At 66.9% G+C, this 104,417-nt stretch carries 78 protein-coding genes and 3 tRNA genes (1 of these 81 cut by a window edge); 24 read left to right on the top strand and 57 right to left on the bottom strand.

The annotated features are described in order from the left end of the window. From rpsF to VD997_15910, 13 genes are all read right to left on the bottom strand, one after another. Positions 1-321, bottom strand: the 5' portion of a protein-coding gene (rpsF, locus tag VD997_15850; protein HYE63466.1) for a 30S ribosomal protein S6. It extends 135 nt beyond the left edge of the window; 321 of the gene's 456 nt are visible here — the first part of the coding sequence; it begins with the start codon at positions 319-321; the stop codon falls past the left edge of the window. A gap of 102 nt (positions 322-423) precedes the next feature. Further along, positions 424-1,068: an aminoacyl-tRNA hydrolase gene (pth, locus tag VD997_15855; protein HYE63467.1), complete on the bottom strand. Its 645-nt coding sequence runs from the start codon at positions 1,066-1,068 to the stop codon at positions 424-426. Positions 1,069-1,136: 68 nt separating this feature from the next. After that, a complete protein-coding gene (locus VD997_15860) occupies positions 1,137-1,901 on the bottom strand; it encodes a 50S ribosomal protein L25 (GenBank protein ID HYE63468.1) in 765 nt (254 codons plus the stop codon). A gap of 57 nt (positions 1,902-1,958) precedes the next feature. Next, entirely contained in the window at positions 1,959-2,954 is a 996-nt protein-coding gene (locus tag VD997_15865; GenBank protein HYE63469.1) for a ribose-phosphate pyrophosphokinase, read from the bottom strand. Beyond that, positions 2,954-3,760, bottom strand: coding sequence for a sugar phosphate nucleotidyltransferase (locus VD997_15870; protein HYE63470.1), 807 nt, complete (start codon positions 3,758-3,760; stop codon positions 2,954-2,956). The genes VD997_15865 and VD997_15870 overlap by 1 nt, the downstream gene beginning before the upstream one ends. A gap of 118 nt (positions 3,761-3,878) precedes the next feature. Further along, positions 3,879-3,949: transfer RNA gene (locus VD997_15875), tRNA-Gln, on the bottom strand. A 295-nt stretch (positions 3,950-4,244) separates the two neighbouring features. Then, positions 4,245-5,408, bottom strand: coding sequence for a hypothetical protein (locus VD997_15880; protein ID HYE63471.1), 1,164 nt, complete (start codon positions 5,406-5,408; stop codon positions 4,245-4,247). Between the two features lie 138 nt (positions 5,409-5,546). Then, positions 5,547-8,936 carry a DEAD/DEAH box helicase gene (locus VD997_15885; protein HYE63472.1) on the bottom strand — a complete coding sequence of 1,130 codons (3,390 nt, stop codon included), beginning with the start codon at positions 8,934-8,936 and terminating at the stop codon, positions 5,547-5,549. A gap of 72 nt (positions 8,937-9,008) precedes the next feature. Further along, a tRNA-Lys gene (locus VD997_15890) sits at positions 9,009-9,081 on the bottom strand. A 130-nt stretch (positions 9,082-9,211) separates the two neighbouring features. Next, the gene (locus VD997_15895; protein HYE63473.1) at positions 9,212-14,821 is read right to left on the bottom strand and encodes a sensory rhodopsin transducer; all 5,610 of its coding nucleotides are present in this window, start codon (positions 14,819-14,821) and stop codon (positions 9,212-9,214) included. 302 nt (positions 14,822-15,123) lie between these two features. Further along, positions 15,124-16,371: a glycosyltransferase N-terminal domain-containing protein gene (locus VD997_15900; protein ID HYE63474.1), complete on the bottom strand. Its 1,248-nt coding sequence runs from the start codon at positions 16,369-16,371 to the stop codon at positions 15,124-15,126. 50 nt (positions 16,372-16,421) lie between these two features. Next, positions 16,422-20,339: an ATP-dependent RNA helicase HrpA gene (gene hrpA, locus VD997_15905; protein HYE63475.1), complete on the bottom strand. Its 3,918-nt coding sequence runs from the start codon at positions 20,337-20,339 to the stop codon at positions 16,422-16,424. A 14-nt stretch (positions 20,340-20,353) separates the two neighbouring features. Beyond that, positions 20,354-20,426: transfer RNA gene (locus VD997_15910), tRNA-Val, on the bottom strand. A gap of 270 nt (positions 20,427-20,696) precedes the next feature. Between VD997_15910 and rfbF the strand changes: the two genes are divergently transcribed. Genes rfbF through VD997_15930 form a run of 4 tightly spaced genes read left to right on the top strand, consistent with a single transcriptional unit; the run spans position 20,697 to position 25,148 of the window. Continuing rightward, entirely contained in the window at positions 20,697-21,473 is a 777-nt protein-coding gene (gene rfbF, locus VD997_15915; GenBank protein ID HYE63476.1) for a glucose-1-phosphate cytidylyltransferase, read from the top strand. A 39-nt stretch (positions 21,474-21,512) separates the two neighbouring features. Further along, positions 21,513-22,562, top strand: a complete 1,050-nt coding sequence (locus VD997_15920; protein HYE63477.1) for an NAD(P)-dependent oxidoreductase — start codon at positions 21,513-21,515, stop codon at positions 22,560-22,562. Between the two features lie 33 nt (positions 22,563-22,595). Continuing rightward, entirely contained in the window at positions 22,596-23,876 is a 1,281-nt protein-coding gene (locus VD997_15925) for a class I SAM-dependent methyltransferase (protein ID HYE63478.1), read from the top strand. 18 nt (positions 23,877-23,894) lie between these two features. After that, positions 23,895-25,148 carry a class I SAM-dependent methyltransferase gene (locus tag VD997_15930; protein ID HYE63479.1) on the top strand — a complete coding sequence of 418 codons (1,254 nt, stop codon included), beginning with the start codon at positions 23,895-23,897 and terminating at the stop codon, positions 25,146-25,148. A 59-nt stretch (positions 25,149-25,207) separates the two neighbouring features. Here VD997_15930 and lhgO read toward each other — a convergent pair whose 3' ends face one another. Then, positions 25,208-26,440: an L-2-hydroxyglutarate oxidase gene (gene lhgO / locus VD997_15935; GenBank protein HYE63480.1), complete on the bottom strand. Its 1,233-nt coding sequence runs from the start codon at positions 26,438-26,440 to the stop codon at positions 25,208-25,210. Continuing rightward, entirely contained in the window at positions 26,437-27,567 is a 1,131-nt protein-coding gene (locus VD997_15940; GenBank protein HYE63481.1) for a glycosyltransferase, read from the bottom strand. The genes lhgO and VD997_15940 overlap by 4 nt, the downstream gene beginning before the upstream one ends. 275 nt (positions 27,568-27,842) lie before the next feature. On the opposite strand from VD997_15940, the gene VD997_15945 reads away from it, so the two are divergent. Both VD997_15945 and VD997_15950 read left to right on the top strand, forming a co-directional pair. Beyond that, positions 27,843-28,913 carry a hypothetical protein gene (locus VD997_15945; GenBank protein ID HYE63482.1) on the top strand — a complete coding sequence of 357 codons (1,071 nt, stop codon included), beginning with the start codon at positions 27,843-27,845 and terminating at the stop codon, positions 28,911-28,913. 155 nt (positions 28,914-29,068) lie between these two features. After that, positions 29,069-30,031 (top strand): hypothetical protein, encoded by a 963-nt coding sequence (locus VD997_15950; protein ID HYE63483.1) that lies wholly within the window; start codon positions 29,069-29,071, stop codon positions 30,029-30,031. A 3-nt stretch (positions 30,032-30,034) separates the two neighbouring features. On the opposite strand, the gene VD997_15955 is transcribed toward VD997_15950, so the two are convergent. The 5 genes from VD997_15955 to VD997_15975 all read right to left on the bottom strand — a co-directional run bounded on the left by VD997_15955 (position 30,035) and on the right by VD997_15975 (position 36,968). Then, positions 30,035-31,150 carry an ATP-dependent 6-phosphofructokinase gene (locus VD997_15955; protein ID HYE63484.1) on the bottom strand — a complete coding sequence of 372 codons (1,116 nt, stop codon included), beginning with the start codon at positions 31,148-31,150 and terminating at the stop codon, positions 30,035-30,037. Between the two features lie 75 nt (positions 31,151-31,225). Continuing rightward, the gene (locus tag VD997_15960) at positions 31,226-31,711 is read right to left on the bottom strand and encodes a hypothetical protein (GenBank protein ID HYE63485.1); all 486 of its coding nucleotides are present in this window, start codon (positions 31,709-31,711) and stop codon (positions 31,226-31,228) included. 3 nt (positions 31,712-31,714) lie between these two features. Further along, the gene (locus VD997_15965) at positions 31,715-34,972 is read right to left on the bottom strand and encodes an efflux RND transporter permease subunit (GenBank protein HYE63486.1); all 3,258 of its coding nucleotides are present in this window, start codon (positions 34,970-34,972) and stop codon (positions 31,715-31,717) included. 6 nt (positions 34,973-34,978) lie between these two features. Further along, positions 34,979-36,391, bottom strand: a complete 1,413-nt coding sequence (locus tag VD997_15970) for an HlyD family efflux transporter periplasmic adaptor subunit (protein ID HYE63487.1) — start codon at positions 36,389-36,391, stop codon at positions 34,979-34,981. Positions 36,392-36,494: 103 nt separating this feature from the next. Next, complete coding sequence (locus VD997_15975; GenBank protein ID HYE63488.1) at positions 36,495-36,968, bottom strand: hypothetical protein; 474 nt, start codon at positions 36,966-36,968, stop codon at positions 36,495-36,497. An 80-nt stretch (positions 36,969-37,048) separates the two neighbouring features. Between VD997_15975 and VD997_15980 the strand changes: the two genes are divergently transcribed. The 7 genes from VD997_15980 (at position 37,049) to VD997_16010 (ending at position 48,385) form a co-directional block, all read left to right on the top strand. After that, the gene (locus VD997_15980; GenBank protein ID HYE63489.1) at positions 37,049-38,701 is read left to right on the top strand and encodes a PHP domain-containing protein; all 1,653 of its coding nucleotides are present in this window, start codon (positions 37,049-37,051) and stop codon (positions 38,699-38,701) included. A 183-nt stretch (positions 38,702-38,884) separates the two neighbouring features. Then, complete coding sequence (locus tag VD997_15985; GenBank protein ID HYE63490.1) at positions 38,885-40,831, top strand: hypothetical protein; 1,947 nt, start codon at positions 38,885-38,887, stop codon at positions 40,829-40,831. 185 nt (positions 40,832-41,016) lie between these two features. Next, positions 41,017-42,492 (top strand): hypothetical protein, encoded by a 1,476-nt coding sequence (locus VD997_15990; GenBank protein HYE63491.1) that lies wholly within the window; start codon positions 41,017-41,019, stop codon positions 42,490-42,492. Positions 42,493-42,633: 141 nt separating this feature from the next. Continuing rightward, positions 42,634-44,025 (top strand): hypothetical protein, encoded by a 1,392-nt coding sequence (locus VD997_15995; protein ID HYE63492.1) that lies wholly within the window; start codon positions 42,634-42,636, stop codon positions 44,023-44,025. Positions 44,026-44,348: 323 nt separating this feature from the next. Next, positions 44,349-46,304, top strand: coding sequence for a M12 family metallo-peptidase (locus VD997_16000; GenBank protein HYE63493.1), 1,956 nt, complete (start codon positions 44,349-44,351; stop codon positions 46,302-46,304). Positions 46,305-46,367: 63 nt separating this feature from the next. Then, positions 46,368-46,865, top strand: a complete 498-nt coding sequence (locus VD997_16005; protein HYE63494.1) for a YajQ family cyclic di-GMP-binding protein — start codon at positions 46,368-46,370, stop codon at positions 46,863-46,865. Positions 46,866-47,029: 164 nt separating this feature from the next. Continuing rightward, on the top strand, positions 47,030-48,385 hold the full coding sequence (locus VD997_16010) for a beta-propeller fold lactonase family protein (protein ID HYE63495.1): 1,356 nt from the start codon (positions 47,030-47,032) through the stop codon (positions 48,383-48,385). Between the two features lie 76 nt (positions 48,386-48,461). On the opposite strand, the gene VD997_16015 is transcribed toward VD997_16010, so the two are convergent. From VD997_16015 to VD997_16065, 11 genes are all read right to left on the bottom strand, one after another. Next, complete coding sequence (locus VD997_16015) at positions 48,462-49,661, bottom strand: phosphoglycerate kinase (GenBank protein ID HYE63496.1); 1,200 nt, start codon at positions 49,659-49,661, stop codon at positions 48,462-48,464. A 148-nt stretch (positions 49,662-49,809) separates the two neighbouring features. Next, entirely contained in the window at positions 49,810-50,427 is a 618-nt protein-coding gene (gene atpH, locus VD997_16020) for an ATP synthase F1 subunit delta (protein ID HYE63497.1), read from the bottom strand. Between the two features lie 58 nt (positions 50,428-50,485). Then, positions 50,486-51,085: a F0F1 ATP synthase subunit B gene (gene atpF, locus VD997_16025; GenBank protein ID HYE63498.1), complete on the bottom strand. Its 600-nt coding sequence runs from the start codon at positions 51,083-51,085 to the stop codon at positions 50,486-50,488. Between the two features lie 71 nt (positions 51,086-51,156). Then, on the bottom strand, positions 51,157-51,507 hold the full coding sequence (atpE, locus tag VD997_16030) for an ATP synthase F0 subunit C (protein ID HYE63499.1): 351 nt from the start codon (positions 51,505-51,507) through the stop codon (positions 51,157-51,159). Between the two features lie 78 nt (positions 51,508-51,585). Continuing rightward, positions 51,586-52,569 (bottom strand): F0F1 ATP synthase subunit A, encoded by a 984-nt coding sequence (gene atpB / locus VD997_16035; protein ID HYE63500.1) that lies wholly within the window; start codon positions 52,567-52,569, stop codon positions 51,586-51,588. Beyond that, on the bottom strand, positions 52,569-53,018 hold the full coding sequence (locus tag VD997_16040; GenBank protein ID HYE63501.1) for a hypothetical protein: 450 nt from the start codon (positions 53,016-53,018) through the stop codon (positions 52,569-52,571). The genes atpB and VD997_16040 overlap by 1 nt, the downstream gene beginning before the upstream one ends. Before the next feature lie 202 nt (positions 53,019-53,220). Then, positions 53,221-53,505, bottom strand: a complete 285-nt coding sequence (locus VD997_16045) for a hypothetical protein (GenBank protein HYE63502.1) — start codon at positions 53,503-53,505, stop codon at positions 53,221-53,223. A gap of 12 nt (positions 53,506-53,517) precedes the next feature. Then, positions 53,518-53,778 carry a hypothetical protein gene (locus VD997_16050; GenBank protein ID HYE63503.1) on the bottom strand — a complete coding sequence of 87 codons (261 nt, stop codon included), beginning with the start codon at positions 53,776-53,778 and terminating at the stop codon, positions 53,518-53,520. Continuing rightward, positions 53,775-53,972, bottom strand: coding sequence for a hypothetical protein (locus VD997_16055; protein HYE63504.1), 198 nt, complete (start codon positions 53,970-53,972; stop codon positions 53,775-53,777). The genes VD997_16050 and VD997_16055 overlap by 4 nt, the downstream gene beginning before the upstream one ends. A gap of 4 nt (positions 53,973-53,976) precedes the next feature. Continuing rightward, the gene (gene alaS, locus VD997_16060; protein ID HYE63505.1) at positions 53,977-57,048 is read right to left on the bottom strand and encodes an alanine--tRNA ligase; all 3,072 of its coding nucleotides are present in this window, start codon (positions 57,046-57,048) and stop codon (positions 53,977-53,979) included. 284 nt (positions 57,049-57,332) lie between these two features. Next, a complete protein-coding gene (locus VD997_16065; protein ID HYE63506.1) occupies positions 57,333-58,028 on the bottom strand; it encodes a fibronectin type III domain-containing protein in 696 nt (231 codons plus the stop codon). A 539-nt stretch (positions 58,029-58,567) separates the two neighbouring features. On the opposite strand from VD997_16065, the gene VD997_16070 reads away from it, so the two are divergent. Beyond that, positions 58,568-59,287, top strand: a complete 720-nt coding sequence (locus VD997_16070) for a hypothetical protein (GenBank protein ID HYE63507.1) — start codon at positions 58,568-58,570, stop codon at positions 59,285-59,287. A 211-nt stretch (positions 59,288-59,498) separates the two neighbouring features. Here the strand turns inward: VD997_16070 and VD997_16075 are convergent, their stop codons facing one another. The 5 genes from VD997_16075 to VD997_16095 form a co-directional block, all read right to left on the bottom strand. Beyond that, positions 59,499-59,921: a copper-binding protein gene (locus VD997_16075; GenBank protein ID HYE63508.1), complete on the bottom strand. Its 423-nt coding sequence runs from the start codon at positions 59,919-59,921 to the stop codon at positions 59,499-59,501. Between the two features lie 138 nt (positions 59,922-60,059). After that, entirely contained in the window at positions 60,060-61,415 is a 1,356-nt protein-coding gene (truD, locus tag VD997_16080; GenBank protein ID HYE63509.1) for a tRNA pseudouridine(13) synthase TruD, read from the bottom strand. Continuing rightward, positions 61,402-61,869 carry a bifunctional nuclease family protein gene (locus VD997_16085; GenBank protein HYE63510.1) on the bottom strand — a complete coding sequence of 156 codons (468 nt, stop codon included), beginning with the start codon at positions 61,867-61,869 and terminating at the stop codon, positions 61,402-61,404. Before VD997_16085 ends, truD begins: the two co-directional genes overlap by 14 nt. A gap of 81 nt (positions 61,870-61,950) precedes the next feature. Beyond that, positions 61,951-62,799 carry an NAD(P)H-hydrate epimerase gene (locus VD997_16090; protein HYE63511.1) on the bottom strand — a complete coding sequence of 283 codons (849 nt, stop codon included), beginning with the start codon at positions 62,797-62,799 and terminating at the stop codon, positions 61,951-61,953. A 102-nt stretch (positions 62,800-62,901) separates the two neighbouring features. Further along, positions 62,902-64,017 carry a thioredoxin domain-containing protein gene (locus VD997_16095; GenBank protein HYE63512.1) on the bottom strand — a complete coding sequence of 372 codons (1,116 nt, stop codon included), beginning with the start codon at positions 64,015-64,017 and terminating at the stop codon, positions 62,902-62,904. A gap of 199 nt (positions 64,018-64,216) precedes the next feature. On the opposite strand from VD997_16095, the gene VD997_16100 reads away from it, so the two are divergent. Beyond that, entirely contained in the window at positions 64,217-65,497 is a 1,281-nt protein-coding gene (locus tag VD997_16100) for a hypothetical protein (protein HYE63513.1), read from the top strand. 57 nt (positions 65,498-65,554) lie between these two features. Further along, on the top strand, positions 65,555-66,259 hold the full coding sequence (locus VD997_16105) for a hypothetical protein (GenBank protein HYE63514.1): 705 nt from the start codon (positions 65,555-65,557) through the stop codon (positions 66,257-66,259). A 164-nt stretch (positions 66,260-66,423) separates the two neighbouring features. On the opposite strand, the gene floA is transcribed toward VD997_16105, so the two are convergent. The 3 genes from floA to VD997_16120 form a co-directional block, all read right to left on the bottom strand. Further along, positions 66,424-67,467, bottom strand: a complete 1,044-nt coding sequence (gene floA / locus VD997_16110) for a flotillin-like protein FloA (protein ID HYE63515.1) — start codon at positions 67,465-67,467, stop codon at positions 66,424-66,426. 153 nt (positions 67,468-67,620) lie between these two features. Then, positions 67,621-68,313: a hypothetical protein gene (locus VD997_16115; GenBank protein HYE63516.1), complete on the bottom strand. Its 693-nt coding sequence runs from the start codon at positions 68,311-68,313 to the stop codon at positions 67,621-67,623. A 525-nt stretch (positions 68,314-68,838) separates the two neighbouring features. Beyond that, entirely contained in the window at positions 68,839-69,558 is a 720-nt protein-coding gene (locus VD997_16120) for a hypothetical protein (protein ID HYE63517.1), read from the bottom strand. Positions 69,559-69,634: 76 nt separating this feature from the next. Between VD997_16120 and VD997_16125 the strand changes: the two genes are divergently transcribed. Next, positions 69,635-69,886: a hypothetical protein gene (locus tag VD997_16125; GenBank protein ID HYE63518.1), complete on the top strand. Its 252-nt coding sequence runs from the start codon at positions 69,635-69,637 to the stop codon at positions 69,884-69,886. 260 nt (positions 69,887-70,146) lie between these two features. Here VD997_16125 and VD997_16130 read toward each other — a convergent pair whose 3' ends face one another. Then, positions 70,147-70,479, bottom strand: a complete 333-nt coding sequence (locus tag VD997_16130) for a hypothetical protein (GenBank protein HYE63519.1) — start codon at positions 70,477-70,479, stop codon at positions 70,147-70,149. Between the two features lie 283 nt (positions 70,480-70,762). Here VD997_16130 and VD997_16135 point away from each other — a divergent pair, with 283 nt between their 5' ends. Next, a complete protein-coding gene (locus tag VD997_16135) occupies positions 70,763-71,416 on the top strand; it encodes a hypothetical protein (GenBank protein ID HYE63520.1) in 654 nt (217 codons plus the stop codon). A gap of 167 nt (positions 71,417-71,583) precedes the next feature. On the opposite strand, the gene VD997_16140 is transcribed toward VD997_16135, so the two are convergent. The 8 genes from VD997_16140 to VD997_16175 form a co-directional block, all read right to left on the bottom strand. Then, positions 71,584-72,459 carry an ATP-binding protein gene (locus VD997_16140; protein ID HYE63521.1) on the bottom strand — a complete coding sequence of 292 codons (876 nt, stop codon included), beginning with the start codon at positions 72,457-72,459 and terminating at the stop codon, positions 71,584-71,586. Next, on the bottom strand, positions 72,426-74,117 hold the full coding sequence (locus VD997_16145) for a recombinase family protein (GenBank protein HYE63522.1): 1,692 nt from the start codon (positions 74,115-74,117) through the stop codon (positions 72,426-72,428). The genes VD997_16140 and VD997_16145 overlap by 34 nt, the downstream gene beginning before the upstream one ends. A gap of 36 nt (positions 74,118-74,153) precedes the next feature. Continuing rightward, positions 74,154-74,384: a hypothetical protein gene (locus tag VD997_16150; GenBank protein HYE63523.1), complete on the bottom strand. Its 231-nt coding sequence runs from the start codon at positions 74,382-74,384 to the stop codon at positions 74,154-74,156. Then, the gene (locus tag VD997_16155; GenBank protein ID HYE63524.1) at positions 74,381-76,084 is read right to left on the bottom strand and encodes a hypothetical protein; all 1,704 of its coding nucleotides are present in this window, start codon (positions 76,082-76,084) and stop codon (positions 74,381-74,383) included. The genes VD997_16150 and VD997_16155 overlap by 4 nt, the downstream gene beginning before the upstream one ends. Next, a complete protein-coding gene (locus tag VD997_16160) occupies positions 76,081-76,455 on the bottom strand; it encodes a hypothetical protein (protein HYE63525.1) in 375 nt (124 codons plus the stop codon). Before VD997_16160 ends, VD997_16155 begins: the two co-directional genes overlap by 4 nt. 56 nt (positions 76,456-76,511) lie before the next feature. Then, positions 76,512-76,748 carry a helix-turn-helix domain-containing protein gene (locus VD997_16165; GenBank protein ID HYE63526.1) on the bottom strand — a complete coding sequence of 79 codons (237 nt, stop codon included), beginning with the start codon at positions 76,746-76,748 and terminating at the stop codon, positions 76,512-76,514. A gap of 81 nt (positions 76,749-76,829) precedes the next feature. Beyond that, entirely contained in the window at positions 76,830-77,219 is a 390-nt protein-coding gene (locus VD997_16170) for a hypothetical protein (GenBank protein ID HYE63527.1), read from the bottom strand. 413 nt (positions 77,220-77,632) lie between these two features. Further along, positions 77,633-80,707, bottom strand: coding sequence for a DNA methyltransferase (locus VD997_16175; GenBank protein HYE63528.1), 3,075 nt, complete (start codon positions 80,705-80,707; stop codon positions 77,633-77,635). A 135-nt stretch (positions 80,708-80,842) separates the two neighbouring features. Here VD997_16175 and VD997_16180 point away from each other — a divergent pair, with 135 nt between their 5' ends. Together VD997_16180 and VD997_16185 are read left to right on the top strand one after the other, a co-directional pair. Further along, positions 80,843-81,799, top strand: a complete 957-nt coding sequence (locus VD997_16180; GenBank protein HYE63529.1) for a S1/P1 nuclease — start codon at positions 80,843-80,845, stop codon at positions 81,797-81,799. Positions 81,800-82,678: 879 nt separating this feature from the next. Next, entirely contained in the window at positions 82,679-84,007 is a 1,329-nt protein-coding gene (locus VD997_16185; GenBank protein HYE63530.1) for a DUF262 domain-containing protein, read from the top strand. A 5-nt stretch (positions 84,008-84,012) separates the two neighbouring features. Here VD997_16185 and VD997_16190 read toward each other — a convergent pair whose 3' ends face one another. Further along, complete coding sequence (locus VD997_16190; GenBank protein HYE63531.1) at positions 84,013-84,636, bottom strand: tyrosine-type recombinase/integrase; 624 nt, start codon at positions 84,634-84,636, stop codon at positions 84,013-84,015. A 108-nt stretch (positions 84,637-84,744) separates the two neighbouring features. On the opposite strand from VD997_16190, the gene VD997_16195 reads away from it, so the two are divergent. Continuing rightward, on the top strand, positions 84,745-85,827 hold the full coding sequence (locus tag VD997_16195; protein ID HYE63532.1) for a hypothetical protein: 1,083 nt from the start codon (positions 84,745-84,747) through the stop codon (positions 85,825-85,827). Between the two features lie 37 nt (positions 85,828-85,864). Here the strand turns inward: VD997_16195 and VD997_16200 are convergent, their stop codons facing one another. From VD997_16200 to VD997_16210, 3 genes are read right to left on the bottom strand one after another with little or no spacing between them, the layout of a single operon-like run. Then, entirely contained in the window at positions 85,865-87,052 is a 1,188-nt protein-coding gene (locus VD997_16200; GenBank protein HYE63533.1) for a patatin-like phospholipase family protein, read from the bottom strand. A 5-nt stretch (positions 87,053-87,057) separates the two neighbouring features. Then, entirely contained in the window at positions 87,058-88,074 is a 1,017-nt protein-coding gene (locus VD997_16205; GenBank protein HYE63534.1) for an MBL fold metallo-hydrolase, read from the bottom strand. Positions 88,075-88,086: 12 nt separating this feature from the next. Beyond that, positions 88,087-89,082, bottom strand: coding sequence for a fibronectin type III domain-containing protein (locus tag VD997_16210; GenBank protein ID HYE63535.1), 996 nt, complete (start codon positions 89,080-89,082; stop codon positions 88,087-88,089). 334 nt (positions 89,083-89,416) lie between these two features. On the opposite strand from VD997_16210, the gene VD997_16215 reads away from it, so the two are divergent. The 3 genes from VD997_16215 to VD997_16225 all read left to right on the top strand — a co-directional run bounded on the left by VD997_16215 (position 89,417) and on the right by VD997_16225 (position 95,723). Next, the gene (locus VD997_16215; GenBank protein ID HYE63536.1) at positions 89,417-89,830 is read left to right on the top strand and encodes a hypothetical protein; all 414 of its coding nucleotides are present in this window, start codon (positions 89,417-89,419) and stop codon (positions 89,828-89,830) included. Between the two features lie 134 nt (positions 89,831-89,964). Next, positions 89,965-94,851, top strand: a complete 4,887-nt coding sequence (locus VD997_16220; protein ID HYE63537.1) for a DUF4011 domain-containing protein — start codon at positions 89,965-89,967, stop codon at positions 94,849-94,851. An 89-nt stretch (positions 94,852-94,940) separates the two neighbouring features. Then, positions 94,941-95,723, top strand: coding sequence for a hypothetical protein (locus VD997_16225; protein ID HYE63538.1), 783 nt, complete (start codon positions 94,941-94,943; stop codon positions 95,721-95,723). A 244-nt stretch (positions 95,724-95,967) separates the two neighbouring features. Here VD997_16225 and VD997_16230 read toward each other — a convergent pair whose 3' ends face one another. The 5 genes from VD997_16230 to VD997_16250 form a co-directional block, all read right to left on the bottom strand. Continuing rightward, the gene (locus VD997_16230; protein HYE63539.1) at positions 95,968-97,167 is read right to left on the bottom strand and encodes a hypothetical protein; all 1,200 of its coding nucleotides are present in this window, start codon (positions 97,165-97,167) and stop codon (positions 95,968-95,970) included. Further along, complete coding sequence (locus VD997_16235) at positions 97,164-98,558, bottom strand: tryptophan 2,3-dioxygenase family protein (GenBank protein ID HYE63540.1); 1,395 nt, start codon at positions 98,556-98,558, stop codon at positions 97,164-97,166. The genes VD997_16230 and VD997_16235 overlap by 4 nt, the downstream gene beginning before the upstream one ends. Beyond that, on the bottom strand, positions 98,555-99,535 hold the full coding sequence (gene trpS / locus VD997_16240) for a tryptophan--tRNA ligase (GenBank protein ID HYE63541.1): 981 nt from the start codon (positions 99,533-99,535) through the stop codon (positions 98,555-98,557). The genes VD997_16235 and trpS overlap by 4 nt, the downstream gene beginning before the upstream one ends. 513 nt (positions 99,536-100,048) lie before the next feature. Further along, positions 100,049-102,181: a P-loop NTPase fold protein gene (locus VD997_16245; protein ID HYE63542.1), complete on the bottom strand. Its 2,133-nt coding sequence runs from the start codon at positions 102,179-102,181 to the stop codon at positions 100,049-100,051. A gap of 134 nt (positions 102,182-102,315) precedes the next feature. After that, positions 102,316-103,737, bottom strand: coding sequence for a trypsin-like peptidase domain-containing protein (locus VD997_16250; protein ID HYE63543.1), 1,422 nt, complete (start codon positions 103,735-103,737; stop codon positions 102,316-102,318). Between the last annotated feature and the right edge of the window lie 680 nt (positions 103,738-104,417).

Here is a 104,417-nt window from a genome sequence, read left to right on the forward strand (position 1 = left end):
GGCCTGCATCTGCTCGCCGGTCATGTGATCGGCGCGGAGGATGAGTGCGCGGAGGATCTTCTCCGAGAGGTTGCAGTCGCGCTCGATGTGGGCGACGTCCGGGCCGGGGGCGCGGAAGTAGACGAGGATGTAGAGGCCGCGCTTCTGGCCGCGGATCTCGTAGGCGAGCTTGCGCTCATCCCACTTGCGCATCGCGATGACCTCGGCGTTGCCGCGGGCGAGGATCTCGTTGATGTGCTGGATGACGCCGGTGAGGTCGGCCGCGACGTTCTGGCCGATCAGGAACATTGCCTCGTAGTTGTAAGAACGCTTGGTTGCCATGTGCTTTCCTTGAGTGTGTCTCTGCTTGAGTGAGTGTCTGGTATCGGGAGTGAACTCGGGAAGGCCCTCGCTGACGCTCGGGCTACCTGCTGGTGCAGGTTGCTACGTCGTGTCGGTGGGGCGTTCCTTTGGCGGGCTCTTCTCCCGCTGGGTTTCGCGTTGGGGTCCCGCGTTGGCGAAGTTCATCGCGGCCTCGAGGCCCTTGCCGGCGAACACCTCCACGGCCTGCTCGGCCTTGGAGAGTGCTCCTTCCAGCAGCGGCTCCTCCTCCGAGGTGAATCGCCCGAGCACGAAGTCGGCCTGGTCCATGAAGGGCGGCTTGCCGCCCGATGGCTGGAGGCCGACGCCGATGCGCAGGCGCGGGTACGCGTCGCTGCCGAGGAGCTGCTGGATGCTCGTGAGCCCGTTGTGCCCACCGGCGCCGCCGCCGGGTTTGAGGCGCACTGCGCCGGTAGGCAGGTAGAGGTCATCGACGATCACCAGCAGGTCCTTCGCGGCATCGACCTTGAAGAAGCGGACCGCCTCGGAGATCGACTGACCGGAGCGGTTCATGAACGTCGTCGGCTTCATGACCAGGACCTTCTCGCCCCCGAGTGAAAGCTCGGTGGTCGCGGCCTGGAAGCGGGCCTTCGCCGGTTCGCCCCGCCCGTGCTTGGCGCACAGGCGGTCGGCCACCATGAACCCGGCGTTATGCCGCGTTCTGGTGTACTGCGATCCGGGGTTGCCTAGTCCGACGATCAGTTTCATGACTCCGGTGACGGTCTCCAGGGAGGTTCAGTGCACGACCATCCAGAGCGATGATCGTGGCACACTGATTACTTCTTCTTGTCGCCACCCCCGGCGGGCTTGGCGGCGCCGGCGGCCGGCTTGGCGTCCTTGCCGCCAGCAGCGGGCTTCGCGGCCGCGCCACCCTTGGCGTCCTTGGCTGCGCCTGCGGCGCCTTCCTCGGCCTTCTTGGCGGTGAGGACCTCGGGCTCGGCGGCACCGGCGACGGTGCTGGCCTCGGCGGTGACGACCTCGGCCTGGACGACGATCTGGGCGACCATCGCGTGCTTGTCGGTGATGAGCTTCATGTCCTCCCTGGGGAGCTTGACGTCGGCGGCGGTGATGGCGTGGCCCACGTCAAGGTCGGCGACGTTGCACTCGATGAAGTCGGGCAGGTCGACGACTCGGCACTCGATCTCGAGCTCGGCGGTCGGGTGCATGAGGATGGCGCCGGCGGTCTTGAGGCCCTTGGCCTCACCGATAAGGTGAATCGGCACGCGGGTCTTGACGCGCTCGTTGAGGTCCACGCGGGCGAAGTCGGCGTGGACGATGTTGGTGCCGAGATAGTCGAACTGGAGCTCCTTGAGGAGCACGATCTGGTCCTTGAAGCCGTTCTCGAGCTCCATGCGGAAGACCTTCTCGCCGGCGGTGATGTGGCGGACGGTCTCGCGGGCCTCGACGTACACGGGGATGGGCTGCTCGCCGTGCCCGTAGACGATGGCGGGCAGGCCGCCCTGCTTGCGGATGCGCTCGCAGTAGCGGGAGCCAAGGCGCTCGCGCTTCTTGGCGGTGAGGAGGGGTGACTTCTCGTGCATGGATGCTTCCTTTCTAACGCTGTATAGGTCCTCTAGGACCTATAGGACTAATGGGACTTACCTCTTGGGACCGGCCGTGTCCTTGAACAGGGCGCTGACAGACTGATTCGTGTGGATCCGCAGGATCGCCTGGCCCAGCAGCGAGCCGACGCAGAGCTCCACGAGCTTGCTCTTGAGCGGCTTGGTGCGCTCGCTGAAGGGGATGGTGTTGCAGACGACGACCTTGCTGATGGGGCTGTTGACGAGGCGCTCGACCGCCGGGCCGACGAGCACCGGGTGCGTCGCGGCGGCGATGACGTCCTTTGCTCCGCGATCCATGACCAGCTTCGCGGCCTCGCACACGGTGCCGGCGGTGCTGATCATGTCGTCGAACATCAGGACGGTCTTGTTCTTCACGTCGCCGATGAGGTTGCCCGTCTCAACCTTGCTGCCGCTGAGGCGGCGCTTGTTGATGATGGCCAGGTCGCCGTTAAGGCGGTTGGCCATGCCCTCGGCGACCTTCACATTGCCGACGTCCGGGCTGACCAGGCAGAGGTCGCCGAGCTCTTCGCGGCGCTCGCGGAAGTACTTGATGAACTCGGGCGTGGCGGAGAGGTGATCGACGGGGAGGTCGAAGAAGCCCTGGATCTGGGCGGCGTGCAGGTCGAGGGCGAGGACGCGCTGGGCGCCCGCGGCGGTGATGAGGTTCGCCACGAGCTTGGCGGTGATGGGCACGCGCCCCTCGTCCTTGCGGTCCTGGCGGGCGTAGCCCATGTACGGCATGACGACCGTGATGCGGCCGGCGCTGGCGCGACGGAGCGTGTCGATGAAGATCAGCAGCTCCATCAGGTTGTTGTTGACGGGCTCGCAGGTGCTGATGACGACGTAGCAGTCCTTGCCGCGGACGTCCTCGTCGAGCTTGACGAAGATCTCACCGTCGGGGAACTCGGTGACCCGGGCGCCGCCGGGCTGCATGTCGAGCACCTGGCAGATGCGCTTGGTCAGCTCCGTGGTGGAGCGGCCGCTGAAGACGATGAGGTTGCCGTCGTCGACAACGCTGGAGCGGGCGGGCATCAGCGGTTCCCTCCTGGAATGGCCGAGGCGGTGGGGGCGGCGGGCGCGACGTTGTTGGCGGGGCGGCTGCGGTAGATCGCGTCGACCTGCGCCAGGTCATCGGGCGTGTTGATCGAGAGCACATCCTCGGGCGGCACGGCGTCGATCACCTCGACGCGCTGGCCGGCGCTCATGAGCAGCGCGGGCACGTCGGTGATGTAGTACTCGTTGGTGACCGGGTTGCGGGTGACGCTCTTGAGGGCATTGGCGAGGTGGTGGGCGTCGAAGCAGTAGTAGCTGGGGTTGACCTCGCGGATGTTCAGCTGCTCGGGGGTCGCGTTCTTCTGCTCCACGATGGCGACGAAGGCGCCGGTACGGTCGCGGACGATCCGGCCGTAGCCCTGGGGGTTATCAATGACGCTGGTGGCGAGGGTGGCCGCGGCCTGCCTGCTGCGGTGGCGGTCGAGCACGGCCTTGATGGTCGCGGGGCGGATGAGGGGGCCGTCACCGCAGAGGACGAGGGTGTCGCTGCCGGGCTGCCCGCTCTCGCGGGCGAGGAGCGGCATGGCGCACTGCACGGCGTGCCCGGTGCCCAGCTGCTGGTCCTGCACGGCATATTCGACCTGCGGGTAGCTCTTGAGGGCGTCGCGGACGAGCTCCTGCTTGTGGCCGACGACCGCGATGATTCGCCCGCAGCCGGCGGCGAGGCAGGCATCGACGACAGCGCACACCATCGGGCGTCCACCCACGGGGAAGGCGACCTTGGGCAGGTCCGACTTCATGCGGGTGCCCTTACCAGCGGCGAGGATGATGGCGGTTGGCTTCATGGGTGCAGTGGGTACCCCGCCACTCCGTGGCGGTTCTTTGGTGTGCCTCAGTTGTCAGCGGTGTGATGCTCAGCAGAGCCGCCGCGGAGCGGCGGGGTACCCATGGGTACCCAAGAAGCTGGTCGACCAGGATTCGAACCTGGACAAACAGAACCAAAATCTGCTGTGCTACCGTTACACCATCGACCAGTAAAAGCCCGAGTAGCAGGCTTGGGCGAGCCTCCGTTTGACCGTCGCGGGGCGTCGTGCCTCGCGGGCGGTGGGACCAGGGACCACAGTCGCGGTCCGCTGGTCAGCCGACGAATCGGCGGAGGCGGGGCCGCGGCACGGGCGACCACCCACAAGGGTGATTGCCGGAGCTGGACAGTCCATCAGCCGCGATGGGACCGCCCCTGGCCGCGCCTCGGGTCGTTTTGACCGTCCGTCGCGGCGGGCTCCAATGGGACCGGCAAGTGTAGGCAGCGGGGCACGGGGGGGCGGGGTTTCAGCCCGGCATGTCGTCGCCTTCAAGCTCGGCGTCGTCGACAACAGGCTCCCTCGGAGCGGGCTCCATATCGGCAGGCTCGTCGGTCTTCCGCGCGGCCTCGCTGATGGTGTTGTAGCAGCTTGCCAGGAGCCCGATGAGCGGGAACTGGGCAGTGGTGAAGGGTGAGGGCCCCAGACGGCGAAGCAGCGGGTGGCTCACGGCGGGCGGGTCGAGCGGGAGGTCGATGTCGTGCAGGCCGGGGCCGGCGTCCCAGAAGCGCTCGGCCGCTTCCTCGAGGGTGGGGAAGGTGACGTCGGACACGCCCGGCACGCGCTGCGGGTAGACGGGCACGGAGATTCCGGCGATGCCGGTCATGGTGCGGCGCTGGCGGAGGCGCTCGAGCAGGTCCTTGCCCTCAACGCCGCGGAGCGTGAACATCAGGAAGGGCTCGGTGGCGAGCTTGTGGGCGAGCAGGTAGGCGAGGCAGCACACGTGCTTGCACCACGGGCTGTCGTTGGTGTCGCTCCAGGTGGGGGTCTCTTTGACGGGCTGGCCAGTGCGGGCGGCGATGGCGCGGGCCGCGGCGGCGGTGGCCTCGGCGTGGGCCTGCATCATGGCGCGGCAGTCGCACGAGACAGTGAGCTCGGCGGGGTCGGTGGGGAAGAGCTTGAGGCCGAGGGGGCCGAAGATGTCCTCGATGTTGGGCGGGAGCTCGCCGGCGAGGAGCTTGGCGGCGTAGATCGCGCCCTCGCTCATGGCCTCAACGACTTTGTCCCACTGCTCGGTGGTGAAGGTGCTGATGCTGATTGTGGTGGTGTACGGGCGGTCGGAGCGGCCCTGGACGTTCCCGACCACGCTGCCCGGGCCGATGGTCATGCGCTTGGTCTGACCTTGGCGGGCGTAGTCGAGGCCTTCGATCAGCGGCTGACCGACGACGGCTTGTTCGAGCACGCGGAGCCAGCGGTGGGCGGTCCAGGCGGTGGGGGAGGCGGGCGGGGCGATGTCGCCGGCGGGGACCTTGAGGCCGCCGCGGACCTTGCGGGGCTTGGCGGGGAGCGGGCGCGGGGCGGGGCGGAGGGGCGGCTGCATGCCCGCGGGCGCGGGGCGCTCGGGGCGGGCCATCGGCGGCGTATGTCGCTTGGGGCCGGAGGCGGGTTGCGGGGTGGGCGTCGGGTCGTTCACGAATGGTTCCGGGGCATCGGGCAGGTCAGGGCCAGTCTGTAGGGTTGGCAGAGGCCCTGTTGGTGTCCAGCGAGAGGGGATGAAAGCGGGAAAACCCCTCACTGCGTTCGGGGCTCGTTTCGAACGGTCTTGATAGAACTACACCTCGTCGTCCACCGCGTCGTTGCGGAGGGTCAGGATGTCGCGGAGCTGGTCGGTGTTGAGCTCGCTGAGCCACTGCTCGCCGCTGCCGATGATGTTCTCGGCCAGCTCGGTCTTGCTCTCGATCATCTGGTCGATGCGCTCCTCGAGCGTGCCGCGGATCACGAACTTGTGCACCTGCACGGTGCGCGTCTGTCCGATGCGGTAGGCGCGGTCGGTGGCCTGGTTCTCCACGGCCGGGTTCCACCAGCGGTCGAAGTGGAACACGTGCGTGGCGGCGGTAAGGTTGAGGCCGACGCCGCCGGCGCGGAGGCTGAGGAGGAGGATCGGCGCGGTGCCGTCGGCCTTCTGGAAGCGGTCGATCATGGCCTGACGCTGCGGCTGGGTGGTGCCGCCGTGGATGAAGAGGATGTCCTTGCCGGTCTTGTGGCGGAGCATGGACTCGAGCAGGTGGCCCATCTCGCGGAACTGGGTGAAGATGAGGGCCTGGTCGCCCTCGGCGAGGAGCTCCTCGACCATTTCCATGGTGCGGATGCACTTGCCGCTACGCGACGGATCGGCGGGCTGAGTGGGGTTGTCGCCGAAGTCCTTGAGGATGAGGCTGGGGTGGTCGCAGATCTGCTTGAGCTTGACGAGCGCGGCGAGGACGAGGCCGCGGCGCTGCATGCCCTCGGCCTCATCGACCTCGTTGAGCATGCGCTTGACGCAGGACTCGTACATGGAGGCCTGCTCGCTGGTGAGGTAGCTGTACTCGCGGCTCTCGACCTTCTCGGGGAGGTCGGCGACGACGAGCGGGTCGCTCTTGAGGCGGCGGAGGACGAAGGGGCGGATGAGGCCGCGGAGCTGCTCGCCCCGCGACTTGTCGTGGTAGCGCTCGATGGGGACGGCGAAGCGGGTGCGGAAGTTGCCGGGGCTGCCGAGGTAGCCGGGGTTGAGGAAGTCCATGATGGACCACAGCTCGGTGAGGCGGTTTTCGACGGGCGTGCCGGTGAGGGCGACGCGCTTGAGGGCCTCGAAGCTGCGGACCGCCTGGCTCTGCTTGGCGGAGGGGTTCTTGATGTACTGGGCCTCGTCGAGCACGACGCGCCCCCACTTGACCTGGCCGAGCAGTTCGCGGTCGCGGTGGGCGAGGGCGTAGGTGGTGATGACCAGGTCGCTGTCCACGGCCTTGTTGAGGAAGTCGAGGCCCTGGAGGCGGCCGATGCCGTGGTGCACGAGGACCTTGAGGTCGGGGCAGAAGCGGCGGCACTCGTGGATCCAGTTGCCGACGACGGACATGGGGACGAGGAGGAGGGTGGGGGGGACGAGGGCGCGGGGAGTGGAGATGTCCTGCGACGCCGGGACTGAGGGCGCTTCGCCCGAAGTCGCGGGTTCTGGTGTCTGTTGCGTTGCGTCGTCACTGGTGCCCTGAACCCGGGACTTCGTCGAGGACTCCTCAGTCCCGGCATCGGGTGTGCCCACGAGCCTGCTCGCAACCGTCTCGCTCGTCTCAGTCGTGGCGGCGAGACGCTGCTGCTCCTCGGCGACTTCGCGCTCGTGGGCGATGAGGGCGAGGAGCTGCACGGTCTTGCCGAGGCCCATGTCGTCGGCGAGGCAGATGCCAAAGCCGAGGGTCTCCTGGAAGGCCATCCACGAGACGCCGCGGGCCTGGTAGGGGCGGAGCGTGCCGTGGAAGGACTTGGGCGGGGGCAGCTGTTCGACCTGCCGCGAGGAGGACTCGCTGTTCAAGAAGGCCTGGAGCCAGCCGCTGGCCTCGAGGCCGACCACGGGGATGCCGGTGGTCTTGAGGTCGCTGGCGTACGCCAGGCGCATGGCCTCGGCGAGGCGGATCTTGCCACCGGGGTTCTCGCGGATGAAGCGGATGGCGGCGTGCACGTCCTCGGGGCGGATCTCGACCCAGCGGCCATTGATGCGCACCAGCGGCGTGCGCTTGCTCGCCAGCTGCTCGAACTCGTGCAGCGAGAGCGTGGTGTCGCCCACGGCGATCTCCCACTTGTAGTTGATGAGCGACGCGAGGCCCAGCTGCGCCCGCGCGGCGTTGGTCATGCCGGTGCCTGTATCGCCGAAGGGATCGACGTTCTCGTCGCTCTCCAGGCGCAGCTTGGCGCCCAGGCGCGCGGTGGGGGAGTCCCACCACGAAGGGGCCTCGACACCGAAGCCCTGCTCAATGAGGATGGGCCGGACTTCGCGGAGGAACTCGTAGGCCTTGCGCGTGGAGACGTTGAGCGACTCGGGCTCGCTCTCTTCGAGGGCTTCTTCCAGGCGCGGGTAGAAGCGGGAGGCGCGCCCGAGCTCGCCCAGCAGCAGCTCCTGCGGCTGCTCGAGACGGCGGCCCATGACGGTGACGCTGTCGCCGGTGAGCAGCCACACATCGGAGGCGTCGAGCACGAGGGAGGGCTGGTCCACGCTCTGGAGGTGGAAGGAGAGCGTCCAGATCGGGTCCTCGGGGTCCGGCGTCTCAGCGCCCATGACGATCGGCTCGCTGAGACGGAGCATGAGGCGCCAGGAGGAGCTTGCGCCGCGCTCCTCGAGCACGCCGAGCCAGGCGCGGACGCGCTTGTTGAGCTCGGCGCGCATGCCGGGGTTGGCCTGGACGTGGGGCGTGGTGGTGAGCAGGCCGCGGAGCCACGCGACGTGCGGGTCGGTGACGGGCTTGTCCTCGACGCTCTCGGCGAAGTTCTCGGCCAGGAGCGGGCGGCGGCACTCGGCGTCGGTAATCGCCTGCAGGAAGTCCTCGGTGATCGCCCAGGGCTCGTGGCGGAAGCGGTCGGGCACGGCTCGCGCGGCGGGGGGCATCGCGGCAACGAGGCGCTGCACGCGCTGTGCCGTGGCCTCGTCGCTCACCCACGCCTCCCACTGCGCATCGAGCTCGCCGGTGGAGGTTTGGAGCAGGGCGGGGACGAAACGCTGCTGGCTCAGCAGATAGCGGGAGAGGCGGGCGGCCTGCGCGAAGTAGTCGAGGGTGGCACCGGCGGAGTATCGGCGGTCGCCGTTGGTGGCGAGCTCGGCCTCGTCGGCGAGCTGGTCGCTGATGGCGAGGAGAGCGCTGGCCGCGTGCTCGGGCTTGATGGCGAGAGCGGCGGCCTCGAACGCGAGCACATCAAGCGGTGCGCGGCCTTCGCCGTCGTCGGTCGTGGTGACCAGGCCCAGGAGACGAGCGAGGGTGGAGCTCGGCGCTGGTTTGCCGCCGCTCGCGGGCAGGCGCAGGCGCACGGCGGTAGACGCGGCGTCGGTCAGGCCGGGCAGTGTGCGGAGCGACTCGGGATCGGCGGCGAAGGGGTGGGGGGGTGTGCGCCCGGGCTCGGGTGCGGCGGGAGCGCTGGAGAGACGGTCGGGGTCCTCGGCCCAGAGGTGCAGGTGCCCCTCGGACCAGTTCGCGTGCAGCACCTTCGTCAAAGCCGTCACCTTCCCTGTGTCCCCACGGAATCCGTTCGCCGCACGCGGCGGCATCTACCAGAATGAGGGCGCAGGGACTCGAACCCTGGACCGACGGCTTAAAAGGCCGCTGCTCTACCAACTGAGCTACGCCCTCGTGCGAAGGACCCGGATAGTAGGTGGCAGCCGGGCCGTTTTTCGCCCGGGCGGGTTCGTTGGATTGCGTTCAATGAAAAAGGGGCCGCCCTGTGGCGGCCCTTGGTGGGATCAGAGGTTGATCGGAGGCATCAGGCGACCGGGTTGACGCGACCAATCGGCGTGCCGAGCGTGCCGAATGCGGCGCCGGCGACGGGGTCGGGCACGAGGCCCTGGAAGGCGCGGTCGTAGTGGCTCATGTAGGCGACGATCGGCACCGGGGCCTTGACGCGGGTGCCGTAGAAGGCGTCAATCGCGCGGAACTGGCCGGTGACGAACTGGTCCATGTTGAACTCGGTCACGCGGCGGGCGGGAAGCACGCGACGGAAGGTCTCGGCGCCGCGGTCGCGGGTGTAGCCGATGGTGATCTCGACGGTGATGTCGTTCTCCGAGGGGTTGTAGAGACGCAGCGTCTCGACGATGCCCGGGTGGCCGCTGTTGTCGGCGGGGCGGAAGCCTTCGCCGAAGCCCCACATCGTGAAGGCCTGGGTCGCCACCGTGCTGCTCTCGGCGTCACCGAAGGCGCGGGTGAGCATGCTGACCGTGACCGGCACGCTGTTGGTCTCGGCGGTGGAGTAGAACACCGCGTAGGGCTGGTTGGTGATGAAGTTGGGGATGTCGGCAGTATCGAAGGTGGCAGTGGAGGTCTTGGCGACCGGCACGGTGTGGCGGATCGAGCTGCCGTTCTGGAAGAGGAAGGTGAAGACGACGGTGGTCGCGGTGTTGGAGGTGTTGAGGACGCTGATGGTCTCGGACTGGGCGTTGGTGCCGAACTGGCCCTCAGGGATCACGCCGCTCACCGCGCCGGCGCCGGCGTTGCCGATGCTGCCCGCGGCGTTGAGCTCGCTGAAGTTGTAGTGCGACAGCGAGGCGACGACGGGGCGGTCGGAGTTGATGCGGACGCCGAAAACGTCGTTGGGAACAAAGTTGGTGGGCGCGAGCGTGGAGCCGGAGTTGATGACCGTGCCGGCGGGGAGCACCGTGCCCTCGGCGATCTGCACGCCGTTGATCGTGGTGAACCCGGCGGTGCTGTTGCTCGCGACAACCTGGTAGTCGGTCTTGAGGGTGTAGGACTGGGTGAAGGTGTAGGCGGTGGCGATGCGGACGCGGTCGACGGCGAAGCCGCCGCGGCGCTTGCCGGCTAGGTTGAAGGTCGCTTCGAAGGGGGCGCCGCCGCTCTGCGGGAAGAACTGGCCGGTGACCTTGGTGAGCTGGTCGCCGGGGTTGTAGAAGAGGATGAAGTCGACGTTGCCGCCCAGGTTCTTGGTGACGGTGCCGAAGCTCCACTGCGTGTCGGTGACGGTGGTGAACGCCTCGCCGATGGCGGCCTGGTGGCCGGCGAGGATGCCCAGGTCGTAGTGGCTGAAAGTCGCCGCGACCGGGCGGTCGGAGCGGACCTCGAGGGCGTAGGGCGTGCCCGGACGACCGGCCAGCACGCCGCCGTTGCGGAAGAGCTCGGGCGTGGTGATGGTGATGCCGCTGCGGGCGTTGGGGTTCAGCGTCAGCGTGCCGACGAGCTGGTCGCGGTTGCCGAACTCGTAGTGGGCGATGATGTACACGGTCGCGGTCTCGTCGCTCATGTTGGCGACAGGGACGAAGGTGTAGATGTTGTCGCCGAAGAAGCCTTCGGGGTAGTACTGGCGGTAGGGCAGGCTGGGCACGGAGGCCGCGGGGCCGGTGCCGGTGTTGAGGACCTCGTTGGCGGGGGTCGCAGGGTTTGCGGTAAGGTGGCCGGTGCCGGTGCCGTTGTTGACCGCGTCGACCTGAGCATCGACGGCGGCGGGCGTGTTGCCGAAGAAGATGAAGTAGCGGATGGTCGTCGTCTGGCCCGGGTTGATGTTGCCCAGGTCGTAGGCGAGGACGAGCTGCGAGTCGGACACGGTCCCGTTGGGGTCGTTGATGGCCTGCGCGAGCAGGATGGACGGGTCACGCACGACGGTGGTTCCGTCGATCACGGTGGCGCGGGCGCGGGCGTCGCTGGCGGGGGCCGCGAGGGCGACGGTGAGGCCGTCTTCGAACTGGTTGTTGGTGTAGGTAGCCGAGGCGACCTTGCCGCTGGCGTCGACGTCGTTGGCGGTGGTGCTGTTGCTCTCAGCGAGCGAGATGCCGGGGTCGGGGTTGAATCCTTCCATCCAGCCAACATCCTGGAGGATGCTGCCCGTGGTGTTGGTGAAGTAGACATCGACGGCGATGAAGGAATCGTTGGCGCCGTAGGAGAAGATGCGGTTGATGTTGAGGCCGCGGAAGCTCGCGCGGGCGGAGAGGCGGTTGTTGAACTGGTCGCTGGCGGTGCTGAGGGCGAAGGAGAGCTGGTCGCCGTTGTTGGTGGAGTTGCTGAAGTTGTTGCCGCTGGCGACGAGGCCCAGGAAGGAGTCGGCGTTACTGGCGGTGGGCAGGAACTCGATGCCGTTGAACTGCAGGCCGACGATCTGGTGGTTGATGTTGGCCTGGCCGAAGGTGGCGCCGGTGTTGATGCCCGCGTCAACGGGCGTGCCGGACAGCACGTTGCCGGGGTCGGAGACGCCGGCGGCGAGGTTGACGGTGAGGGTGTAGGTGCCGGTGGTCGCGGCGGCGGTGCCGCTGGCGCCCACGTTGGGGTCGTACTGGAGGTTGGAGGCCTCGGAGATGGCGATGTAGTAGATGCCGCTGTTGGCGAACACGAAGTTCTCGATCGTGGCGCCGTTGCTGTTGGTGGGGCTGCTGAAGAGCACCTGGTTGCCCGCGGCGTCGAAGATGCGGATCGCGCCATTGAGCGAGCCGCCCGAGGTCAGCACGGCGTTGATGGTGCTGCCGGCGTCGGCGGTGAAGCGGAAGATATCGCGGTCGAGCGAGCCGAAACCGCCGTCGCCGATGAAGGCGGTGCGGGTGGCGGCGCCGGTGCCGGTGATCTCGTTGAGCACCTTGGCGGTGGCCAGGGTGTCGTTGGACTCAAAGGGCCCGAAGATGTTGTTCTTGAAGGTGATCTCGAGCGACCAGCTGTTGAGGAAGCCGCTGTTGAGGTTGGACTCGTCGTCGACGACGAGCGTCCAGCGGCCCGCGGCGACCTTGCCGTCGAAGGCGCCCAGGCTCTGCTCGGGGCGGAAGGAGCCGGTGAAGGGGGCCGTCCCCTGGGCAATCGAGAGCGTCGCCTCGTCGTTGAGGATGGTGTTGGTGAAGTTCTGGCCGTTGCCGCCGCGGTTGTTGACGAGCACGATGGTCGTGTTGTCGGGGCCGATCAGGCGGATCTCGAGGTCCTCGTTGAACTCGTGCGCGATGCTGAAGCGCACGTTGACGTCGAGGATCTGGCGGGTGTCGGCGATGTCGATGAACGAGCTGGTCGTGCCCTGCGTCTGGCCGACCTGAGGCGGCACGCGCCGGGGCAGGCCCGCATCGGTGGACGCGAAGGTCTTGGTCTCGTCGTTCTGGAGGACGACGTTCAGGCGGAGGTTGTACACGCCGGTGGACTGGGACGAGCCGCTGCCGGCGAGGTCGGGGTTGTAGTCGTCGTTACCAAAGCCGGAGACGCCGATGTAGTACGTGCCGCCGGTGAAGACGAAGAAGTCGATGAACGCGTCCTGGCCGAAGGTCTGGTCGTTGGCCGCGATCTGGTTGCCGTTGGCGTCAAAGAGGCGGAGGTAGGAATCCAGGCCCGAAGGGGCGGGGAGGCGCTTGGCGAGAATTTCGGCGGTGATCAGGCCCGCGCGGGGCATGTCGATGCGGTAGAGATCGACGTCGAGGTTGACCTGGAGGCCGTTGCCAAGGGTAACGCCGTTGAAGTTGGCCTGACCGGCGGAGTCGAAGGCGACGGGCGTCGCGGTGAGGCGGGTGTCGTTGGGCTCGTTGTCGCCGGTGGCGGCGGTGACGCGGAAGTTGTAGACGTTGTTCTCGCCGTCGCTGGAGTTGCCGTTGAGGAAGTTGCCGCTGGTGTCCTTGATGGCGGTGGCGCCGGTGCCGGTGAGGGTGAAGCGGTAGTTGTCGATCGGTAGGCGCGACTGAGCGAAGCCCGAGAGGTTGAGCGTGTAGGTCACCACGCGCGGGTTGGTTGCCGACCGGGTGACGGCGCTGATCGGGATGACGCGGTCATCGCCGGTGCCGAAGACGTTGTCGACGCCGTCGCCAATGAGGGCGGCGCCGCTGGTCGTGAGGGTGGCCTCGTCGATGTCGCGGCTGAACGTGACGGTGATGGAGTTGACGGGCTGGCCGGTGTTTGAGCTGAGCTGGCCGGTGACTGGGCCGGGCGTGACGCCGCGGACCACCGGACCGTCAATGTTGAGCAGTTCCATGGAGCGGGCGACGTTGATGCGACCGCCGGACTGGAGACGACCCTCGAGGCTGGGCAGCAGGTCGGAGCCGTTGATGAGGGCTTCGCGGATGGCGACGGGGCTTGCGTTCTGGCCGCCGTGCGTCGCGCGGTACGCGGCCTGCATGAGGGCGACGGCGCCGGCAACGGCGGGGGCCGAGAAGCTGGTGCCGTCGGCGAACTGGTAGCCGCCGCCGACAGCGGTGGTGAACACGTTCACGCCTGGTGCGGCAAGGTTCACCGTCTGCTGGCCGAAGCTGGAGAAGTTGGCGAGTGTGTCGTTATTGTCGGTGGCGGCCACCGAGAGCAGGCCGGGGATGTTGTAGGAAGAGGGGAAGTGCGAGACATCGGGGTCGTCGTTGTCGAAGGCGTCATTGCCGGCCGAGGCGACAAAGGTTGCGCGCCCGGTGTCGATGAACGCCTCGATGGCGTCCCGCTCGGCGGCGAAGCCGTCGGGGGCTTCGGCGTAGAACGCGGGCTGGTAGCCGCCGTAGCTGTTGTTGCTCGCAACGATGTTCACGCCGCGGTTGATCATCATGGTCGCGTACTCGTGCGCGGCCACGATGGCGTCGAGGCTCAGATTGCCGTTGTCGTCGGCGACCTTGAGGCCCATGATGGAGACGTTCCAGTTGACGCCGGTAACGCCGAGGTTGTTGTTGCCGGCGGCGCCGATGACGCCCGCCACGGCGGTGCCGTGACCGGCGATGTCCTGCGGGCTGCCGTCGCCTTCGCCGAAGTCGAAGCCGTGCACGTCATCGACGAAGCCGTTGCCGTCGTCGTCGAGGCCGTTGCCGGCGACCTCGCCGGGGTTGGTCCAGAGGTTGGGGATGAGGTCGGGGTGGGTGAGGTCGATGCCGGTGTCGATCACGGCGACAATGACGTCGCGCGAGCCGATGGTGGTGTCCCAGGCCTCGACGGCGTGGATGTCGGCGCCGATGGTGCCGAGCTGGCCCTGGATGTTCTGGCCGGTGTTGCTCAGCCACCATTGCTGGCTGAACTGCGGGTCATTGGGGAGGCGGTTGGGCTGGTAGAGCGCGTTGGGCTCGAAGGCCTTGAGCGAGGGCATGACCTCGGCCAGCCACTGCGCCTGCTCGCGGGTGAGCGGGTCGGTGGTGTGGAGCGTGGCGTACTTGCCGTTGGCGATCGGGCGGAAGCGCTCGGCGCTGATGCCCAGGCGGGTCGCGGCTTCGCGGGCGAGCAGCTCGGCCTGCTGGTTGCCCATGTAGTCGTCAAAGGTGAGGACGTAAGAGCCGGGCTTCACGACGAGGCTGTTACCGCCCCAGTCGAGGAGCGCGCCGCCCACGGGGATGTCGGCCGCGAGAAGGGTGCGGGGCTCGAGGTTCTCCAGCGACTGAGCGTTCTGCCTCTTAAGGAAGAGGGAGCGAAGAGACGATGACACCTTGCGACCCAGCATGTTCGGCATACGACACTCCACTGCAGCCCACGCTCGCGAGCGCAGGTCTTACGGCTTCTAATGGGCAAGCTGCCCGGGCGCGTGCCAGGCCAGGGACAGTGTCCCCGGCCGAAATCGCTAAGCCCGCTGGCTCTAAGCCCTACGGACCCCCGGACGACCTGTTGCAGATCATCCTCAAAATTGACCAGCCGCACAAGTCGGACTTTGTGGGGCTGGCGTGAGGATATTCCCGGACGTTGACAAACCCCAACAGACCCCTGGGTGCGTGTGCGGTGCGGTTGGTGTAAGCCTTGGTTGTTTCGGTGGTTGCGTTAGGCGATCGGGTGATCCACACCCGCCAAACGCAGGATGATCTCCGCGTGACGGCGGCTGGCGCCCTGATGAGCGCGGATGCATCCCCGCCCGCGCTCAACCAGGGTGCGCCGCTTGGCGGCGTCGGCGAGGAGGTCACGGAGGACGTCGGGAAGCGTCTCTCGGGTGGCCCGCGCGATACCCCCGGCCTCCTCGAAGGCACGCACCACCTGGGCGAAGTCGTCCACCGCAGGACCGATGATGGTGGGGCGGCCAAGGCCGATGGGCTCGATGGGGTCGCTGCCGTAGAGGTTACCGAAGCTGCGACCCACTACGACGAGGTCGGCGAGGCTGTAGGCCTTGCGGAGCTCGCCGATGGTGTCGAGTAGGAAGCGGTCGGCGGGTCGGCCTGTCGGGGCGCCAGAAGGGCGCTGGGAGCGCCGGACGCACCTTGGGAGCGCGGCGGCGGCTTCGTCGAAGCGCTCGGGCTTGCGGGGGGCGCAGAGCAACTGCACCTCCGGCGGGCAGGCTGCGTGGAGGAGGGCCTCTTCCTCGGGGCCGGTGCTGCCCGCCACAATGAGGGGGCGCTGGCGGTCGATACCCATCTCGGTGGCGAGCTCGAGGGCGCCGGGGGCGAGGGCCTGGCCCTCGGTGATGTGGGCGGAGTCCCACTTCATGGACCCGGTGATGATGCATTTGTCGGGGGCGAGGCCCAGGGCCTTGAAGCGAGCTGCATAGTCGTCATCCTGCACGGCGGCGGTGTGCAGGAGGTTGAGCAGGCGTCCGAAGAAGCCGCGGATCCTGCGGTAGCCCTTGAAGGAGCGCTCGCTGAGGCGGCCGTTGATGATGCAGACGGGGATGTGGCGCCTGCTGCATTCGCGAACGAAGTTGGGCCAGACTTCGAGTTCAACGAGCGCGATCATGTCGGGTTTGACTGAATCGAGGAAGCGGCGGACGGCCCAGGAGAAGTCGAGCGGGTAGCGGACGACGGTGGCGCTCATCTTGAACAGCTCGCTGGCGCGGGCGAGGCCGGTGTCGGTGGTGGTGGAGATGACGACCTCGGCGTGGGGTGTGAGGAGGGGGACGAGCGTGCGGAGCGCGTTGACCTCGCCGACGGAGACGGCGTGGAGGAGGATGCGTTTTTTCTGAGGTGGTGGGAGTGTGGGCGTGTGGCCGAAGCGTTCGCGCCAGCCGTGGCGCTTCTTGCCGGCCCATGCGGGGGCGGTGATCAGAGCGACAGGGATGTAGATGAGGTCGAGGGCGTTCATCCGTGGTGGCACCGGTCTCCCGACCGGTGCGGTCGTGCTTGCGGCGTCGGTCAGGCAGCCGGCGGCACCAGGTGCCAGAGCCTATCGAGATCGGCGGGCTTCGGCGCGTTGCCGCCCGCGAGGTGCGGGGCGAAGAGCGAGACGCGGAGGTCTTCGACAGCCCAGCGGTACTGCTCAAGCGCGAGCGGCAGGCGTCCCGGGGCGAGGGCCCACTCGCCGGCGTCGGCGTTGACGGTGGGGGCCGCGCGACGGGCCTGGGGGAGGGCGGGCTTTCCTTTGCCCGCGGGGGCAGTGGCGGTTGAAGGCTCTTCCTGGCGGCGGCGAGCGTCGCTCATGGCGGCGGCGAGCCAGGCGGTGTATCGCTTCCAGTGCGGCGTGACGACCTTGAGCGGAGCGAGGTTGGCCTCGCGTCCTTCTTCGCGCATCGCGAGCAGGCGCTCCCACATCGTGCCCACGTATCGGGGGTAGTGGCGGAGGCGCTCCCACCAGAGGACGGAGAGGAAGCCGCGGGGCAGCAGGTACGCCGCCTGCTCGCGGATGTCGGCGACGCTCTCGGCCCAGATGCTGGGCGTGCCGCCGGAGAGTCGCTTGGCGACGAGGAAGCGGGGCTCGAGCCACTTGGCGAAGGACTCACCGACCTCGCGCGTAGCGACGGCGAGGCGGCCCGCGTGCTCGAGCAGGCGCGCTTCGAACTGCTCATTGGTGGTGATCGGCGCCTGGCCTTCCATGAAGACGCGACCCGCGGTGACGGTGATGATGTGCTCGCGGAGCTCTTCGGGCGGGCCGAGCTGTGCGTACCAGCGGGTCATGTCGTGCCACTGCGGAAGGGCGTCGACGTAGTACTGTGCTTCGTCGCGGATCGCCAGGGCGAAGAGGCGGCGGAGGGCGAGCAGTGTGTAGGCGGCGGCCTGGGTCTGTGTGGGCACGAGGGTGAGCGAGACGGACGTGCCGCGGTCGGTGAGCGCGGCGAAGCCGCTGGTGGTGCCGCCAGTGGACAAGGTGCCCGGGAGCGGGCCGAAGTCCCAGGTGATGATGCCGTGACGCTCGGTTTCGACGCGCTGCACGGCGGCGCGGGCTTTCTTGACCTTGGCTTCGAGGCGCTGCTGGAGGGCGGCGAGGTCGCGGTCGGCGGCGACTTCTTCGCCCGCGTCGTCAAGTACACGCACGCGGAGGCGGAGTGAGGGCGGGAGCGCGCTGGGGCTGAGGGCGGCGGGGTCGATTTTGAGGGCGTGGAGGACCTCGAGCGCTTCGGCGAGCGCGGAGGGAAGCTCGGCGCGGCCGAACTCCATCAACTCCGCAGCGCCGGCGGCGACGTCTTCGGCCTTGCCCTTGCGTTCGACCTCGGCACGCATGCCCTTGGGCAGCGACTTCACTAGCGCGAGAACGACCTGCGGCAGCAGGCCGGGAACGAGCCACGCGGCCCGCTGCGTGGTCAGCCGGGGGAGGTCGCGGAGCTGCACCGTCGCGGTCACGCCGTCTTCGGGCTTGCCCTGCGCGAACGTGTAATCGAGCGGGAGTTCAAGGTGTCCCTCATCATCGTCGATGGGGAGCGCATCGGGAAAGGCGTGCGGGTCGAGGGCTGCCTTCGCGCCGGCGTTCAGCACCAGCTCCAGGGGGACGCACAGCGCTTGTGGGTCGTGCTGCACCTGGGCCGGGTACCAGGCAGTGAAGGTGCCCGCATCGACGACCTCGGGCGGCACGCGCTCCTCGAACCATGCGACGAGCACGTCGGGGTCCGCCAGCACGTCGCGCCGGCGGAGCTTGGCCTCAGCACGCCGAGCGTCGTCCATCACCTGCCGGTTGTGGAGCATGAAGGGCAGGTCGGTGTCCCAGCGGCCTTCAGCAAGGGCCTCGCGGATGAACACCTTGCGGGCGGCCGCCGGGTCAATGGCTGCGAGCGGCGTCTGCCGGCGCGGGACGACGACGATGCCGCTCATCGTGACGCGCTCCCAGGCGCTGGGCTCTCCGGTGGCTTTGTCGAGGTGCGCGTCGCACACCTGACGGCGGAACATGTGGCCGGCGAGTTCCTCGATCCACTCGGGTTCGATACGGGCGACGGTGCGGGCATAAAGGCGGGTGGTGTGCACCACTTCCGCGGCCATAATCCACTTCGGGCCCTTCTTGAAGAGCACAGAGCCGGGGAAGACCTGCACCACGTTGCCGCGGACGCCGCGGTAGTCGAAGGAGCCATCGCCCTCGCGGCAGGCGACGTTGGTGATGAGGCCGGTGAGCAGGGCGCGGTGGATGCGGTTCTGCAAGGGAGGGCTCTGAGGGCCTACCGGCGCGCTCTCGAGTTCGATGTCCTTCACGACATCGCGCAGCTGGCGGATCAGCTCGCCCCATTCGCGCATGCGCGCGGCGGACAGGTAGTGCTCGCGGCACCACGCCGCGAGCTGGCCGCCGCCCATCGACTCGGCCGCGTGCCGGTACTGGTCCCAGAGCTTGAGGAGGGTGAGGAAGTCGCTGGTTGGGTCGCGGAACACGAGCTGGGCCCGATCGGCCTCCTCGGCGCGGCTCATGGGCCGCTCGCGCGGGTCCTGGATCGAGAGGACGGCCGCGAGGGTGGTGACTTCGTCGAGGACCCCCTCGCTCGCGGCGCCGAGCAGCATGCGGGCGATGCGCGCGTCCAGCGGCACGCGGCTGATGCGGCGGCCGATGTCGGTCAGCCGTCCGTCGGGTCCGGCGGTGTCGATCGCGCCGAGCTCGAAGAGGGTTTCGTAGCCGTCCTTGATGGCCGCGGAGTCGGGCTTTTCGAGGAATGGGAACGCCTCGACCGCGCCCAGTCCGAGGGCCTTCATCTGGAGGATGACGTTGGCGAGCGAGGTGCGGCGGATCTCGGGGTCGGTGAAGCGCGGGCGGGCGCGGAAGGATTCTTCGGAGTAGAGGCGCACGCACACGCCGACCGCGACGCGTCCGCAGCGGCCCGAGCGCTGGTTGGCGGAGGCCTGCGAGATGGCCTCGACAGGCAGCCGCTGCACCTTGCGGAGTGGGTCGTAGCGGCTGATGCGGGCAACGCCGGTGTCGATGACGAAGCGGATGCCGGGGACGGTGAGCGAGGTCTCTGCGACGTTGGTCGCGAGGATGACGCGTCGGCGGCCGTCGCGGGCTGGGTGGAAGATCTGGTCCTGCTGCTGGTCGGTGAGGCGGGAATACAGCGGCAGCACGGCCGCGTTCACGCCCCGGCGGGACAGGGCGTCGCCCGCGAGGCGGATCTCGCGCTCGCCGGGCAGGAAAACCAGGACGTCGCCCCCGCCCGGGGCGCGGCAGAGTGCTTCCGCTGCATCCGCGACCGCCTCGAACTCCACGCGGTCGAAGGTCTCTTCGTCGGCGCCGGTAGGCCGGTAGCGAACCTCGACCGGGTACATGCGGCCGGAGACCTCGATGATTGGGGCCCCGCCCGCGGTGGAGGCGAAGAAGTCGCTGAAGCGTTTGGGGTCGATGGTGGCCGAGGTGACCACGACCTTGAGGTCGGGGCGGCGGGGGAGCAGTTGTTTGAGGACGCCGAGCAGGAAGTCGATGTTCAGCGAGCGTTCGTGGGCCTCGTCGATGATGAGGCAGGAGTAGGCCTTGAGCTCGGGGTCGCTGCCGAGCTCGGCCAGGAGCATGCCGTCGGTCATCACCTTGATGCGGGTGGCGCGGCTGGTCTGGTCGTTGAAACGCACCTTGACGCCGACGGTGGAGCCAAGGGCCTCGGCGCGCTCCTCGGCGATGCGGGCGGCGACCGCGCGGGCGGCGAGGCGGCGGGGCTGGGTGTGGCCGATGATGCCGCCCTTGCCCTGGCCGGGGGCGAGGCCGAGCGCCAGGCAGATCTGCGGGAGCTGCGTGGTCTTACCTGAGCCGGTTTCTCCACAGATGATCACCACCTGCGAGGACCGCAGCGCGGCTTCGATGTCCCCGCGGCGCTCCAGGATCGGCAGCCCGGGGGGCAGGTCCTGCGGGGGAGAAGGAGTGGGGGACGGCTGGCTCACGGGAGAGAAGAAAGTGGGCAGGCGGGGATTCGAACCCCGAACCCTTCGCGTGTAAGGCGAATGCTCTAGCCGTTGAGCTACCCGCCCAAACGAGTAACGGCCACCTGAGGATTGGCGGGCCGGGCGCGTACGTCAAATCCATAACCCAGGTGAGCGTCCAGCACATTTGCACGCCGCGTTGAGCCCGCGTTCATGGCGCAAGCCGAACGCCGCACGGTACTTGCACCTTAAGTAAACGCAGCCGATCACCCGGCACCACGATTGTGTTTGCGGCCACTCGCCTGCGTTGTATGGTGAACGTCGCTTCCGCATTAACACGGGAGCCTGCGGCAAACGGGAAGCCGTGGGGAGGACAACGTGGACACGAGAGTACTCATCCTTGCCGGAGGGGTCGGTAGCCGCCTCTCCGAAGAAACCGTCGCGCGCCCCAAGCCGATGGTTGAGATCGGCGGCAAGCCGATCCTCTGGCACATCATGATGCACTACTCGCACTACGGCTTCCGCGAGTTCGGCATCGCCCTGGGCTACAAGGGCCACCTGATCAAAGAGTACTTCCAGAGCATGTGCACCCTGCACGGCGATATCACCGTCAGAACCGCCACCGCCAAGGTCACCCGCAACACCAACCACATCCCCGACTGGGTCGTCGATCTGGTCGAGACCGGCGAGCACACAAACACGGGCGGGCGCATCAAGCGGCTGCGGCACCTGATCAACAACAAGACCTTCATGCTGACGTGGGGCGACGGCGTCTCCGACGTCAACCTCAAGCAACTGCTCGCGTTCCACCGCTCGCACGGCAAGCTGGCCACGGTCACGGCGGTGCGGCCCACCGCCCGCTTCGGCCACCTGCAGTTCGACGGCGACAAGGTGTGCGAGTTCAGCGAGAAGCCGCAGACCGCCGAGGGCTGGATCAACGGGGCGTACTTCGTGCTCGAGCCTGAGGTGATGGACTACATCGACGGCGACGACACCCAGTGGGAGAAGGGGCCCATGGAGCGGCTGTCGCGAGACGGGCAGCTCATGGCGTACAAGCACACCTCGTTCTGGTCGTGCATGGACACGCTGCGGGACAAGGTGCGGCTCAATGAGCAGTGGGAGAGCGGCGAGGCACCCTGGAAGGTCTGGCGCTAAGCAGTCCGAGGCTGAGACACGGACGTCTGGAGGATTGAGATGAAGGTACTGGTGACGGGCAACCTGGGTTACATCGGCACGGTGATGGTCCCCATGCTCCTGGCCGCGGGGCATGAAGTGCACGGGATGGACGTCGATCTGTACGAGCGGTGCACGTTCGGGCCGGAGTCAGGCATCACCCAGGTGCCGACGACCATCAAGGACATCCGCGACGCGGAGGTGGCGGACTTTGTCGGCTTTGACGCGGTGATCCATCTTGCGGGGCTGTCCAACGACCCGCTGGGCGACTTCCGGCCCGAGCTGACCTTCGACATCAACTACCGCGCGTCGGTTCGGCTGGCGGCGCTGGCGAGAGAGGCGGGCGTTCGGAGGTTCCTGTTCACTTCCTCGTGCAGCAACTACGGGGCGGGCGGGAGCGACATGCTGGACGAGGACGGGGCCCTGAACCCTGTGACGCCGTACGGCAAGTCGAAAGTGATGGCCGAGGGCGAGGTGCGGGCGCTGGCGGACGAGCGCTTCTGCCCGGTGATCCTGCGGCCGGCCACGGCGTACGGGCTGTCGCCGCGTCTGCGGTTTGATCTCGTCATCAACAACCTGGTGGCGTGGGCGCACTCAACGGGCAAGATCCATATCAAGAGTGACGGCAGCCCGTGGCGGCCGGTGGTGCACATCCAGGACATCAGCCGCGCGTTCCTCGCGGCACTGGAGGCGCCGCGGGGCGTGGTGTTCAACCAGGCGTTCAACGTCGGGCGCACGGGCGAGAACTACCAGGTCCGGGACCTGGCCAACATCGTGGGTCAGGTGATCCCGAAGGCGCAGGTCGAGTTCGCGCAAGGGGCGAGCCCTGACACCCGCAACTACCGCGTCTCGTTCGAGAAGATCGCGCGGGTGCTGCCGGAGTTCCAGCCGCGCTGGACGGCGAAGCTGGGGGCGGAGCAGTTGCGGGACGCGTACCTCGACCACGGCGTGACGCTGGAGGAGTTCGAAGGGCCGCGGTACCAGCGGATCGCCCACATCAAGCAGCTCATCCGCGAGGGCGTGCTGAACGAGGACCTGCGGAAGGTCGGCGCGCCCGTCGGCGCCAAGTGACAGACCACACCAACTTGAGAGGGATCCGCCGCCGTGCTGACCACTGCCCCGCTGCCGACTGCCCAGCCCACTCCCGAAGCCTTTGCCCGTACGTGCGCGGCGGCGACGTGCCGCTCGTGCTCGCTCCAGGGGCTGCGGCCCGTGCTCGACCTTGGGATGATGCCGCTCGCGGATCGGCTCGTTGACCCGCGCGGCGAGGAGGAAGAGCCGCGCTACCCGCTGGAGGTGGCGTTCTGCCCCTCTTGCTCGCTGGTGCAGATCCTGACGACGGTCGCGCCCGAGGTGGTGTTCGACGCGGAATACCCGTACTACTCGTCGTACTCAGAGACACTGCTGCGGCACTCGCGCGAGCACGCGCTGGAGCTGATCGACCGGCAGAAGCTGACGAAGGACAGCCTGGTCGTCGAGCTTGCCAGCAACGACGGGTACCTGCTGAAGAACTTCGTCGAGCACGGAATCCCGGTGCTGGGTATCGATCCTGCGCCCGGGCCCGCCCGCGCGGCCGAGAGGATCGGCGTGCCCACGATCAATGACTTCTTCACCACCGCTCTGGCGGAGAAGCTCGCGACCCGGGGCACGCTCGCAGATGTGGTCATCGGTAAGAACGTGCTGGCGCACGTGGCCGACACCAACGGGTTCGTCGCGGGCATCGCCCGCATCCTCAAGCCAAAGGGTATCGCGGTGGTAGAGATGCCCTACGTCCGCGATCTGATCGACCACAACGAGTTCGACACCATCTACCACGAGCACCTGTGCTACTTCTCGATGACCTCGGCCGCGAAGCTGTTCGCGCGTCATGGCCTCACGCTGGTGCGGGCGCAGCGGCTCTCGATCCACGGTGGGTCGCTGCGGCTGACGTTCCAGGCGGGCGTGGCGATGCCCGAGAGCGTGGGCACGGCTCTGGATGAGGAGAAGCAGCTTGGGCTGCTCGGGCACGGGTACTACGCGGACTTTGCCGACCGCGCCCGCGCGGTGACGCAGCAGCTTCGCAGCCTGATTGCGGAGCGCAAGGCCGCGGGGCGGCGGATTGCGGCGTACGGAGCCGCGGCCAAGGGGGCGGTGCTGCTCAACTTCGCAGGGCTGGACAGCTCGGTGATCGACTTTGTGGTGGACCGCAACCCGCACAAACAGGGCAAGCTGATGCCCGGCGTGCGGGTGCCGATCCTGGCCCCTGAGGCGCTGCTGGAGCGGATGCCGGATGACACGCTGGTGCTGCCGTGGAACATTAAGACCGAAATCATGGCCCAGCAGTCTGTTTATCACGAGCGGGGTGGCCGCTTCATCATCCCGATTCCTTCGCCCACGGTCGTCTGAGTCCTGGAGCTCATGGTCATGCCCACCGCCGCTAACCGCACGCCCGCCACGCTGCCCGCGGGCGTTTCCCTCGAGCGCACCCACAAGCCCGAGCTCACCTGCCCCAACTGTGAGTCGCGCGGGCTGACGATCTTCTACCGCGTCGAGAGCGTGCCGGTGCACAGCTGCCTGCTGATGCCCACGCGCGAGGCGGCCCTGGCATACCCACGCGGGCAGCTCGCCCTGGCGTGGTGCGACTCGTGCAGCTTCATCACCAACGCGGCGTTCGACCCCAGGGTGCACGAGTACTCGGTGCGGTACGAGGAGACACAGGGCTTCTCGCCGACGTTCCGCCGCTTCGCGGAGGACCTCGCCAAGCGGATGGTGACCGGGTTCAGCCTGCAGGGGAAGACGGCGCTCGAGGTTGGCTGCGGCAAGGGCGAGTTCCTGGCGATGCTGGTGGAGCAGGGCATGGCCTCGGGCGTGGGGCTGGACCCCGCGTACCGGCCCGAGCGGCTGAACTCGACCGCCAAGGACCGCCTGCGTTTCATCCAGGACTTCTACTGCGAAAAGTACACGCACCTTGACGCGGACCTGATCTGCTGCCGGCACACGCTGGAGCACATCCACCAGCCCGCTGAGTTCATGCGCACCATCCGGCGGGCGGCGGGGGACCGGTTCAACACGCTGATGTTCTTCGAGGTGCCCGACGTCGTGCGCGAGCTGAAGGAGGGCGCCTTCTGGGACCTGTACTACGAGCACTGCTCGTACTTCAGTCCTGCGTCGCTCGCCCGTGTGTTCGACCACGCTAACTTCCTCGTGCACAACGTGTGGCTGGAGTTCGCCGACCAGTACCTGATGCTGACCGGCTACCCCGCGGCCGCGAAGTTCCAGCCGACGCCTCCTACCGGCATGCAGGACCCGGCCGAGGTGTGCAAGCTCATCGAGGCCTCGACAGAGACGTTCCGCGAATCCCTGACCTACTGGTATTCGCAGGTGACGACGGCCGCCGCGAAGGGAGAGCGCGTGGTGCTGTGGGGCTCGGGGTCCAAGGCCGTGTCGTTCCTGACAACGCTGGCGCTGCGGGACGAGGTGAGCGCGGTGGTGGACATCAACCCGCACCGCCAGGGCACCTTTATTGCGGGGAGCGGGCATGCGATCGTCGCGCCAGAGTCGATCAAGGAGATTCGGCCAAGCCTCGTGATCGTGATGAACCCGATCTACACCCCGGAAATCACCGCCCAGATCGATAGCATGGGCGTGAAGACGAAGGTTGTTGGCCTGGGGACGTGATCGGAGGCGATCGTCCCGGAAATCGATGAGCTGGGTGCCGGCGCGGCGGCAGTTGCGCCTCAAACCGCCGCCCGCTCCAGCGGCTTCGATACACCCAGCCGATCCTCAACCTTCTCGCAGATGGTGAGCCCCAGGCTCAGCGATGAGGTGGCCGCGGGTGAGGGGGCGTTACACACGTGCAGTGAACGCTTCCCCTCGACGAACAGGAAGTCGTCGACCAGCGAGCCATCCTCTGCCAGTGCCTGGGCGCGCACGCCGGCGGGCGCGGGCTCGAGGTCGTCCTCGCGGAGGTCGGGCACGAGCCGACGCAGGGCGCAGGTGAACGCCCGCTTGGAGAGGGAGCGCCAGAGCTCGCCGACGCCGTAACGCCAGTGGCGGGCGATGAAGCGGTACACGGCCCCGCTGGCCATCATCTCCGCGAGGTCCTCGACGCTCACGTCCAGGCCGGTGTAGCCCTCGCGGGCAAGCGTGAGCACGGCGTTGGGGCCGCACTCCACGTGGTCGTCGATGGTGCGCGTCAGGTGCACGCCGAGGAAGGGGAAGCGCGGGTCGGGCACGGGGTAGATGAGGCCGCGGCAGAGGGCACGCGCCTGCGAGCGGAGCATGTAGTACTCGCCGCGGACGGGCAGGATGCGCACCCGTGGTTCAAGGCCGCTGGCGCGGGCGAGGCGGTCGCTGTGCAGGCCGGCGCAGGTGACGACGAAGCGGGCGGTCAGCTCGCCGGCGCTCGTGGTGATGGTGGCCTGATCGCCTCGCTCGTCGATGGCTTCGACCGAGACGCCCGTGCGGACCTCGCCGCCGAGCTCGTGGATAAGCTCGACCAGCCGCTCGCACACTGCTGGGTAGCTGATGATCCCGGTGTCCAGCACGTGCAGGGCCCGGACGCCGGCCGCGTGCGGCTCGACCTCGCGGAGCTCCTCACGAGCCAGCAAGCGGCAGGGCGAGCCATTGGCCCGGGCACGCTCGTGGATCAGCTCCAGGCGCGGCAGCTCCGACTCATCAATCGCGACGATCACCTTGCCGCAGGTGCGGAAGCGGATGCCCTCGCGGCTGCAGAACTCCTCGAGCATCCGCTTGCCGCGCCGGCAGTTGATGGCCTTGAGAGAGCCCGGCTTGTAGTAGACGCCCGAGTGGATGACGCCGGAGTTGTGGCCGCTCTGGTGGCGGGCGACGCCGTCTTCCTTCTCGAGCACGACGACCCGGAGGCCGGGGTGCCGAATCAGCAGCGTCCAAGCCGTGGCGAGGCCGACGATGCCGCCCCCGACGACCACGATGGGGAGCCGCCCGCTCACCTTGAGAGCGCACCTGCGAGGGCCGCGCCGGCGCGCACCTCGATCTCCGCCTGGGGCGCCTCCTCCACGAACGCGCTCAGCTGCCGGAGGCGGGCCTCGCGCTCGATCGCGGCGGGCAGCAGCTCCAGCCCGGCGACCTTGAGCACTTCCTTCCACCGGTGCAGCCAGTCGTGCCGCAGCAGGGCGCAGCGGACGCCCTGCCGGCGCATCCGCTCCAGCCGCTCGGGGTCGCGCTCCAGGTCCTCAAGCACGCGTCCCAGGTCCGCCGTTTCGCTCGGAGCCGCGACCATGATGTCCTTGCCGAAGAGCTGCTCGAAGTGGGGCGTTTCCGGCGGGTTGCCCACGAGCACCGCGCCGCCTGCGGTGCCCTCAAAGAAGCGGAACCCGACCTCTGCCTGGCCCAGCGTCTCGTGCCCGCGGTTGAACTTCGCCTGGTTGGCGATGAAGAACTTGGTCCGCTTGATGGAGTTCGCCAGCGCCTGGCGGTGCTCGGCGTGGTTCTGGAAGGTCCGGAGGTGCACGGTGTCGAAGATGTACCAGCGGCCCTTGCGGCGGCTCCACTCCGCCAGCCCGGCGTGGGTGACCGGTGAGCGGCGCCCCATGTTGAATACGTCGATGCTGCGCTCAGGCGGCTGCGGGTAGGGGCAGAAGGTGATCGCGTCGACGCCCGGGGCCATGTACGAGGCCTTGGCGGTGCTCGCGCGGGCGAAGGGCTCCAGCGAGCCGCGGCAGCCCAGGAACACGTGGTCGAACTGGTCCAGCAGCCGCATGAGGCCGCGGACCTCGCGGACGCGCCCGGCCCACAGCTCGTCGATGACGCACACCGCGGTGCGGCAACGTTTCCGCCACCCCCGCACGGCGTTGAGCGACAGCACGTCGCTCATGAACTGGAAGCTGGCGAAGAACAGGTCGTAATCACGCTCAAGAGTGGTGACCGGGAATGGGTTAAGGCGTGCGGCGACGGGCAGCACACGCGAGACCTTCCGCAGGCCGCGGTCGGCGATGTCCCCGGCGCGGGTGATCTGCGGCGCGACCATGTCGACGCTGTCCATGGCGCAGACGACGTCCTCGAGCTCGTAGTTGCAGCAGCGTGAGACGTCCGGGTGCAGGCGCCGCTGCGACAGCATGCACACCCGCGCCCGCCGTAAACCCCCTTGTGCTGTCCCGTTGAGGTGCTCTCCCACCGTTCACCTTTCGCTGGGCACAAGGCATCCAGCCCGTGCCTGGGGCCATGAAAAAGGTTACTGATATCCACGCCGACCGCCACATTTTCTCGATGCGCGTACGTTCCACATAGAGGCGCCCCGTCCAGCGTCTGATGGAATCGTGATCGCACAGGCCCAAGCACCGCAGCGACTTATGACCTTGCATTGGCGGCGTTGCCACACCGCTGTATGGTGAAATGGAGCAGTCACCCGGCCCCCGCAACGCCATGACCACCATCCAAGCCACACGCGTCACACCCGTCGACTCACCACCCGCGCGGGTGCCCACCATGGCCGTGGTGGCCTGCATCGAGGCCGGGCCGCTGGAGCCAATGACGGTCCGGATGGTGGAGAGCCTGCGGCGGTGGGGAGGGCGGCTGGCGGACGCGGAGGTCTTCGCGGTAAACGCCCGGCGCGGGGCGCCGCTCCGCAGGGAGACCCGCCGGCGTCTGGAGAGGCTCGGCGTCCGGGTCGTGATCGACCGCACCAACCGCCGGTATGTGTGGCAGCACCTGCTCCACAAGCTGCACTCCCTGGTCGCGGTCGAGCCGCTCACTAGCGCCGAGACAATCTCCTGGCTGGACAGCGACCTGATCGTGCTGCGTGAGCCGACGGGGATGTTCCTGGAGCCCGGTGAGGACTTCACCGCAATGCCCAGCATGGGGATCCTCGGCTCGCAGGGGGCGCAGGACCCAAACGACGCGTTCTGGCAGCGGGCGTCGTCGCGCCTCGGGCTGAAGGCCGACGACCTGCCTTGGGTCATCACCGCGGAGGAGTCCGCCCGCATCCGGATGTACATCAACAGCGGCGTGATGACCTGGCGGCGGGACCTCAATCTCGCCCGCGACCTGCTCGAAGACTGCGAGTCGCTGCTCGATGGGCTGATCCCGAAGAAGCACATCGAGGCGCACCTGATCGAGCAGGCGTCGATCGGTCTGACGGTCGTGCGGCGCAAGCTCCGCTGGCGCGTGCTCACGCACCCCAACAACTTCAACCTGACCAGCCGCCAGCCCGAGCTCATCCAGCCGCACGTCATCCGCGACCTGCGCATCATGCACTACCACGACGCCATGGAGCCGCACACCTGGGGACGGCTCATGGAGGTTCTGCGCCAGACCCATCCTCACGTCCACGACTGGCTTGAAAGTGAGGGGCCCGTGACCGACCCCACCCGCGGGGTCTGGCGCGGCGTTCGTGAAGCCTTCCGCCTCTGCCGCGGCGTGCAGAGGAGGCTCTACTACTCGCGGGCCGGATTCCGCAAGGAATGACCGTATCGACATCACGTCGTGTCGAGGACGCGGCTATCGCTCCGCGCCCGTGCGTTCGACCCTCTCCGACTCCGTCCACCTTACCAGGGCCACTCGCTCCGACGACGCTTGTCGCCTGCATCGAATCAGGGCAGCTGGAGGAGCAGACCCTCCGGATGGTGGAGAGCCTGCGGCTCTTCGGCGGGCGGTTCGCCGCGTGCGAGGTGCTGCTGGCGGTGTCGCGCCCAAGCCCGCCGCTGCTCGCCTCCACGAGGGCGCGCCTGCGGGAGCTGCGCGCCACCCTCGTCGATATCCCTTACCGCAGGCGCTACCGGTGGCACCACCTGATGAACAAGCCGCACGCGCTGTTCTGGGGTGAGCAGCTGTCGCGTGCCGAGACGATCATCTGGGCCGACAGCGACATCCTTTTCCTGGATGAGCCGCACGAGCTGGAGCTCGCCCCCGGCGAGGAGTTCGTGGGGCAGCCCGACACGGGCGTGATCGGGTCCACCGGCGAGGACGACCCGCACGACCCCTTCTGGGCGCGGATGTGCGCCGAGTTCGGGGTTGAGTTCGAGCGGATGCCCTGGTGCTTCACGTACGACAACCAGCCCATTCGCTACTACCTGAACAGCGGGCTTTTCGCGTACCGGCGCACGTGCGCGCTGGGACGGGACTTCGAGCATGACTGCGTGCGGTTCCTGGACCGAGGGGTGAGCACCTGCCACACCGAGGTGCACTTCGGGGAGCAGGCGACGCTGGGGATCACGGTGCTGCGAAGGCGGCTGAACCGGCGGACGCTGAGCCACGACGGCAACTTCCATACCACGCTGATCACGCCCTGGATGATGGACGCTGCGCGCATGCGCGGGGCGACCGTGCTGCACTACCACGACTGCATGGGGCCGCACACGTGGGGCCGGATGATGGGTGCGTTGCAGGGAAGCCACCCGCGCGTGCACGAATGGATCCGCCACAAGCGGCCGCTCACGAATGACCATGGGACCGTGTGCCACCGCGCCTGCCGCGAGTGGCTGCGGGTGTGGCGGGGTGTCATGCGGCGCCTGAACTACGCCCGCAACCACATCACCAAGCCTCCGAAGGACCCGCCGCCGACCATCCTTCAGGAGAATGGCTAAAGGTCAGTCGCCGAAGCTCGCACCCACGCTCCGGGCCGCCGATACCAGAGCCTCGGTCTCGGCCTGCACCAGCCGCTGCTTGCCCGCAGGTTCTTCGAGGTCGATGTCGGTCAGCTGCCCCTTCTGCACGGCCACCATCCGCCCCGCCTTGCCCTCGCGCAGCAGCGTCATGGCGTGGTGGCCCAGCAGCGTGCTGAGCACACGGTCCGCGGCCACCGGCGTGCCGCCGCGCTGAGTGTGGCCGAGCACGACGTAGCGGCTCTCGACGCCGGTCTGGTCCTCGATCTGGTCGGCGAGGTACTTGCCGATGCCTCCCAGGCGGATGGGGTCGGGGCTGGTATCCACCACGCGGGCCACGATCTGCCGCCCGCCCACCAGCTTGGCCCCCTCGCTCACGCACAAGAGGCTCGAGCGCTTGCCCATGCTGCTCCGCTGCCGCACCTTCTCAAACACGCTCTCCAGCGTGAAGGGGACCTCGGGGATCAGGATCACGTCCGAGCCCGAGGCCACGCCCGCGTGCAGGGCGATCCAGCCCGCGTTGCGGCCCATGACCTCGACCACCATGGCGCGGTGGTGGCTGTCGGCGGTGGTGCGGACCTGGTCGAGGGCCATGGCCGCGGTTGACACGGCGGTCTGGAAGCCGAAGGTGATCTCGGTTCCCATGATGTCGTTGTCGATGGTCTTGGGCACGCCGACGACGGGCAGGCCGCGCTTGGCGAACTTGGCGGCGCCGGTCATGGTGCCGTCGCCGCCGATGACGACAAGGGCCTGCACCTTGTGCTGCTTGATGGTGTTCAGACACTCGTCCATCACGTTCTTGTAAATGAGGGAGCCGTCAGTGTTGCGGCCCACCGCGTGCTTTTCGGGGTTGCTCTTGTTGTTGCTGCCCAGGATCGTCCCGCCCATGGTGAGGATGCCCGACAGGTCGGTGTCGGTGAGCGGTCGCACCCGGTTCTCAATGAGGCCGAGGAACCCGTCCTCGATGCCCACAACCTCGACGCCGCAGTTGAGGGCGTCCTTGGCGACGGCGCGGATGACGGCGTTGAGGCCGGGGCAGTCCCCGCCGCCAGTGAGCACACCGATCCGCCGGACATTGGGGCACGTGGTGGAGAGTGACATCGTGAGGGACGATATCGGGCGTTCGGGGGCGTGGCTTTGGAGTATTGAGCGACACTGAGAGCGGGCAGGCCCTGCTCAACGCTTCAGGTCGAACGCGCCGAGATGCTTCACCCCCTTGCCGTCCTCGATCTCCACCCAGAGCTGCGCACCCGCGGGCAGGGGGTCGGGGACCTCGGCGTGGGTGTGCCAGTGCGTGGGGTCCTTGGCGTCCTCGATCTCGGCCTTCGCCTTCACCGACCCGGCGGCATCCTGGGAGCCGATCCAGAATCGCACGGCCGCGGGCGCCGGGTCGCCCGTGACCCACAGGTCGATCGGAGCATCGCTGCCCGCCTTGAGCTCGCCCTGTTCGCGCGATGCACGCACCGTGTAAGGTCCGATCGACGCGGAGCCAAGCTCGACCGCGGCCTTTCCGTGGTCGTGGCCGTCATCATGCGGGTGGTCGTGCTTGGGGGCGGTGTTGCTGCCCTGCGGGGCGGGCGTGGTGTTCGCAGGCGGCGACTTGTCCTTGCAGCCGGTGAGGAGCAGGGTGGATGCGGCGAGAGTGGCCAGGGCGAGTCTCATGGTTCAGTCTCCGGTACTGGTGCTGGTTGGACGCCTGCGGAAGGCCCGGGTTACGCGCCCGAGCATGGATTCGTTGTTGGAGATAGCCCCGGTGTCAGGGCCGAAGATGAGGGCGTACCCCGCGGGCACGACGACCAGGTTGAGGAACGTCGATGTGAGCAGGCCGCCGAGCACGACGAGGGCGAGCGGTGCGAGTAGCTCGCTCCCGGGGCGACCTGCGGCGAGTGCGAGCGGAACCAGCCCCAACGCCGCGGCGAGCGCGGTCATGAGGATGGGGACAAGGCGCTCCATCGAGCCCTGCACCACGGCCTCGGCCAGTGGCTTGCCTTCGTGCTGCATGAGATGCTGATAATGGTTGACCAGCAGGATGCCATTGCGCACGGCGATTCCGAAGAGCGTGATGAAGCCCACCATGCTGGCAATCGAGATGACCGGCGGCAGATAAGGGCGGGAGGAGAGGCCCAGCAGCGCGAGCGAGTTGTGCCACACGCCCGCGAGCCCGCCGGGCGTCTGCGTGAAGTAGATCGCGAGCAGCCCGCCGATGATGGCCAGCGGCAGGTTGATCATGACCAGCAGCGCCGCGCGGAGCGAACCGGTTGAGAGCTGGAGCAGCAGGAGCATCGCGAGCGCCACGCCCGCCCCCGCGACGAGCAGCGTGCGGCTGGCGGACTGCTGGGCCTCGAACTGCCCGCCGAAGTGCACGGTGTAGCCCGCCCGCTGAACGATCGGCTCCACGCGGGCACGCACGGCCGTGATGAGGTCGCCAAGGTTGTACCCCGGCGCGATGTTGCAGGAAACCACGGCCTTGCGCTGGGCCGACTCCCTGGCGATCAGGTTACTGGTGCGCTGGGGGTAGATTTCTGCGACCTCCGACAGCCGCACGGTCGCGCCCGCGCGGTTGCGCAGGAGCAGCCCCTGCACCTGCTCCACGCTCTCCCTCTGATCGGGCGAGAGGCGCACGGTCAGGTCATAGCGTCGCACGCCCTGGTTCACCTCGGCCACGTGAACGCCAGCGAGCGCCGCCTCCACCTGCGCCGCGGCTTCGCCCGGAGTCAGCCCCGCGGCCGCGAGGTCGTGCGGGCGATAGCTGATCGTGAGGGAGGTGATCATCACCTCGCGGTTTGCCGTGACGTCGCGAGCCCCCGGCAGCATGCGGAGCTCGGCCTCGATCTGCCGCGCGAGCGTGCGGAGGGTGGCGAGGTCTTCGCCGTAGACGTTGATGGCGATGGCCGCGGGGGTGCCGGAGAGAATGTGCGAGAGCCGGTGCTCGATGGGCTGGCCAATGGCAACGGTAACGCCGGGGATGGAGCCGGCGAAGCCGGCGATGTGCTCGCGGACGGCGTCCTTGTCGGCCCCGGGCAGCAGGGCGATGTCGATCTCCGAGCTGCTGACGGGCTCGGCGTGCTCGTCGCGTTCCGCTCGCCCCGTGCGCCGGGTGACGGTGCGGACGCCCTCGATGCCGACCAGGCGGCGCTCGACGCCGGAGGCGATTCGGTTCGATTCCTCCAGCGAGGTGCCGGGTGGGGACATCAGGAACAGCGTCAGCGAGCCCTCGTTGAACTCGGGGAGGAAGGCGGTGCCGAAGGTGCGGCCCAGCAGGAGTGCGGCCGCCGTCGAGAGGACCGCCGCGGTGAGGACCACGCCCCGACGCCGGATCGAGGCGCGGAGCAGGGGCTCGTAGCCGCGCTTCAGCCAGCGGACCAGGAAGCCCTCCCCGAGTTCGTGCCGGGCGTCTCCGGAGGCGAGCTTCCCACGCAAGAGCAGGCCGCAGAGGGCGGGTGTGACGGTGAGGGCCACGAAGAGCGAGGCGAGGATCGAGATGATGTAGGTCACGCCCAGGGGCTGGAAGAAGCGGCCCTCGAGCCCCTCCAGGAAGAGCAGGGGCACGAAGACAATCACGATGATCACGGTGGCGAACACCATCGAGGGGCGGATCTCGTTGCTGGCGTCGAACACCACGTCGTTGACCGGCCGGCGTTCGCCCGCGGGCAGCGCGGCGTTGAGGCGCAGGCGGCGGTAGACGTTCTCGACGTCGATGATGGCGTCGTCCACAAGGACGCCGATGGCCACGGCGAGGCCGCCCAGCGTCATCACGTTGAGCGAGAGGCCCAGTCCGCGCATGGCCAGCAGCGCCACCGCAAGCGAGAGGGGCAGGGCCGTGAGCGTGATGATCGTCGTGCGGACGTTCAGCAGGAACAGCACGAGAATGACCGCGACGATGATGGTGGCGTCCCGCAGAACGTGCACGACGTTGCTCACCGAGCGCTCGATGAAGTCGGCCTGGCGGAACGCGTGGGGGTTGAGCGAGATGCCCCTGGGCACGCTGGGGGCGAGCTGGGCGAGCGCCTCGTCGATTTGCCGGGTGAGCGCGAGCGTGTTGGTGCCGGGGCTCTTCTGGAGCGTGAGGACCACCGCGGGGCGTGCGTCGCTGGAGGCCGTGCCACGCTTGGGGGCAGGGCCCAGGGCTACATCGGCGACTTGCCCCATCGTGACCGGGACGCCCTGGTGAAATGACACGATGGTGGACTCGATGTCGCGCACGGAACGCACGCGGGCCGTCTGGCGGAGGGGCAGCTCCTGCCTGTCAACGTTGGGCAGGTAACCGGCGCTGGCGGTGCTGTGGGCGTTCTTCGCGGCCTCGGCAACGTCCTGCACCGTGAGGTTGTAGAGGGCGAGCCGGTCCTGACGGACGTTGACCTGGTACTCGGGAAGTTCGCCGCCGATCGCGGAGACCTGGGCGACGCCCGGCACCGCGAGCAGGCGGTTGCGAAGGTCAAACTCGGCGTACGCGCGGAGGTCCAGCGGCGAGACGGTGCCGTCGGGCGAGGACACCGCGAGCAGCATGAACTCACCAGTGATGGAAGTGACGGGTGTGATCTCGGAGTGGGCCTCGGGGGGGAGCGACTCGCGGACACCGGCGAGGCGCTCGCTCACGAACTGGCGTGCGCGGTAGATGTCGGTGCCCCAGTCGAACTCGACCCACACCAGGGAAAGGGAGATGGCGCTGGCGCTGCGGACGCGTCGGACGCCGGGCAATCCGTTGACGCTCGTCTCGATGGGGAAGGTGACGTACTGCTCTACTTCGTCGGCGGCGAGCCCGCCCGCCTCGGTGAGGACCACGACCGTCGGCGCGTTGAGCTCCGGGAACACATCCACCGGCGTGCGCGGCAGCTGCCACAAGGCGTACCCCAACAGCAGAACCCCCAGCAGCAGGACCACGCCGGAGTGGCGGAGCGAGAAAGCAATGAGGTGCTTGAGCATGAGGGCTTAGTCCTCGCCCTCGTGGAAGGTCCCGTCGGCGTGGAAGTGGCCGCCCTTCTGCGCGGTGCCGCTGGTCGCCACCATGAGCTGGTACACGCCGTCGACCACGACCTCGTCACCCTCGCGAACGCCGCTGTTGACGACCACGAAGCGGCCGTCGTCCTCGCCGAGGTCTGCCTCTAGCCGCATGACGCGGTCCGGGTTCTTCGGATCGCGCCGGAAGATGATCGGGGTAAGTCCGTCGCGCGCGACCGCCTGCACAGGTACTGCGAGTTGGCTGTTACTGCCCTCGTCCTGAGGCGTGAGCTCAAGGAAGCCGGAGACGCCGGCCCGGGCCCAGGGGATGGGCGATGAGGGAGTGACAAGCAGATCGATCGACCGCTGCTGCGGGTCTGCAACCGGAGCGATAGCGAGGGTTCCCCGGAGGGGAGCCGCCGCGGAAGCCGGGTCCCCAATCGGCGGCACGATGACCGCGGGCATGCCCGGCGTGATGCGTCGGAGGTCAGCCTGCGGGGCATGAGCCCGAAACAGCACACGCGTCGGGTCCACGACGCTCAGCACCGGCGCGGTGGCGTCAACCCACGACCCGTTGGAGACCGCGATGTTCTCCACTGCCCCCGGCGCCGTGGCGCGGACTTCGACGATGCTCAGCGTGCGCCAGGACGGCGCTCCGCCGCCCGCAAGCCCCTGCAACTCCCCGACCGGAACCCCGGTGAGGGATGCGAGCGAGGACAGCGTGAGCTCGACGCGCAGCGTGGCCGCGCTCTGCTCCGCCCGTAGCTTGCCCTCCTGGGCGTCCAGCTCCGCGTGCTTCTCGTGGGCCTCGCTGATGTCGGCGCGGGCTGCGGCGAGCGCGGCCTGCGCCTCGGCGATGTTGGCGCCACTCCCCGCGCCCGCGGCCCGGAGTTCCTCGAGCTTGGCTACCCGCGCGGCCCACATCTGCTCGGCGGTGCGGAGGTTCTGCTCGTGCACCTCGTGGGCCTGCCGTAACGGGCCCATGGCATCAAGGCCGGCAGTGGCCAGCGACGTGGCCGCGATCGCCTCCGCCAGCCGCTCCTGCAGCTCGCGCAGACGCGGCGTATCGAGGCGGTACAGCGGGGTGCCGGAGTCCACCGTCGCCGCCGGGTTGACCAGCAGCTGCACACGCCCGGGGGCGGGGGCGCGGTGCTCCTGGCGTGCAGTTGGCAGGGCCTCGAAGCTCCCGGGTATGCGGAGCGTGCGGCCCACTGCCCGCTTCTGGACCTTCGCGAAGGTAATGCCCAGGTTCTGCCGGACAGACGCTGGGATGTCCACGCGGTTCGTTGGCGCGGGGGCGTGCTGAGTCGCCGGTGCGGACGCGGGCTCAGCTTCACGCCGGCAGCCGGCGAGCGTCACCAGGGTAACGAGCGGCACGAACGTGACGCAACGAAGTGGCGTCATGGAAGGGACTCCATGCTTGGAAGAGACTCGACGCGTTGTTGAGGAGGTGGCGGGCGAAGCGATCGCGCCCAGGCTGGTTCATCGTGCGCGCAGTGTCGCGCCGCTAGACCTGCAGGCGCGTTGTTCGCAACAGGCTCGAGGCCCCGTGTGCCCGAGAGGGGGCCGACCGCTCCGCTTGCGGGCTCACATAGAAGCAGACGTGCGCGGGCACGCCCTCCGGGAGCGTCATGTCAATGCCAAAGTCACTCTGGCCCAACGCCGCGGCATCGATGCAGGCGCGGCTCAGGATTGGATCAGCGTCCGAGAGGTGCACGTGCGGCGGAGTGTGCGGCGGTTCTCCGTCTTGCGTGCACGACAGCAGCGCCGCGCACGGGTGATGATGGTGATCCCCGCCGTCCCTGTGGTCATGGGTGTGGGCGTGCAGGCGGTCATGATGGTGCTCCCCGCCACTGTGCTGGCGGTGGTGGTCGTGATGGTGGGGGATCACCAGCACACCACCGGTGGCGCGGAGTGTCCCGGTCAGCGCCAGCAGGATCGCCAGCAGCGGGGCCAGGAAGATGGGCCACGGGGAGTGCATCGGCTCTCAGTATAACGGTGGCCAACCCCGGGTGATGCACGCATGATGAAGGCATCGCGGCGGAACTGACCAACTCGGATGTGGCGGCCCGGCTGGAGCAGCTGGCGGTGCTGCTGCGCGAGCAGGGGGCCGACCGCTACAAGCTGCGGGCGTACCGCAACGCGGCCGCGTCCCTTCGGAGCTACCCGGCGAATGTGGCCCGCATGGTCACGGCGGGCGAGGACCTGCGGAGTGTGCCGGGCGTCGGCAAGAGCATCGCCAGCGCGATCCGCGAGATCATCAAGACCGGCGGGCTCAAGACCGCCGAGCGGCTCGGTGGCGGGGAGTCGAAGGTGGCGGTGGAGGTGGCGGCCGCCGCCGGGGTGCCGCTGCGAGAGGCCCGCCGAATCGTTGAAGAGCTGAAGGTCGGCAGCGTCGAGGAGCTGGCACGAGCCTTGGAGGACAATGAAGCGCTCTCGGGAGTGCACCCTAAGTTTGCATTCCAGCTACGACGGTGGCTGACGGGGGCGCAGGAGGTGCTTTGGGCCGACGCGGAGTACCTGAGCGGGACCTTCGAGCGTGTGATCGCCGGCGGGCGGGACGTCAGACGCGTCGAAGTCGCGGGCGAGGTGCGGCGTGGCGTTGAGACGGTTGGGGCGCTCGCGTATGTCGTGGAGTGCGCAACGGCGGAGGCGTTGGTCGAGGCTCTGCAGGCCCATGCAGGGCTGTCACGGGTCGAGCGTGCGAAGCCAAACCTGGTGACAGCACGGCTGGCGGCCGGCCCGGAGTTGCGTGTTCGGAGAGCAGGCGAGGGCGACTGGGGCGACGCGCTTGCTGAGGAAACAGGATCATCCGCCCACCTGGCGGAGGTGCGGCGAGTAGTGGGGCGGAAGCGCTTCGCGCCCGCCGCAACCGAGGACGAGTGGTACGAAGTGAGGGGCCTGGGATGGATTCCTCCCGAGTTCCGGGAGGGGCGCGGCGAGGTTGCTGCCGCGGCGGACGGCTCATTGCCCCAGCTCATCGAGCTCGCCGACATCCGCGGCGATCTCCACTGCCACACCACGGCCAGCGACGGCGCGAACACGCTGTCGGAGATGGTCGCCGCCGCGAGAGCCAAGGGGTACTCATACCTCTGCATCACCGACCACTCCAAGAGCCTCAAAATCACCCGCGGATTGGACGAGAAGCGATTGGCCGAGCAGGCCCGACAGATCGACGCGATGAACCGTCGGCTCAAGGGTTTCAGAGTGCTCAAGGGCTCCGAGGTCGACATACTTGCCGACGGCTCGCTCGACTTCTCCGATGAGACGCTCGCGACGCTCGACATCGTCATCGGCTCCATCCATTCGCGATTCGGGCTCGACAAGGAGCAGCAAACAGCCCGGCTGCTGCGGGCGGTGAGCAACCCTTACCTCACGTGCATCGGGCACATGACGGGGCGGCTGCTGCTCAAGCGCCCCGGCTACGAGTTCGATGTCGACCGCGTCCTGAAGGCGGTAAAGCAGCACGGGAAGCTCCTGGAGATCAACTCCAGCCCGGACCGTCTCGATATTGACGATGAACTCGCGATGCAGGCACGAGGACTGGGCATCCCGCTCCTGATCAACACCGATGCTCACAGCACCCGCGAGCTTGAGTTCATGCGCTATGGCGTGCAGCAGGGCCGGCGCGGGTGGCTGTCGAAGGCGGAGGTTCTCAACACCCTTCCGCTTTCGGCCCTGCTCCGGCGGCTCCGTGCGACCTTCCCAAGATAGCGCGGGCCCTGAACGGGGGGAGCAAACACCGAACAAGGGCGTCCGAACCGCGAACTTGGGCCCAGCCGGGGAACTTCTCTTCTCATTGCAGCGGATGATGCTGCTGATTACCCTAGGTCCCAGCGGGTCGCGGGGGTCAGCGTCACTGTTCCCGGTCTGGTCTGACTTGCAGGAGCTTCAATCATGGTCCGTCTGAGCCGTCCCGCGGCGATTGCCGCATTGTGTCTTGCCTCGGGCGCGCTCGCGCAGCCCGCGAACAACAACTGCGCCAGCGCCGAGCTGATCAACCTCGCCGTGGGTGAGACCAAGTCGGTCGAGGGGACCACCGCCGGCGCCACGGTCGACAACGCCGCCGGAAGCTGCGGCAGTTCGACGAACACGCCCGACGTGTGGTACCGCGTGATCGCCCCGTCCAACGGCCTGCTCACTCTCAGCACCTGCACCGGCACCACCTACAACAGCGTGATCGCGGTCAAGGCCTCCTGCGCGGCGACGACGACGCTGGCCTGCAACGACAACGCCTGCGGCTCGCAATCCCGCGTGACGCTCTCGGTCACCTCGGGCACGACGTACTACGTGCGAGTCGCCGGCGCCAGCCTTGCCACCGGCGCGTTCGTGCTCACCGTGCAGCACCAGGGCGCCCCCACGCCGGTCCTGGGCCCCGACGTCATCACGGCCGTGATCCCCGACATGCTGCGCCACGGCACCAGCGTGGACGGCACGGTCACCGCGTACTCCGTCGGGACGACGTCCTGTAATCCCGGCGACTACCCCGTGCTGTGGATCGACAACAGCAACTACCTGCCGGACTACGACACCACCCGTCACCCGGTCATCAGCCAGAACATCTACCGGCTCAAGTCCTACACGGCCCCGGGCGGGGGGACTTACCAGCGCTTCGAGCAGCTCGGCCAGAGCTGGCTGAAGCACGGCTTCCTGTCCACGAACTCGTCCGGGTGCGGCACGTGCATCACGAGCAACGTCTGGCGCCCGAGCACGCAGAGCTACCAGAACTTTGGGAGCGACGCCATCGGCGTGAACTGCTCCGACACGTATGGCGCCAGCCTCAACGGCACGCACACGTACCTCGGAGCCAAGAGCATCGTGCACCCGACGCTCGGCACGTCCCCCTTTGTCCGCAACAACGGCACCGGGGACGCTACCACCAAGATGCGTCTGCAGGTGCCCACCGCGGACGTGACGGCGCAGCCCGCGGGCACACGGTTCTTTGCCGACGCCTTCTATGTCACGGCCGATGACGCCCAGTTCGTCCGCCCCGGCCAGACTGTCGCGACCAATGCGCTCAACAATGCCAGCTACCGTGAGCTGAGCGCCGGCAGCATGGGCGGTACGCCGACCTTCGTCGGCAACACTATGACGCAGCAGCCCGGCATCTTCGCGTGGAAGGCCGCGGACAGCACGGTCACCCTGGTGACCGCGGACCACGACGACACCGAGAACCCCAGCACCGGCTTCCGCGACGGCAACGGCAACCCGGCGTTCCCCGGCACGTTCATCCGCTCGCGATTCTGGGTGGCGGGAAAGGCCACCAGCCTGGGCAACGGCCTGTGGCGGTATGAATACGCGGTGTACAACCACAACAGCGACCGGGGCGCGGGCACGCTGAGCTTCAACGTCCCGGCGGGCGCGACGGTGTCCGACTACTTCTTCCGGGCCCCCAAGTACCACTCCGGCGAGCCCTACAGCAACGCGAACTGGACGATGAGCAAGAGCGGCACCACGCTGACCTTCTCCACCGAGCCCTACGCGACCAACGCGAACGCGAACGCGATCCGCTGGGCCACGCTGTACAACTTCGGCTTCACCACCGACGTGGCCCCCGTAAACGGCACCGCCGAGCTGGGCCTGTTCAAGCCCGGCACGATCCCCTCAATCACGGTCGCCGGCCTGCCCGTGCCCACTCCCCCTGCCACCTGCGGCCCGCAGGACTTCAACGGCGACGGCGATAGCGGCACCGATCAGGACATCGAGGCCTTCTTCGCCTGCCTTGGCGGCAACTGCTGCCCGAGCTGCTGGGAGGGCGGCGCCGACTTCAACGGTGACGGGGACATCGGCACCGATCAGGACATCGAGGCCTTCTTCCGCGTCCTGGGCGGCAGCCCCTGCTGATCCGCCTTTGATCCAGATCTGACCGCAGGAGCCCGGGGATCAGCCCCGGGCTCTTTTCATTTCTTGTTGCGGCAGGATCGTGAGGGCGGTAGCCTGTTGCCCAGCGGGTCCTTGGGGTTGCGTCGTTCGCGGCGCGCGTGGTTGTTGCATTCGTGGTCGTGGTCTCTCCCGCAGGAGTGAATGTCATGAGCATGCAGGCTGGCCGCGTGGCGGCTCTGGTCGTCCTCTCGACGGTGTGCGGCGCGTCGCTGGGGCAGGCGATCGGCCCCGACATGGTGTCGTCGTCCATGGTGGATGTTGCTCGCTATGGGACCGATCCCACGGGCACCATCACCGCTTACGCGGTGGGCTCGGTGACGTGCAACAAGGGCGACCAGCCGGCGATCGTGTCCTCGGGCGCGATCCGCCCGCTCATCGGCCAGAACATGTACCGCCTCAAGACGTTCACCAGCCCCGGCGGCGGTACGTACTCGCGCCTGGAGCAGGTGGGGCAGTCGTGGGCCAAGCGCGTGGGACTGCCCATCAACGGCAATACCGTGAGCTGCGGGGCATGCGCGGGCAGCGCCGGCAGCGGCATGATGAACGTTAACTGTGCCGACACCTACGGCAGCGGCTTCAACGGCAGCCAGGGGCTGCTCGGGCCGCGCTCGATGTGCAACGCCACGCGAGGCGACACCCTGGGCGGCGCCGGCACCAGCATCGGCGACAGCATCACGCGCGGGCGGCTCCAGGTGCCCACGGCCGATGTGACCGCGCAGCCCGCCGGCACGCGCTTCTTCGTCGAGAACGTCACCCTGCTGCCCGACGACGCCCAGCACGTGCGCCCGGGGCAGACGGTTGGCGTCAACGCGATGAACAACGCGAGCAGCCAGGAGGTCGGCATCAACGGCGGGGTCAGCAACCCGACGCTGATCGGCGGCACGGGGGCGGGCGGGAGCGCCATCGGGGTGCCCATGCTGGAGCGGTGGCGGCAGATCGACCCCGAGGTGACGGTGGTGACGGTCGATCACGACGACTTCGTGAACCCCAGCCCCGAGTTCCCGGGGACGTTCATCCGCTCGCGGTTCTACGTGGCGGCTCGGGTGACGGAGCTCTCGCCCGGGCGCTGGCGCTACGAGTACGCCCTGTTCAATCTCAACTCCGACCGCAGCGCGGGGGCGTTCATCATCCCGATGCACGACGTGGGCGAGGTGACCGAGTACAGCTTCCGCCACCCGCTGTACCACTCCGGCGAGCCTTACAGCAACATGCCCTGGAGCGCGGCCCGCAGCAACGGCGAGATGAGCTTCGCGACCACGCCCTTCGCCACGAACCCCAACGCCAACGCCCTGCGCTGGGGCACGACGTACTCGATCGGCTTCACCAGCAACGTGCCGCCGGGCACGGGCAGCGGGCGGCTGGAGTTGTTCAAGCCCGGGACCGCCGGGCCGGCGCTGACCGTGCCGGGGATCCCGGTGCCCACGCTCGAGCCCTGCCCGCAGGACTACGACGGCGATGGCGAGTTCGTTGACGCGGACATCGAGGCGTTCTTCGCTTGCATCGGCGGCCACTGCTGTCCCCGGTGCTTCCCCGGCCGCAGCGACTTCAACCTCGACGGCGACTCGGGCACCGATCAGGACATCGAAGGCTTCTTCCGGGTGATCGGCGGCAACCCCTGCTGATCGTTCACCGTGCCAGGTGAGCAGGGCCCGGTCTGCGGGCCCCTGCTCGTTTTTGACAACGGTGAGCCAAGTGATGATCGTGTTCCGGCGAGGACGGCGCATGATGGTGGCTGGGATTGACCACTGCCCCGGAGCCGATCCATGCCCACACCCGAATGCACCCGCGCCCTGAAGACGCTCGTGCCCGCCCTGCTGGTGGCCGCCGCGGCCGGCGTCGCGGACGCCGACCCCGGCGAGCTCCTCTGGACCCGCGTCCTGACCGACCCCTACGCCTACGGCACCTTCCCCGCCGTGGACCCGCAGGGCAACGTCTACTGGCCCAACCGCGGCCTGTGGTCCTACACCCGGGAGGGCGAACTCCGCTGGTGGCGGGACAACACGGACGGGCCGGTGGCCATCCGCCCCGACGGCGCGATCTTCACCACCGAGTACGTCAACACCCGCACCGCCGAGGACCCCTTCTGGGTGCAGGGGTTCGTGCGGCTGACCGCGAACAACGAGCAGGTCTGGTGGACGGGCCTGCCCACGCGCTGCGCCTGGCCGGAGGCGGGGCCGATCGTGGGGCCCGACGGGAACATCTACGGCACGTGCTCGGGCGGCTACAACGCGCCCGGACCGGCGTTCTCGATCCACGAGGACGGCTGGACCCGCTGGGTGGTCCAGGGGTTCAAGAGCGCGTCCATCAACATCAACGACCGGACCGACGACACGGGCCGGTTCTATGTGCGGGCGGGAACGATCCCCGCGCCCAACGCACCGTGGGGCGGGGCGGGCGGTGTGGTGGCCATCGACCTGAACGGCCAGGTGCGTTGGGAGAACATCCAGAGCGGCGCCGACTACGTGGGCATCCACTACCCCACCGGTGGCGTCATCACGCAGCAGCTCGCACGCGACCCCGACGAGAACCCGCTGTGGAACTACGGCTCCTCGTGGACGAGCACCGATACCGACGGCTCGGTGTACCTGCGCCACGGCTGGTACCGCTATGACAAGCTCCGGCCCGACGGATCGGTGGTGTGGCAGATCGGCCCCATCGGCAGCGGCAACTACGTCAACCAGCCCGCGTTCTCCCCCGACCACTTCATGATGTACCTGACCTTTGGGCCATGCATCGGCTATCCCGACACGGCCTGCCCCGGGCGGGTGGTGGCGCTGCGCACGGGCGACGGATCGATCGCGTGGCAGTACGAGTTCCCGCGGCTGCCTGATGACCTGATCGAACTGCACAAGGCCGCGGTGAGCCCCGACGGCACGCGCCTGTATGTGACCGGCTACAAGCGAATCGCCGGGCACGGCTACCTGATGGCCTTCGACACCGGCGTGGCGCCCACGCCCGTGTGCGGCACATCGGACTTCAACGGCGACGGCGACGCGGGCACGGACCAGGACATCGAGGCGTTCTTCGCGTGCATCGGCGGCAACTGCTGCCCCACCTGCTTCGGGGGCGGGGCGGACTTCAACGCGGACGGCGACACCGCGACCGATCAGGACATCGAGGCCTTCTTCCGCGTGCTGGGCGGCGGCGCCTGCTGAGGTTCTCGGGCCAGGACAATGGCCTTCACCGCGGAGTTTGCGGAGCGGGCGGAGTTGCGCGATGTTTGATGAGGACCCGTGGAGATCCGGCCCTGGAAGGGAGTCCGGACCAATGGACCCCGACCGAAGACTCTGGTCTCATGAGGGATCCGCCCCCCCGGGCGTGGCGTACCGCCCCTTGCGGCGTGCTGTATGCTGCAATGGCTGTTCTCTTGGCCCGTTTCTCACGGGCTGACTTCAGGCGGTTTCTGACTCACGCAGACAAGGAGCCAGGGGTGGCGCACACGTTTGTTCCGGCCGCGGCGTTGTTCATTGGGTTCACTATGGCACTCACGGCCCACGCCGGCGAGCCCTCGCCCCTGCGGCTGATGGCTGAGGATGAGCGGGGCGTGGCCACCCTGGCTCTCGACCAGGATGCCTACGAGCGGCTCGCGCCGGCGGTCGCGGTTGAGTTCGACGGCTTCGTGCTGGGCGCCGGAAAGGCCGCGGACGTGAGCCTCACCAGGATGGAACTCTTCGCGCCCGACGCCAAGTTTGTCGATCGCACCGAGGCGGGCGAAGTCGAGCTGGCGCGCCCCGAGGTGCAGTTGTGGCGCGGCACAGTGGAAGGCGAACCGGACTCGCGCGTGTTCCTGGCGCTCACGCCCCATGGCAGCAGCGGCTTCGTGCAGTGCAGCCACGGCCATTTCATCATCTCCAGCGGCCCGTCAGGCCGTTGGCCCACGGTCGCCTACGACCTCGCCAGCCCCGCCGGCGCGGGGATCCAGTTTGACATGCCGGGTTGCGGAGGCGGCATCCTTCCCGAGGGTGAGCAGGCGCCCGCCTCGATCGGCGAAGCCACCTACGAGCCGCGTGTGTACACCTGCAAGCGCTACCGCATCGCCATCGACTGCGACCAGGAGTTCACGGCCAACCTCTTCGGCGGCAACGCAGCGTCCGCGCAGGTCTACGCCACCTCGCTGCTAGGGGCCGTGTCGGAGATCTACCAGCGCGACATGAACGTCGCGATGGAACTGGGCTACCTCCGCACATGGACCACGACCGATCCTTACACGCAGACCAACAACAGCCAGCAGTTGCCGCAGTTCCGCTCGTACTGGAACAACAACATGCAGAGCGTGAGCCGCAACCTCGCGCACCTGCTGTCCGCACGATCGCTGGGCGGCGGGATCGCGTACCTGCGGGCCGCGTGCTCGAGCAACGGTTATGGGGTGTCGGCCAACATGACCGGGTTCTTTCCTTATCCCATCATGCACCACAGCGCGTCCAACTGGGACCTGATGGTGGTGGCTCACGAAATGGGCCACAACCTGGGCAGCGGCCACACGCACGACGTCAACTCGTACAACCCCATCATCGACGGCTGCGGCAACAACGACTGTTCGCAGGCGACAAGCGGCACCATCATGAGCTACTGCCACCTGTGCAGCGGCGGCATGAGCAACATGAGGATGACGTTCGGCACGCGGGTGATCACCGCGATGCGGACCTACCTGGACGGGACTGCAAACACCTGCGGCACCGCCTTCGCGGCCACCAGCATCGCCCAGCACCCCGCGGGCGCCGCCCTCGATGAGGGAGACACGCTCACGCTCACCGTGCAGCATTCCGGCCAGGCGCCCACGGGCTACCGCTGGAAAAAGGGCACGGCGGTCCTGACAAACGGCGCCCGGATCTCGGGCGCGACCACCAACTCTCTCACCATCAGCGGCGTGCTGCCCGCCGACGCGGGCTCATACACCGTCGAGCTTCAGGCCCCCTGCGGCGTGGTGACCAGCTCCGCCGCGGTGATCGAAGTGACCGAGTGCCCCAGCTTCACCCAGCACCCGCAGAACCTTCAGGCGACGATCGGACAGGCGGTCAGCATCTCCGCCTATTCCACCGGCGCTTTTCCCCGCACCTACCAGTGGTTCAAGAACGGCGCGATGTTGAACAACACCGGCCGGATCACGGGCGCCACCAACTTCACACTGAACTTCAACCCCGTGCAAGAGGGAGATCAGGGCAGCTACACGCTCGTGGTGAGCAACGTCTGCGGCAGCCGCACCAGCCAGCCGGCCGTTCTGACGGTCATTGCGCCGGCGTGCGGCACAGCCGACTTCAACGGCGACGGCGATATCGGCACAGACGCCGATATCGAGGCGTTCTTCGCCTGCATCGGCGGGAACTGCTGCCCCTCCTGCTATGCGGGCGGTGCCGACTTCAATGCCGACGGCGACACCGGGACCGATGCGGACATCGAGTCGTTCTTCCGGGTGCTCGGCGGCGGCAACTGCTGAGGGTCGGAGCGAGCACCGGGATGAGGACATCTCGGCGGGACACTGCCGTACTATTGCCTCACTATGCCCAGCTTTGACATCGTCTCGCGCCTGAACTTTGCCGAGCTCGACAACGCGATCAACAACACGCTGAAGGCGGTCGCGGCGCGGTTTGATTACCGCGGGACGGCCTATGAGCTGACGGTGGACCGGAAGGAGAAGAAGCTCAAGGTCGTCGGTGACGACGACGGCAAGGTGAAGGGGATCCGCGAGATGTTCCAGTCCGCGGCGGTGAAGCGGGGGCTGGACGTGCGGAGCTTTGAGTGGGGGGAGATCGAGCCGACGGTGGCGGGCAAGGCCAAGTGCGAGGTCAAGCTCAGGGACGGGATCCCCACGGACGCCGCCAAGGCCATCCAGAAGGCGATCAAGGAGAGCAAGCTCAAGGTCACGGCGTCGATCCAGGAGGACGAGCTGCGGGTGACGGGCAAGCAGATCGACGACCTCCAGGCGGTGATGGGCATGTGCCGGGCGGGCATCCCCGGGGTGGAGCTGCCGCTGCAGTTCGTGAACATGAAGAGCTGACCGCTGCGGTCGCACGCGGGGGTGCGGGGGTGCGGGGGTGCGGGGGTGCGGGGGTGGCGGCTGGTCGGCACGCCGGTGCACTTCAGCGGTGCCGCCGGCAACCGGACGCGGCCCCCGCACGTACCGGGCAGCGGCCCTGGAACCGGGGCATACTGGAGTTGATGATGCGTTGCACCCTGTCCATCGCGGGCGCCCTTTCCATCGCGGCCGCGGCCGCCCTCTCGCCCACCGCCCTGGCCCAGTCCGCCGGCCCGGCCGTGTTCGCCGCCTGCAACGGCAACCTGCGCGGCAGCGTGACCAGCTGGCGCATCAACCCCGACGGCACCGTCACGCTGGTGCAGGACCTGGTCATCGGCGAGCGGCTGAGCAGCGAGCCCTCGATCCCGGGCACCAACGCGTACTCGGCGGCGCTCTCGCCGAATGGCAAGTACCTCGCCATCGGGCACGCGACCTCCTTCGCGCAGGAGCAGGTGACGATCGTGCGCGTGCACGAGGACGCCACGCTCTCGCAGGTGACGACCTTCACCGAGCCCAGCACGCCGATGGACGTGGTGTGGCTGAGCGATGAAGTGCTCGCCGTGACGGAGGCGTACACCAGCGGCACCAACCGCGTGCGCTCGTACCGGTTCGACGAGGAGACCACGGCGGTCACGCACGTCAGCACGGTCGATGTGGGGAGCTTCTGCACCTCGCTGGCCAAGACGCCCGACGGCCGCTGGCTGTTCGCGAACGACTCGCCGCTGCAGGGGAGCTCGGCGATCCGCAGCATCGCGGTCGCGCCCGACGGCGTGCTCTCGGTGTCGGGCAACGCCGGCTACACGTTCGGCTACTCGCTCGGGCTGGGCATGAGCCCCGACGGACGCCGCCTCTACAGCGGCGGCGGGATCTCGGGCGGGAACGTGGTGAGCGGCTTCGACTTCGACGCGGCCACCGGCGTGCTGACCGACGTGCCCGGGATGCCCTTCGCCTCCGCGGGCAGCTCGCCGAAGCAGGTCGCGATCGCCCCGAGCGGGAACTACGCGCTGGTGGGGCACGGCAGCGACGGCACCGCCCGCCTGCACCTGGTTGACCCGCAGACGGGGATGCTGACCTACACCGGCAACTTCGTCGACGTCGGCAGCCAGGGCTCGCTGGGGTTCATCGACTTCGTGCGCGTGAACGGCATGGACCTCGCGCTCTTCACCGACCGCGACACCACCGGCGGGCGCGGCATGTGCTCGGCGGTGATCGAGCCCAACGGCACGCTCACCATCAAGAGCATGCGTGTTGACGGCGGCGGAATCGACCCGATGCGCGTAGTGGCGTGGGTGCCGTCCGGCCCAACGTGCGGCACGAGCGACTTCAACGGCGACGGCGACGCGGGAACGGATCAGGACATCGAGGCGTTCTTCGCCTGCATCGGCGGCTCGTGCTGCGACACCTGCTGGGCGGGCGGGTCGGACTTCAACGGCGACGGCGATGCGGGAACCGACCAGGACATCGAGGCGTTCTTCCGCGTGCTGGGCGGGAACCCGTGCTGATGCGCTGAGGCGCAGAAAAAAAGCCCAGGGATCATGATCCCTGGGCTTTGGTGTTGCGCCGATTCCAACGAACCTCTTAGTCCAGCAGCTCCACGCTCTCGAACTTCTTGCCCTCGAGCATTTCGAGGCTCGCGCCGCCGCCGGTGGAGACGTGGGTCATCTTGCTGGCCAGGTTGAACTTCTCGACCGCGGCCGCGGAGTCGCCGCCGCCGACGATGCTGATCGCGCCGGCGCTGGTCGCATCGGCGATGGCCTTGGCGACCTGCTGGGTGCCCTGAGAGAAGGGGCGGAACTCAAAGACGCCCATGGGGCCGTTCCAGACGATGGTCTTCGCCTTGCGGAGGAGCAGGGCGTACTTGGTCTGGGTCTTGGGGCCGATGTCCAGTCCCATGAAGCCGTCTTTGATCTCTTCATCGAAGACCTCGATGTCGCCTGCGTTCTCGCTGAACTCGGTGGAGCACGTGTGGTCGACCGGGAGGTGGAGCTCGGCCTTGAGGCGGGCCGCGAGGTCGATGGTCTTCTTGGCGTCGGCGATGCGGTTGGTCTCGACGCGGGACTTGCCGACCTTCTTGCCCATGGCGGCGAGGAAGGTGTAGGCCATGGCGCCGCCGACGACGATGGCGGAGGCCTTGGGCAGCAGGTGGTCGATGGCGCCCATCTTGTCGGAGACCTTGGCCCCGCCAAGGACGACCACGAAGGGCTTGGCGGGGTTGGCCAGCGAGTCGGAGAGGAACTTGAGCTCCTTCTCCAGGAGGAAGCCGGCGACGCGGGGCTTGCCCTTCATGGCGTTGGGCACGGCGACCATGGAGGCGTCGGGGCGGTGGGCGGTGCCGAAAGCGTCGTTGCAGTAGACGTCGCCGTAGGCCGCGAGCTTGGCGGCGAACGCAGCGTCGCCCTTCTTCTCGCCCTTGTGGAAGCGGAGGTTCTCGAGGAGGAGAACGTCGCCGTTCTTCATGGCGGCGACGGCGCCCGCGGCGGCGGCATCGGTGCAGTCCTGAGAGGGGAAGGCAACCGGCTTGCCGAGGAGCTCGGAGAGCTTCTTCGCGGCGAGGGCGAGGGAGAACTCGGCCTCGTAGCCCTGGCCCTCCGGGCGGCCCATGTGCGACATGAGGATGGCCTTCCCGCCGCGGTCAGTAATGGACTTGATAGTGGGCAGGGCCTCGCGGATGCGGCGGTCGTCGGTGATCTGGCCGTCCTCGACGGGGACGTTGAAGTCAACGCGGGTCAGGACGCGCTTGCCGGAGACATCGACGGACTGAATGGTCTGCTTGGGCACGGGCTCACTCCTTCGGCCCACGCAACCCGCGCAGTTCGCGGCTCGCATGGGGGAGTGAGGATAGGTCGCGAGCAGCCCAGGTGGGTCATGAAAAAACCCGGGCATGGGCCCGGGTTCGGTGTTTCAAGCGCGATGTGGCGAGCGGTGCTTAGCGGCCGCCCTCTTCCACGATGCGGCTGATCTTCGCGCGGATGTTCGCGCCCCCCTCGGTGTCGAGCTGATCCTTCAGCTTGCGGAGGTGCGTGGCGAGCGAGGCGTCGATGAGCTGGTCGCCGATCTGGAACTTGACGCCGCCGATCATGTTCGCGTCGGTGTAGGGGTGGAGGACAACTTCCTTGCCCATGACCTGACCGAGGCGGTCCTTCATCGTGCGGAGCAGGTCGGCACCGACGGGCTCGACGGTGTACACGTCGACCTCGACGCGCCCGAACTTCTCCTGCGATTCCTGGTCGAAGGCCGCGGCGATGCTGGGGAGCTGGCCGATGCGGCCCTTCTCATTGAGCACCTGCAGGAACTTATAGGTGAGGTCGCTGACACGTCCCTTGAAGATCTTCTCGAGAGCACGCTCGCGGTCGGTCGAGGCGATCGCAGGGGAAGAGAGGAACTCGCTGAACTTCTGATCCTGGCGGGCGAGCTCGAGGATGTCCTCGAGCTCGGCCACGGTGGACTCGATCTCCGCCTGGCCGCCGTGCTTGTTGGCCATGTCGAAGAGGCTTCGGGCGTAGACGCGTGCGGTCGCGTCGGGTGGGGAGTCGATCAAAGGCATGGATAGGTCCTATGGGTCGTATAGGTCCTATGGGACCTAGAGAGGAGGAGCTGTGTGATCAGGCCTTGCCGCTGGTCTGGAGCTGCTGGAGGCTCTCCTCCACCAGGCGCTGAGTGTCGTTGCTGTTCACGTTGCGGCGGAGGATCTTGCTCGCGGCGTCGATCGCAACGGTCGTGCCGAGGTTGTAGATCTCCGACACCGCCGCCCGCTTGGCGGCCTCGATGTCGCGCATCGCCCGGTCGCGCATGGCCGAAAGCTCGGCGTCGGCCTTGGCCCGCAGCTCGGCCGCGAGGGTCGCCTGCTGGGCCTTGGTGGTCTCGATCATCTTCTGTGCCTCGGCGCGGGCCTGGGCGAGGGACTGCTGGTACTGCTCGAGGGCGTCCTTCGCCTGCGTGCGGGCCATCTCGGCCGCCTCGATCTCCTCGCGGATCTTGTTCTCGCGGTCGCGGAGGCCGCCGAGGATCTTGGGCCATACCAGCTTGCTGGCGATCGCGAGCACCACGATGAACACGCCGATGGCGACGAGCATCGGGACGATGCCCTCCTGCAGCTTGGGCACCACGCCGGCCTTCCCGGCGGGGGCGTCAGCAGCGAGCGTGGAAGTGGCCGCGAGGCAGAGGGCGGCGGCGGTAGCGAGGCGGGTCATCAGGCTCTTCATTGCGAGCTCCGGGGTTGCAGGGGGAACGGAACGGAAAACGGGGGGAGACCTTCCGGCCTCCCCACGCGGTTTTACTTGACGAAGCCGACCAGCAGGCCGACGACGATCGCGAACAGCGTCGCACCTTCGACGAGCGCGGCTGCGAGGATCATGTTGGTGCCGATGGGGCCGCCGGCCTCGGGCTGGCGGGCGATGGACTCGACCGCGCCCTTGCCGATCATGCCGATGCCCAGCGCGCCGCCGATCACGGCGAGGCCCGCGCCGATGGCCGCGAGGCCCTGGCCGATGGTGATGCCGCCGCCAGTGTTGGTGGCGCCCGCGAGATCAGCGGGGTTGGTGGCCGTGCCCTGCGCCATGGCGGCGACGGGGAGGACGGCAAGAGCGCCGAGGGCCAGGAGACCGTACTTCGCGAACTTCTTCATTCTTCTACCTCTCTGAATCGATCACGAGGAACCTGTGGTGCCGGCTTGCAATGCAGGGGCCGGCGTGGGACCCGTTATTCACGCGTGGGCGTGCTCGTGGCCGTGGGCCTCATGGTGCTCGTGATCACCATGATGGCTGAGTTGGGAGATGAACACGGTGGTGAGGAACATGAACACGAAGGCCTGGAGAAAGGCGACGAAGAGCTCCAGGAAGTAGATGGCGATCGCGCCGATGATCGACGCGGCCGTGATCACGAAGCCCATGATCGCGCCGCCCGCGGAGGGGTCGCGGACGATCTGCCCCGCGACTTCCTTTTGGCCGATGAGCAGGGCCATGCCGCTGACTGCAAACATGAAGAGCACGGCCATCAGGATGTGGCCCGCGGTCATGTTGGCGAAGAGACGCAGGGCCAGCGCGACCGGCTTGATGATCGTGCCGACGATCTCGATGGGAATCATCAGGGCCGCGACGGGAAGCTTGGTGCCCGCGGTGAGGTGGCCGAGGTAGCCGCCGATGCCGAGCTCACGCATGCCCGCGATGTTGATGAGGATCGCGGCGAGCAGCGCGAGAGCCGCGGTGACGAACAGGTTCTGCGTCGCCGTCGCGCCCAGGAGGCCACTGAGGTAGTGGTGACCTGAGGCCTTGTCGACGAGGTGGAAGAAGTCGGCGATGGGCGTGAGGCCCAGCAGGTTATTGATGAGGATGAAGAAGAAGAACGTCCACAAGAACGGCATGAACTTGTCGGTGCGGTCGCCCAGCAGCGGGCGGACGGTGTTGTCCCGCAGGTAGACGCAGATCACCTCGATCATGTGGGCGAAGGCGTTCTTGGTCACGTAGCGGTCGGTGCCCTGGGCGGCATCGCCGGTCTGGATGCGGCGGGCCGCGAAGGCGAGCAAGAGCAGCGTCAGGATGCCCGCGAGGATGAGGTTGCCCACGTGGGCGGACCAGAGCCACACGCCGTGCAGGCCGAAGAGGTCGCCGACGGCCCAGGAGTAGTGGGGGGCCTGGTTGACGACGTGGTCAACCGGGTTCTCGGCGGCAAGGGTGAGGGAGGCGAACATCAGCGGACTCCGGTGGGCGTCCCCGGGCGGGACGCGTTGATGGTGCGGATGGCCCAGGTCGTCTCCGCCACCAGGGCGAAGAGCCCCGCCAGCAGGAACGACGTCCAGAAGCAGCGTCCCTCGAGGGACATCAGGAAGAACAGGAGGACGCCCACGAGCAGGGCGATGAGCATGCGGGCGGTGGAGGAAGCGAGCACGCCGATCGCCAGACGGGCGGGCTGGTTGTGGGTGAGCACCCCCAGCAGCATGACGCCGATGACTCCCGCGACGGCCCACAGGATCATGGGTGTAAGCGATGCAACAGCAATGGTTTGGGTGTCGCCGCCAGCCCACTTCGCGGCGTGCCCGACTCCGATCGCCATGAGCCCGCCCAGGCTGCACGCGGCCACGATCTGGGCCATCAGCGGGCCGGTACGGATAGCGGTGGGTTGAGCGTGGCTGGTGGTCATCGGGTGTGACCCCCTTCACTGAGCGATAAAGCCCGACGAAAGGGGGTTCAAGAGTAGGTCAGTTGGGGGCGGCTGGCGAGGGGTCCTGGGTGGCCCGCCGCTCCGCGGCGGCGCCTTGGAGCTGGATGGACGGTGGACATGGAGTTTCGGGGATGGGGGTCTCGTAACGAAGACCGCCGCGGAGCGGCGGGCCACCCCCGAATCAGGCCTTGCGGTTCAGCTTGTTGGCCTCGCGGATGAACTGGACCAGCCCCGAGAGCATGCCGCACCCCAGGCCGATCAGGATGGGCCAGGGGGCGGCGTTCTTGAGCCAGAACGCCTGGATCGCCCACCCGATCAGGCCCCCGGCCATCACGGTGAAGGCGAAGTTCATGCCCACGGCCCAGACCTTCCCCTGCTGGGCGAGCTTCTTCCCCGCGACAGGGTCGCCGTCGCGCCGGATGGCGTGCTGGCCGCGGGTGAAGTCGAAGTGGTCCTTGTCAGGCATGGAGCCTCCCCACTAGCTGCGCCCGATGAGGGTGTCGTATTCGGCGTGAGAGCCGATCCAGTACCACACCAGTGTGTCCTCGTGCTGAATCGCAAGGGCGCGGTAGGCGATACCCACGCGAGATGACCAGAGATGACGAACTCGCTTCAAGTGCAGTGATGGATGCTGAGGATCCTGCTTTAAATGAGCAAAGGATGAGTTGGCGACCTGCTGCACATCCTCGGGAAGGGCGTTGTAGTGCTTCCAGAAGCTGCGAGCCGCGCGATGATTCACAGCTCCGTGGTCCGGCCTTCGCGGAGGTCCTTCAACGCTTCCTCAGCGAGCTTGTCCATCCGACCTGCCTTGGAGTCCTCCTCGATCTGCTTGTCCCAGAGCTCAGCATCGAACTCCGCGAACCAACGCCTGAACTGCACGAGTTCCTCCGAGGAGAGCTGACGCACGGCGTTCTCAATTTCGCTGATGCCCATAGTCTCACATGATAAGCCGGAGGGCGTTGGTCCGCGCCGCCTTGATTGCGTCGTTCACCTTGCTGATGTCCGTACCGCCGCCCTGGGCGGCGTCCGGCTTGCCGCCGCCCTTGCCGCCGACGATGGCGGCGGTGTCGCGCAGCCAGTCGCCCGCCTTCAGGCCCTTGGCGATGAGCGGCTCGGGGACGCCGGTCATGATCGCGACCTTGCCGCCGGGCTGGTCGACGCTGAAGAGCATGACCGCGGCCTTGGGGGCCTTGTCGCGGATCGTCTTCATCGCCGCCTGCAGGGCGTCGCGGTTGTCGCCCGCCTCGACCGTCGCGACGATCACGAGGTCGTTGGCCATCAGCGCCGACTCGGCGATGGCGCGGGCCTGACGCACGGCCTCATCACGCACGGCCGCGCCCATCTTCTTGCTCGCCTCCTTCACGCGCTCCTGGAGGGCCGCTATTTGAGCGCGGGCGCGGGCCTTGCGCCACGAGGGGATCGTGAGGGCCTCGAGCTCCGCCGAAAGGTCGGTCACGGCCTTGGGCAGCTCGCCGTCGGAGAGCTGCGCCGCGGCGCTGATGCGGCCCTCGATCGCGGCGGCGTGCCGGTTGGCCTCGGCCGCGAGATCGCCGGTGACGGCGACCACGCGCCGGATGCCCTTGGCGACCGCCTCCTCGGAGATGATGGCGAAGTCCTCGATCTGGCCCGTGGTGTTGACGTGCGTGCCGCCGCAGAACTCCACGCTGTAGTCCATCCACTGCGGGTTCTGCGGCTGGGAGAGGAGGGCGGAGACCGGCTGCCCGACGCTGACCACGCGCACGGGGTCGGGGTAGACCTCGCCGAACACGGCCCGCAGGGTGTTGATCTGCTTCGCGGAGACGAGCGACGCGGGCTCAGCGTACACAGGCAGGTTAGACTTGATGCGGGCGGTGACGCCGCGCTCGATGACCTCAAGCTCGCCGCTGGTGACGGGCTGGTTGTGGGAGAAGTCGAAGCGCATGCGGTCGGGGGCGACCAGCGAGCCCTTCTGGTCCACGTGCGTGCCCAGCACGCTGCGGAGCATGAGGTTGGTGAGGTGCGTGGCGGTGTGGTTGCTGGCGGTGCGCAGGCGGCGCTTCTGGTCCAGGTCCATGAGGACGCTGTCGCCCACGCGCAGCTCGCCGGTGCGGAGGTGGCCGATGTGCAGCACGTAGCCGCCGAAGGCCCTGGTGTCTTCGACGACGAACTCGGTGCGCTGGTCGCGGTCCTCGCTGGCGTTGAGCAGCGTGATGCGGCCGGTGTCGCCCTCCTGCCCGCCCATCTGCGCGTAGAAGCAGGTGCGGTCGGTGATGACGCCCACAGGGCGGTCGTTGTGCGTGGTGTTGGGGCGGGCGACCTCGTCGAAGGTCTCGCCGTTCCAGATCGCGCGGACGGTGGCGCGCACGTCCTTGTTGGCGAACTTGTGCGAGTCGTCCGTCGCGGGCACCTCCCAGTGCTTCAGGCGCGCGATCTCCTCGCCGCCGAGCGTCAGGGCCTTCGGGGCGCCCTCCTTTGCCGCCCCGCCGGTGCGCGACAGGTCTTTGGCCGCCTCGACCGCCTTCTCGAAGCCAGCGGTGTCCACCTTGATGCCGCGCTCCTCGGCCATCAGCACCGTGAGGTCGATGGGGAAGCCGTAGGTGTCGTAGAGCTTGAACGCGTCGGCCCCCGCGATGGTCCTGTTGGCGGACTCGGCCGCGACCTGCTCGAAGAGCTTGATGCCTCTGTCGAGGGTCTTGCCGAAGCTCTCCTCCTCCTCGAGGATGATCTTCTGCACGCGCCCCGGGTCCTTGCGCAGCTCGGGGAAGGCGTCGCCGAAGCGGTCGACCACCACGGGCACGAGCTGGGCGAAGAAGCCGGTCTTGGCCCCCAGCATCTGCCGCCCGTAGCGCACGGCCCGCCGCAGGATGCGCCGCAGCACGTAGCCGCGCCCCACGTTGCTGGGCACGGCCCCGTCGGTGATCGCGAACGTCAGCGTGCGGATGTGGTCGGCGATCACGCGGTACGCGGTATCGACATTGCCCTTGTCCGCCGCCCCCAGCCTGCCCGAGTACCCGTGCGGGGCGCTCGTCAGCCGCTCGATGGCGGCGAAGATGGGCATGAACACGTCGGTGTCGTAGTTGCTGCGCTTGTTCTGCAGCACCGAGACCAGCCGCTCCAGGCCCATGCCCGTGTCCACGTGCTTGGCGGGCAGCGGGATCAGCTTGCGGTACTTCGCCTCGATCTCCGCGCGGCTCTTCCAGGGCAGCTTCCCGCGCTCGGCCTCGGGCGTGCTGTCCCACTTCTGCAGCGCGTCCAGCCCCTCCTGCGGGTACTCGGCGTTGAACTGGATGAACACGTTGTTCCAGATCTCGATGACGTCGGGGTCGCTCTCGTTCACCTTGTCCGCGACCATCCGCTCCTCCTCGCCCATGGCGGTGAGGCGGTCGACGTGGATCTCGGTGCACGGCCCGCACGGCCCCGTGTCGCCCATCATCCAGAAGTTGTCCTTCATGTTCCCCGGCAGCACGCGCTGCGGCGGCAGGTAGCGCTCCCACAGCGCCTTGGTCTCCAGGTCCGGCCCGATGCCCGCGGCCTCGTTGCCGCCGAAGTACGTCGCGTACAGCGCGTTCGCCGGCAGCCCGTAGACCTTCGTCAGCAGCTCCCATGACCAGTCGATCGCTTCCTTCTTGAAGTAGTCGCCGAAGGACCAGTTGCCCAGCATCTCGAAGAACGTGTGGTGGTAGGTGTCCTTGCCCACGTCCTCCAGGTCGTTGTGCTTGCCGCCCGCGCGGATGCACTTCTGGCTGTTCACCGCCCGCTTCAGCCGCCCCATGTCGCTGCCGGGGTCCGCCTGCCCCAGGAAGATGGGCTTGAACTGGTTCATCCCCGCGTTGGTGAACAGCAGCGTGGGATCATCCAGCGGCACCGACGGCGAGCTGGGCACGAACGTGTGCCCACCCCCACCCGCCGCCGCGCCGGGCTTGCCGCGGAAAAAGTCGATGAACATCGAGCGGATCTGGTCCGCGGTCAGGTTCTGGCGGCTGATGCCGGCGGCGGGCGAAGAAGCGGTGGTGGGGGACGTGGAGGACATGATCGGGGGAATCTCCGGTCACCCAGCCTCGCGGGCCGGGGTGAGCGGGGATTCTAGGTGCATAAAGCAAAAGGCCCGGGCCGCCCGACCCGGGCCCCGCCCCACGAGAAGGCAAAGGCAGAACACGGAGGTGACAGAGGCGGGATTGAGGGGCACGGAGTGTGAAGGCAGGAACTGACAACCAGAGACCTGCACGGAATAGAAAAGGCCCGGGTCCATCGACCCGGGCCTCGCACATTCCACTCCTGACTTCTCTCCGTGCTCTCTGTGTTCGGTTCCCGGCCTCAGGCCGCGAGCTTCCCGCCCGTCAGCCCGGTGATGGCGAGGTTGCCCCCGCCGTCGACGCCGAACTGCAGGGTGAAGGGCGTGCTGGCGTCGCCCTGGCTGGCCCCGCGCTGGGCGGTGACCTGGTACACGGCCCCGCCGCTGGCGCTGGGGATGCTGGCGTCGGTGAAGTTGCGGGCCGCCGTCACGCCCACCTGCGACCACACCTGCGAGTTCAGCAACCGGCGGCGGATGATGTACACGGTGCCCGTGCTGCCCGGCGGGTTCTTGCACTGCCAGGAGATCTTCACCGAGCCGTCGGGGTTGAGCGTGGCCCGGAAGGTGTCGGGCGTGCCCGGGGGAGGCATCTGCGAGGGGTTCTGCGGCGGGATCAGCTGGCTGGCGTCCCAAACGGCCTGCGGGTTGGCCGAGGCCGCGGCGAAGGCGTCGATGGCCGCGACCGTCGCGGTCATGGTGGTGTTCATGATGCGGAACTTGGCGCTGGCCTTGGCCGACGCCACCTTCAGCTGGTCCTTGAGCGACTGCACCTCGAGCATGGCGTCGTTGAAGTCGGTCACGGCGGTGACGTAGTTGGTCACCATCGTGGGCGACAACCCGATGCTGGCGCCCCCCGTCTGGAACGGAGTCTGGTGGGCGAGGGCGAAGTTGAGGGCGTCGAGGCGGGGGGCACGGACGATGCGCTGCACTTTCGACATGGCGGGCTCCTGTCTTGAGGGAGTGGTTCGGGCGGGCGGCAGCGCCCATCCGGCCTCACGGCGTGATGCTCATCGGGGGTTTCTCTGCCCAGCCCGCGCGTCGACCCCGCGGAATCGCCCCGGGCGCGCCCGCCTGCGCCGCCTGCGCGGCCTGTACGCCCGCGCCGCACGCCCGCACGCCCGCGCACGGCCCCCGCGCGGGCCCACGACTCGCGCGTGCGCCGCCAGAACGCACCCGTGTTCCGCCAGAACGCACCCACTTTGTGCGCCAGCGCGGCCACTTTTTGCCAAAGAACGGCCGCGCCGCCGCGGAGCACGGCCACTCTTTGCCAAAGAACGGCCGCGCTGCGGCGGAGCACGGCCACTCTTTGCCAAAAAACGGCCGCGCTGCGGCGGAGCACGGCCACTCTTTGCCAGAAAACGGCCGCGCTCCGCCGCGGTTGCCGGCCTTGAGGGGACGCGTTCGGCCTCACTGGTGTCGGTCAGGTTGCACCAGGGCGCGAGTTGCGTCCTACCGACACCTGGGCGAAGCCTCCCAAATGAAAACCACAGCGGCGCGGTACGCTGTGGGCGTGCGGCGGCCCGCGTCGACATCTCGTTCATCGCCGGTGAAGCGCTGGACGCTCAAGATCACCCTCGCCCTGCTCGCGGGCGCGGTCGTCACGTGGGGGGTGGCGTGGGGGTGTGCGCTGTGGGCAGTTCGCGGCGAGACGTACATGAGCAACCGCTTCGGCGGGAGTTCCCCAGAAGACGGCGAACTCGAACGCCGTTTCCCGCCTGGACTCCGTGCAGGGTGGCGACGGGCTGAGGGCGAGTGGGTCCGCTCGGTACAGCTCGGGCACGGACGCGGATGGGAGGAGGGGTACTACTCCGTCAAGCGGTGGACCCCTTCGAACACTGCGACGGCTGCCGCATGGGGGCGCTACGGCTGGCCTGCGTTGTCGCTCCTATGGATGGAGACACACGCGGGATTCCAGGGCCCCGAGCTGCATGCGCCGTCAACCTTGAAGCCGAGGGTTCGCGGAACGAAGTGGTTGAACGGCCAGAAGGGCCGGCGGTTGCCGCTCGCAATCATCCCCCTTGGCTTTGCGCTCAACACCCTCCTCGCGGCGGGCGTGCTGCTGGGGGTGGTGGAGGCCTTCGCGTTCGCGCGGCGGCGGGGGCGTCGGCGCAAAGGCCGGTGCACCTCGTGCGGCTACGACCGCCGCGGGCTCGTTGGCGATGCGGCGGCGTGCCCGGAGTGCGGGGCGGCTGGTTAGAAGACTGACGAAGGCAAAGACCACTTGGGAGGCTTCGCCCGGGTGTCGGGGGGAGGTCGCGCGAGCGCTGGTGCTGCTGGCCCGACACCAGTGGGTCGGCCGTTGACCGGCTCCGTGCCACGACCGTGCTTTGACGGTCGTGCGGTTGGCCGTGTGGGACGGGCGGGGAGACACGACCGTCCGAGCACGGTCGTGGCACGAGAGGGCGCGGTTACTCCTCGAGCGTGCCGAGGTTCAGCTTTGTGTCCGCGGGCAGCTCGGTCAGGCGGGTGATGAGGAAGCGGGGCTTGGCGGTGAAGCGCATCTCCATGGTGAACTCGACGGGGTCGCCGGGGGCGAGGCCGTCGAGGCTCACGCCGGGGGCGAGGTAGGGGAAGCCCATCACCATCTCGTTCATGCCGATGACCTCGCCCTGCTGGTTCTTGAACCCGGGCAGCGCCTCGTGGTGCAGGTCGAGGTAGGGGCGCTTGACGCTGGGCAGGGCGTCCACGCGGGCGCGGAGCGTGTAGGTGTGGTCGGCGGGGGAGTCGGCGGTGATCGGCTGGAGCAGCCCCGCCGGCGCTTTGTTGAACAGCCGCGGCGTAGAGACGGCGAGGATGATGCCGACGAGGAAGAGGAGGAGCAGGCGGATCATGGCGGAGGGTAGGGGATGTCGGATGTCGGACGTCGGATGTGGGATGTGGGATGTGGGATGTGGGATGTGGGATGTCGGATGTGGGAATGCGGGAGGTGGTCCTCTCTGACATCCGACATCCGACATCCGACATCCCCTCTAGCCCACCTCCTCCCATTCGCCGGACTTCACCACCGCGGGCTTCATGACCTCGCGGAGGACGACGGTGGCGAAGCTGCCCTTGGGGAGCTCGAAGGCGCAGCGGACGTAGGGGCCGTGCTCGTCGACGCCGCCCTCGACCTCGGGGTCAATGACAGGGACGCGAAGGGGGCGGCGCTTGCCCTCCAGCTTGAAGGGGCTTTTGCTGTCGAATGTCTCGAGCTGCGCGGGGGTGACGCCGAAGGATTCCAACACCGCCTGCTCGCGCACGCCCGTCTCGCCGCCCGCGCGGACCATCGAGCCGCCCCACATCGGGCCGCTGGGGCTGATCTCAAAGCGTGCCAGGCGGGCGGCAGTCTCTGGGTCGGCGGCCACGGCGTCATCGACCGCGAACACCGCGAGGTTCTCGTGCTTGACGGCCAGGTCGCCGGGGGCGAGGGTCGCGAGCGTGCCGGTTGACACCCGCCCGTCGAGCACGGCGTTGAACACCGCGGACTGGAACGCGGAGAAGTAGTACCGCAGGATGGGCTCGTCGAGGGCGAGCATGGCCTCGGGGGGGCTCGCCCCCTTGGAGAGCCGGTACAGCACGCGCTGCTCGGTGCGGGCCGAGCGCGGGTAGAGGTCGCCCGCTTCCTGGTAGCGCCCCTCCGCGAACAGGCGGCGGGCCTCCGCGTTGAGCTCGGGGTGCGCGGCGTTGGCGCCCAGCAGCTCGCGCACGGCGGCGTCAAAGTCGCCGGTGATGAGGTGGCGGCCCACGAGGTGGTTGTTCTCCAGCATCCCGAAGCGCTGCTCGCCGACGCGGTTGGGCACGCCGACTTTCGCGAGCCGCCGCAGCACGCGGTCCGCGGCCAGCACGTCGGTGGGTTTTACATTGCGGATGCGGACAGAGAAGCGGTTGCCCTTGAGGTGGCCGGGGCGGAGCTTGTTGGCGTGGTAGTCGGCACCGACGATCGCCAGCCGCTCGTTGCGCAGCTCGGGGAAGTGCTCGATCTTCTTTCCGGGCACGTGCACCGAGACCATCTGGCGGGTGATGGCGTGCTTGTCCTTGAGCCCCGCGTAGCCGATGGCCCGCCGGTGCACGCCGAAGTGGCGGGCCAGCACCTCGACCATCTCCATGGTGGAGAGGCCGCGCTTGGTGACGGTGAGGTAGATGTGCTCGCCCTCGCCCGAGGGCGTGTACTGGGGGATCTCGTCGACGAGGAAGTCCTCGGGCCGCTGCTTGATCTGCCCGCCGATGCCCGGGATGTCGGCCGTGATGTACTGGCGGGGGATGACGTGGGTGCTGGTGTCCTTGGGTACCCCGTCGCTCCGCGACGGCTCTTGGGTATCCGGGGCGCCGGGGTCAGACCTCGTCACGGGTCGCGGCCTCCAGCACGTGCTCGGCGACGTAGATGGGCACGCCGCCGGCGATCCCCAGGGCGATGGCGTCGCTGGGGCGGGAGTCGATGTGCATCTTCTTGCCCTCGGCGGTGGTCACGTCGAGGGTGGCGAAGAAGGTGTGCTCGGCGAGGTCGTTGATGGTGATGGAGTCCAGCGAGGCGCCCAGCTTGTCGATGACGCTGGCGAGCAGGTCGTGCGTCTGCGGGCGCTTGATGCTGATGCCCTTGAGCCGCCGCTCGATCGACTGCGCCTCGGGCAAGCCGATCACGATGGGGAAGGAGCGGGCGTGCCCGCCCTCATCCGCGGCGTCATAGACGCTGGCCGTGGGCTTCTTCGCCTCTTCGCCCTCGGTCACCTCGCGCAGCTCGATGATCTGGTAGTCATTGAGCTCGCGGATCAGGATGCGCGACAGTTCCATCCGGACGGCCATGCGGTTCTCCCGGCGGGGATGGTAGCACAGCCTCGCGTGAACTTGGGCTTATGTGCGGGAGCTTGCGCGCTAGTGGATCGGTCAGTCGCGCCCGAACGCGCCGGGGCGGGGCGGGGACTGCGGCGGGGCGGGCGCGGCCGGCGGCTCGTGCACCGGCGGCTCCACCAGTCGCCGCCCGAGCTGATCCAGCAGCTCCCGCGGAATCCCGATGTCCGCGACGATGACCTCGCCCAGGAACGGCTGCGCCTCCAGCGCGAAGAACCCCTCCTTGAGCCCCGCGAGCGTCACGGTGGCGCTGGCCCGCACGGCTACGCGCCGGGGCATCCCCGTGTCGGCGTCCAGGCCGCTGGGCAGGTCCACCGCGAGGATGGGCACGCCGTCGGCCCCATAGCCGTTGACCTCAGTGACGATCTTCTCGTAGGTCGCCTCGAGGTCGCGGGAGAGGCCGGTGCCCACCAGCGCGTCGATGATGAGGTCGGTGCTGCGGAAGCTCGACATCGCGGCTGTGAGCGAGCGTTCCGGGTTCGCGGGGTCCATGAGGAAGATCTGCAGCCCCATGCGGTGCACGATGTCGAGGTTGATGCGGGCGTCGCCGGTGTACTGCGCGGGGTTGGCCGCGAGGAACACCGTCACGCGCAGGCCGGCGTTGTGCAGGTGGCGGGCGCAGGCGAGGCCGTCGCCGCCGTTGTTGCCGGGCCCGGCGACCACGAGCACGCGGGGCTTGTCGATGCCGTCGAGCCCGTCGAGGGCGACTTCCGCGATGTGGCGGGCCGCGTTCTCCATCAGCACGACGGAGGGGATGCCGAACTCCTGCACGGCGAGGCGGTCGAGCTTGCGCACGGCCTCGCGCGAGAAGATCCACAGGTGCTGGCGAGGGCGCAGGCGCGGGCGGGCGGGGCCGGGGCCGTGCTGGGGCGGAGTGCTCGGCACGGACGGAGTCTAGCCCCACGCGGTCAGGGGCCGTTCAAGGTTGGAATGAAAAGAGCCCCGCTGGTGCGGGGCTCTTCGGGTGACGTTGAAGCTCAGGGCTGATTAGTTCTTCGCGCCCTTGTACTTCTTGAGGTTGCCCTCGACCTCCTCACGCATCTCGTCGCCGTCGCTGTCGGTGAGCGCCTTCACGGCCTTCTCCTGAATCTCGACGGCCTTCGCCACGTCCTTCTTCTCCCAGTACGCGCGGGCCAGGGTGTCGAGGATCGCGGCGTTCTTGCTGTCGGTGATCTCGACGGCGCGCTTGGCGATGTCCATGGCCAGGTCGATGTCGCGGTTCTTGTAGCCCTCGTCATCGAGGATGCTCCAGGAGATCGCGTTGAGCACCATCGCGTTGTCCTTGACCGGGCCCGTGGTCATCTTCTTGGCGTACTCGTATGCGGCGGTCTCGCCCTTGTTCTCAAGGATGGCCTTGAAGCGGCTGGCCGCGGCCATGCCGTTGCGCTCGGGGTTGAGCTCGATCAGCTCATCGACGATCTTGCCCTCGGCCTCCTCATCGCCGCTGGTGCGGGCTTCCTGCAGCTTGGCCATCAGCTCGCGCTGCTTCTTGGCGGAGGCCGCGGCCTTGGCGGACTTCTCCGACGCGGCCTTGAGGTCGTAGGTGCCGGCGACGACCTCCTTGAGCACCTTGTCCATGCCCGCGGGGTGGCCGATCCACTGGATCTTGTTGTCCTTCACGATGAACGCGGAGGGGATGCCGCCCTGGCCCGAGGCCCGCATCCACGTGTCGCTCATGGGGGCGGGGGAGCCGCCGTAAGCGACGGTGTAGTCCATCTTGTCGCCCTGGTTCTTGACGAACTCGGTGACGCGGTCGAGGTACTTGCCGTCCTCGAGCTCGTTGTTCTCCTCCCAGATGCTCACGCCGATGAAGCGGACCTTGTCCTTGTACTCCTTCTGCATCTCGGTGAGGTGGGGGATGTTGCGGATGCAGGGGCCGCACCAGGTCGCCCAGAACTCGACGACGTAGATGCCCTTGTCGAGGTTCTCGACGGGCTTGCCCTTCACGAACTTCTCGATCTGCAGCTTGGGGGCGGTGTCGCCCACCTTCAGCATCGTGGCTTCCTGCTCCTTGGCGGCGGGTTTGTCCTGGGCGACCACGGCGGGGGCGGCGCCCACGAGGGCGAGGATCATGGACAGGGCGAAGATGCGCGGGGACTTCATTCGGAGCTCCTCTTGGATGGGCAGTGGGGCGGCAACACGCGGCCCGTGCAGTGGCGTCTCGACGCCCAAGGCCCACCCTGCCCGGGCGGGTCTGTTATTCTTACCTTAGACGCGGGCCGGCGGAAGGGGTTTCCTGGTGCTTTGCATGGGCGGGGGCCCGCGATGGACCCCGGGCACCCCGGGGGCAATCATTTCAGAGATGCGCGCACGGGTGGTTTCCAGCATCGCCTTGAGCCTGGTCCTGCACGCGGGGGGACTGGTAGCGCTCTCGCTGGTGGGCGCGCGGAGCCTCGCCAGCCCGGGTGAATCGCCGCAAGTGGGGGTGGTGCAAGGGCTTGAGCTGGCGGACACCGGGCTGGCCGTGCTGGTCCCGCTCGCGGTTCTGCCCACGCCCGAGCCGTTGCCCACGCCAGAAATTCAGCCGGAGCCCGAGCCCGAGGTAATGCCGCCCAAGCCGGAGGTCGAGCTGGAGGTGCCGCTGGGGATCGAAGATGGGGCGGAGCGCTCAGAGGTCTGGAAGGGGGCGAAGGAGGCGACCGAGCACCTCGCGCCCAAGTCCAAGATCGACCAGGCGGCGCGGGCGATCGACCCCAGGGCCGGCGCGGCGGAGGCCGGGCCCGCGTCGGCGGGCGACGGCGAGCGGGCGGCGCAGGAGGTTGTTCCGCAGCCCCCGCAGCCGGAGGTGAGCAAGAGCGCGCCCGCGGAGCAAACCGTGCCCGCGCCCGAGCCGCAGCCCAAGCCGGTACAGGAGCTCGAGAAGCAGGACCAGCCGCAGCAGGTGGAGCCCGAGCAACTCAACCCCCAGCAGTCCGAACCGGAGCAGCTGAAACCGCAGAGCCCCCCGGCGCCCGAGCCTGAAGGGGCGAGCGAGGTCGAGCTCCCGCGCCCGCAGGACGCGCCGGTGCAGCCGGAGCCGCCGCAGCCCGAGCCCGAGCAGCTGAAGCAGCAGCAGGAAAAGCCCGAGCAGCCGCAGGAGCAGCAGCTGCGCCCGGTGCAGCCGGAGACGGCGCCGGCCCAGAGCGCGGACACGTCGACAGCCGCAGCGCCCCCAGTCACGCCCGTACCGCCGCAGCCCGCCGACGCGCCCTCCGCAAAGGCCAGCGCCCCGCAGGCCGAGCCCGGACTCAGGGCCGACGAGGAGTCGCCCGCGGCCTCCGTCGTGGGCTCGCTCGTCTTCAAGCCCGGCGAGCCGCTCGCGGGCAAGGGCCTCCGCGTGTGGACCGTGACGCCCAAGTACGCGGTGACGACCCGCTACCTCGCCCGCCCCAAGAACGCGGTGGTGCTCATCACCTTCGGGCGCGACGGCAAGGTGCGCAAGGCCGTGTTCAAGGAGCGCACCGGCTATGAGGATGTGGACAAGCCGCTGCTGGAGGCGGTGTACCGCTGGACCGCCCGCGGCGAGGCCCTTTCCAGCCTCCCCGCCGACAAGCCCGACGCCGGCGTGACGTATTCGATCAAGTTCCTGATGGAGACGTACTAGGTTCGAGGTGGCATTGCGGCCGCGGCGCGGGCCTACTTCAATCCACAAGGAGGCGGCATGATCGGCCAGCTCACCGCATTGCTCATGTCCATCGCGTCCGCCGCGCCCGCGCAGCCCGAAAGCGTCACTGCCGGCGGCGCGCGCTGGACGCCCACCGAGCCCACCGTGGGCGACATGAACCCCGTGGGCACCAGCCAGCGGGCGATGCCGGTGGACCTGCGCGTGGGCAGCGGCTTTGACCGCCTCTACAAGCTCGACGCCAGGCCCCGCTTTTTCGGCGGCAGCGGGGGTGGGGGCTGGGCCGCGGGCGACAGCGACTACTACATGCGCATGAACGGCGGGGTAATGGCCGTGTTCCCGCGCTCCAGCTACGCGATGACCCGGCGCGGCCTGCTCACCGAGGTGCCCCCGGGCACGGTGTTCTCGATCGGCGGCAACGTCAACAAGCTCATGGGCGCGCAGCCGGGCATCAACGAGCCGCGTGTCCCCGGCCAGAACTTCGTGGACCGCTCGGCGAAGCCCGGCTCCCCCAACGACCCCGTGCCCGACCAGGAGCGGGCCCGCCCCGCCCCGCCCGAGCGCCCCGAGCCCCCGCAACGCGCCAACAACCAGGCCCCCCGCGACGGCGCTGCCGCGCCCGGCAACGAGGTGCGCTCCTCAGCGAACACCGCCCCCGCGCCGGGGCCGTCGATCTGGTGGGACGAGAGCTACCGGCAGCAGCGGGTGGGTCAGCTGCTGGACCGGGCCCTCGCGGGGCAGTAAAAGCAAAGGCAAAGGCCGAACACGGAGTTCACGGAGCAGGACCGAGGGGAGCGGGAGAGAAGGAAAGGATCGATCCGGTTCCATCCTGTCTTCCCCAAGTCCGATCCTGTCTCCCCTCCGTGTAGCTCTGTCTTCTCTCCGCCCCCTCCGTGTTCCTCTTCCTCTTACACGTTGGGCCGCGTGTTGCCGTCGCCGGCGATCGAGCCGCGCATCGAGGTGTCGGCCTGCAGGTTCTGCAGCTTGTAGTAGTCCATCACGCCCAGGCGGCCGTTGCGGAAGGCGTCGGCGATGGCCTTGGGCACGTCGGCCTCGGCCAGCACCACCAGGGCCTTGTTCTCCTCGATCCGCGCCTTGTTCTCCTGCTCGAGGGCCAGGGCCAGGGCACGCCGCTTCTCCGCCTCGGCCTGGAAGCGCTTCTTGTCGGCCTCGGCCTGCGCCGCCTGCAGCTGGGCGCCGATGTTGTCCCCGACGTCGACGTCGGCGATGTCGATGGAGAGGATCTCGAAGGCCGTGCCCGCGTCCAGGCCGGTGCTCATCACCTTCTTGCTGATGTCGTCGGGGTTCTCCAGCACCGCCTTGTGGTCGTTGGCCGAGCCGATGGTGGACACGATGCCCTGCCCCACGCGTGCGATGATGGTCTCCTCGGTGGCGCCGCCCACCAGCCGGGCGATATTCGTGCGCACCGTCACGCGGGCCTTGACCTTCAGCTGGATGCCGTCCTTGGCCACCGCGTCGATGGTCCCCCGCGGCCCGTTGGCGCTGGGGCAGTCGATCACCTTGGGGTTCACCGAGGTGTGCACCGCGTCCAGGATGTCGCGGCCCGCGAGATCAATGGCGGTGGCGATGTTCCAGGGCAGCTCGATGCGGGCACCCCGGGCCGCGATCATCGCCGAGATCACGTTGCTCACCCGCCCGCCGGCCAGGTAGTGGGTCTCGATCATGTTGGTGGGGATGTCCATGCCGCTCTTGACGGCGCGGATCCGGTTGATCACCACCGTGCGGATGTCCACCTTCCGCAGCTTCATCCCGATCATGTCCAGCATGCCCACGTGGGCGTTGCTGGTCATCGCCTGGATGTACAGGCTGATGAACTGCAGCAGGAAGATGAACACGAAGAAGAGGACCAGGCCAACGATGCCGATCACGACCCAGATGATCATGTCCTGCTTGGTGGCCTGGGCGAGCGTGAGCATTGAAACGTGGTGCATGGGGACTCCCTCGATTCGGGCGGGAGTATAGCGGACGGGTGGGCCCCCCAGTAGAGGAGTGGAGGAGAGCAGGAGTGGAGGAGACGCGGCCCGGCCCTGCGCCGCCGCCCCCTCTCCTCTTCTCCTCTTCTCCTCGGCTCCTCCACCGGCCCCCTACGCCGCCAGCGGCATGGTAGAGGCCTGCTGCACGCGCACGCTCGCGCGCAGCGGCATGCTCCACGGCCCCAGCGTGCCGCGGGGGCCGATCCAGCGGGCGAAGTAGGTGGTGCTCCAGCCCGGGGGCGCGGGCGGCGCGTCCACGGTCTTGCGCGTCAGCGTCATCACGGTCACCGGCTCGGCCCCCGCGGGGCTTTCGGCCCGTTGCGGCGCGACGGTGCGGCACAGCAGCAGGCCCATCGCGCCTTCGGGGCGGGCCCGCCCGGTGCCCGGCGGCCTCAGCACGCGGATGGTGTGCTGCAGGCCGGTGTCGTCCATCAGGAACAGCTGCGGCCAGTCCTCGATCGCCCGCCGCCTCGGGAAGGCGTGGGGCGGAGGGATCAGGCCCAGGCTGATCAGCTGCGCGGGCGTGACGCTGGCGTTGGCCCGCACCAGCCCCGCCAGCCGGCGCAGCACCGCCGTGCAGGCCTTCCGCTGCTCCCTCTTGTTGAGCACGTCGATGCTGGTGCGCGAGTTCCTGTTGCTCGCTCTGCTCCATGCGGCGGCCCAGGCGTCCGCCGCCGCCACCATCGCGAGCGCGTCCTCCGCCGTGAGCCCGTACACCCCCGGCGCGGCCACCACCAGCGTGCGGAAGTTCCGCACAAACCCGTCGAACTCCGCGTCACGGTTGGGGATGAAGGGTGCGGACATGCTGCCTCGCGCGTAGGTGGTGGAGACGGGCGCTGCGCGGCCATCAACGCGCACGCCACCCTGCTGCACCCCTTGTTTCGGCACGTACACACAGGGCCTGAAGGGAAAAACCACGGTTTATGCACTGTGCACCTGGGCGGCAGCCTCGCAGAACCGCTGCGCGCGCTCAGAAACCGCGGTTGATGGAGTCCGCACACGGGTCAGCAGCGCAGAAACCGCGGTTTTTCGATGTCACGCGCGGGCGGGCGACGCCCACACGGCTGTCTGCGCCGCATAAACCGCGGTTTCTGAGCGTGCGCAGCGCGTGCAGAGACTTCGCACGTGCGCCGCGTGGTCTCTCGCTCTGACGCCGGTTGCTCGCGCGCCCTTCGCTGCGCCCGTTCCGCGGGTGCAAAAGGGGCTGCCGCCACTCTTGCGACTCCCTGCTGAAGGCAAGACGCTTGCGCGCTCGGCGGGCGCGGTGCGCACGCAGAGGCCCGGAGAGCCCGAGAGGGGCGGCCTTAAAACCCCTCTCGGTTGCGCGGCTCACGACGCGGGCGCGGGCCTGGGGCGCGGGGCCAGCCCGCACTCGGGGCAGGGCGCGGTTTCAGCAAGGCCCTTGCGGTCGTAGGCGCAGGTGGGGCAGAGGCCGTTGCTGCGCCGCAGGTGCCGCACCCACCAGCGCCACGCCTCGTGCAGGGCGAAGAAGACGGGGCTGTAGAGGATGGCGTTGAGGAGGAGGCCGGGCCAGAGGATGAGGTAGGGGAGCGGCATCTTCACCACATCCCTGATGAGTCCGAAGAACATGACGCGCGGGGTGGCGTCCTCGGCGTACGTGGTGGCCCCCTTGACGCAGTGCATGGGCCAACCGGACACGTAAACGCCCATGCTGCGCGTGATGTCGGGCGACGGCGGGGTCAGATGTTCACGCCGCTTGCGGATCTCGGCGACCGCCCAGGAGGGGGCTTCGGTAAGAGCGCCAATCACTCCTCCGTCCGGCGTCGGTATGGCGGCTCTTCTCTCGACCTCGCGCAGCATCAATGCGGCATTATCAAAACCTTGAATGTGGCAGCCGGCGTTGGTTGCGGAGCGGTCCGCGATGATGTAAAGGTGCAGGCCCTCGATGCTGACGGGCCCTTCTGTGAATTCGCGGCCGTCGGCGCTGACGTTGGAAATCGCCACCCACGCCACCACCACGCCCGCCACCGCCCCCAGCAGCACGTAGCACGCCCACGCCGCCGCGTGCTTCTTCCAGCGCGTCCGCATGGGGGCAGTGTACTTCGCGCGTGGCCTGGTCGCGCCGCCGGCTCCCGGCGGCGGTGCGGTGCGGTAGACTGCGGTGATGGACAACAACCCGCAGCTGCCGGGGAGCGATCCCGCGGCGCGGAACAGCGCCATGGGCGCGGCGATCTTCGCGGGCTTTGCGGTGGTGGTGGTGTGCCGGGTGGTGGTGCACGACGGCGAGACGCGCTCGCCGAGCACGGGGCAGCGGGTGGGCGGGGAGGCCGTGTTCCCGGCCCTGCTGGCGGCGCTGTTCATTTACGCCGGCGTGTACGCGCTCGTGCGGCGTCTATCGCGGCGCGGGGAGAAGTAGACGTCGGCACGCGTGCAAAGCCCAGGGATCATGATCCCTGGGCTTTCGGTTCACATTGGGACATCCGTGCGCACGGTCGACGGCAACGCCCCCGGGACTTTGGGCACGGTGGGGGGGTGCGCGGCTTTGCCGCACCTCCCCACAAGTGCCCAACCGGAGCCAGCGCCTTCGCTGCTTTGCCTTGGAGTCTTCAGCGCACACTGCGCGGCCGCGGGTCCGCTGGTGCAAAAGGGGCTGCCGCCCCTCTTGCGACTCCCTGCCTAAGGCACGTTGTCCGAGGGCCCGCCGCACTCGGGGCAGGGGGCGTTCTGCGCCGTGCCGGTACGGTCGTAGCCGCACGCGGGGCAGAGGCGGGACGCGGCGATGACGGCGCGTTTCAGGCGGCTGGCCGTGTAGAACATGGACACCATCAGGCAAGGACCCATCAGGCCAAGCCCGATGAGCGAGAGCGTGCGGAACGCGCCGGGCGGCCTGTGCTCGAGTTTGCAGGCCAGTAGCTGCAGTGTGAAGCCCAGGATCATCACCGAGACCAAGTGCAGCGTCATCCTCGCGTTGCGGGCCGCGCGGACCAGCTCAAGCCTGATCGTGTTCATGGGCGGGCTCCTGGGGCCCTTGGAGGCAGTGTACAACCACGATGAATGATCCGGTGCGCGGTGGCCGCTGGTGCAAAAGGGGCTGCGGCCCCTCTTGCGACTCCCTGCTGAAGGCAAGGCGTTCGCGCGATGGGTGAGCAGGGTGCGCACCGCACCAACTTCCGCAGAGCCGGAAGTTGGTGGCACGGGGTGCGGCCACGCCGGCGTGCGCGCCTCTTGCATGCCTTTCTCCGCGCCCCCGCGTCTCCGCGAGAGCTTCTCCGGTCCGGCGCTACCCTTGTTCATGCTCGTGGTCAGCTACTACACCGGCGACGGGAACTACGCGGCGTACGCGGCCAAGCTCCGCGCGAGCTGCGAGAAGTTCGGCATCGAGCACCAGATCGAGCAGCTGCCCTCGGGGGGCGACTGGGTGAGGAACCTGGGGTTCAAGCCCAGGTTCGTGTACGACAAGCTGCTCAAGAACAAGAAGAGCGTGGTCTGGATGGACGCGGACTGCGAGGTCATGCAGTACCCCGCGCTGCTGGACGACGACCAGTACGACCTGATGATCTACAACTGGTACGCGGAGGCCAACCCGGGGGCGCGGTTCCACGACGCCACGAGGCTGGGGCCCGCGAGCGGGGTGTTCCGCGTCAAGTACGGGGCGCCCATGCTGCAGTTCCTGCACGCGTGGATGCAGCAGTGCCAGAAGCTGCCCAGGATGCGCGACGACCTGCTGCTGGGGCACGTGTACAGCAACTGGAAGGGCCCGAAGCTGAGGACGTTCTGGCTGCCCAAGGCGTACAACAGGATGGACAGCCACTGGCCCGAGGTGGAGCCGGTCATCAACCACGTGTACACCGACGGGACCATCTTCGCGGCGGGGGCGGGCGACGCGCCGCTGGAGAAGGGTTTGCCGGTGCAGGCGACGGACCCGATGGCGCCGCGGGAGGGGTAGGCGTTCAACCGCAGAGCACGCAGAGAACGCAGAGGGATGCACGGGATCGGGGACCGGGCCGCGGACGCAGCGGGATGCACCGGCGGGCTTGGCTCCCGGCTTCCCGGCCTTAAACCCTGCCCCGCGCCTTCCTCTGCGTGCTCTGCGAGCTCTGCGGTAATAGGTCTTTACACCTTGCGGTCCAGCAATCGGTACGAAACGGCCTCGGAGACGTGGTGGGTCGCGAGCGTGGGGGCGCCCTCGAGGTCGGCGATGGTGCGGGCGACGCGCCGGACCTTGTCGTAGGCCCGGGCGGAGAGACCGAGTTCCGTGAGGGCCTGGCCCAGCATCTCGTGCGCGGCCTGGTCCATGGGCGCAAGGGTGTCGAGCTGCTTGCCGGAGAGGCGGGCGTTGGGGGTGGTGGCGCCCTGGCGGGCGTGCTGGGCGGCGCGGGCGCGTTCCACCTGCTCTTTCATCTGCGCGGTTGTGGTGCCAGGCTTGGTCGGCTTGGCGTGCTGCGTGCCCGCGGTGAGCTCCTTCCACGGCACCGCGGGGGCCTCGACGTGGATGTCGATGCGGTCCAGCAGCGGGCCGCTGAGGCGGGCCATGTACCGCTCCATCTCGCGCTTGCCCGCCTCGCCGGGCGAGAGGTCGCCCTTGGGCGTCGGGTTCATGGCCGCGATGAGCATGAAGTTGGCGGGGAAGCGCACGGCCGAGTGCGAGCGGGCGATGGTGACGACGTGGTCCTCCATGGGCTGCCTTAAACCCTCGAGCACGTCGCGGGGGAACTCGGCGAGCTCGTCGAGGAACAGGACCCCTCTGTGCGACAAGGAGATCTCGCCCGGCCGCGGCACGACGCCGCCGCCGACGATGGCCGCGGAGCTGGCGGTGTGGTGGGGCGAGCGGACGGGGCGGGTGGCGATGAGACCCTGCCCGGGGTTGAGCTGGCCCGCGGCCGAGTAGATGCGCGTGATCTCGATCGCCTCCTCGGGCGTGAGCGGCGGCAGCACGCCCGGCAGCGCCTTGGCCATCATGGTCTTGCCGCTGCCGGGGGGGCCGAGCATGAGGGAACCCGGACCAAGTGTCCGACGCGGGTGCGATCTGCCGAGTCTGGCAGTTGGGCCGAGTTCAAAGGCGTTGTAGCCGACTGTCCGCAACGGTTCGGCTCTGTTTGAGCGTGGGGGCCCTCAACAGCCTTGGGCAAGGACAATGCAAACGTCACCCGGCTCACTCCCCACGTACGCACAGAACCCCCTAAGACCCGCCCCCGCATGTCCCGGCCGAGCTTGTTCCCGGTCCGGACTGCCTCGACATCCACGCGCCGAACGATGGTTCGGAGCACCGCCCGTTTCTGGTCTCCTGAGAGTCTCGTGCGGCCTGCAAGGACGGTTTGGACGGCCTTGACGACGCGAGTGGACTGACTGGTGTCCATGGTGGCTGCTTTGCCCCGGAGAGCCTCCAGCTCACGATCGTGGGCCGCGATGCCTTCCTTGGTCTGCTTCGTTTTCGCCAGGAACTCGTCCTTGGTGATCTCGCCGTCGGCCCTCATTTCTAGCAGCCGATCGAGCCGCCGCCTGCCCCTGCCGATCTGGTCGTTGAGGTGGTCGATCTCTTGCAGCACCGCCTGTCGTTGGTAGGGGTCCGCAGCGGCTGCCAGCAGCCGCTCAACGAACTCCGCAGAAGTGGCCAGTGACGCGAAGGCGTCCCAAACTGCACCGTCCACGGTCTCCGCGTCCAACCACGGGCACCCCTTTACCCCTTTGGGTGCTCGGTAGAGCCTACACCCTCGCCCAACGTCCCCCTCGTACTTGTGGTTGTCCACGTAGAGCAGCCCTGAGAGCATCCTCGGGACCGCTGTTCGCGGCAGCTTAGGCCGAGCCCGAACCGCGTCCCAAACTTCGCGGGTGACAATGGCGGGGTATGCGTTCTCCCGGATGATCGCTTTCTGGTTGTTGGGGTCGAACCGGAAACCTCGCGTGCCCTTGCCGCTGACCCAGACATTGCTGGCGCAGGTCCCGATGTAGGCGGGATTATCAAGAGCGCGGCGGACGCTAGTCTTGCCCCATTGGCCTCCCCGGGGTGACACAAGTCCCAACCGATTCAGTTCAACGGCTACCGAGCGATCCCCCCGCCCCTCAGCGCTCAGCTTGAATAGGCGTCGGATGGTTGCGGCCTCGGCCTCCACGATGACCAGCGTGCCTCGTCCCGGTTCGCCTGGGTGCGGGTTTCTGAAGCCGAAGGGGGCTGGCCCTGAACTCTTGCGTCCCTGCTCGGCCCTCTGGCGCTTACCCCGCAGCATTCGTTCCTTGATCCGCTCAGACTCGGCCCTATCCACGACACCCTGAATCCCGACCATGAACCGCTCGTCGATGCTGGAGAGGTCGCGGACAGTGCCATTGATCAGGATCTTGAGTCCTCGTTCCTTGAGCTCCCGCATCAGCAGGGCGACCTCTAGCTCATCCCCGCGTGTCAGGCGGCTCTGCTCGTGCACGTAAATCGCATCCAGGGTGTGTTCGCGGATGAACCCCAGCACCTGCTGAAGCACACGGCGGTCGCTTGCTGCCTGGGTTGCCGACTCCGCACCTTTGAACGTGGCAGCGGTTGTCCACCCCGACTTGCTGGCGTGCTCCGCATAGACGCGCTCCTGCGCTTCCAGCGACGCCCCTTGGTCCGCCTGCCGCTCGGTGCTCACTCTAAACAGGGCTACGACCTTCATGGTCATCCTCTCACGCCGGCACCTTGCCGGCGTGCGTCACACCTACCCCAAAGGGCCAGCATGGATCAAGTCCTTGTTGGTGACGGGTTTATGGGCCCGGATTCGGGCGGCGAGCTCCACAGCTGGTGTGGTTGCCCAGGCCGCCATGAGTTCGGACACCCGGGCACAGTCCCCTACGGTCGCGGCCGCCGTGATGGCTGCCTTGATCGCTAGCTCTGCCTCCTCCACCTCAGCGGCGGCGCTGAGGATCGCATTCGCATAGGTGGGGATCATCGGGTACCTCCCGCCAGTTCAATTCCGTTGGAACATGGGGTCCGGTCTGGGTCCGCTCCCTCCGCTCCATCCGCCTCTCCCTGGTCAGCGGAGGCAGCGGGGTGAGCGGACCCAGCGGTGCGGCGGTGTTCCAGTTGGATGATCTTCCGCTTGAACTTCCCCGAACCCTTGACGGGAATGTTCACCTCTACCCCCATGGCACGAAGATTCGGGGCCAGCCGGCGAAGCGCCCCGATCAGCGACTTCGCGCCCGCGGCTCCATGCCATTCACGAACCAGCGGATCGGCCGTGAGCACTCGGATGTGATCCAGGAGTTCGGCCCCAGTGCCACTCCAATGCGGTTGTTGAGCCAGGAGCTGAAGAACGGCCGCTCCTACCGGCGAGGACTCGACGGCGGAGGCATTCGCGCCCTCCCGGTTCGCCATGTACGCCGCCATAAATCGCCCGCCATACCAACCGAGGCCCTCCTCGGCGGCGGTCACCCAGATCGCGAAGTCAGCCATCCTGGGCTTGACGGGCAGCCGGACCGAGTTGAAGTTCCGGAGTGCAGCACTGACAGCGGTCAGCAATGCCCCGAGTACAGCCGGTCGAATCTCGTCAAACTTCCGCCAAATCTCCGTCTCTGAGAGCCGTACGTCCGCAGCGATGGGCGACAGCGACAACCGCACGGTCCGGTCGATCAGGTCCGAACGGTCGGCGACATCTTCGATCCCGTTGAGTAGGACCGGCCTCCGGGCTTTGAAGATCGTCTCGTCGTCGTTCTCGTAGAGGGTGCGGGTGGCGAAGCCCCCGTCCGTGGCGAGCGCACAGATGGCATCCGACAGGTGCGGCTTGAGGTCAGACAAGTTGTTGTAGCAGCACATCCAGCCATTGCCGGCCGAGATGAACACGTCCCGTTCGTCACGCGGGGGGCGACGCAGGTCCGCTTCGTTTGGGTCAATGAGCCGCCGGGCCATTTTGCAGAGCGTGGACTTCGCTGATCCTTGCTCCCCATCGACATTCAGAACCCCGTATGGGCCGGTGGGTCGCAGTGCTCCAACGAGCCAGCCCACGAACAGGACCCATTGCTCGTCCTCCGGGAGATTGACAAGCGGGCGCAGCTGTTCAATGGAGCCACCGTGTTGGGGCGATGGCAATGGATGCATCCCTCTGCGCCGGAAAAACCGAATCGGGGCCGTCGTGCTATTGATGACCCGCCAGCCGGAGGGTGACACCTCAATGGCCCGCCAGTCTTTGTCACATAGATCGAGATACACGAGCCCATTGAGCCCTGCCACGCGCAGGCAGACCTGACGCTGCGGTCCCTTGAACTTGGCTTCGCCCGACAAGGTGCTGATTGCGTCCTGCAACGCCTGCGCGGAAGCCGCCTTCCCGAACAGCTCGTAGAACTGGCGCATCAGCCATTCGCGGAACCCTCGGTTGGAGAGACGCCACGTCTCGACGTGATCGCCTACTGGGAATGTCGCGTACGCCTCCCCGTCCTCGCAGTGGAAGAGTTCAAGTCCGGGGGTGGTGAGCACGAGGTCAATGAGGAGGGTCGCCTGGGACTTGCGTTGCGACGGCTCCGGGGACCCCTGGCCGGCTATCTCAGTTTCCGCGTCTACGGCTTGAGAGAGCGGCGTGGCCATGGGGTCGGGTGCAGGCTCACCCTCCAGCGTCCGAACAACAGCGTCGCAGTCGCGGTCGAGTGAATGGCTCATGCCTGCTGTCCCTCCATGAATTTGAGCAGCGCAAATATTCGCAGACACGCCGATGCAGGCTCCTGGCCCGCACGTATCCGCTTCGCCGCAAATGTGAGTTCGTCGGGCAAGTACCTGGAGGCGGCGAACAAGGCAAAGCGATCCACGTACCGGATCGCTGTCGCAGCGTCATGGGGTTGAAGCCACTCGAAGGCTGCGTTCCACGAGTACTTGTCCTCCGCCTCCTTGTCCATTAGCGACCGCTGGTCAACCGGCAGTTCCGCACCGGTGAGGGCCCGTGCTGACATCCATTGGGCGAAGGGGTGCGTAAAGCTCAGAGGCGTCAAGCCCAGGTCGCGGAATCTCGCGCGCGCCTCGCCGAACCGGAGCATGGCCGCGAGCGCACGCACCTCCGCCTCAGGGGCAGGAGCAACGCGATGGGGAGCGTTCATGGCCGATGCCCCTTGTGTGCGGCGATGTAGGCGGCGAGATCGAGCGGGTCGTACCGCACAGCCCGCCCGATGCGGACCGCCACGATCTCACCGCTCTTGGTGAGGTCAAAAAGTTTGCGTGCGCTCAACTGCAGAGCGATCGCTGCATCGCGTGGCTTGAGCAGGAGACTGGTTGCGGTTGGCGGCTGCTGATGGTGTGTGGCGGCTTGGTACGGCGTGGTCATGATGAACATGGATACACATGGTTCATCGCTCAAGAAATACGCGCTGGCTCCACGGGACCGCGGACTTGGCCAGATTCCGGTTTGTACGGTTTAGTTCGGTTTCCCGAAACCGAACTTCTCAAGAGCTTTTCGCAAGGTGCCGCGCTCCGGAAGGTGAGGCGTCGCTGCTCGAAGAGTCTGGTGCGACCAGCGGAGAGGTATGCCTTGACCGGTGGTTGGTAGAGCTCGCCCCGCTGATCTCAGTGCCCTCTTCAACTGCTTCGAGATGTACTCCGCATCTAGGGCGACCTTCTTCGCCAGCGCATGATTTGGGATCGGATCCGGCAGCAGATGAGGCGATCGCCTCTGCGCACGGCGCTCAGAAGTTTCCGATGCGAGCTGTAGCACGAGATGGGCCTTCAGTTCACGGTGCAGATTGCGGAGGTCTTTGACTTCACCCGCCGTCAGTTCCGCAACTAGGGTGTCTTTGTCGAGGAACATCCGGCGCAAGTACAGGCTGCTCAAGGCGTTCGCGAGAGGCTCCGCGTTTAGGTGAGGCCGCTGACCAGTGACAACCTGAATCCCGTCCCCGCAGTCGGTCGTGCAACCGCCCGTAAGAGTGCGGGAGAAAACCAGCGATCCCAACAGCCAGATTCTCCCCCACAAAACTCGAAGGCTTCTTCGATTGCCGGTTATCACTGCGCCCGTCTGGGTGCGCTCGCAGCGCTCTAGCTGCGACAGAAACATCTCCAGCTGGGTGCGAATGGCAAGTATCGCTCGTGATAGTGGCACCGGGCCGGAGGAGATGAGGTGGCCCTCAGCATCAAACCATAATTCTGGTCTATTGCTCGGACGATCATCGTGATCGCCCGGTCCCGTTGTCGTCGTTCTGCTCGGCATCGTTACTCTCTGGATCAGGCTTCCTGAGAGAAGGAGGTTCTCTGGGGAGTGGCACGCGATGCTCGCTCCCCATTCATCCTCAGCAGGTTCCCCAGCACCCGCTCCTCCACCTCCGCGCGCTTCGCCGCCAGCGCATGCCCCTCGGGCAGGGGCTGGCCAGCGCCGGTCTCCACCCACACCTCGGCCCAGTCCTCATGCCAGCCACCCTGCGGGTCCACGGCGGCGTACGCGGCGAGGACGGCGCGATCGAGCTGCTCGTGGGCGAGCCGCAGCCACGTAGGGCGCTCGTTGTACAGGTTCGTCAGCGTCCGCTTCTTGAGCTTGGGGTCCTGCGCGGCCACTGCCATGATGGCTGAGTGGCGGATCAGCGGGCGTGCTGCCTCGGGCACGTCGAGGAACTGGTCCGCCGCGTCGATGCGGGCCGCGATGGGCGCGATCCACTCCGGCGGGTTCAGCCATCGCTCCCGCTGCACGTCGAGCTCCTTCGCCGCTGCCGCTATGACCTTGTAGCACGGGTCGTTCACCGGCTCCTTGCCGGGTGGCCAGGGGAGGGGGAAGGTCTCGAAGCAGCTGGTGGGCGTATAGCGGAAGCCGGACTCGGCCTCACGCAGCTGCGTGCCCATTCGGCGGGCCCAGAGCTCGTGGACCGACGAGTGGAGGACACCAAGGAAGTAGTCGTCGGACCTCGCGAACACCACAAGCTGGCCGTCGATCACAGTCTTCGGATCGAGGAACATGAACAATCGGTGCTTGGCGACGCGTGCCGTCACGATGCACCGGGTTAGTGAATCCTGCCTAGATCGCAGTTCGGGGACTGGCCGCGCGAGCTGCCACCACCGCTCACGTTCGAAGCCCGCTCTCACTTTGTCACGTTCAGGCTTCACATGCTCACGGGTGTATTCGAACGGGGCGGCGAAGCGGGCCGCCGCGGCCTGATCGCGGGTTCCGAAGTCGATGATCCACGCCCCCCGGTAACGGCGGGTGATGTCCAGCCCGTTTACCCACGGCCGCACGACCTCGTCGTTGGTCACAGCAGAGGGATTGCCTTGCTCCGCGAGTAATCCGCGAGCACCCTCCAGTGTTAGGTCGAAAGCACCCTTTTTCATGCCGCCGATGAAGGATGTGGAGCGGTTCTCCTTGATGAGCTCGGCTCCAACCAAGTTGGACCCGCTCGTCAGGTCAGCGTTGATGTGCGCCACCTCGGAACCGTCGAGAACGTGCAGTTTCGACACGCCCGCTTCGAATCCGACGATTGAGACATGCACAGTCGCGCCATCAAGGGTCCAGTTCCGGTCCGACCAGGCGAGAAAGATGTCGCCCTCGTTCTTGATCCGCTCCAGGACCGTGCGGTTATCCCCTCCGCGGATTCCCTGAGTGGCGAGCAGGCCCGCCCGCAATCTGGTGTACCCGCTCATTGATCGTCGGGCGAGCTCGAACCAGTAGCAGCACAGGTCGCTGGTCTTGGGCAGGTCGTAGGCCGCGAACATCGCTTGGATGTACGGCTCCTCGAGGCCGTTCTGCCGGAACACCTTGGAGCCCAGGAACGGCGGGTTCCCGATGATGAAGTCGGCCTCCGGCCACTCCGCGGGGTGGGGTAGCGGCTCACCGTTCTTGCCGACCTTGAGGATGGCGTCGCGGTTCTCGATGGTTTTGAGCGAGGCGAGCACGGGGTCGCTGGGGGCCTTGAACCCGTTATCGCGCATCCACTGGAGGTAGCCAATCCAGATGACGACCTGCGCCAGCTCCGCGGCGTAGGGATTGATCTCGATGCCGTAGAGCTGCGTCGGGCGGACGCCCGGGAAGAGGGGCACGGCGATGTCGGACCGGGACGCGAAGGTGATAACCTCCTTGTCCAGGTCGAGCAGCCGCTGGATGGCAACGTACAGGAAGTTGCCCGATCCGCACGCGGGGTCGAGCACACGGACGCCCGAGAGTCGGTCCACAAACGCCCGCAGCCTCTTCTCTATGCGGCCAGTGAGGGTGGACGACTTCACGTCGCCCTTCTTCTGGGCCTTCTTCTGCTCGCGGCGGGCGGCCTCGACGCGCTGCGCGGCCAACTCCTCGCACTCGGTGCGGACGGCGTCCCACTCCCGCCGCAGCGGCTCCATGATGACCGGCTCGACCACCAGGAGGATGTCCTCGCGGCTGGTGTAGTGAGCGCCGATCTGTGAGCGCTTGGCGGGGTCCAGTGAGCGTTCGAAGAGCGTGCCGAAGATGGCCGGCTCGACGCTGCCCCATTCTTGCCCCGCGGCCACCAGCAGCAGCCCGATCTCGGTCTCTGTGAGCTCGAGGGCGGGCTCCTCGTCGAACAGCCCGCCGTTGAACCAGGCGATGTCCTCGGTGCCGAAAGCGCCGCCCGTCCGCATCTTGCCGAACAGCTCGGTGAGGCGCGGCGTGAGCTGCTTAGGGTGGTGGTGGCACTTTTGAAGGAGGGTCTTGAACAGGTCCTTGGGCAGCAGCCGCACGTCCTCGGCGAAGAGGCAGAACATGCACTTCATCAGGAAGTGCGCAGTGGTGTGCGGGTCGTGGCCGCGGTCGCGGAGAGCCTGGGCGAGCGTGCCCAAGTGCTTGGCGACCTCCTCGGTGACCTTCTGGGCCGTGACCTTGGGGCGGAAGCTCTCGGGGTCGGTGAAGGCGCGGCGGAGGAGGGCGAGGGCCTCGGGCCTGTCCATGTCCGCCAGGGCGACGGTGTGGACTTCCTTCCTGGTGGCCGTGAAGTTAGTGTGGATCTCGGTGCGGGCGATGTCGCTGACGATCAGCAGCGGCGGGCTTTCCAGGGCCTCGCGGTACTGGAGAAGCTGTCGGTAAGCGTCATCGAGGGTCTTGTACTTGTCTTTCCGCTTGTACTCCCAGCCGAACTTTCCCTTCCACCACACGTCCGCGAAGCCGCGGTCGCCCTTGGCCCCCTTGCTGGCCCCTCCGGCAACCTCCACCCCCTTCTCGAAGGCGTACTCCGCCCCGGTGGCATCGTGCTCCGCCGGCGTGGGCTGCCCCAGAAGGCGGCACAGGTCGATGAAGTGCTCCTGGCTTGCCGCCCGCTCGGGCAGGTTGACGCGGGACCACTTGGAAACGAAGTTTGCTGGGGTCATTGGCTGTGGTGCGTGATCAACTGTTTCCCGAGTCCAAAGGCCCAAGCTGCGCGCATGGGCGTGGTTCGCGGACGATTGTACTAAGTTGAGAATAGCTGGTGAGGGCGTAGCCCCAACAGTCGGGTAGGATCTGGCATGAACGCGTTCACGGTCAGCACGATCACTGCGCTCATTGCGTTCGCCCCCGCAGCCCTCGCCTGGAACGACTACGGCCACAACCTGGCGGCCTCAATCGCCTACCGGGAACTCAAGCCCGAGGTGAAGGCTAGGGTGGACGCCACCCTCAAGGAGCACGTCCAGTACTCGCTCCTCTCGACAGGGTGCCCGAAGGGCTTCGACCAAGGCGAGTGGGTGTTCATGCGGGCGGCAACATGGCCGGACATGGTTCGGTCAGACAAGAACCCCCACCACAGGACTGACCACCGCCCGAAGTGGCACTACATCAACTTCCCGATCAACCTCGACGGGAAGAAGGGGCCGGAACCCAAGGTAGAGTGGAAGAAGGGGGCGGAGCCAGAGAACGCGGTTCAGGCGCTCGCCAAGGTGGAGGCGGGGCTCAAGGACGAGAACCAGAAAGCGCCCGAGAAGGCGAAGGACCTCTCCTGGTTCCTGCACCTCGCCAGCGACCTGCACCAGCCGCTGCACGGGTCCAACCTCTATTCAAACCAGTACCCATCAGGGGACCAGGGCGGGAATGCCTTTTGGGTGCGCACGGACGCGGGCATGCCGGTGAAGCTGCACGCCCTCTGGGACCAGTGCCTTGGAACGAGCAAGAACATGAAGGACATCGCTGACCGGGGCGCTGGCCTGGTGGTCCGGAAGGACCTTACACGCACGGCGCTCGCCCCCAAGCTAAAGGAGACGGAGTACAGGACGTGGGCAGTCGAGGGCCGTGATCTCGCGAAGTCGGTCGCGTACCAGGACGGAAAGGTAAAGGGGGCGCTAGGCACGGACGAGAACAAGCCGAAGGACGCGCCGCTGCTGCCAGCGGGGTACTTCAGGACGGCGGAGAAGCTGGCAGAACAGCAGATCGTGCTGGCTGGGTATCGGATCGCTGACAAACTCAACACATTCACCGCAGGTGCCGAGTGAGCCCGCCGATCCCCAAGACACCCGCTGACCGCCTGTTGACCGGCTTTGGTCGCTTGCTTGATGAGTGCAATCGGCGGCTGCTGGCCGAGCTCCCATCTCGCGTGCCTCCCGAGCAGGACCCGAGATTCCTGCTGAACTACTCGCTTGGATTCGGGTCAAGCGGTATTCGTGCGTGCGGCGTCCTGCTTGACTCCTCCTTTCCCTCGCACGCATTCGCAGTGGCTCGTCCACTAATTGAGCACTCCTCAAGAGTCCTCTGGGCTGCGCGGGGCCGCTGGAGCCGCTACTGGGCATGGACGGCACAGGAGTATGTGAAGCGGCATGTAAAGGCGGCTCCCTACATCGGACCCGTCCAGAAGCAGATCGGCACGGCTCGATTTGCTGCGATTCAGGCGATGGCGGCAGGATTGGGAATGCCAGACCTTTCCGTGGTATTCGAGGACCTCGCAGCAGACGACGCGGCCGACCCTGAAAGTCCCGAGAACCAGCTTGGACTGGTGATCACGCCCAGAGACGGTCGCGAGCAGTACCACATGCTCTTTCCGCTCGACCTTCATTTATCGGCTCATGGGAACCCGGACACTTTTCTGGAGCATGGGGAAGCTCCCGCACGGCTCCCATGGGTACTCGCCTATACCGCGATGATGGTGTCCCGGGCGTGCCACATTCAGTGTAGGTGGCCGCAAGACCCGCTCTTCTGGGCGTACACGTGGATCACAAGGGGTCAGCGTGACGCCCGCGAGCTATCAGCAAATCGGACGGGTTCGTACGGCGATCTCGGGTTGTCGCCTCTATGAAAGCCCTAAGGCCCTATGCAAGGGAGAGCTGTGATGTGGTAGCTTCTATCGCCGCTAGGCCAAGCGGCGTTGATAGGAGGGAATGGATGTGACTGAGGCAAGGATTGATCCCACTTTCGGTGAGAAGACTGTGTTGCAGTTCGCTCACTTGCTCGAATCTGGTCGGCTGCACCTCAACCCAAGCTTCCAGCGGCAGAGTGTCTGGACCGAGGGCGACCGCAAGAAGCTCATCTTATCGCTGCTCCGTGGATTTCCGATCCCGTCTGTGTTTCTCTATTCTCGCGAGAATGAGCGGGGCGAGATCGTGTACGACGTGCTTGACGGTAAACAGCGGCTTGAGTCAATCTTCCGCTTCATTGGAGCTAAGGGGTTTGGACGGCAGGCATTCGCCGTGAAGTGGTCAGATGATGGCTCGGAGCGAAGAGACTGGAATTGGGCGGAGTTAAGGCGAGCCAGGCTCGTTTCGCGCATCGAGAACTACACGATCCCAGTGGTCGAGGTGACTGGCAGCTTGTCTGACATCATTGAGCTCTTCGTATGCATCAACTCCACAGGAAAGGCGCTGACAGGTGCGGAAAAGAGGCATGCCCGCTTTTACCGTAGTGGTCTCCTGAGAGAGGCCAGCGTTCTCGCCAGGCGTATGTCAAGCTACTTCGAGCGAAACCGCATCTTCTCCGGTGGACAGGTGTCCCGGATGAAGGACGTGGAGTTGGTTTCCGAGATCATGGCGTCGATCATGAACGATGGCGTCGCGAACAAGAAGGCCGCGATCGACCGAGCGATCGGTGTTGCCGACCAAGATGGGCGGGTGGTCCGGCGAGTCGCTGCGGAGGCGGCCAAGTCGATCAACTTAGTGCGTCGGATGTTCCCGGAACTCCGCGAAACGCGGTTCCGCAACAGCAGTGAGTTCTACTCCTTGTGCATCGCGGTCTGGTCCATGTGGCGCGACAACCTTGCGCTCACTGACAAGGCGCGCAATCGGAAGGCGATGTGGCTCCTCAAAGAGCTATCGAATGGCGTTGACAAGGTGCGAGAGAACCAGCGCCACCTGAAAGGCATTCAGCCGGAGGACCAGCTCTTCGGACAGTACTTGAGCAGCATCCAGCGTGCTGTTGACAATAAGGTGGAACGACAGACCCGTCACACGATCCTCGTCGGCATGTTCCGCAGCCTCTATGAGCGGAAAGACAGCAAACGTCTGTTCACGTCCGAGCAGCGCCGGTTGATTTGGCACAGCGACGGAGACAGACAGTGTAAGTCCTGTAGGACGAGGCTGGATTGGACGAACTTTGAGGTCGACCACAAACTTGCCCACAGCATTGGCGGTCGCACAGCACTCGACAATGCAGAAGTACTCTGCCGGTCGTGCAATGCGTCAAAAGGAAACCGACGGCGATCGCGGAAGCGGTAGATCGTTCAGTTCGACCAGGTACGGGCCGCCACCACTCGTACAACTGCCAGCGGCGCGATGTGGTCGAGGTACGTTGCCGTGGTTGTGATGCTCCGGTGCCCAAGCTGCTTCGAGATGATCCCAATGTCCACGCCCTCCGCCCGGAGCTGGGCCGCGTGGGTATGGCGGAGCCCGTGCGCGTGCACCCGCTTGTGGACGCCTGCCCTCGCGGCGAGCTGCGGAAGCATCCGCCGGACGTAGTTGGTGGACAACGCCCGCCCCCCTCGAACGCAGAACAGCGGGTGAGCCGGGCCGAACCCCTCCTCTGCGCGAGCCTTCAGCCACTCGCTCAGGACTGCGAGCCCGCCGGGATCGATCCCCACGGTGCGGGCGAGGTCGCACTTCCCGTGCAGTACGCGGATCGTCCCCGCTTGCAGGTCCACGTCCTTGGGGTAGAGCGCCACCCCCTCGGCTACCCGAAGCCCGGCGCGGTAGAGGACCGCAATCAGGGCGCGGTTCCGCAGGCCGGGAGCGGTGGGCGGGCAGGCGGCGAGGAGGCGGAGCACCTCCTCGTTGGTGAGCACCTCGGGGGGTAGCCGACGCTTGGGCTTTGGGCGGTGGGCAGGCCGGCCCTCGTTCGTGTAGGACATAGGCACCTCCGGGGAAGCGCGCCTGTGCTACCTCAGAACCGCGTCATGGTGCAAGTCGGTTTGAACGGGAACCGTTTGCGGATAAGCTCCGCGGCTGGAGGAGAGAACATGACCAGATCCGCTACCGCCCCAGTCGCGCGCGCCATCTTCGCGGCGACGATCGCGATCTCGGCCGCATCAGCGCATGCTCAGCAGTTCAAGACCGTGAACCTTGGCCCCGTCGTCTCCATTGTGGATTCGGGCAAGGACGTCAACAACTCCGGCGTGGTCGCCTACACGTCCGGTACCTGGATCAACCTTTGGCAGTCCGGGAGCTCTACTCAGCTGTCCAGCTACGCCAACAACGGCCCGCTGGCGATCAACCAGGCGGGGCACCTGGCGTTCTCAATGGAGGGCGTACCGCACCTCTACCGGAACGGGGTCGCCACCCAGCTGCCGGGGCTCGAGGGTCCCAGCGGCACCGCCTATGACCTCAACGACTCCGATGTGGTCGTGGGCTACAGCAGGCGGCCCTCGCTGGGGCGGTACCACGCTTGCCGGTGGGACAACGGGGTGATCACCGAGCTTCCGACGCACCGCGCGGGCGGCACGTACGCGCAGGGGGACGATACTCGTGCGTACGCCGTCAACAACGGCGGCGTGATCGTGGGGAACATCGAAGGGCCGGGAGTGCCGGAGACCGCGATGAAGTGGGTGAACGGAGTCGGCACCCTCCTCCCGATGCCGGCTGGCAGGGTGAGCAGCAGAGCGACCGCGCTGAATGACGTTGGCACCGCCGTTGGCTTCTCGGCGGGCAGCTCGGGCGACCTGAAGGCCACAATGTGGAGCGCTAACAGCGCGGTCGTGCTCGGCGCGCTCGGCAGCCATACCTACTCAAGCGCGACGGCCATCAACGACCAGGGGGTCGTGGTCGGCTTCTCCGCGCGGTTCATAGGCGACTCCGCTCAGCAGCGCGCGTTCATCTGGGTGAACGGGCAGATGATGGACCTGAACAGCTACGCGCCCTCCCCGGGCTGGACCTTTGTGGAGGCCACCGCGATCAGCGACACCGGGGCGATCACGGGGTGGGGCAGGCTGAACGGCGTAAACAGGTCGTTCGCGCTGATTCCGGTCCCCGCTCCCTCGGCGGTTGCGGTGGTGCTCACGGGCTCCCTCGCTGCCTGGTGCCGGAGGCGGCGGCAGAGGCAGTGACAGGCACGCTCCCGATGGAAAGCGCGTCTTAAGCCGCTCAGATCCCGCTGACGGGGTACGGCAGCCGCTTCGGGGCCGCAAGCCCGCGCTTCCAGTGCCGCCGGATGGCAGCGTCGCAGATGGCGTACCCCCAGTTGATCAGCCGTTCCTGAAGCCCGTCTTCCATGGCGTCCAGTCGCGTGGGGGTGGCCGCGAGCTCTTGGGTGCGTGCAAAGGGCGCTGGTATCGCGTCGGGTAGGCCGTAGTCCGCGATGTTGCTGCGGACGCTCCAGAATGCGCCCTCTCGGCGGTGGACTGGGTCAGTAGTGGTGAGCGCGTCCAGGAGCTGCCGCTTGCGCAGGTTGCGCACCTGGTTGTCCACCATGTCGAGGATGCGCTTGCTGTGGCCGGCCCAGTTTTCGGCGGGGTCAGGGTCCGGCTGCATCTGCCCGCCCGCATCGCTCACCAGCAGCGTGCGGTAGCGCTTGAACGCGGTCTCGAGCCCGAGATTGTCGTACACGCCGCCGTCGGTGAGCACCAGGCGCGTGGTGTAGGGCGACCGGCAAAGGTCGTCGCCGGTGCCGGGAGCGATCTCACCTGGCTTCAGCTTGAGCGTGATCGGAGAGAGCACCGGCGGGAACGCGGACGATGCGCCCACAGCAACCGCGAGCGAGATGGCGGGATTCGGATACTTGCCCACGCGCCAGTCCCACAGGTACGGCTTCGAGAAGCGGCACAGCGCTCCCGACTGGACGTTAGTGGCATTGAAGACGAACCGGGGGCTGTCGGGTAGGTTTTGCAAGGTGGCGGTGCCAAATAGCACGTTGCGGTACTCCCGGGCCACCAGGTCACCAACGGTGACTCCAGGGAGCAGTGCGCCGAGAAGGATGGCTTCGATATCGATGTTGGTGGAGGCCATCCTCCTGACCGGCGTCACGACGTGCTCGCCGAAGGCCGCCTCGCTGAAGCCCCCGCCGGCGAGCTTCGGCCAGTGCAGCCCGAGCACAGCGCCTGTAATTGAGCCGCCTGAAACGCACGAGAACCGCTGCACGTCCTTGAGGATGCCCGCGTCGTTCAGCCTCCAGAGCATGCCGACGTGGAACACCATGGCGCGGTAGCCGCCGCCCGACATACAAACAGCGACGCCGTCCTCCGGCCCGCCGGACTCTTCGGGGTCCCTACCTGGAGGCGTCCATGTTGGGACCGCGCCGTTCTGAGGCATCCGTGGTTCGTCGGTAGGGGGCATCGCTGCTACTCCTGTTGGTTCGTGTACTGAACAGTCATCTCGCCGTTGTTCGCAATGGTGATCTCAACGTCGTCGTCGCCGATGGGGTCCGACGCCCCGGGGATGCGGCCAACGTCCCACTCCTTGGGGCCGTCGTCATCGCCCAGGTCCGTGCGGAAGATCCGCCGCACGTCCACGCCCGCGTTGAGGTAGCGCTGTACGGTCGTGGCCCGTGGGTGCTGGAACTGGGTTTTGTGGCCCGCGCAGAACACGACAAACGAGGGGCTGACAGCGCGGATAAAGGCGGTGGAGCTGCCGTTGTCGGCCCCATGGTGGGGCGCGATCATCGCGTCTGACTGGAGCTTCACGACGGGCGACATCTCCACCATGAACTTCTCGGCCGCGATCAGCGTGTCCGTGGGGTCGTCGTTGTGCCTCCCCACGCTGTCCCCACAGAAAAGGACCGATCGGCCGCGGTACTCCATCCGCACCACGATGCTGCCGGCGTTCTTCGCTTCGGCGTCGCCCCGGATGTCCCAGTCGGCGGGCGGTCGGTCGAAGCCGCACACGACCGTGACGAACACATCGCCGTACTTGAACGTCGACCCGGGCGGCAGCATCACGCTGGCCAGGTTGATATCGTGGCACCCCTCCTCCCGCTCCTCGGCGATGGCCGCGTCGGCGGCCAGCCATGTAGCCGAATGGCCCGTGCCGCCCCGGATGACGCGCCGAACAGCGTACTGCTCGCAAATAGCCGGCACCGCTCCCAGGTGATCAGCGTCGGAGTGGCTGAGCACGAGAAGGGCGATCTCGCTCCCGTCGGGGATGATCTCGTTGATCGCCCTCATGGCGCTCCTGCCCTTGTCCTGGAAGTTCCCGGCGTCGTACACGATGAACTGCCCGTCAGGCAGGGACACGACGCAGCACTCGCCCGCGCCCACATCGACTACGCGAACGGTCAGCTGCGGGTCCGCAGGCGCTGGCGCTGACGGCAGGAAGAACACCGACCAGAGCACCGACAGAAGCAAGGCGGCGGCATGCATGCGTAAGCCTCCTTAGACAGTCGGCGTCGCCTTGACGGCAACCGCTGGGGTGGGGTCACTCTCCCCCGCGTCGTTGAACGCGACCACTCGCACGGAATGATCGATGTCGGCGCGGATACCGATGAGCACGGCGGAGTTCTCGCCCGCCTCTCGCTTGTCCACGCTGCGCCAAACGCCCGAGTCCGATGGCCGGAGCTCGATCTTGAAGCCGCGCACCGTGGGCCCCGTGGTTGGGCGCTCCCAACGAACGAGGATGGTCCCGTCAGCCTCGCGCCCCGCTTTTAGGTTCGTAGGGGAGTCGGGCATGAGCGCGTCGAAGGCGTTGTTGACATCCGCTCCTTCCAGCGGAAGCAGCGCTCCGACCGCAAGGAACACTCGGCGCGCGAGGCCGAACACAAGGCGTTCGCCGGCTGTGACCGACATTCCTAGGAAGAGAGCGAGGATGGGGAGCCACTCGTCAGACCCTTCCGGCGCGAAACGCCGGATCGCGACGAAGAACACGATGGTGAAGAGAACGGCCTCACCAAGCCTGTACCAGAGTCCAGACCAGAAGATCGACCAGTCGAAGTCCTCCATCCCCTTGCGGCGCTTCTCGTGGAGCGAGTTCGTGACGTAAAAGAGCGCTCCCAGAAGTGCCATCAGAAGCGAGCTGAATAGGAGCACCATGGTGTCCACACCAGCTGGACCGGTGGTGGGGGGCAGTGAGGACAGGTTCCTGGCGAAGCCGAAGATGCGGCCAAGGACTCCCGAATATGCGAAGCCGGCCAGCGCGGTGACGGTGATGATGGTGGCCGCGAGGAGCCCCGAGCCGAGGCCGACCAGGCAGCGCTTGTAGTTCTCCCGTGAGATCTCCTCGTTTGTGCCGCGAGGCTCAGGGAGCAATCGGATTGCGCGGCCGAGGAAGTACCCGGAGAAGGCCGTGAGCAGGAGTGCAGCGATGATGGGAACGTGGAAGTAAGGGTCCCAGACCCAGAGCTGGCTCGGAGTCTTGCCATCGAACTTCCGCATGTTGAAGGCGAGTATCCCGACTAACGCGACTGCGCCGACTTGCGACAGTCCTGCGGTAAGTGCAAGCCGGATGCTCGATGGCGGGTCCGTGCTTCGGCTTTGTGCAGTCCTTGAGTGCGAAACGGATGTGCTCAGCTGAGTCATGTGTGCCCCCATGAGGGAGCTTGCTGGCCCCCTCCGAACCATGCAACCACAACCTGATCTGGTCTGCAAGTACCAGTGGTGGGGATCCTGCGACCTAAGCTCGTCGCAACACTCAGAACTGAGCCGCCCGGCATTCGATTGGCACGAATCTGGGTGGCCGGGTAAGCTGAGCCATTCAGAAGGAGGTCGTGTGGCCCGCCGTCCCAATCTCGCAAACGTCACCGCTCAGGAACTTGAGGCTGAGCTCAGACGCCGCCTTCGCGCTGCTGGCCCACTACAACGCAAGCGCGACCGACTGCTCGCGAAGCTCGCGCAAATCGAGAAGCAGATTCAGGCGCTCGGCGGCGACTTTGATCAGCCCCGACGTGGCAACCGGGGTGCGATCCCTGGACGCCGCCGCGCCCGAAACGAGAAACCCCTCCCCGGGGCACTCCACGAGGTGCTCAAGGGCAGGACCATGGGCATCGCGGAGATCGCGGAAGCGGTGCAGCGGGCCGGGTTCAAGACCCACAGCAAGAACTTCCGCGTGATGGTCAACATCGCCCTGACCAAGCACCCCAAGCTGTTCAAGAGAGTGGCGCGAGGCCAATACACGTCACGCTGATATCTGCGGATGCAGAAGAGCGGTGCCGCAGCTTACCGCGGCCTCGTTGCGCTTCTCGGATATCGGACTTCTGGGGTCTCTGCCCGCGTGCGCCATTCGCCCAGCCTGAGAGCAGACTTTGATATCCTTGGGCAATGTCTCGAATCGACGTGCGCAAGGAGCTCGACCGGTTCCGTAAGGAACTGCTCGATCTCTCGCTTAGAAACATCCTGCTGAAGTACCGCCCGAGCCGGACACGGTCCGCTCGCATCATCGACGAAGTACCCGACGTCGTCTTCGACCGCCTGGTCGTCCGCGGAAGGCCGATGATCTTGAGAGCGGCCGGCGATGGGGACGAGACCCTCGGCATCACGAAGGCCGAACTGCCTCGTGCGCCGCGGGCAGGCAGCCAGCGCCTGTCCTCCCATTATGACGACAAGCTTCAACTCGACTTGGACGATGACAGTTTGGACCGGCGTGCGAAGGCAATGCTCTCGCTTGCCACGACTGAAGTCCAAGAAACGGGCGGGTCCTCGTTTTATCTGGCACTTGGGTTCCTGGAGTGGTATGCCAGCCGCGACAGCTCTGAGGCGCTGCGCGCGCCTTTACTGCTCGTCCCCTGCGAGCTTGAAAAGACGTTTGATGGCCGCCGGGGTCGGTACAGCTACTCGATCCGTTACACCGGTGGCGAGGTGCTGCACAACGTGTCACTCGCCATGAAGCTCCGCCAGGAGTTCAACTTGGAGCTTCCCGAGTACGACGCCGAGTGGAGCCCCGAGGTCTACTTTGCCGAGGTACAGCGCGCAGTCCGATCAGAGCCCCGGTGGCAAGTCCGCCGAGAGGCGGTACTTGGCTTCTTCGCCTTTGCCAAGCTGCTGATGTACAGAGACCTGGACCCCGAGAACTGGGAGCAGATCGAGAAGAAGCCGCTCGTGCGCGCGCTATTCGAGGGCACCGAGAAGGACGCCTCGTCCGCGACCTACGCGCCTGACTACCACATCGACGCCAACTCAGGCCATCGTGACCTCCTATTGGCAGTGGACGCCGACAGTTCGCAGCACTCGGCCATTATCGATGTCGTCGAAGGCAAGAGCCTGGTCATCGAAGGACCCCCGGGCACCGGTAAATCGCAGACGATCACCAACATCATCGCTGCGACGATCGCGGCGGGTAAGACCGTTCTGTTCGTGGCCGAGAAAATGGCCGCGTTAGAAGTGGTCCAGAAGAACCTGCAGCGGGTGGGGCTCGGTGCGTTCTGCTTAGAGATGCACAGCCACAAGAGCAAACCGGCGCAGGTATACCAGTCTCTACGGGACAGGATGGACGCCAGCTTCTCGCAGCCAAACGCACTGACCGCTCAACTTGCGCAGGTGCAGTCTGACCGCGAGGCGATCGACGGGTATCTAGAGGCCACCAGTTCAAGGGTCGGCCCGCGCAATGAGCCGCTGTTCCAGGTCTTTTGGCATATCGCCGCGCTGCGAGCATCTGGCGCGGAGCTTGTCCGCGCCTCCGTTGACACCGGACTTACGGATCGGCAGCTTCAGGACCGCTTGGGGTTCTTCGACGAACTCAGCGCACACCTGTCAGAGTCGAAGGAGGTTGGCGCGCAGGTCTGGAAGGGCTTCAACGCCCTGCGCTACTACTCATCAGATAAGCCCAGGGTTGCTCAGGCCCTTCAGGAGCTCGCGAAAGCGGCGGAGTCATTTGAGCAGGCAGGTGCATCGAATGGGAACTCGGCCCCTGGTTGGCCGACCCTAGCTGCCACGGCGAATTGGGGCGATCTTGCAGAACGTTTGAACCCCGCTGCCTCGACTTCGCAGCTGGTGTGCTCCGCACTCGCGGGGAACACGGCCGCTCGAGATATCGCGACTCTATGCCACGACATCGAGGCTGCCGCTGCAGCCAAGGCTGGGACTCCTGAGCTCTGGAGCCTGGCCCGTCGATCCGAGGTGACGGCCGCGGCCAGGGAGTACATGGCTTTGTTGGAGCTGTCGGAGTCTGCTCGCCTCTACAGAGCTAGCGGGCTTGACGATGTTCGGCGCGCCGTCGCCGAGCTTGACGGGCTCCTCAGCGCAATCGACCGGCTTCACTCACCCTTTGACTCGCTCGAAAAGGTGCAGGTGGGACGCCCCCGCAACGTTCAGGAGTTCGAGCGGTGCGTTCGCGCGTACCACTGCCTCTACGATCCAGTGATCCAGAACCGGGCCGTGGTGCGTCCCGAGCTGTTCTTCCCCGGCGCGGCTGGCGTGCTGAATCAGGCACTGGAGCAGAACGCCTCACTGGCTAAGCTGGCGGTTGAGCTTGAGCGGCACCTCCTGCTGCGTGACGTTCCGGCCAACGCCGACCTTGCCGCGCTCCGGCGGGACCTTCGCGCGGGCGGGAACGGCGTCCTGCGCTGGCTCAAGGGCAGCTACCGCGCGGCATACGCCAAATCGCGCGCGTTCCGGCGAAGTGGCACGAAGCTGACCCCCGATGGGCTGATCGCGGTACTGGAGGCGCTCGAAGACTTCCTGCAGGCAAAGTCGGCCTTTGCAGCTAACGAGAGCTTTCGGAGGGCACTTGGCCCGGGGTTCCGAGGGACCGAAACGGATTGGGACACCCTGAAGAGAGAGCTTGAATGGGGGCTACGCGCGCAGGGGTGCGGACTCTCTTACCCCACGTCAGTCCAGCTCCTCAAGAATCTCGACTCAACGCCGCACGCTCCCCGGCCCGAGGAGCTGGAATACCTGCTTGGCCTAACCAGGCGCAGCCTTGCGGCGTCCTTGGTACAGCCCGCCCCTGATTCTGAATCGCGCTTCCTCACCACTCCCTTCGCAGACCTCTCCCAGAAGGCATCCAAGCATCGATCTGACCTGCAGCGGCTGCTGCAACTCTCGGAAATCGACCCGGCAGTCCACTTCCGCAGTGTCGAAGAAGCGAACCAGGGCTTCACACGCATTCTCCAGCTGCAAGGCCTCCAGCGCACACTTTCCAGCAGCTCCATGGGGCGAACTCTTTTCGGTCCCAGCTACGACTGCGAGAACACCGACACTGGGCCTGCCCGGCAGACGCTCTCTTGGTTCGACGCTCTCACGAACCTTCCCCTCCCCGAACCGGTTCGCCGCTGGATGTTGGCCCAAGACACAGTGAACCGTTGCGCGGCTGTTCGGGTGGCGGTGATCCAGGCCGAGCAGGCGGCGGGTACGTGGCGCGCAGCCCTTTCGGAGCTTTCGTCTTTCGGGAAGGTTACTGACGCTTTCGCGGGTGGCCCGGGGTGGTCGGCCGTGAGGGTGAGACTTCAGGAACTCCAAACGTGCCTCACCCAGCTTCTCTCGTGGGCGAACCTCTGCAGGGCCCTCGCGCACGCGGAGGAGCTGGGCCTCAGTGCGTTTCTCTCAGGTGTCATTGCGGGGAAGGTCGAGCCGCATGTAGCTCGCAGGAACTTCGAGCTCACCTTCTTTGAAACGCTAGCGAAAGAGTCGCTGGAGGCGCATCCGGCGCTGCGGCGCTTCACCCGGCAGCGGATCGAGCAGGTCCGGGGCAAGTTCCAATCGGGCGATAAGGCGGTCCTGGAGCTCTCCCGCAGACGCATTGCTTGCCAGGCGGCTGAGAGAGTGCCGCCGGTCGGGAATGCACGCGGTCGGGTCGGCGAGCTTACCGAGCTCTCCCTGATCCGCAATGAGGTGCAGAAGCAGAGGGCGCACTGCAAGCTGCGCCAGCTCATGGTGCGTGCGGGCCGGGCCGTGCAGGCGCTAAAGCCGTGCTTCATGATGAGCCCGCTTTCAGTCGCCCAGCAGCTGCCCCCGGGCGAGATCGAGTTTGATTTGGTGATCATGGACGAGGCGTCGCAGATTCGACCCGCGGACGCGCTCGGTGCCATTGCCCGTGGGCGGCAAGTCGTCATCGTTGGTGACCCGAAGCAGCTGCCCCCCACCTCGTTCTTCGATAAGGCTACCGCGGGCTCGGATGACCCGGATGACGCGCTAATAGCTGATGACGCTGAATCTGTCCTTGAAGTGGCACTTAAGGCGTACCCGCTCGCCCGGCGACTGAGGTGGCACTACCGCAGCCAGCACGAGTCGCTGATCGCCTTCTCGAATGAGCGCTTCTACGACAAGGACCTCGTCGTCTTCCCGTCGCCCACGGTCGACGCTGGCCGGCTGGGCGTTCGCCACCACTTCATTTCCGGGGCAACCTGCGCCGGCGGCAAGAACGTACTGGAAGCCGAAGCGGTCGCCAAGGCAATCATCGCGCACGCCCAGTCGTCGTCGCACGAATCCCTCGGGGTCGGTGCCTTCAATGCCGAGCAGCGGGACCTCATCCAAGAGTGCCTAGACCGCGCTTGCATTTCGAGCCCCACCGTTCGCGTTGCGGTCGAGAAGCTGCAGGCGCGGGACGAGGGGCTGTTCATCAAGAACTTGGAAAACCTCCAAGGCGACGAGCGCGACGTGATCTTCGTGTCGTACACGTATGGCCCCGACTCCGCCAGCGGCGTGGTGCGCAACAACTTCGGCCCGATCAACGGCGATCAGGGGTGGAGGCGTCTCAACGTTCTGATCACGCGCGCGCGCCGTAGGTTGGAGGTGTTCTCGTCTCTGCACCCGGAGCAGATCAACGCGGAGCCGGGGAAGAGCAGGGGCGTGCACGCGATGCGCGACTTCCTGGAGTTCTCCCGCTCCGGCAAGATCGTCGATCGGGGAATCCGAACGACGCGCGGGCCGGACTCACCCTTCGAGGAGGCCGTAGGCCGTGTGCTAAACACACTTGGCGTGTCATTTGTCCCGCAGGTCGGTGTTGCCGGCTACTTCGTAGACATTGGAGTGCTCGCCCCCGGGAGCCAGCACGACTTTGTGCTCGGGATCGAGTGCGACGGTGCAACGTACCACTCGGCCCGGTCCGCGCGAGACCGCGACCGCCTGCGCGAGGAGGTGATCATCCGCCGCGGCTGGAAGGTGCACCGGATCTGGTCGACGGACTGGTTCCTGAACCAATCGACGGAGGAGCTGCGGCTGCAGGAAGCGGTCCGCAAGGCGTTGCGGGAGTGGAAGACCGCGGCGAGCTAGGCGGGGCCAACGGTTCACATCCACCTTCCGCACAGGTTGTGTGAATTGCGGTGCTTCCCCCCATTGTGCTGGACGCTCGCGGCCCTTGCGTGCCCTCGTACACTGAACCCCTGCTGTCGCTGGCGCGTACCGCCCTCGTGACCTTCCGCTACCCCGACAAGCCGACCCGAACTACTCCCGGGGTGCTGCGCACCCTGCGCGAGGGCCATTGGCTGGCCCAGCTGAAGCACGACGGCTGGCGGGCAGTCATCACTTGGGACGGCTCCAAGGCAAGCCTCGTCACCCGCAACAACCAGCCCATCGCCCCCGGTGCTGCCCTCGCGGCCGAGCTCGCCCGCTGCCTCCGCCGCCTCCCGGCGGGGACGGTGCTGGACGGCGAGTGGCTGGGGATGCGGCGGTTCGAGGTCGAGGACCCCGAGGACTGGTCCTGGCGGCGCTGCCGCGCGGGCGAGCGCGAGGAGCTGGTGCTGTTCGACCTGCTCTACGTTGCGGGCCGGTGGGTAGGCGACGTGCCCGCCCTGGAGCGCTTCCGCGCCCTGCAGCAGGTATGGCGTGGCGCTAGTCGCTCGCGGCGGCCGGGGCATGTGCGCCTCGTAACCTGCCGCCTCGGCGGCTACGCGGACCTGTTCACGGCGTCGGCGGCGGCACCGCTGTGCGAGGGGATCGTCCTCAAGCACCGCTCCAGCACCCTGCTCGGCTCCACCTCCGAGTGCCAGGACAACCCGCGCTGGCTCAAGGTCAAGCACGGACTGCCGCTGGTTGGCCTTCCCGGAGCAGCGACGGGCCGAGCCCGCCCGGCTGCCCGGACCGCGTCCGCCCCGACACCACAGGCACGCTCCGCGGCCAAAGCGCGTCTTAACGCCGCGCGGTAGGCTCCCTCCCATGCACTGCCGCCAGCCGCAGGTGAGTAACCTCCGCGGGGCACCACCAGCTCTCTATAGGGGTGGTTGGGGTTAAAAATCCGGGAGTGCGGCAGGTGTGGCGCATTGACGCCAGCAGCCCCACTGGCGAACGATGGACTGCGGAGCATGGGAACTACAGCGCGTGCGTGCTACGGCTGAACTCGTGGGTTTCGAGTTCCCGGGCTAAACGTGAAACGCCCCCATTCCGAGTGCACTAGCTGGGTATGGTCCGGGGGGCCATCACCTCCAGGGGAAGGACCTTCACGGGCTCGAGCCGGCAAAACTGACCGAATCGCCATCGCTTGAGCGACTTAGATGATTCGATCCATTCCTCTAAACGCTCCATCATGCCGGCACCACGAGAAAGCTCAAGCCCGCCAGAAACAACGAGCCCGAGCGCGGGTTGGAGAACGTGGAGGGCAAGTCCAAGAAGTCCCATGGTTGCGTCCAAACGGTGAAGTACAGACTTGGGAACCGGTGGGAACCCGCACTCGATCGCGAGATCAATCGCTCTACTCTGCGCCACCCCGGGGTCAGTATGAGTCGGCAGGGCGGCCCGCGAGTGACTGAACCTGGCGCGTGCGGATTCGATGTTTGCAACCCAGCAGGCCACGCGCTTGTGCCGATCGTGCTGCTGAATCGCACTCCCAATAAGGATCTTGATGAACGCATGCTGAAGGTGATTGAAAGTCACCTGCGCGCTCCCCATCATGACGCCGTCAACTTCGGGTGTGTTTGTCTGCCTGGAGATCCGTACTCCTCGTAGCGGGTGCGCCACCAAATGCAGCCCGGCCCTGCCCGCAACTACCTCCTGGAACTTGCCCCGCGCGATCATCCCGAATGCCAGGGCCCTTCGGAGGACCGCACCAGAGGTGGAATCCCGAAGCAGCCGGCCGCACTCTGTCGCGTCACGAGTCTCTTCGTGAAGGTGCGTGAGTGTGGCCGAATCCAACCCCAAAACACTGCTCATCTCCGGGATATAGGTCCGGTCGAAGTACCCATCCCGAGGAAGATACCTGCGGATCATCGGATCTTGGAGAGTGCGCGCTGTCCACAATGCGAACGAATCACTCGAATCAAGGCGGCCAAGATACGCCGAGAGAAGGGGGCCTGAGCTGCGGAGCCATTCGCGCGAATACTCGTCAGCCCGTTGTACGGTTTCAGGCTCGGGTTGAGGTGATTGGCCAATAAGGTTGCTGCTAGCCTTGATCGCATCCGAAAGCAGCCTCGACCGGGACGGAGACGCAGAGAGGTACATGCGGTGGTGCAGAAGAACGAAGGTGGCCACAACCAGCGCCTGCGAATCCCATGTGGTCCAATTAGAGGTGCCCAGCTCAAGCGAGTGCACGGCGTGAGACACCGTCGCCGTATCAATGAAGCCTTCAGTCGCATTGATCTGCCGACGCTCGTTCACAGTTCGCCCGTTCGATGCACAAAGCTTCGGGCCTGCCAAAGGCAAGGGAAGCCGTGTGTGTACTGGGGACCGCGCGTTGCAGCGGTCGTGGTCCGAAGGTAATCAATGCCTCCTCCGCCGGTCCCCCTTCGCATTCCGATCATCGCTTCCACGAATCGGATATGCACATCGCGCCAACGGAGAATGGCAGCGTCGAGGTCGAGGCACGTGCGGAGGAACACTGTCAGAGGCGTCACCCGGTCGTCCATTTCGAGGAGGGCAGCGACGATTGTTTCGCGGTGACCAAGTGCACGGCTCAGATTGCGCAGCGTCTCTGTGAGACGATCACGTCCGGCTGCATCGAGAGTCGGTGGAACCAGGCCGCGGTAGGCGTCCTTGATCGCTCCGCGCACGGTAACGGCCATGAACCGATCCACAGCCTGAGTGTCAACCTGCGGGAATACAGAGTTGCCAGCGTGGCTGCTGCTGTTCTCAAAAACTCCATTCAGGAGTCCATACACAATGTCTCGGAGGGACGGCGAAGCCCACCGAGCGGACACTCTCTCGCACCCCCACCTGCCGAGCGCAGTGTGGAAGCACTGCATCCGCAGTGCACTCGGCGTGGCTTGGGTCGGCCTCAGGGTAAAAGGCGGAAGAGCCTCGCCATCTGCGGAGACGGGCTCGCCACCTGGAGGTTGCATCTTGTCACGGTGCAGCTCGCGAAGGCCCAATACGAGCTCCAGCTCGCGGAACTGCACAGACCCAAAGCCGGAGGCGGGCTGAAGCCGGTCTCGAAAGGCGAGGAACTGTCGCGGCGTCATGGAGTACAGGACGTCGAAGAACGGAATGGTGGCCTGAAGCGCAAGCGTCGCTCGGCGAATGCGCGCGGCCCAGGAGGGGAGGTGAGAAGACGTGCTCAAGGCCGTGAACGCGCATTGCGGAAGGTTGGAGAGATCCCAAAGTCGGCCTGGGTTTCCCATCACTGACTCAAGATCATGGGCATTTGGGTCCGCATGGGCTGCCACACGCAGAACGCTTGCAACCTCCGGATAGGACTGACCGTCAAAAACCGGTGGTGCGTCCTCGTCATGCCTCTCGTCGAGGTCCACCCGGGGCAACTTGGACCCATGAAAGGACCAGAACTCCTGGGCTGCTGCTGACACGCTTCCAAGCTCGTGCAGGATCAGCGCAAACCAGACCTCGAATGCCTGGTGTGTGCGGATGAACAGGACCTCGTCGTGGCACCACTCACCTCCAGTGGGCCAAGTGTCGCCTGGTTTCCAGCCGTCCTGGTTTGGCCACTTCGAATCAGCTACACCTTCTGGAACGGGGGGAAGTCGCAGCGATTCGACGATGGCTTGATCGTTGATGTACGCGGAGTAGGTCAGAGCCGAGCGACGTGCGTCCTTCACGATGCTGCCCCTCCCCTCTCAAGGCCACAAGCGTCCCGTGCACGTGCGAGCACCGAGCGAGCGGTGGCACGGGCGCGTTCGGCACCCGCGAGCAGTACATCCTCTACATCCTCAGATCGAGTCTGCCAATGTGCAACGCGCTCGCGCAGCGGGCCCAGGACGGCGATCAGTCGATCGCCAAGCAGACTCTTTGCATCGCCGTACCCGAGTCCGCCCCGCCGATACTGTTCAGCGAGCGCGGATACCTGTTCTGGCGGGGATACTAGGCTGTAGAGCCTGAAGATGGTGCATTGCTCTGGCACCTTTGGTTCAGCCGGTGCTTTGGAATCGGTCTTGATTTTGGCCACTGACTTCCGGATTTGGTCCGGCGTGTCAAACAGGCCAATGGTGTTGCCATACGACTTGCTCATCTTGGCCCCATCAATGCCGGGCACATAAGGGCATTCGCCAAGCGAGTATTCGGGCACCGTGAACACGTCGCGGCCGTACGTGCGGTTGAACTTTTCCGCCATGTCGCGCGCCATCTCTACGTGTTGAACCTGATCCTTTCCAACTGGGACATGTGTGGCGTCTTGCGCCAAGATGTCCGCCGCCATGAGAACTGGGTAGGTGAACAGGCCAGCGTCCGCTGGAATCCCCTTTTCGACGCGATCCTTGTAGGAGGTGGCGTTGTGCAGCATCGCCATTGGCGTCACCGTGAGGAGGAGCCAGGTGAGCTCGCACACCTCTGGCACGTCACTCTGGCGATACAGCAGCGACCTCGCTGGATCGAGTCCGCACGCAAGGTATGTGACCGCTGTCTGGCGGACGTTGTCGAGGAGCTGTGCCCGGTTGCGGACAGTCGTTAGGGCGTGGTAATCAGCAATGAAATACCGTGCATCGCCCTTCTCCTGAAGCGCGACGTGGTCTCTGATCGCGCCCAGGTAGTTGCCGAGGTGGAGAACTCCTGAGGGCTGGATACCGGAAAGGTGACGCATAATGGTTCCTCCGCCGAGATTGCATCAACTTGAGTGTCCGGAATCAACCCTGACAATGACCGCACTGCTTCAAAGCGACTACTAAGGCGGTACTTGTGTGTGGAATTTTTCCTGTTCGATGATGAGCAAACTGCGGCGTGTGCTTCCATCTGGATGCCTCGGCAGGCCCATTGGACCCGCTCAAGGTCGCGGCGGGATCGATGCCCTTGCGGGGGAGCTGCGAACTGGAGCCCCTTCGCGGTCCATCGAATGTCTGCTTAAGTGCTAATCGAGGCAGCATCTCCGCGCGGAGGTGAGAGCCAGCGATCTGTCTGCCTCTGACTCCCTCACGGAGCGCGCGAACCGTCCGGCCGAGGGTGAACACACACCCAACCGAGCAAAGAGGTACGTCTACCCATCAAGCGTGGGTGACACGGACGCGTAGCCCTCCTACACCAACTGAATCTGTGGCCCCGTCATTCTTCAGCGCCCTCCATGCGCGACTTTGGTGCGGAACGGGCCTGTGCAGCGGTTTCACGCCTCGGTATCGCGCGAGCCATCGCCTTTCTTCAACAAGGGCCACGCGGCGACAAACTGCCGGATGACCGCGTCCTCGGGAGGTTCCCGCCGTACACCGTCCTCAGACCTGAGCGGGCCTGCATTGAAGGCCCATGTTTTCGCTACCTCATAGAGAAGGTCTAGCTCGACGATCAAAGAGAGGTCGCTAACTCCCCGTACATTGAGTGTTCCGGGAGCGGGAATGGGCTCCTCGTTTCGGGTTACGGGCTGCGAGGCAAGCTGGAGTAGGAGGGGCACTACCGCCCCGTTGTTGCGGATCTTGGGAGCGAGCACCTCACCAGCGGCCTCTCGCCCCGCGGCCCGCGCATACTGGTAAATCATCTCGAACCGCCATCGCCTCTCCAGGTCGAGCAGATCATCAGTCGAGCGGACCATCCGGTTGAAGCGGGTTGAAAACGCGCGCGACACAGTGGCAGCCGCATCCTGCACCTCTTTACTGCTCTTGTCCAGCGTGGGGGGCAGGACCCGCTCGAAGTACGCGCCTACAAACCAATCCGGCGCTTCGCTAATGATCTCCTCCGCAGCCGCAACCCACTCGCGCGGGCCTGCCAAATGTGTCAGTCGCGCTGCAAGTCGGCTGGTTCCGATTCCTGGTTCCAACGCCCGGTACAATGAGAACGGTTCCGGGAAAGCGGTACTTGAAACCGCAAGAGCGACTGCGAGGCGGCGGGCGGCTGTGGGCGTGACCTCTGTAGTGGCGAGCTCTAGCTTCTCCAAGAGTAGATGATGGTTGCCGCCCCTGAGCATGCTCATCAGCTGTGGCTGCAACCGAGCACTGCCCTCCCCGGCCAGCGACAGCAGCACCTGAATCGACTCATCCGACACGTCCTGTCGCCCAACCGCGTACGTGAAGTACCTGGCTGCATAGGCGGGCGAACAAGCTCGCTTCGCACGCATCCATGGACCACGTTGGTTCGTGGTAGTGAGAAGTTGCTGGTGAAGCGTGAAGAGTGGGAACAGGTCCGTCAGAAGGGACGTCACGCTGCCGAAGTCGCTGCCAGGAAGCACCTCCCGGAGAATGGGAACTACCGGGCGTTCCGAGTTCGGGGACCAGGAGCGGACCGCAGAGGCATCCACCGTCACGAACTCATCAAGGTGGCTGCGGACAACCTGATACGCGGCGGGGTATAGGACGCGCAATGCCTCGACCAGCAACACGTCCACCGTATTCGCCTCGCCTTTGAGCATCGGGAGGGCAAACCTGATGGCGTTGGTGTACTGAGTGACACTGCGCGGTGTTCGGAGACGACGCGAGATCGCACTGGTGAACGCGGAGCGCCACCGAGCGATGTCCTCCTCATCGACGGTGATCGAGTGTGACCTCAGGACCGCATCGATGTTCTCATGGCACACGTTGCTGAGCTCGGTCGGCAGGGCAGGCGGCACCGAGAGCGAGACTTGGACGATCTTTTCGAGGTAGCGGTGCCCACCCGGTGTGCCACCGGCCGTCATGTGGTTCCCGATCACTTCCGCGACCACATCACGGTCGAAGGCCAATACGTAGACCACCCCGGGTAGATCAGCACAGGCTTTCAGAGTGCGCAATAGCGACACGGTTTCGACTGCGTCCAGTCGGTCGATGTCGTCAATGAACACGACAACCTGCCGGTTCGCCCTTCGGAAATGCCTTTGAAGCCGCTCTCGCACCTCCTCAAGAGGAAGGTCACCCTTCGCTTTCAGTAACTGCCTAGCTTTATCGATGCGGTCGTCCAAGGGTGCCGCGAGTGAGGCTATCCGTGCGAGGTCGCCGGCCAACCTCTCAGCCTTCCTCTTGAGCTCCACGCGCATGGCCCGAGACAGAACTGCGAAGAGCCCTTGGATCATGCTGGCGGAATCGCCGTACAGCCATGGGTTGTAGCCGGTTACCGCGCAGTCTTGCCCACGAAGCTCTTCGGCGACGAAGTTGAGCACCGAGGTCTTGCCGTCCCCCCATGGGGCGTTGATACTCAGTGTGAAGCACTCCGACCTAGGGAGCGACAGGATCAGCCGAGCAACGCCTTGCGCGAACGGGAATCGGTTGTACCGGTCGCAGGCTCGCGTAGTCACAGGTCGGTCGGCATCGAATGAGTTGAACTCCGCGATGGACATTCCCGAAGACTATCAGAGACCTACGCCTCTACGGGTGCGGCGAGCGCCGGTCATGCGCGCTTTGGGTGCGGAACGGGGCTGTGGAACCCAATCGCTCCTGCGGCAGCGGTGGGCAGCTAGCCGGTGATCCGGGGCTACCGCCTTGAGGTCGGGGCGCGTGATGGCACCCCGATGACAAATCCGTTCTGAAGCACGGGCATGAACGTTCCGTCCGAGCCATCCAGCCGGCCAGCAAGGAGCCCACCGACCAGGACCGTGTCGCCCTCAGCGGCGTCTACCAGCTCAGGTTCGGAAACAAGCACGAGCATTGAACGATCGTGGAGAACGACGCCTTGAAACCGATCCGCGCCGCCGTTTTCGGATAGGTCTTTTGCGAGCCTTCCGACGCAGACGATGGCCTCTCCCGGCTTGCAGGTGGTTGCGGATAAGACGGTCACTGCCTTTCCGTTGAGGCGTTCCGAAAGCCCGGCGGAGCTGGACTGAATCGCCGCTCGCAGCTCCTTCTGGAGTAGCTCCCGTGCGGTCGCGGCTTTGGGGTCATCTTCCTTGAGTCGGGCGAATGATGTGGCAAGCCGGCGCATGTCGCCCCAGACCCTCTCAGCTGAGGCGACTCCGCAACCATTGCACGTACTGCATTGACGAGTGACGTTGGTGAAGGTCGGGTAGGTCATTCCTCCACCGCTCGTGCTGCCGGTCCGCTCCTTGGTCGTGACCTGACCACTCCCTGCGCATCCTTTGCACCTGTGCCCGGTACGAAACGCCGTGATGTGCTTGAGCAAGTCGGCTCCGGTGCCATCACGTGTCACGTCAAGGCGAGGGAATGCTGCCCTGGGAATCTGGCGCTCCTGCCCATAGAGCTTCTGCGCGGTCTTGAAGGAGAAGTCAGCTTGAAGGGGAGCCTTGACGAGCTCGTCAATGTGCTTCGCGCTGAGTGCAAAGTAGAGGTTCTGGCCGGTCAGCCAAACCCAAGTGTTGATTCCGACCACTCTTCCCTGCCCATCGAGGAGAGGGCCACCTGAGTTCCCAGAGTTGATGGTGCAGTCTGTCTGAATCCAGACGGACTTCGTGTCGTACTTCAGCGACCGCCTGAGACCCTCGGGGAGGTCCGTGTACGAGCGGACACCACTGACCACGCCCTTGGTCACCGAAAGGCCAAGCCCCTTAGGGAAGCCGATCGCCCAAACGTCGGTCCCCGCCGCAGTGTGGCCGGACCGTACTTCAAGCACGCTGACCTTGCCGGCGAGCTTCGGGTCGCGCATTGGCACGCGCACAAGCGCGAGGTCATACTTGGGATTCGCTGCCACAAGGTCGACGGGGACCGCCCCTTCGACGCCCTGAAACTCGGCATCTGCCGAGGAGGCACCCTGCACGACGTGGAAGTTGGTGACCGCGAGTCCCGTCTGGTCGATCAAGAAACCCGTGCCGCTCGCGAACACCCCCGCCTCTGCCTTGACCTTGAGCTGAAAGACCGCCTTGCTCGCCTTTGCCAGCATGTCTTGCGAAGACTGCACCGGCGGCTGGGCCTGCGCCAACGTGCAGGGGACGGCGATGAGCATGACACCGATGGAAACCAGAACGGATAACAGACGCATCGGAACCCCCCGGTCGAACGTGGTGGCAACGAAGGCGGCAGTTTATCGAGTAGGCGGGCGGGCTCCTAGCCCCTTGTCATGCGCGCCTTCAGTGCGGAGCGTGCCTGTGAAGTGGGGGAGCTCGCCGCCCATCCACGGCCTGCTCCGCGCTCGTTTCGTTGTGGCCGCCACGATCCCGCGCTGAAATCGTTCGCGGTGGTGAAAAGAAGAGCCCCGCCGGGCACCTGGGGGGTAGGCGCACGCAGCGGGGCTGTCCTGAAGAGGGGGCCTATTGGGTGGTGGCCCCACGATGTTGAGGCTCCAGCCTAACCCGGCAATCTCCCGGTCGCAAGACCGATCCGCGCCAGAATCTGGAGAGCCCTAACGCGCCCGCAGGCGTGGGAGGTCCGCGCCCTCGGAGGATTCCTCCGTTTCCTCAAAAAAGATTTTGCGCCCACTGTTCAGCACTGAAGCCTTCGTGCTTTGGCACTACTGGCACAGTGCGTTATGCCCCTGTTTTGCCGAGTTGAAAGCGCGTTTCCGCCCGGTAGGGTGTGGCCGCCGCAATAGGGCGGCGGAAAGCGAAAGGCTGAACAAATGGCAACGCTCAGGCTCAAGGTTGACGGGATCGAAGCGGCGGTTCTCTCCGAGGCCCTCTCCGGCAC

Source organism: Phycisphaerales bacterium (assembly GCA_035627955.1).
Taxonomy (GTDB): domain Bacteria; phylum Planctomycetota; class Phycisphaerae; order Phycisphaerales; family UBA1924; genus JAEYTB01.

Coding starts and splice junctions, on each gene's coding strand:
- VD997_16170 (HYE63527.1), bottom strand. CDS start 77,219: ATGTTCCTCGACAAAGACACCCTAGTTGCGGAACTGACGGCGGGTGAA.
- VD997_15970 (HYE63487.1), bottom strand. CDS start 36,391: ATGACGCCACTTCGTTGCGTCACGTTCGTGCCGCTCGTTACCCTGGTG.
- VD997_15860 (HYE63468.1), bottom strand. CDS start 1,901: ATGCACGAGAAGTCACCCCTCCTCACCGCCAAGAAGCGCGAGCGCCTT.
- pth (HYE63467.1), bottom strand. CDS start 1,068: ATGAAACTGATCGTCGGACTAGGCAACCCCGGATCGCAGTACACCAGA.
- floA (HYE63515.1), bottom strand. CDS start 67,467: ATGCACCACGTTTCAATGCTCACGCTCGCCCAGGCCACCAAGCAGGAC.
- atpE (HYE63499.1), bottom strand. CDS start 51,507: ATGAAGAAGTTCGCGAAGTACGGTCTCCTGGCCCTCGGCGCTCTTGCC.
- VD997_16100 (HYE63513.1), top strand. CDS start 64,217: ATGCGCGCACGGGTGGTTTCCAGCATCGCCTTGAGCCTGGTCCTGCAC.
- VD997_16065 (HYE63506.1), bottom strand. CDS start 58,028: ATGTCGAAAGTGCAGCGCATCGTCCGTGCCCCCCGCCTCGACGCCCTC.
- VD997_16125 (HYE63518.1), top strand. CDS start 69,635: ATGGACAACAACCCGCAGCTGCCGGGGAGCGATCCCGCGGCGCGGAAC.
- VD997_16190 (HYE63531.1), bottom strand. CDS start 84,636: ATGTCCTACACGAACGAGGGCCGGCCTGCCCACCGCCCAAAGCCCAAG.
- atpH (HYE63497.1), bottom strand. CDS start 50,427: ATGCCTTTGATCGACTCCCCACCCGACGCGACCGCACGCGTCTACGCC.
- VD997_15865 (HYE63469.1), bottom strand. CDS start 2,954: ATGCCCGCCCGCTCCAGCGTTGTCGACGACGGCAACCTCATCGTCTTC.
- VD997_15960 (HYE63485.1), bottom strand. CDS start 31,711: ATGAGACTCGCCCTGGCCACTCTCGCCGCATCCACCCTGCTCCTCACC.
- VD997_15985 (HYE63490.1), top strand. CDS start 38,885: ATGGTCCGTCTGAGCCGTCCCGCGGCGATTGCCGCATTGTGTCTTGCC.
- VD997_15895 (HYE63473.1), bottom strand. CDS start 14,821: ATGCCGAACATGCTGGGTCGCAAGGTGTCATCGTCTCTTCGCTCCCTC.
- VD997_15940 (HYE63481.1), bottom strand. CDS start 27,567: ATGCTGTCGCAGCGGCGCCTGCACCCGGACGTCTCACGCTGCTGCAAC.
- VD997_15950 (HYE63483.1), top strand. CDS start 29,069: ATGGTGGAGAGCCTGCGGCTCTTCGGCGGGCGGTTCGCCGCGTGCGAG.
- VD997_15870 (HYE63470.1), bottom strand. CDS start 3,760: ATGAAGCCAACCGCCATCATCCTCGCCGCTGGTAAGGGCACCCGCATG.
- VD997_16200 (HYE63533.1), bottom strand. CDS start 87,052: ATGCCCCCTACCGACGAACCACGGATGCCTCAGAACGGCGCGGTCCCA.
- VD997_16150 (HYE63523.1), bottom strand. CDS start 74,384: ATGATCCCCACCTATGCGAATGCGATCCTCAGCGCCGCCGCTGAGGTG.
- VD997_16040 (HYE63501.1), bottom strand. CDS start 53,018: ATGACCACCAGCCACGCTCAACCCACCGCTATCCGTACCGGCCCGCTG.
- VD997_16085 (HYE63510.1), bottom strand. CDS start 61,869: ATGGCCGTCCGGATGGAACTGTCGCGCATCCTGATCCGCGAGCTCAAT.
- alaS (HYE63505.1), bottom strand. CDS start 57,048: ATGTCCTCCACGTCCCCCACCACCGCTTCTTCGCCCGCCGCCGGCATC.
- VD997_16220 (HYE63537.1), top strand. CDS start 89,965: ATGTCTCGAATCGACGTGCGCAAGGAGCTCGACCGGTTCCGTAAGGAA.
- VD997_16160 (HYE63525.1), bottom strand. CDS start 76,455: ATGCTCCGGTTCGGCGAGGCGCGCGCGAGATTCCGCGACCTGGGCTTG.
- VD997_15995 (HYE63492.1), top strand. CDS start 42,634: ATGCCCACACCCGAATGCACCCGCGCCCTGAAGACGCTCGTGCCCGCC.
- VD997_15955 (HYE63484.1), bottom strand. CDS start 31,150: ATGTCACTCTCCACCACGTGCCCCAATGTCCGGCGGATCGGTGTGCTC.
- VD997_16210 (HYE63535.1), bottom strand. CDS start 89,082: ATGCGGAAGTTCGATGGCAAGACTCCGAGCCAGCTCTGGGTCTGGGAC.
- VD997_16105 (HYE63514.1), top strand. CDS start 65,555: ATGATCGGCCAGCTCACCGCATTGCTCATGTCCATCGCGTCCGCCGCG.
- VD997_16115 (HYE63516.1), bottom strand. CDS start 68,313: ATGTCCGCACCCTTCATCCCCAACCGTGACGCGGAGTTCGACGGGTTT.
- VD997_15965 (HYE63486.1), bottom strand. CDS start 34,972: ATGCTCAAGCACCTCATTGCTTTCTCGCTCCGCCACTCCGGCGTGGTC.
- VD997_16135 (HYE63520.1), top strand. CDS start 70,763: ATGCTCGTGGTCAGCTACTACACCGGCGACGGGAACTACGCGGCGTAC.
- VD997_15990 (HYE63491.1), top strand. CDS start 41,017: ATGAGCATGCAGGCTGGCCGCGTGGCGGCTCTGGTCGTCCTCTCGACG.
- VD997_16000 (HYE63493.1), top strand. CDS start 44,349: ATGGCACTCACGGCCCACGCCGGCGAGCCCTCGCCCCTGCGGCTGATG.
- VD997_16120 (HYE63517.1), bottom strand. CDS start 69,558: ATGCGGACGCGCTGGAAGAAGCACGCGGCGGCGTGGGCGTGCTACGTG.
- VD997_16055 (HYE63504.1), bottom strand. CDS start 53,972: ATGGGCATCAGCGAAATTGAGAACGCCGTGCGTCAGCTCTCCTCGGAG.
- VD997_16010 (HYE63495.1), top strand. CDS start 47,030: ATGCGTTGCACCCTGTCCATCGCGGGCGCCCTTTCCATCGCGGCCGCG.
- VD997_16075 (HYE63508.1), bottom strand. CDS start 59,921: ATGATCCGCCTGCTCCTCCTCTTCCTCGTCGGCATCATCCTCGCCGTC.
- VD997_15945 (HYE63482.1), top strand. CDS start 27,843: ATGGAGCAGTCACCCGGCCCCCGCAACGCCATGACCACCATCCAAGCC.
- VD997_16175 (HYE63528.1), bottom strand. CDS start 80,707: ATGACCCCAGCAAACTTCGTTTCCAAGTGGTCCCGCGTCAACCTGCCC.
- VD997_16095 (HYE63512.1), bottom strand. CDS start 64,017: ATGAAGTCCCCGCGCATCTTCGCCCTGTCCATGATCCTCGCCCTCGTG.
- VD997_16195 (HYE63532.1), top strand. CDS start 84,745: ATGACCAGATCCGCTACCGCCCCAGTCGCGCGCGCCATCTTCGCGGCG.
- trpS (HYE63541.1), bottom strand. CDS start 99,535: ATGCGTCACCTTTCCGGTATCCAGCCCTCAGGAGTTCTCCACCTCGGC.
- VD997_16070 (HYE63507.1), top strand. CDS start 58,568: ATGAAAACCACAGCGGCGCGGTACGCTGTGGGCGTGCGGCGGCCCGCG.
- VD997_16245 (HYE63542.1), bottom strand. CDS start 102,181: ATGTCCATCGCGGAGTTCAACTCATTCGATGCCGACCGACCTGTGACT.
- VD997_16250 (HYE63543.1), bottom strand. CDS start 103,737: ATGCTCATCGCCGTCCCCTGCACGTTGGCGCAGGCCCAGCCGCCGGTG.
- VD997_16180 (HYE63529.1), top strand. CDS start 80,843: ATGAACGCGTTCACGGTCAGCACGATCACTGCGCTCATTGCGTTCGCC.
- atpB (HYE63500.1), bottom strand. CDS start 52,569: ATGTTCGCCTCCCTCACCCTTGCCGCCGAGAACCCGGTTGACCACGTC.
- VD997_15920 (HYE63477.1), top strand. CDS start 21,513: ATGAAGGTACTGGTGACGGGCAACCTGGGTTACATCGGCACGGTGATG.
- VD997_16205 (HYE63534.1), bottom strand. CDS start 88,074: ATGCATGCCGCCGCCTTGCTTCTGTCGGTGCTCTGGTCGGTGTTCTTC.
- VD997_15930 (HYE63479.1), top strand. CDS start 23,895: ATGCCCACCGCCGCTAACCGCACGCCCGCCACGCTGCCCGCGGGCGTT.
- VD997_15975 (HYE63488.1), bottom strand. CDS start 36,968: ATGCACTCCCCGTGGCCCATCTTCCTGGCCCCGCTGCTGGCGATCCTG.
- VD997_16165 (HYE63526.1), bottom strand. CDS start 76,748: ATGTTCATCATGACCACGCCGTACCAAGCCGCCACACACCATCAGCAG.
- VD997_16145 (HYE63522.1), bottom strand. CDS start 74,117: ATGACCATGAAGGTCGTAGCCCTGTTTAGAGTGAGCACCGAGCGGCAG.
- VD997_16185 (HYE63530.1), top strand. CDS start 82,679: ATGGATGTGACTGAGGCAAGGATTGATCCCACTTTCGGTGAGAAGACT.
- VD997_16130 (HYE63519.1), bottom strand. CDS start 70,479: ATGAACACGATCAGGCTTGAGCTGGTCCGCGCGGCCCGCAACGCGAGG.
- VD997_15900 (HYE63474.1), bottom strand. CDS start 16,371: ATGAACGCCCTCGACCTCATCTACATCCCTGTCGCTCTGATCACCGCC.
- VD997_16155 (HYE63524.1), bottom strand. CDS start 76,084: ATGAGCCATTCACTCGACCGCGACTGCGACGCTGTTGTTCGGACGCTG.
- VD997_16140 (HYE63521.1), bottom strand. CDS start 72,459: ATGCTCGGCCCCCCCGGCAGCGGCAAGACCATGATGGCCAAGGCGCTG.
- VD997_16045 (HYE63502.1), bottom strand. CDS start 53,505: ATGCCTGACAAGGACCACTTCGACTTCACCCGCGGCCAGCACGCCATC.
- VD997_16005 (HYE63494.1), top strand. CDS start 46,368: ATGCCCAGCTTTGACATCGTCTCGCGCCTGAACTTTGCCGAGCTCGAC.
- atpF (HYE63498.1), bottom strand. CDS start 51,085: ATGAAGAGCCTGATGACCCGCCTCGCTACCGCCGCCGCCCTCTGCCTC.